Here is a 112475-nt window from a genome sequence, read left to right on the forward strand (position 1 = left end):
ACACCGCCAAGTTCTGGGCGGCCGAGGCCGGTCACCGGGTGGCCCACACCGTGGTGCACGTGCACGGTGGCGTCGGCATCGACCGCGATCACATCGTGAACCAGTACTTCACCGCCGCCAAGCACAATGAGTTCGTCCTCGGCGGCGCCACCGACCACCTGCGCGCCCTGGGCGGCCTGCTGGCCGAAAGCACCGCAGGCTAGGGCACCAGCGGTCCCGCGAGCACCCGTTCGCCCGCCATCCGGTCCCCCTCCCATGCGAAGGCGGGACTGGTGGCGGGCTTGCGCTGCCACAGCGCCAGCAGCAGATCCGAGGCGGTCCCGGAGATCTCGGCGACCGGCTCCCCCGGTCCGTAGGTCCACTGCGGCCCGGTATCGGTGGCTCGAATCCGCAGCGCCACATCGGGTTCGGTGGCCAGCCCGCGCAGAATCATGCGCGGCGCGAACAATTCGAACACCTCGTTAATCCCGTCCACCGCGAGTTCGATCCCGAACGGCGCGGCGGTCCCCAGCGCATCCTGCCCGTCCCACAGATGCAGGGCCGTCTCGTGCATGCGCCGCCGCTGCCAGAACCCCACGGTCCGCGGCATCTGACTGGTGAACGTCCACGCGGGCGTCTCCGGATCCACCGACAGCGCCGCCACCATGGCCTCCGCGCTCCGCTCGTACCATCCCCGCAACTCCCCCGGATCCTTGGGCGCGGCCTCCCCCTGATAGTCCCCCCGCCCCTCGGCCACCGCGGTCACCACCCACATATTCCCCTGCCCGACATGGTCGACCAGCTCATAGAACGTCCAGTCCCCACACCCGGGAACCGGTGCAGCCAAGGGAACATCCGGCGTGATGAGCTCACCGAACGCCGTGAGCCGCTGGCGGAGAATGGCCATGTAATCCATGCCGTAACCGTAGAGCCGATCGTGCTCGCGCACCCGCCGACTCACGATTCCAGCTCACGCACCGGGAAATCGCGCGGGGACACCGGGTCGGGATTGTCGGAGGCGGGTTCCAGCTCGCGCAGCAGCTGCGATCCGAAGGCATCGCGACGAATGACCCGGCCGAGCTCGGCGGCGGCGCGGTAGTGCGCCGGGGTGCGGAGGATGCGGCGGATGGTGCGGGCTATGCGGGGTGGGGTCGCGGTGCGGGGGAGGGTGATTCCGGCGTGGTGGGCGCGGAGGCGGGCGGCATTGTCGGCGTGGTCGCGGCCGTGCGGGAGGACCAGGAGGGGGAGGTCGGCGGCGAGGGATTTGAGGACGGTGCCGTGGCCGCCGTGGGTGACGACCAGGCTGGCGTGGCGCATGATCTCGTGGTGGGGGGCGGCGCGCAGGACGGTCACATTCGGCGGGGCGGTGATTTCGGCCGGGTCGATGGCGGGACCGGTGGTCATGACGGCGCGGACCGGGAGGGTGGCGACGGCGGCGGCTATGCGCTGCAGGCAATCGGTTTGGCGCTGGAAGGTGGTGGACAGCGAGATCAGGAGCAGGGGGTCGCCGCCGTCGGGGACGGTCCAGGCGGTCTCGCTCGCCCAGGAGGGGTCGTCCAGGATGGGGCCGGTCCAGCGGACGCCGTCGGCGCGCTGGGCCGGGAAATCGAAAGCCTCACTGGACAATACGAGCTGACGGTGGGCCAGTTGCACCTGATCCTGGTAGTGCGCCAGGCGCTCCAGATCGAATTCGGCGCGTAAGGCATTGAGCTGGGATAGCAGCTCCTGATCCCAGCGACGCTGCACGAGGGTCCCCACCACGCGGTCGCGCAGGCGCCCGACCGGGCCGTGCGCCGGGCCGAATCCGGTTCCCGGCGGCGGACCGCCCTCCACCGGCAGCGGATAGATGCCCGGGATCAGCACCGAGAAGGGCACGCCGCGCGCCTGCGCCGCCACCATCGCGCCGCAGGCGAAATACGAGGCGAGCACCAGATCCGGTCGGGCACTGTCGATCTCGGCCACGGTATCGCGGGCGAATCCGGAGCCCGCCCGCGAGCGCACTCGCGCCCCGGTGGCCGTCACCTCCGCGGCCAGGGATTCCTCGGCCAGCACGGTGACCTCGTGCCCGCGTTCCACGAGCCTGCGCACCACCCCCAGCTCCGCCGGTACCGTCCCCCCGCTGCCGGTCAGCGCGACCAGGTAGCTGTACGTCATCGGGCACCTCCTGTCCGCCACTCTGTCACGACCGGCCACATCGCGCTGCACCGATGAGTTTTTACCGCCCGGTTCGTCCCTATCCATGACATCAACGAAGCGCACGCGAAATGCGGATGGAAGGACGGACCGACATGGCCAGCAAAATGATCTTCATCAACCTCCCCGTCGAGGATCTGGATCGGTCGAAGAGCTTCTACGAGGCGCTCGGATGGAAGGTGAACCAGGACTTCACCGACAGCAATGCCGCCTGCATCGTCATCGACGACAATATCTGCCTCATGCTCCTGACCAAGGAGTTCTTCCCCACCTTCACCAAGCGCCCGATCGCCGACACCAGGTCGGCCATCCACGCCGCCTACGCCCTGTCGCTGAGCAGCGCCCAGGAGGTCGACACGCTGACCGAGGCCGCCCTCGCCGCGGGCGCCACCGAAGAGGTGAACGAGGACAAGCGGGCTCAGGAAGCCCAGGCGGGCATGCACGGGCGCACGTTCATCGATCCGGACGGGCACCAGTGGGAGCCGTTCTTCATGGACTACCCCGGCGCGAACTGACGCACGCCGTCGAAACGCCAGAGAGCGGGCGACCGGATTCCGGTCGCCCGCTCTGGTTTTCAGCGTTCTCAGGCAGGTTTGGCCGTCGCCATGGCGCGCTCGGTCTCCCAGAAGGCGCGCAGCGCGAGGATCTTGCCGTCGGCGTCGACCTTGTAGGTGAACACGCCCTCGGCGTCGATGACATTCCCGCCGACGGTGGAGCGGATGCGGCCGGTGAAGGCCACCTCCGAACCGCAGGCGAAGGAGTCGTCGAAGAGGAACTCGATCAGGTCCGTCATGGCGATCGCCTTGTCCCAGAACGCCGCGATGGCCTCGGTCCCGCGATGGCCCTCGCCGTCCGGATCGAAGAAGGACGGGCCGACCGGATCCTCGACAATGCCGTCCGCCGCGAACAGCGCCACCCAGGCGTCCTTGTCCCGCGCGCGGACCGCGGCCTGCGAGGCGAAGGCCGCCACCCGCGCCGGATGATCGGTTCCGGTCTTCCGGTCGGTCTCGGTTGTCATGGCTGCTCGCTTCCTACGACCCACATCGAGAAGTACTGCGACCCACCGCCGTACGCGTGGCCGAAGGCCTTGCGCGCACCCGCGACCTGGTAGTCCCCGGCCCGCTCCATGACCTGCTTGGCGGATTCGGCGAACCGGATGAGCCCGGAGGCGCCGATGGGATTGGAGGAGAGCACGCCGCCGGAGGGGTTGACCGGCAGTTTCCCGCCGATGGCGGTATCACCGGAGTCGGTGAGCTTCCAGCCCTCGCCCTCGGGCATGAAGCCCAGGTTCTCCAGCCACATGGGCTCGAACCAGGAGAAGGGCACGTAGATCTCGGCCGCGTCGATCTCTTCCAGGGGATTGGTGATCCCGGCCTGCCGCCACAGCGCGCGTGCGGCCTCCTGTCCCGCAAGGGGATTCACCTGATCGCGCCCGGAGTAGGCCAGCGGTTCGGTGCGCATGGCGGTGCCGTGCACCCACGCCACCTTGCGTCCGCGCGCCTCCATGGCCTTGGCCGAGCTCTCGTCGCCGATGACCATGGCGCAGGCGCCGTCCGAGGACGGGCAGGTCTCGTCGAAACGAATTGGGTCCCAAAGCATTTGCGAGGCCATGACCGATTCCATGGTGATATCGGCCTGCTGCAGATGGGCGAGCGGATTGCGCGCGCCATTGCGGCGGTCCTTCACCGCCACCATGGCGCCGATGTGCAGCGGGGCATTGGCGCGGCGGATATAGGCGCGCACATGCGGCGCGAAGTAGCCGCCCGCGCCCGCGCCCACCGGCTTGGTGAAGGGCACCGGATTCGACAGCGCCCACATGGCATTGGATTCCGGCTGCTTCTCCCACGCCACGGCGAGCACCTTGCCGTACACGCCCGCCTGCACGTGGTTGGCGGCCACGACGCCGGTAGAGCCGCCGACCGAACCCGCGGTGTGCACGCGCAGCAGCGGTTTTCCGGTCGCGCCCAGGGCGTCGGCCATGAACAGCTCCGGCATCATGGCGCCCTCGAAGAAGTCGGGCGCCTTGCCCACCACGACGGCGTCGATATCGGCCATGGTGAGCTCGGCGTCGGCGAGCGCGCGGTCGATGGCCTCGCGGCACATGCCGGACATGGACACGTCCGACCGCTTGGTCACATGGTGGGTCTGGCCGGTGCCGAGTACGGCGGCGGGGTTGCCCCCACCCGTCGCCCGGCCACCACCCCCCACCGAATCGCTACGCGATGCCGTGCTCATTTTGCCTCCAGGGTGGCGACCAGGTTCTGCTGCAGGGCCGGACCGCTACTGGCGTGGGCCAGTGCGCGATTCGCCGTGCCATTGATGATTTCGGTGGCGGCGAAGCCGATGCGCTCCAGGCCCGCCGCGAACATGGGATTGCCCGCCAGCGCACCGCCGGAGGGGTTGATGCGGGTCGAACCGTTCAGCCCGATCGCATCCTTGAGAATGATCTCTTCGTGGGAGAACTGGGCATTCAGCTCGGCCACGTCGAATCCGCTCGCATCACCGCCGGTGACCGCGCGAGCCGCCTTGGCGGTGGACGCCGAGACGGTCAGATCGCGCGCGCCCAGCATCGGGGTGTCGATGTAGTGGGCCATGCCGGTCAGCCAGGCGGGCCGCTCGCACAGCTCGCGCGCCCGGTCGCCCACCGCCAGCACGATGGCGGCCGCGCCGTCGGTAATGGGCGCGATGTCATGAGCCCGGAAGGGATTGGCCACATACGGTGCGGCCAGCAGCTTGTCGATATCGGTCTCGGTGCGCGCGGTGGCGGCGCCCGCACCATGGGCGGCGGCATTCGCGGCGACCGCGGCCATATCCCGTTCGGTCCAGCGCCCGGCGGACAGGCCCGCCTGCGCCTGCAATCCGGCCATGGACACCGCGTCCGGGCCCAGCGGCGCCACCAGGTACGGATCGGTCTGCAGGGTGAGGATCTGCCGCAGGGTGCCCGCCGAAGCCTTGCCGAAGCCGTACACCAGCGCCGTCTTCGCCTGTCCGGAACGCAGTTTCACCCACGCCTCGTACAGCGCCCAGGCCGCGTCCATCTCCACGTGGGATTCATTGATGGGCGGCACCGAGCCGATGGAGTCGATGGCGGAGATGAACGAGAAGGCGCGCCCGGCAAGGTAATCCGAGGAGCCGGAGCACCAGAAATCGATATCGGCGGTTTTGATGCCGAGTTTCGCGTACAGCTCGGTGAAGCACGGCTGGAGCATTTCCACGCCATTGGTGGTGCCGAAGGTCTCCGGCACGTGCGGCGCGTGGGCGAAGCCCACCACCGCGATATCGGTTGCTTTGTCGCGCCCACCCGTCACCCGGCCGCCACCCCCCATGGAATCGCTACGCGATGCAGTATTCATGTTCAGCGCCTCTCTACAGGTGGTGCGCGAAGGACTCGTAAGCCGCGTCGGGCTCGCCGGTCGGTTCGAAGTGCAGGATGTTGTCGAGCCCGTAATCCCATTCCTCGCGCGGCTTCCACACCGCCTTGACCCGCATGCCCATGCGCACATCGGTGGCTTCGAGCCCCAGCACCAGGTGCAGGAACGGAATATCGGCCCCGTCCAGCAGGATGTAGGCGGCCACGTACGGCGGCTTGATGCGCTGCCCCTGGAACGGCACGTTCACAATGCAGAAGGTGGTGACGATGCCGGTGTCCGGCAGCTCCACATAGTCCTCGGTAGGTGCGCCGGTGCGCGGGTCCGCGCCGCGCGGCGGGAAGTACACCTTGCCGTCATTGCCCGCGCGGGCGCCCAGCAGGCGGCCCTCGACGAGGGCCTTCAGGAATTCGGTCTCCTGCGGGGCGGCTGTGTGCTTGAAGCTCAGATCGATCGGGGTGACGATGCCGGTAATGGGCTCGCCCTCTTCCGAAGGCGTTGCGGCGACCGAGGTTTCGCCGGGCTCGAAGCAGGCGATGTCGTGGATGGATCCGGTGCGCTCGCCCGCCCAGCGCGCCCGCACCCGCATCCCGATCGAGATGTCCCCGGGTTCGGCCACATCCACGGCGTGCAGCAGCGCGGTATCGGCGCCGTCGAGCTCGATGAGCGCATAGGCGAAGGACCGGTCGAAGGGCTGGCCCGGCAGCGGTTCGGCCACCCAGCTCCAGCTCCGCACGGTGCCCACATCGGCCACGTCGACGAATTCGGTCAGCGCTGCCGCCGTGATCGGATCGAATTCCGAGGGCGGCACGATCACGCGCCCATCGGAACCCCGCACTCCGACGATCCGCCCGGCACGCAGCCCGGTCAGGAAGCGTCCGATGGTCGGGCCGGTGGAGCGGGTGTAGTCGAACGTCATCCGCAGCGGCGCGGCGAGTACTTCGGTGTTCCCCAGAGTCACGAGATCGAGTAGAACAGGTTCTAACAACGGTCGCAAGAGCCCAAGTGGGAAGGGAATGAACATGCGCTTTGGGTTGCAACTCGGATATTGGGGCGCGCAGCCGCCCGGCACTGCGCAGGAGCTGGTGATCGCCGCCGAGGAGGCCGAATTCGACGCGGTGTTCACCGCCGAGTCCTGGGGTTCGGACGCCTTCACGCCGCTGGCCTGGTGGGGTTCGAGCACCAGCCGGGTGCGCCTGGGCACCTCCGTGGCGCAGCTGTCCGCGCGCACGCCCACCGCCACCGCCATGGCGGCGCTCAGCCTGGACCACCTCAGCGGCGGCCGCGCCATTCTCGGCCTCGGCGTCTCCGGTCCGCAGGTGGTGGAGGGCTGGTACGGGCAGCCCTTCGCCAAGCCGCTCGCCCGCACCCGCGAATACGTCGACATCATCCGGCAGGTGCTGGCCCGTGAGGGCAAGGTGACCAGTGACGGTCCGCATTATCCGTTGCCCTACAACCGATCCGATGCCAGCGGGCTGGGCAAGCCGCTCAAGCCCATCACCCATCCGCTGCGGTCGGATCTGCCCATCTGACTGGGCGCGGAAGGCCCCAAGAACGTGGCGCTGACCGCCGAGATCGCCGACGGCTGGCTGACCATCTACTACACGCCGCGACTGGCGGATATGTACAACGCCTGGCTGGACGAGGGATTCGCGCGACCCGGGGCCCGGCGGTCTCGCGAGGACTTCGAAATCGCCGCCACCGCGCAGGTGATCATTACCGACGACCCGGACGCGGCACTCGCGTATTTGCGGCCGGTCATGGCGCTCTACATCGGCGGCATGGGGGCTGAAGAACTCAATTTCCACGCGCAGGTGTACCGGCGCATGGGCTATGGCGAGCAGGTCGACGAAATCACTCGACTGTTCCGCAGCGGCCGCAAAGACGAAGCGGCGGCGGCGGTTCCGGACGAGCTCATCCACGACACCATGATCATCGGCAATGAGTCGCACGTGCGCGAACAGCTGAAGGTGTGGGAGCAGGCGGGGGTCACCATGCTGCTGGTTGGCGTGCGCGATCTGGAGCAGATGGAGAAGTTGAAGCCCATCATCCAAGGCGAGAACTCGCTGTAGGATCCGATTCATCAGAAAAGCGGAATTTGTGGCTTGCCCCACACAAGAACACGTTCTATTTTACTGATGTGAGCTACAACATCGCGGACCTTGTCGAACACGCCATCGACCTCATGCCGGAACGTGTCGCGCTCGCCGATGACACGCGTTCGGTGACCTACGCACAACTGGAGGACCGGGCCAACCGGCTCGCACATCAACTGCAGGAACAGGGTGTGCGGCCGGGTGACAAGGTGGGTGTCTACTCGCGCAACACCATCGAGGCCGTGGAGGCCATGGTGGCGATTTTCAAGGCGCGGGCAGTCATGATCAACGTGAACTACCGGTACGTCGAGAACGAGTTGCAATACATTTTCACCAACTCGGATATGGTGGCGCTCATTCACGAGCGCCGCTACGGCGACAAGGTGGCGAATGTGCTGCCGAATGTCGAGAAGATCACCGCGGTCATCACCGTCGAGGACGGCACCGATCTCCCGCTGCCCGCCGTCGCCGTGGAATACGAAGCCGCACTGGCGGGTTCGCACGGCGAGCGGGATTTCGAGGAGCGCTCCTCCGACGACATCATGATGATCTACACCGGCGGCACCACCGGCCTGCCCAAGGGCGTCATGTGGCGGCAGGAGGACTGGTGGCGCGTCCTCGGCGGTGGCATCAACTTCTACACCGGCGAATTCATCCAGGACGAGTGGGAGCAGTCCAAGGGCGGCGCCAGCGGCAATACGCCCATGGTGCGCTACCCGATTCCGCCGCTCATCCACGGCGGTTCCTTCACCGCGACCCTGCACAGCCTGTTCGACGGCGGCAAGGCCGTCATGCTGCCCGAGTTCAGCGGGCACGGCGTGTGGCAGGCCATCGACCGCCACGGCGTGAACATGATCTTTATTACCGGTGACGCCATGGCCCGGCCCATGCTGGACGCCCTGCACGAGGGCAATCCGGAAACCGGTGCGCCGTACCAGCATTCGAACCTGTGGGTGCTGGCCAGCAGCGCCGCGCTGTTCTCCCCGGCGCTCAAGGACGAGTTCATCGAGCGCTTCCCGAACGCGCTCATCACCGATTCCATCGGCTCCTCGGAGACCGGTTTCGGCGGCCTGTCCGTGGCGTCCAAGGGCACCACCCACACCGGCGGACCGCGCGTCAAGATCGACGGCTCCACCAAGGTCCTCGACGAGGACGGCAACGAGGTCGAGCCGGGCTCCGGCAAGGTCGGCCTGCTCGCCCGCACCGGCAACATCCCGCTCGGCTACTACAACGACCCGGTCAAGTCCGCGGAAACGTTCAAGGAATTCAACGGGATTCGCTACTCCATCCCCGGCGACTACGCCCGCGTGGAGGAGGACGGCATCGTCACCATGCTCGGCCGCGGTTCGGTCTCCATCAACTCCGGCGGCGAGAAGATCTACCCCGAAGAGGTCGAGGGCGCCCTCAAGGCCCATCCCGACGTCTTCGACGCCCTCGTCGTCGGCGTCCCGGACGAGCGCTGGGGCCAGCGCGTGGTCGCCGTCGTGCACTGTCGTGACGACAAGCGTCCCACCCTGGAGGAGTTGCGCCCCACCCTGACCCAGGAGATCTCCTCCTACAAGATGCCCCGCAGCCTCTGGTACGTGGACGCCATCAAGCGCTCCCCCGCCTGCAAGCCCGACTACAAGTGGGCCAAGGCGCAGACCGAGGCCCGCGAGGCCGACAACCACGCGCAAGCGCCGACCACCAAGTAACGGATACCGCCGTGCCCACCTGCTGAGGCAGGTGGGCACGGCTGTTTCTGATGAGGCGAGAATGGCGCATTCGAGCGGTTTTTCTTGTCGGTGGGCTGTGCAAGAGTGTCAGGCATGAGTAAGCCAGCAGGGCCGTCCGGCGCCATTACGGACGAGGTATTGCAATCGTTCGAGTGGCACCGGCGCGAGCTTTGCGCGTATGCGTATCGCATGCTCGGCTCGTCCTTCGAAGCCGAAGACGCGGTGCAGGAGACCTTCACCCGCGCATGGAAGTCCTACGATTCGTTCGAAGGGCGTTCCAGTCTCCGCTCCTGGCTGTACAAGATCACCACCAATGTCTGCCTGGACATGCTCGACGGTCCGCAACGTCGCGCCAGGCCCATGGACCTATCCGGTCCCTCCACCCCCGATTCACTGCTCCCCATGCCGGAGCCGGATTACGTGTGGGTGGAACCGATTCCGAACGCCCTGGCCTTCGGCGCCGATCCGGCCGAGGCCGCCAGCGCCAAGGACACACTGCGACTGGCCTTCGTGGCCGCGGTCCAGCACCTGCTTGCCACCCAGCGCGCGATTCTCATTATGCGCAAGGTGCTGCGCTTCTCGGCCAGCGAGACCGCCGACATGCTCAATGTCTCCCCGGCCTCGGTGAACAGCGCCCTGCAGCGCGCCCGCGCCACCATGTCCAAGGTGAACGAGGTCTCCACCCCCTCGGACGTCTTCGACGAGTCGAACGAGCAGCAGCGCAAGCTCATCGACGACTTCGTGAAGGCCTTCGAGTCCTACGACATGGAAGCCTTGACCGAACTCCTCAAAGCCGATGTGGCCCTGTCCATGCCGCCCATCTCCCTGTGGATCTCCGGCCCGGAGAACGTGGCCGCCTTCATGGTCGGCACCGGCCACGCCTGCCGCGACTCCCGCATGGTCCCGGTCGGCGCCAACGGCATGCCCGCCTTCGCCCACTACAAGCCCAGCCCCGACGAGGCAGGCGTCTGGATCCCGTGGTCCATCACCATGCTCGAGCTCGACGGCGACCGCATCGCGGGTCTCAACTTCTTCCTCGATACCGATAAACTCTTCCCGCTCTTCGGAGTTCCGATGGAGTACCGGGAAAGTTAGGGGACCTTGTCACCGGGCACGGTGGAGTACCGGGGTGGTCCGGTACAGCCCGGTGACATGCGCGAACGGCCCACGGGTGAAAACCCGTGGGCCGTTTCTCATTCCGAACGCGGCGGCCTAGTGGGCCACGGGGCAGCCGCCGGTCTTGTAGTCGACCTGGAATTCCTTGACGCCGTTCAGCCAGCCCGAGCGGAGGCGTTTCGGGTCGCCGAGTTTGGTGATGTCGGGCATGTGGTCGGCGATGGCGTTGAAGATGATCTCGATTTCCAGGCGGGCGAGGTTGGCGCCGATGCAGAAGTGGGCGCCGGTGCCGCCGAAGGAGAGGTGGGGGTTGGGGTTGCGGAGGATGTCGAAGGTGTGTGGGTTGTCGAAGACCTCTTCGTCGAAGTTGGCGGAGCGGTAGGACAGTAGGACGCGCTGGCCCTTCTTGATCTGGACGTCGCCGAGTTCTACGTCTTCGAGGGCGGTGCGCTGGAAGGTGCTGACAGGGGTAGCCCAGCGGATGATCTCGTCGGCGGCGGTTTTGGGGCGCTGGGACTTGAAAAGTTCCCACTGGTCGGGGTTTTCGAGGAAGGCGGCCATGCCGTGGGTGGTGGCATTGCGGGTGGTCTCGTTGCCCGCCACGGCCAGCATCATGACGAAGAAGCCGAATTCCTCGGGCAGCAGGGCCTCGCCGTCCATATCGGCATTGATGAGTTCGGTGACGATATCGTCGGCGGGACAGGCTCGGCGGGCCTCGGCCATCTGGTAGGAGTAGCCCAGGATCTCGGTGGAGGCGACCACGGGATCGGCATCGCTGTCCGGATCGTCGTAGCTGGTCATCTCGTTCGACCATTTGAAGAGCTTGAAGCGGTCCTCCTGCGGGACGCCGATGAGTTCGGCAATGGCCTGCAGCGGGAGTTCGGCGGCCACCTGCTCCACGAAGTCGCCGGTGCCCGCGGCCGCCGCCGCCTGCACGATGGCCTCGGCGCGGGCGGTCAGCTCGGCGCGCAGGCCGTTGATGACGCGCGGGGTGAAGCCCTTGGAGATGATCTTCCGCAGCTTGGTGTGCTCGGGCGCGTCCTTGTTGAGCAGGACGAAGCGCTGCAGTTCGATCTGCTCGCGGGTGATGTCGTCGTTGAAACGCGGGATGGCGGTGTTCTCGTAGGTGGAGAACACATCGTCGCGCCGCGAGACCGTCTTGACGTCGGCATGCTTGCTGACCACCCAGAAGCCCTCGTCGTGGAAGCCGCCGACCTCCGGAGACTTGGGGTTCCACCAGATCGGGGCGGCCTTGCGCAGTTCGGCGAGCTCCTCCACGGGCACGCGCTGCGCCCACATTTCCGGGTCGGTGAGATCGAATCCGTCCGGCACGTTCGGGCGTGTGTGCGTCTCCACCACCAGTTGTCTCCTTTGACTAACTGAAACCTGTTCTACCGTTATTGAAGCACGGGTGGTAAACCAGGAGAAGGGGTAATGGAAAACACCGTTAACTAAGGTTGACCACCCGCAGAGAACTTGTTGCAGTTCTGTACCGGAAGGAAAGATATGGGTACACCCGTCATCGTCGAGGCCGCGCGCACCCCCATCGGCAAGCGCAATGGCTGGCTGGCCGGGCTGCACGCCGCGGAGATCCTGGGCGCCGCGCAGAAGGGCGTGCTGGAACGGGCGGAGCTGGATCCGGCCTTGGTCGAGCAGGTCGTAGGCGGCTGCGTCATGCAGGTGGGCGAGCAGTCCAACAATGTCACCCGCACCGCCTGGCTGCACGCGGGACTGCCCTGGCAGACCGGCGCGGTCACCATCGACAATCAGTGCGGTTCGGCCCAGCAGGCCGCGGGCATGGTGGCCGGGCTCATTGCCACCGGCGCCATCGACGTCGGCCTGGCCTGCGGTATCGAGTCCATGTCCCATGTTCCGTTGAGCGCCAACGTCGGAACGCACGCCGGGCCGCGCCGCCCCGCGTCCTGGAATATCGACATGCCCAATCAGTTCGAGGCGGCCGAGCGAATTGCCAAGCGGCGCGGTACTTCTCGCGACGATATCGAGGAGCTGGGCGTGCGCTCGCAGCGGCTGGCAGCGCAGGCGTGGGCCGAAGGACGCTTCGATCGCGAAGTCCTGACCCTGAAGAACGCCCCGCAGGTGGACAAGGAGGGCAACCCCACCGGCGAGACCCTGGACGTCACCAAGGATCAGGGCCTGCGCGAGACCACCAAAGAGGGCCTGGCCAAACTGAAGCCGGTGCTCGAGGGCGGCATTCACACCGCCGGGACCTCCTCGCAGGTGTCCGACGGCGCCGCCGCGGTGCTGCTGATGGACGAAAAGGCCGCCGAGCGTTCGGGTTTGCGGCCGCGCGCCCGCATCGTGTCGCAGTGCCTGGTGGGCTCGGAGCCGGAATTCCACCTGGACGGCCCGGTGCAGGCCTGCCAGCGCCTGCTCGATCGCAGCGGTATGAGCATGTCCGATATCGACTTGTTCGAGATCAACGAGGCTTTCGCCTCGGTGGTGCTGTCCTGGGCGTCGGTACACAAGCCGGACTTCGATCGCGTGAATGTGAACGGTGGCGCAATTGCCCTCGGTCATCCGGTGGGCAGCACCGGATCTCGACTCATCACCACGGCGCTGCACGAGTTGGAACGGACGGGTAAGAGCACCGCCATGATCCTGATGTGCTGCGGCGGCGCACTTGCGACAGGCACCATCATCGAGCGGATCTAGTCAATACCAATCAATTTGGGCCATGGTTGAACGTTCATCCCACGTGCCGCGAAACGTGGCGTACGCCACACAAACTCCGGTACAGACAAGAAGATGAGACGTCAGCTATCTTAGGGCTACCGGTGGCCCGTCGGAGAAGACCCTCGCGACGGGCCAGAACCGGGGCTCTTAAGCGGCTCGCAAGAACCGTGGGGTTGGCCCGCAAACACCCAAGCCACGGCCGGTTCCCCGGATCACCGCCTAGAAGCTTCAAGGAAATCGCGAATCAGGCGTAGGTTTTCAGTTACTGAGCCGCTAATATCAATGATACGTATCCGAGATAACGACTGTTAGTACAGCGAAGGGAATTGGGCGGCTCACAATAGCTGATTTCGCGGCGCGGCTGAACAAGCTGTTCGAAACCGTGCATCCCCCGGGGCGTAAGCCGCACACGAACGCAGAGGTGGCGGCTGCCTTGACGACGTCCGGCCATCCGATCTCGAAACCGTATCTGTCGCAGTTGTGGTCGGGACAGCGGACCAACCCGTCTGATGAGACGGTGGCCGCGCTGGCAAAGTTCTTCAAGGTAAAACCGGACTACTTCTTCAACGACATCTACGCGGCCAAGATCGATCACGATCTAGAGCTGCTGTCCCAGCTGCAGGGCTACGGACTGCGTCGGTTGTCGAGTAGGGCGTTCGACCTGTCCGAAGAATCTCAGAACCTCCTCACCTCCATGGCGGAGAAGTTGCGGGCCTCCGAAGGGCTGCCCGAAATTCCTCCGGACGGCACGGAATAGGCCCCGTCTCAAGGCAACACAGTGCGGCTGGCTCGGAGGCCGCACTGTGTTGGTTTGTAACAGGACTGCTCCCGCTGTAGTGGCGGTGGCGATCGGACGGAGGGGCGCTGCTTGCAGGGCGGCGCCGCTCCCCCGCTGAGCCATTCGGATCGGCCGAGGACTGTTGCACCGGTCTCAGGGCGCTGAGGCCATGTGGCGTAGAACGCTGCGCCTGGTGCATTATGCACAAACCTGGTATAAACACGTGTGGGTAGTAGCGAGTTATCAGACCAGTTGTTTTGTGCAGTATGTCGAATTGCGCGTTGTGAGTGTTTCGCCCCCAATGCACGAAGAACGACAAACGAACCCCCGTGCTGTGCACGGGGGTTCGTTTTAGTAGATAGATCGTTCGATTCAGCGGCTACCGGTCGGAGTTCGACTGTCGCTACTCGCCGAGAATGCGCGCGCAATGGCGTGGACCCAGCGGCGGGGTCCGACGCCCGGCGGCGGCGCAATCCAGCGGCCGTCGATCAATACGTCCCCGAACGGATTCCGCGCCCACTCCGCGACCCGTTCGGCCCGCTCGGCTATCACATCCGGCGGGGCGCCCGCCGCGGCCAGTTCCACACCGCCGCCGGATTGCAGATAGAGCGCGTCCATGATCTGGGCGACCTGATCGGAGGCCTTCAACTGGGTGGTGGAGCCGGTCTGATCCTTGGCCACCACCTCCGGGAAACGGCCGATCAGCACCCGGTGCAGCGGGCGAATGTCCTTGAGCAGCCTGCGCGCTCGGATCCAGAGCTCGATGACGATCCATACCGCGCCGACCGCGATGAGCAGGCCCGCCACCTGCCAGGCGGGCCAGAACCAGTCGCCATCGCCCGGATCGGCCATGGTCCGATCCTGGAAATTGCGCCGCACCGACAACCCCGCCAGCACGCCGACCAGCAGAGTTCCGGTGGTGTACAGGGCAATACCGCGACCCAGGGCGGTCCAGTCCAGATTGCGCACACCGGTAATGACGATGAAGACGCACTCCAACAGCACGATCACCCAGCCGAAGGTGACCGACCACGCCAGCGTGAGCACCATGGCGATGAAACCGCCCGCGTACATCATCCAGGCGATCTGACGCAGATTGCGGCGGGAGACCACCGGCCAGGCGGCGGCCGCCACCACCGCGGTGGCGGTCGCGAAGAGGATCCAGGCGGCGGTGGTGGCCCGGTCGGACAGCCACATGCCGCGTAAGCCCGCCGGGAGGATATGGTCCACCGCCACACCGATATCCGGCACGGCGATGGTGACCGTGATCGCGACCGCGGCCACCGCGATGACAATGGCGACGCGCGCCGTGGTCGCGGGCTTCACCAGCACCCGGCCGACTCTCGCCCCGGCTGCCATCCAGACCAACATGGCCGTCAACCAGAAAGTCATCCGAGTGCCTCATCGAATCGAAGGACCGAGACGCCCGCGCCCCGGGTATTGAATACGCGCAGCCGGGTCATGAGCATGCTGGCGAAGGTCTCCGCCTCCCATTCGCACTGCTCGTCCTCGCCCAGGTCGACGATCTTCTGGTGCGCGCGCTGGCTGAGCATGTAGGCGATGAGATCGTCGCTGGCCTCCAGCACCACCTCGGTCGCCGCCTCGCCGGGATGGTCGAAGACGATATGCCCCAGCTCGTGCGCGAGGGTGTGGTCGCGGCTGGGCAGCGCCTGGGCCAGCACGATCACATCCTTGTCCGGATAGCTGCGGCGCTGACCGCACACCCCCGGACCCAGTTGGGCACTGGCGATTTCGATGGGCCGCCGCCGCTCCGCCGAAATGGCGGCGACGACCTCGTCCAGGGTGGTGGCGTCGAAGTCGGCGGCCACCGCGCACACCGCGTCCACCGCGGCCGCCCCCCGGCGGTAGGACCCGATGCTATGCGCCTTGCTCTCGGTCATCGCGGTCCCCTCACAGCCTCGGTCCGAAGAACGCGGCCCGGGCGGCGTCGATCCGCCCCTGCGCCGCCGACGCGCTCTGGAAGCTCACCGCACCCGAACCGGTGCCCGCGAGCGTGAGCGCGATCAGGCCACCAACCACCGACAGCAGTTTCAGCGGCGGCAGCGGACTGCTGTCCGAGGTCGGCTGCACTTGCGGATCCGGTTGCGCGAGAACGGGAGCCGGGGCGAGCGCGGGTGGCGGTGGCGGAGCGGGCGCGGCGGGCACGACAACCGGCGCCACGACCGCGGGGGCGGGCACATTCGGTGCGGGCGGGATCTCGAGCGGGATCGGCACCGGCGCGGGCGGGCTGGGCAGCGGGATCAGCAGGAGCAGGAGCGGGGAGGCGCAGAGCGCGGCGGAACCGGTGGCCGCGGAGCCGACCGCGGCCGAACCCGTCGCGGCCGAACCGGTGAGCGCGGAACCCGTTGCCGCCGAACCGGCTCCGGCGGAACCGACCGCGGCAGAGCCAACGCCGGTCGAACCGGCCGCGGCCGAGCCGACGCCGGAGGAACCGCCCGCCGAACCCACGCCCGCCGAACCACCGGCGGAACCCGCACCGGCGGAGCCGATTCCGGCCGAACCCACGGCGGCCGAACCCGTGCAGAAGGCGGCGGCCGAGCCGACCGCGGCCGAACCCGTCGCCGAACCGGTGCCGAAGAGCAGGCCGAGCAGCGCCGAACCGGTTGCGACACCGGCGGAACCGACACCGGCCGAACCGAGGCCGAGCGCCGATCCGGTACCGATCCCGGCGGAACCCACTGCCGCCGAACCGGTTCCGAGTACCGCGGAGCCGGTGGCCAGACCGGCGGAGCCGGTGCCGACGGCGGCCGAACCCAGGGCCGCGCCCGCGGAGCCGACGGCGGCCGAACCCGTGCCGAGAACACCGGAACCGGTACCGCCCAGGACCGCGCCCAGACCGGCCGAGCCCACGCCCGCCGAGCCCACACCCGCCGAGCCCACACCCGCCGAGCCCACACCCGCCGAGCCCACACCCGCCGAGCCCACACCCGCCGAGCCCACACCCGCGGAACCCACCGCGGCCGAACCGGAGCCGACGCCCAGAATGGCCGCCACCAGATCCTCGGGACCGGCAACGGGATTCACCGGGACCGGTGCGCCGACCTCTTGTTGCTGGGGCAGGCTGGTACTCGGATCGTCCGGCGCGGGCTCGAGCGGCAGGCCCGGTTGCGCACCGGCCCCCGCGGGCCCGAGCAGGGCCGATCCGGCGACAGCTGCGATCACTGCCACCAGGCGCAATGCACGACCAACGATCATGCGCCAGCCATCCCCTCATCGATACAGCGCAGTCGGCTTGTTGTTCCCGCGGCGGGTATGGGAATGACTCCCCACATCGATACGGGAATTCCAACCCGCGTCAGGCGGGGTGGAACAGTTTCACACATTGCCCGGTCGCCCCGATTGCCGGACCTTTGCGGAACGCGGTCATCCTAACGGTCACCCCGTGACCCCACACAAGTTCAAGCGGCATTAGGGGGGCTCACAAACCGTACGCCTGCGGCTTCCCCGACGTGCCCAATATCAACAAGCGGCACAGGCCAATTGGCCGACTTCGCAACCTCACACCCCTACACCAGCCCCATCCGTCACGCGTTTTGCGACAAGTTGCCCACACGTATCCGGCAAATCAGGACGAATCGGACAACTAGGCGCTTGCTCGCGGCGACCGAATCTCCCCTCGAAAGTGGCCAGCATCACACACTTCACAAGCGTCTCCAGGCGCTTGCTGGCATGGATTCCGGAGTGCGGCCGCGATAGCCGAGACCCAAAACCGATAGCTGTGGCCGAAAACCGCCCATCCGGCACAATGCAGAACGCCGCCGGTACCCGACTGCTCGGTACCGGCGGCGAAAGCGACTGGCGTCGCTGTGAAATCAGGCGCCGTACACCGGCTCCGGCGTGGTCGCCTTGGCGAGCAGATCGCGCACCACCGGACCCAGCTCGGCGGGCTCCCAGCGCGCCCCGCGATCGATGGAGACACCGTGCCGCCAGCCGTCGGCCACGGTCACCTTGCCGCCCTCCACCTCGAACATGCGGCCCGTCACCCCGGCGGCGTCGGCGCTGCCCAGCCACACCACCAGCGGGGAGATGTTCTCCGGGGCCATGGCGTCGAAGCCCTGCTCCGGCGCGGCCATGGTGTCGGCGAAGACGGTCTCGGTCATGCGGGTGCGCGCGGCGGGGGCAATGGCATTGACGGTAATGCCGTAGCGCGCGAATTCGGCTGCGGCCGTGACGGTCAGGCCCGCGATACCGGCCTTGGCGGCCGCGTAGTTGCCCTGGCCGACCGAACCCAGCAGGCCCGCACCGGAACTGGTGTTGATGATGCGGGCCTCCGGCTGCCGCCCGGCCTTGGATTCGTTGCGCCAATACTCGGCCGCGTGCCGCATGGGCGCGAAGTGCCCCTTGAGGTGCACCTTGATGACGGCGTCCCACTCGTCCTCGCCGAGGTTGACCAGCATGCGGTCACGCACGATTCCCGCATTGTTCACCAGAATGTCGAGGCGGCCGAAGGTTTCGACGGCGGTCGCGATCATGCGGCGGGCGCCCGCCCAGTCGGAGACGTCGTCGCCGTTCACGACGGCCTCGCCGCCCGCGGCGCGAATCTCCTCGGCCACCTGCGCGGCCGGGGACTCCAGGCTGGGCGCGCCGTCGAGCTCCGCGCCCAGATCGTTCACCACGACCTTGGCGCCCGCGGCGGCGAAGGCGAGCGCGTGCGCGCGGCCGATCCCGCGGCCCGCGCCGGTGACGATGACGACCCGGCCGTCGCAGATCTTGTTGTCCGTCATATCGATAACCTCACTGGTGAGTGACTGTGGATGCTTCGAGGAAGGCCGGTTTCTCGCCGCCGCCGTGCACCAGCAGCGAACTGCCGCTGATATAGGAGGCCAGGGGCGAGGCCAGGAAGGCGGCGGTCCGGCCGATGTCCTCGGGAACGGCCATGCGCTGCATGGGAACCGTGCGGGCGACGGCGGCGATGCCGTCCTCGTCGCCGTAGTGCAGGTGCGAGGACTCGGTATTGACCAGGCCGACGATGACCGAGTTGACCCGCACCTTCGGCGCCCACTCCACGGCCAGCGATGAAACCAGGCTGTCCACACCGGCTTTGGCGGCGCCGTAGGCGGCGGTGCCGGGCGAGGGGCGGTGGCCGGAGACGCTGGAGATCATCACGATCGATCCGCCGGTCTCCTGCCGCTGCATGACCTCGTTGGCGATCTGCGAAACCAGCAGCGGCGCCAGCAGGTTGAGCTGCACGATCTTGGCGTGGAAATTGGCGCTGGCATCGGCGGCCAGGGCGAACGGCGCACCGCCCGCATTGTTGACCACGGTGTCGAGGCGGCCGTACTTCGCCACGATGGCGTCGATCAGCTCCCGCACCGAATCCGGATCGCGCACATCGCACGGCAGGAAGTCGATCCCCCGGCCATTGCTCTCCACGGGCGCGTCCGCGGGGCGGCGCGCACAGGCCACCACGGTCGCGCCGGCGCCCAGGAAGACCCGGCTGATACCGGCCCCGACGCCGCGCACACCGCCGGTGACCAGGACGACCGAGCCGGAGAGGTTCACTTCGATTCCCACCGTGCTAACCTACCAAGCACTTGCTTGTTTTGCCAACGATGGGACATGCGATGGGGATCAACCGTCACACCGAAACCGAGGGCGTCGAAGTCGTCACCGTCGACTACCCGCCGGTCAACGCTCTGCCTTCCGACGGCTGGTTCGCCCTGGCCGACACCGTCCGCGAGGCCGGGCGCAATCCGGAGACCCGGGTGGTGGTGCTGCGTGCGGAGGGACGGGGGTTCAACGCGGGTGTGGACATCAAGGAGATGAACCGCGACGTCGGGCACACCGCGCTCATTCGCGCCAACCACGGCTGCTTCGAGGCCTTCGCCGCCGTCTACGACTGCCAGGTCCCGGTGGTCACCGCCGTCAACGGCTTCTGCCTGGGCGGCGGCATCGGCCTGGTCGGCAATTCCGATGTCATCGTGGCCTCCGACGACGCCACCTTCGGCCTGCCCGAGGTGGATCGCGGTGCGCTGGGCGCGGCCACCCACCTCGCGCGCCTGGTGCCCCAGCATCTGATGCGGACCATGTTCTACACCGCGGGCACCCTCACCGCGCAGCAGCTACACCACTACGGATCGGTGTACAAGGTGGTGCCGCGGGCCGAACTCGACGCCGCCGCCATGGAAGTCGCCAAGAACATCGCCAACAAGGACGGGCGGGTCATTCGCGCGGCCAAGAAGGCGCTCAATGGCATCGACGTGCAGGACGTGCACCGCTCCTACCGGTTCGAGCAGGGCTTCACCATGGAACTCAACCTCGCCGGTGTGGCGGACGAGATCCGGGTGCGGTTCGACGAGGATCTCGCCGCCCAGAAAAAGGAGAAGTAGAAATCGATGCGCGACAAGCGAATGACGCTCGACGAGGTCGTCGGCGAGCTGCGCAGCGGAATGACCATCGGCATCGGCGGATGGGGATCGCGGCGCAAGCCGCTGGCCTTCGTGCGGGCGATTCTCAAGTCCGATGTCAAGGATTTGACCGTGGTCACCTATGGCGGACCGGATCTGGGCCTGCTGTGCTCGGCGGGCAAGGTGCGAAAGGCGTACTACGGCTTCGTATCCCTGGATTCCGCGCCGTTCTACGACCCCTGGTTCGCCAAGGCCCGCACCGCCGGTGAGATCACCGTGCGCGAAATGGACGAGGGCATGGTCAAGTGCGGGCTGCAAGCGGCCGCCGCGCGACTGCCCTTCCTGCCGATTCGCGCCGGATTGGGTTCGGCCGTCGTGGATTTCTGGGAGGGCGAGCTGAAGACCGTGCGGTCGCCGTACCAGGATGCCGACGGGCGCAGCGAAACCCTCGTCGCCATGCCCGCGCTGAATCTCGATGCGGCCTTCGTGCATCTGGATCTGGGCGACAAGCACGGCAATGCCGCCTACACCGGCGTCGACCCGTACTTCGACGACCTGTACGCGCTCGCGGCCGAGCGGCGCTACCTCTCGGTGGATCGCCTGTTCGAGACCGATGAGCTGGTGAAAGCCGTTCCGCAGCAGGCGATCATCCTCAATCGCATGATGGTGAACGGCGTGGTCGAGGCGCCGGGCGGTGCGCACTTCACCTTCTCCGGCAGCTACGGCCGCGACGAGAAGTTCCAGCGCCACTATGTGGAGGCCGCCAAGACGCCCGAATCGTGGGCGGAATTCAAGGCCCGCTACCTGGATGTGTCCGAGGACGAATACCAGGCCGCCGTCCGTGCTTTCGCCGAGGAGCAGAAATGAATACAGCATCGCAACGCGATTCCGTGAGGGGTGGCGGCCGGGGCTCGGGTGGGCCAGAGACCAGCACCATTACGCGGGCCGAGATCTGCGTCGTCGCGGCGGCCGAGATCTTCCGGGGCGCGGGCGAGATCATGGCCAGCCCCATGTCCACCGTCACCACCATCGGCGCGCGGCTGGCGCGGCTCACCTTCGAGCCGGATCTGCTGCTCTCCGACGGTGAGGCGCTGTTCTTCGCCGAGGTCCCGGCCATTGGCGGCAAGGCGCCCATCGAGGGCTGGATTCCGTTCTCCAAGGTGTTCGACGTGGTCGCCTCCGGTCGCCGCCATGTCGTCATGGGCGCGAATCAGCTGGACCGCTACGGCAATCAGAACCTGTCGGCCTTCGGTCCGCTGCAGCAGCCGACCCGGCAGATGTTCGGCGTGCGCGGCGCGCCTGGCAATACCATCAACCACGCCACCAGCTACTTCGTGCCCAAGCACAACAAGCGGGTGTTCTGCGAGAGCGTCGACATCGTCTCCGGAATCGGTTACGACAAGCTCGATCCGGAGAATCCGGCCTACCGGTTCCACCACCTGCACCGGGTGGTGTCGAACCTGGGCGTCTTCTACTTCGGCGGCCCGGAGCACACCATGCGGGCGCTCTCGCTGCACCCGGGCGTGAGCGCCGACGAGGTCGCCGAGAACACCTCGTTCGAGATCGCCGGTCTCGCCGAGGCGGGCGAGACCCGGCTGCCCACCGAGGAGGAGCTGCGGATCATTCGAACCGTGCTCGATCCCAAGGGCTTCCGTGAGAAGGAAGTGACGGCATGACGCCTCGGCTGCGGACGCCGCTGACCGAACTGGTCGGCATCGAGCATCCCATTGTGCAAACCGGTATGGGCTGGGTCGCCGGACCGAGTCTGGTGTCGGCCACCGCGAATGCGGGCGGTCTGGGCATTCTGGCGTCGGCGACCATGACCTTCGGCGAGCTGGAAGCCGCCATCGCGAAGACCAAATCGCAGACCGACAAGCCGTTCGGCGTGAACATTCGCGCCGACGCGACCGACGCGCCGGAGCGCATCGAACTGCTCATCCGGGAGCGGGTCAAGGTCGCCTCGTTCGCGCTGGCGCCCAAGAAGGAGCTCATCGCGCGGCTGAAAGACGCCGGGGTCGTGGTGGTCCCGTCCATCGGCGCGGCCAAGCACGCGGTCAAGGTGGCGTCCTGGGGCGCCGACGCGGTCATCGTGCAGGGCGGTGAGGGCGGTGGCCACACCGGCCCGGTCGCCACCACCCTACTGCTGCCCTCGGTGCTGGATGCCGTGGATATCCCGGTTGTCGCCGGTGGCGGCTTCTTCGACGGGCGCGGCCTGGCCGCGGCGCTGTCCTACGGCGCGGCGGGCGTGGCCATGGGCACCCGCTTCCTGCTCACCCAGGAGAGCAGCGTGCCCGATTCGGTCAAGCAGGAGTATCTGCGCCGAGGTCTCCAGGACACCGTGGTCTCCACCAAGGTGGACGGCATGCCGCACCGGGTGCTCAATACCGAACTGGTGCAGAGGCTCGAGCATTCGGGCAAGGCCCGCGGCTTCCTCGCGGCAGCCGGGAATGCCATGAAGTTCAAGGGCATGACGGGCATGAAGTGGTCGACCATCGTCAAGGACGGTCTGGCCATGCGCAAGCACAAGGACCTCACCTGGTCCCAGGTGATCATGGCCGCCAATACCCCCATGCTGCTGAAAGCCGTTCTGGTGGAAGGCAATACCCAGGCGGGCGTGCTCGCCGCGGGCCAGGTCACCGGCATCATCGAGGATCTGCCCACGGTGCAGGAACTCATCGACCGCATCATCACCGATGCGGTGACTCGCATCGACGACCTCGCGAAGTACCGCGTCACGGACTCCGCGACGGCCTGACGCACCCCCTCGCGCTGCGGCCCGCACCGCAGCGCCCCAACCGTGCGGCCCCCACAATCGGGCCGTACCCCAGGATCCGGACGACACCGGATCCATTGCGCGGCAACAGCCGTTCGGTCGCGCACGGACCGTCCCCGGATCCTCTCGCCCGGGGACGGTCTTCGCGTTTCGGCTACTTGCGGCGCACACCCGCGGCGGCGGCGAAGATCGCGTCCAGGACGGGTGTCGGGGTGAACCGGGTACTCAGGGCCTGGACCTTGTTCAGTAGGCCGACCACGATGCGGGCCTTCGGGTTCCGGGTTGTCAGGGCCTTCTCCACCTCGGCCACGACAGTATCGACCGGGGCCGCGACGCGCTGCTGGACGGTGGCGGCGACCTTGCGGGCGGCGGCGAGCTGCGGGGCGTAGAGGTCGCGGTGTTCCTGGGTGAACGATGCTGTGGCGGCGTCCATCTCATTGAGGACTTCGCCCCACATATCGGTGGCGATGGGGCCGGGTTCGATGAGGGTGACTGGAATATTCCAGGGGCGCAGTTCGACTCGCAGGGCGTCGGCCAGGCCCTCGAGGGCGAACTTGGAGAAGTTGTAGGCGCCCGAGCCGGGGGTGGAGATACGGCCGCTGAGCGAGGAGATGAAGACGACGCGGCCGCGGTTGGCGCGCAGCCGGGGCAGTACCGCCTGGGTGACGGCGAGCGCGCCGAAGACATTGATCTCGAATCCGGCGCGGACGGCGTCGACGTCGAGGCATTCGACGGGGCCGAGGACGGCCACGCCCGCATTGTTCACCACGGCCGTCAGATCGGCGGGCAGGACGGCGTCGAGTGCCGCGATGTGGTCGGCGTCGGTGACATCGAGGAGTACCGGGGTGATGGCGGCGTTCAGCGCGGTCAACTCGTCGCCATCGGAGAGTTTGCGGACACCCGCGTAGACCCGCCAGCCCCGCTCGGCCATGCGCAGGCAGATTGCTTTTCCGATACCGCGCGCCGCGCCGGTCACCAACACAGAGTTCATGGCGTCACCCTATTCGGGCGTGCCCGAAGCGGCACGACGGAATTGGACGTGCCCCGGCGGCGGGCGGCTGCCACCATGGGGCGATGGGGAATGTGCTGATTGTCGGGGATTTCCACGGGAACACCAGCCATGCGCTGGCCATGGTGCGGGTCGCGGCGCGGGAGAACTGCGCGCGCATGTTCTCGGCGGGAGATTTCGGGGCCTGGGAGCACACGCCCTCGGGGCGGCGGTACTTCGACGTGGTGAACCGGGCAGCCAAGAAGGCCGGGGTGACGGCGTATTTCCTGGACGGGAATCACGACAAGTCCTCGCTGCTGCACGAGTTGTACGACGAACGGCGGGACGACGAGGGGTTTCTCCTGTGCCGCAAGTTCGTGCGGTATGCGCCGCGCGGGCATCGGTGGACCTGGGAGGGGACGGACTTCGCGGCCTTCGGCGGGGCGCGGTCGACGGACAAGGGGTGGCGGCTGGCACGCGAGGCGCGCAAGGAGGAGCAAGCCGAGCGGCGGCGCAGGTACGGGTCCGCGCGGCGGCCGAGCACGGCGGGCACGCTGTGGTTCCCGGAGGAGGAGATGACCGACGAGGAGCTGGACGCCCTGCTCATCGCGGACAGTTCCCCGGTCGACGTGCTGCTCACCCATGACAAGCCGCGGGCCACCGAACCGAAGGTCAATCGCAAGGACCGGCCGGAATGCTTCCCGAATCAGGACCGGGTCCAGCTACTGGTCGAGACGCTGCAGCCGAGCCTGCATTTCCACGGCCATCTGCACTATCGGTATACCGAGACCATTGCCTGCGGGGGTGATCGGTGGACCCGGGTCGAGGGCCTGGCCGCCGACCCGGAGGCCTCCAGCCATCCGGCCTATCGGCCCGAACAATCCTGGATGGTGCTGCAACTCCCTTGCGCCACCGCGGAATTGGCCGAATCACGCGCGGGCTGAGCGCTCGCTCACCCGATCCACGCTGGGCGGATGCCCAGCGCCCTTACATACATAGCGATGCGTGCATATGATCGCCTGCGGTTGCACGAAAGGAGAACACGGTGGGTGCAGGACACGCGCACGGTCACGATCATGGGCATACGCACGGCCACGGGCATACGCACGGCGCCACGGCCGACAGCGATAAACGCTGGCTGGCCGGAGCCCTCGCACGCATCGTCACCTTCATGATCGGCGAGGTGATCGTCGGTGTCGTCTCCGGCTCGCTCGCCCTGCTCCCCGACGCCGCCCATATGCTCACCGACGCGGCCTCGATCGTGCTGGCGCTGTGGGCCATCCGCCTCGCCGCCCGCCCGCCGGGCGCATGACCTTCGGCTGGAAGCGCGTGGAGATCCTCTCCGCCTTCGCCAATGGCGCGACCCTGCTGCTGCTGGCCGCCTGGCTCACCTACGAGGCCGTGCGCCGACTATTCGAACCGCCCGAGGTCACCGGCGGCCTGGTGCTGGTCACCGCCCTGATCGGCGTGGTGGTCAATCTGATCGCCACCCTCATGATCAATCGCGCCAATCGCACCAGCCTCAATGTGGAGGGCGCCTACCAGCACATCCTCAACGACCTCTACGGCTTCATCGCCACGGCCGTGGCCGGTGCGGTCATCATGCTCACCGGGTTCGTGCAGGCGGACGTCATCGCCACCCTCATCGTGGTGGCGCTCATGGTGAAGGCCGGTGTCGACCTGGTGCGCGCCTCCACCCGCATCTTCCTCGAGACCGCGCCCGAGGGCCTGGACCCGAGCGCCATCGGCGCCGCCATGGCCGCCCGCGAACATGTGGTGGAGGTGCACGACCTGCACATCTGGGAGATCACCTCCGGCTCCCCCGCGCTGTCGGCGCACGTCCTGGTCGAGCCCGGCCACGACTGCCACGCCGTCCGGGAAGATCTGGCGCACTTCCTGTCCCACGATTTCCACATCGACCACGCCACCCTGCAGGTCGATCACGCCCAGCCCGGCGTGCTGGCGCTGGGCCGCGAGACCGCCTCGCACTGCGAACAGTCCCACGGCCCCTCCCACACCGCCGCCGGTTACTTGTCGTAGGACGAGGTGCCCTCGTCCAGCAGCGGCTCCTCGACCTTGTAATGCGCCGGGGCGAACAGGCGCAGCACGTGATAGCCGCTGATGACGACCAGGGTGCCCAGCGCGATACCACTGAGGGTGAAGTTCTCGGTGAACTCGATGCTGACATTGCCGATGCCGATGATCAGGCCCGCGGCGGCCGGGACCAGGTTCAGCGGATTGCGCAGATCCACCTTGGCATTGGTCCAGATCTGCGCGCCGAGCAGGCCGATCATGCCGTAGAGAATGACGGTGATGCCGCCCAGGACGCCGCCCGGAATGGCCGCGACCACCGCGCCGAACTTCGGGCACAGACCGAACAGCAGCGCGAAGAACGCCGCGGTGGAGTAGACGCGGGTGGCGGCCATGACGCCGATGTTCTCGGAGTAGGTGGTGTTGGGCGGGCCGCCCACCGCGGTGGAGAGCATGGAGGCGGCGCCGTCGGCCGCGATGGCGGTGCCGAGATTGTCGTCGAGATCGACGCCGGTCATCTCACCGACCGCCTTCACATGCCCGGCATTCTCGGCGACCAGCGCGATCACCACGGGCAGCGCCACCAGAATGGCCGACCATTCGAAGGCCGGGGCGTGGAAATCGGGCAGGCCGAGCCAATTCGCCTGGGCGACACCGGAGAAGTCGAGCCGCCAGTGATCGGTCACCGCACCGCTGCCGTCGGCGGAATGGATCTTGCCGAAGATGCGGTCCAGCGCCCAGGACAGGCCGTAGCCGAAGACCATGCCCAGGAAGATCGCGATGCGCGAGAAGAATCCGCGCAGCGCCACCACCGCCAGGCCGGTGAAGAGCATGACGAACAGCGCGGTCCACTGATCCTGCGGCCAATAGGTGGAGGCCGTCACCGGGGCCAGATTGAATCCGATGAGCATGACCACGGCGCCGGTCACCACCGGCGGCATGGCGGCGTGAATGATCCGCGCCCCGAAGCGCTGTACGGCCAGGCCGACCAGGAACAGCGCCAAGCCGACCACCAGGCAGGCTCCGGTGATCGCGGCGCTGCCGCCGCCCTGCGCCCGAATGACCGCCGCCACGCCGACGAACGACAGCGAGCAGCCGAGGTAGCTCGGCACCCGGCCCTTGGTGGCCAGCAGGAAGACGGCCGTGGCGACGCCCGACATCATGATCGCCAGATTGGGATCCAGACCCATGAGGACCGGCGCCACGAAGCTGGCGCCGAACATGGCCACCACATGCTGGGCGCCCAGCCCGAAGGTGCGCGGCCACGACAGCCGCTCATCGGGCTTCACCACCGCGCCCGGCGCGGGAGTTCGCCCGTCGCCGTGCAGAGTCCAGCGCACGCCGAGGTCCATAGTGTCGTCGCTTTCTACCAGGTCCGGATGATCCCCGACATCGTAGGCGAGCAACCGTTCGGTTTATCACCACGCCGAGGCGCGCGGCGCGATCCGCCCTACAGCCCGAGCCGCCGCCGCACCTCCGGCGGCAGCGCATAGGGATTCTCGTCTCCGGGATCACCACCGGAATCGGTCACCGGCCGTGCCGGACCGGGCCGCTCCGGCTCCGCGGCCGCGAGGAACCAGCGCAGCGCGCCCGCCACCGCCGGATCATCGGCCAACTCACGCCGCAAATCCGCCGCACGCTCCCGCGTCTGTCGCAGCGCCTTCTCGTGTGCGAACGAAACCGCCTGCGCCAAGGCCGGATCCGGTAGCGCCAGCGTGGTGATCCGGCCGTCCGCCGCCACCTCGATGCGCACCGCGCCGACGCTCGCCGTACCGCGCACGCCTTCGATGGCTTGCTGTACGCGCCGGGCCCTGCGACCGATCTCCTCGAACCGCCCCTCCACCGACATCCCCCATTGATATTCCGGCGGCGGCGATCCCGGGCCGGATCAGCGGTATCGGCCGCTCACTCCGGCAGGACCCGGATCTGCTGCATCATGTCGTGATCGGCGTGATCGAGATTGTGGCAGTGCCAGACATAGCCGCGGATCTCGTCGTGACCCGTCGCATGATCGGCATGGTGCGCACCCGTGGGCGCGATGGCCTCGGCACCCGCGGGAACGTGAATGACGGCGTCCGGATCGAAACCGAGTTCCGCGACCGAGGGCCAGCGCACCAGCACCCGGGTAATGGTGTCGGTGGGGCATTCCACGGTGTCCTTTCCCGAAGGCGGGCGGGTAGTTGGCCAGCCAGTAGGCGAGGGTGAGAATGGGCTGGCGGCTGATCACCCGCATGCGGGCCAGGTGAATGTGGATGGGGTGGTCGAAGGGCGTGCAGTTGACGATGTCCCAGCGTTCGGTGGCGCCCGCCTTGGCCATATCGATATCGGAGCTGAGGAACGGCAGGTTGTTGAGCGGCATCATGGTCGGGAAGACGGCCGCCGAGCGGGAATCGTCATTGAGGCCCATGAGGGTCATGACGCGCACGGATTCCGGGGAGTAGATCGGTTCCAGGGCCTCGGGCAGCCCGTCGTGACCGCGCAGGAACGGCGGGGGAACGGCCTGCGGCCCCGGCCCGGAGACCGTGAAGCGCATGATGTTCCGGAGTTCGGGGACCATGAAGATGGTGTTGCCGAGGTCGTTGAGGGCGGTATTGATCAGCTCGATCACCGTGCCGTCGGCGAGCGGTGCGAAATCCACCAGCAGGTCCACGCGTTCGCCGGGGCTCACCCGGATCGAGGTCGTGGGCACGGGGGCGTCGAGCAGGCCCAGATCACCGCCGATGGCCAGGAAGGGCATGCCATTGGTGAACTCGAAAATGTATGGGCGGGAGTTGGATCCGTTCAACAGCCGGAACCGGTAGAGGGTGCGGCGGACCTCGAGTCGCGGCCAGACCATGCCATTGACGCAGGCCACATCGCCCAGCTGGCCGGATTGGTTGTAGCCCTCCGGAATGTAGACCCCGACCATGGGCTGGATGCTGCCGTCGGCATTGAAGGTGCGGTCCTGGACGATGAGCGGGATCTCGAACTCGCCGCTGGGCAGGCCGAGCGGGTTGTCCGCCGCGCCGGTGTCGAATTCATCGCGCACGTAATACATTCCGGCCAGACCGGCCTGGATGTTGAGGCGGGTGATGCCCATGGCGTGGTCGTGATACCAGAGTGTCGCCGCCTCTTGCCGATTCGAGTACGCGAAGCTCGGGCCGCCGCCATTGCGCCAGCCGATGAGCGGATGTCCGTCGTCGTCGGGCGAGTTCGCGCCGCCGTGCAGGTGGACGGTGAAGCGGGGATCGGTGCGATCGAGGTCGGTCACGCCGTGCATGGTCACGTCGACGTGCGAGGGGAGCACATGGCCGCCGAGCCGGTTGGGAAAGCTCATGCGCGCCACGCGATCTCGCCGGGCCTCCAGATTCGGCCCGAGCACCGGGCGGGAGAAGCCCCAGCTGCGGGTCTCGGGCAGGTCCCGGTGGTAGCGGTGGATATCGGCGGTGGCGGCCAATTCCCCTGCGGCCGGGACGGTTTCGGGAATCGGCAGCAAATCCACGAACGGCTGCAAGGGCGGCGAATGGTAGTTCAGCGGCGTAATGGCGGGCGGCGGCAGCGGCGGTATGGGCAGCGGGGGCGGCGGCAGCGGGACGGGCGCGGCGCCCGCTCGCGCGGTGACGCCGAGTCCCATTACACCGAGAGCCCCCAGGAGGAACCCCCGTCTGGGCAGGTTCGCATTCATGATCAGTTGATTCTCTCGCCGAATACTCACGTATACGGGGGCAGCGCGTTTTCGTTATTCAACTGGTCTATCGGTCCACGTAAAAGCGACATTACGGACACGAAATGATTGAGGCCGCGCACCGGAAATCGGTGCGCGGCCTCTCATATCGGCTGTGGCTCACATAGTTTCAGAGCCGCTCGATAATCGTCACATTGGCGGTGCCGCCGCCCTCGCAGATGGTGAGCAGACCGTAGCGACCGTTCACCCGCTCCAGTTCGTGCAGCAGCGAGGCGAACAACTTGGCCCCGGTGGCGCCCAGCGGGTGCCCCAGGGCGATGGCGCCGCCGTTCACGTTCACCTTCTCCGGATCCGCGCCGGTGTCCTTGATCCAGGCCAGCACCACCGAGGCGAACGCCTCGTTGATCTCGATGACATCCATATCGCCGATGGTGAGACCGGTCTTCTTGAGCGCCCACTTGGTGGCCGGAATCGACGCGGTCAGCATCATGATCGGATCCGCGCCGCGCGCTCACATGGTGGATGCGCGCCCGCGGGGTCAGCCCGTACTCCTGGACCGCCCAGTCCGAGGCGAACAGGGTGGCGGCGGAGCCGTCGGAGATCTGGCTGGCCACCGCGGCGGTAATGCGGCTGCCCTCGGCGAGCGGTTTGAGCCCCGCCATCTTCTCCATACTGGTCTCGCGCGGGGTCTCGTCGATCCAGAAATCGCGCACCGGCACGATCTCGCTCTCGAACTTGCCCTCCACAATGGCCTTGCGGGCGCGCTCATTGCTGCGCAGCGCCCACTGCTCCATGTCGACCCGGCTGATATCCCACTTCTCGGCGATCATGTGCGCCGAATTGAACTGCGACACTTCGCCGGTGCCGTAGCGGTGATCCCAGCCCTCCGCACCCACGAAGGGCGCGTCGAAGCCGTACGGCTGCCCGGCCAGCATGGCGGCCGAGATCGGGATGGCGCTCATGTTCTGCACGCCGCCCGCCACGATCACCTCGGCGGTGCCGGACATGATGGCCTGCGCGCCGAAGGTGATGGCCTGCTGCGAGGAGCCGCACTGCCGGTCCACCGTCACGCCCGGAACCGACTCCGGATACCCGGCCGCCAGCCACGCCGTGCGCGCGATATTCCCGGCCTGCGGGCCGATGGTGTCGCAGCAGCCGAACACCACATCGTCGACGACGTTCGGGTCGATCTTGTTGCGGCCCAGCAGTCCGCGCAGCGCCGCCGCGCCGAGATCGGCCGGGTGCACATCGGCGAGCGAGCCGCCGCGCTTGCCGACCGGAGTGCGCACGGCGTCGATCACGTACGCCTCCCGCATCGGCGAGTACTGACGGCGGGACGGTGCAGACATGGGAACTCCTACTGGAACTGTGAACTATCTCGCGTCGGGATTGGTGAGCCCGTCGAGCACGATGGTGAGGTACTGCTTGGCCAGGCTGTCGACGGTGATGCGGCCGCCGGGCTGATACCAGCGCACCGACACCCACACGGTGTCGCGCAGGAATCGGTAGGCCAGTTCGATATCCATCTCGGGGCGGAAGCTGCCGTCGGCGACGCCCTGCGCGAGCACCTGATGCCACAGCTCCCGAAACTCTTTGTTGTATTCATCGATGTAGCCGAATCGCGGTGTGCCGCTGAGCCGCTTGGCCTCGGCCTGGTAAATGGCCACCGCGGCATGCCACTGATCGAAGGATTCGTAGGACGCGATCACCAGCGCTTCGAGCGTGTCGCGGGCGCTGAGCCCGGAGGCGACGATCTCGCGGTAGCGTCCGAAGAGGTCGTCGAGGAAGCCGCGGAGGATTTCGTCCACCATGGCTTCCTTGGAATCGAAGTGGTGGTAGAGACTCCCCGATAGAATCCCCGCCGCATCGGCGATATCGCGAACCGTGGTGGCGCGCAGTCCGCGTTCGGCGAACCGATTGGCGGCCAGGCCGAGCAGCTCGCTGCGGCGCGCCGACTTGGAAGGGTCCGATGGTGGGGTCACCGCCCCAATATACAACCAAGCATTTGCTTGGTCGAGCGCAACCCAACTCTCGGGACTCTCAGGGGCTTCGCCCCCGAACCCCCAACCGCCCTTCGGGGCTCCGCCCCGGACCCCGAGTAGGTCAACGTATGGAGTAGCGCAAGGGCGATGACATCGACAGGTCCGCTAACAAGCGGTCGCAGATGACGACGGGGGATATTCCGGCGCGGGCCATGCGGGCCACGAGGGCCAGGCGGCGTTCCGGGCTGTCCCATTCGACGGTCAGGGGTTCGCGGCCGGGTCCGGCGTCCACCGTGACCATGGCGCGGGGGAGGCCGCCGTCTGGGGTGGGTTCCTCGATGATTTTCAGGACCATGCCGCGTTGCCATGCCCGATATGTCTCCATATCGGCGCCTACGACCAATTTGTCTGTGGCGGCGCACAATCCTTGGGCTATGCCGTCGGCGAAGGCGGTGTGGTCGAAGCGGAGGCGGCGGCATTGGCGGACGACCTCGAGGAGGTCGGCGCGGACTTCGCAGAGGAGGGCGGTCTGTTTGCGGCGGCGCTTCTCGACCTCGGACAGGCCGTGCAGGGATTCGCGGGCCAGGCCGATGCGGCGGGCGCGTTCGCGATCGCGGACCATATCGCGGCGCAGGGCGGCCTTGGGGTCGCGGGAGACCTCGCCCTCGTCGACCGCGTGTTGTTCCAGGATCTGCGCGGCGCGCATGGCGGTCGCACGTTCGGAATCATGGTCGAGTAATTCGGCGCCCAGGGTCAATGCGGCCAGGACGACATCGTCGAGTCTTCGGCGCGCCAGAACGACCTCGCGCACCAGCTCGAGTTCGAGTTCCAGTTCTTCGTGGGGTTCTCGGGCTGCTTGTGTTCGGCGATCCGGACCCATGGGTCGCGCCCTTCGACTAGCGGAACCGGCCTAAACCAGGATTGCACAAGGACACCACCGGCGCGCCAGCCATTTTCCGCCGCGGCCGAAATACGCACTGCCGCGCCCCCTCGGGAACGCGGCAGTGAGAAAATCTGCTACCGGACGACACGGCTTTCCACATCACCCGAACGCATGAATTCGGTTGCGCCGAAGCGAAATCAACAGCACATATTCGACATCGCGAAATCAGGCTCGCTGACTGGAAATGGAAACCACTTCACCGGTGAGGTAGGTGGTGTAGTCGCTGGCGAGCATGGCGATGGTCGCGGCCACCTCCCACGGTTCGGCGGCGCGGCCGAAGGCCTCCCCGGCGGCGAGGCGATCCAGCAGATCGCCGGAGGTCACCTTGTCGAGGAAGGCGTGCCGGGCGATGCTCGGCGCCACGGCATTGATCCGCACGCCATATTCGGCGGCCTCGACCGCGCTGCACCGGGTCAGCGCCATGACGCCCGCCTTGGCGGCGGCGTAGTGGGCCTGGCCGTGCTGGGCGCGCCAGCCGAGCACGCTGGCATTGTTGACGATCACGCCGCCGTGCCCGGCGTCGCGGAAGTGCTTGAGCACCGCGCGGGTGCACCGGAAGGTCCCGTTGAGGGTGATGTCGAGAACCTTGTCCCACTGCTCGTCGGTCATATCGACCACGGGGGTCTCACCGCCGAGACCGGCATTGTTGACCATGATGTCGATGCGACCCAGCGCCTGCACGGCCGCGGCGACGAGCGCATCCACCTGCTCGGTGCTGCTCACATCGCAGGGCGCCAAAGCGATTCGGCGGTCCGGGAATTCGGCCTTCAGCACCTCCTCGGTCTCCTTCAACCGACGCTCGTGCCAATCGGAGATCACCACGTCCGCACCCTCGGTGAGCAGGCGGCGCGCGGTGGCCGAACCGATGCCGGTCCCGGCGGCCGCGGTGATGACCGCGGTCTTACCGGCCAGCAGATCGTGGCCGCCGGTGATTTCAGGAGCGATGGACAAGTCGACAGCGTTCGATGGACGTTCGCTTCGCTCACTCATGGACGAGCCTCCCGGGGAAGTCCGAGCACGCGCTCGGAGATGATGTTGCGCTGCACCTCGTTCGAGCCGCCGTAGATGGTGTCGGAACGAGTGAAGAGGAAGAGCCGCTGCCAGGCATTGAGATCCGCGCCCGGAGCATCGGCGATGAGGCCGGGCGCGCCCAGCACATCCATGGCCAGCTCGCCCAGGCCGCGATGCCAATTGGCCCACAGCAGCTTGGTGACCGAGGCCTGCCCGGCCGCGGTGCGGGCATCGACCGAGGTGCCGTCGTGACCGGATTCGAGGGTGCGCAGCACATGGGCGCGCAGCACATGGGCGCGCAGCACCCGCAGGCCGACCCAGGCGCTGTCGAAGCGGTCGGCGATCACCGGATTCTCGAAGGCGCCGTTCTTGCGCGCCACCGCTTCCAGATCGGCGAGTTCGCGCGCGTAGCGGATCTGCTGGCCGACGGTGGAGATGCCGCGCTCGAAGGTGAGCGTGCCCATCGCCACCTTCCAGCCGTCGCCGGGCGCGCCGACCACGAGATCGGCCGCGGTGCGGGCATTGTCGAAGAAGACCTCGTTGAATTCCGCGGTCCCGGTGAGCTGGATGATGGGCCGCACCTCGATACCGGGCTGCTTCATGGGCACCAGCAGGTAGGACAGGCCGTGATGGCGCTGTGAGCCCTTCTCGGTGCGGGCCACCACGAAGCACCAGTCGGCCAGGTGCGCGAGCGAGGTCCAGATCTTCTGGCCGGTGATCGACCATTCGTCGCCGTCCAGATGGGCCGAGGTGCTCACCGCGGCCAGATCCGAGCCCGCGCCGGGTTCGGAGTAGCCCTGGCACCACAGCTCGGTGACATTGCGGATACCGGGCAGGAACCGCCGCTTCTGCTCCTCGGTGCCGAAGGCCAGCGCGGTCGGGCCGAGCAGTTCCTCACCCAGGTGGGAGACGCGGCTGGGCGCATCGGCCTTGGCGTACTCCTCGTGGAAGATGACCTGCTGGCGCAGTGTGGCGTCCCGGCCGCCCCATTCCTTGGGCCAGCCCAGGCAGGTCAGGCCCGCGGCGGCCAGCGCCCGGTCCCATTCGAGACGCTCCTCGAAGGCCTCGTGCTCACGGCCCGGACCACCCAGACCGCGCAGTTCGCGGAACTCGCCATTCAGCTTCTCGGCCAGCCATTCCCGCACTTCAGTGCGAAAATTCGCCTCCTCAGCGCTGGTCGTCCCGCTGTCCGGTTCGGGGGTCTGGATCATGCTCACCCCCGTAGAGTAACCTACCAAGCACTTGCTTTGTTAGACCCGTTCCCGGACGCTCGGAGATCCCGTGACATCCCCACCGCAGACCACGCCGCTCGCCCTGCACACCGCCGCGAGCGCCTACGGCGACGCCACCGCCGTGAGCGACGGCGCCGTGCGACTGAGCTGGGCACAACTGCTCGACTCGGTCCGTGAGACCGCCCGCGTACTGCTCGCGCGCGGCGTGGAGCGCGGCGATCGGATCGGCATCTGGGCTCCCAATACCCACCACTGGGCGACCGCGGCGCTGGCCACGCACTATGTCGGCGCGGCCATCGTGCCGTTGAACACCCGCTTCGTCGCCGACGAGGCCGCGGACGTGCTGCGCCGGGTGGACGCCAAGGCGCTGTTCGTCGCGGGGACCTTCCTCGGCCGGGACCGGCTGGCCGAATTGCGGGCCGCCGCACCGGAACTCGGCATCGAGACCGTCATCGTCATTCCGGCCGAGGCCGAGACGGCCGTCGAGAACGCCATCGCCTGGGGCGAGCTGCCGAAACTGGCAGAGGCGGTCGCCCTTGAGGACGCCGTCGCGCGCGCGGAATCCGTGGGAGCGGACGATCTTTCGGACATCCTGTTCACCTCCGGCACCACCGGGCGCAGCAAGGGCGTGCTCATCTCGCACGGGAAGGCGCTGACCAGCGCCCGCGCCTGGTCCGACTGCGCCACCCTGCACAGCGGCGACCGCTATCTGGTGGTGCCGCCGTTCTTCCACAGCTTCGGTTACAAGGCGGGCATTCTCGCCTGCCTGGCCACCGGCGCGACCATCGTGCCGCAGGCCACCTTCGATGTGCCGGAAACCATGCGGATCGTCGCCGACGAGCGCATCACCGTGCTCACCGGGCCGCCGACCATCTTCCAGACCATTCTCGAGCATCCGGCGCGGCCGAGCGCCGATCTGTCCTCGCTGCGCGTGGCCGTCACCGGCGCGGCAACGGTGCCGGTCGTGCTCATCGAGCGCATGCGCGACGAACTGGACTTCGATGTGGTGCTGACCGCGTACGGGCAGACCGAATCCGGCGGGTTCGGCACCATGTGCCGTCCGGAGGATTCGGCGGAGACCATTGCCAATACCTGCGGCCGGGCACTCGAGGGTTTCGAGATCAAATTGGCCGACAATGGCGAACTGCTGCTGCGCAGTTCGCAGATCATGCTCGGCTACCTCGACGATCCGCAGGCCACCGCGGACACCATCGACAAGGACGGCTGGCTCCACACCGGCGATGTCGCGGTGATCGACGAGCGCGGCTATATGAAGGTCACCGACCGGCTCAAGGACATGTACATCTCCGGCGGCTTCAATGTGTATCCCGCGGAGGTGGAGCAGGCCCTGGCGCGGCTGGACGGGGTCGCCGAGACCGCGGTCATCGGGGTGCCGGACGAGCGCATGGGCGAGGTCGGGAAGGTGTACGTCGTGCGGCGGCCCGGCGCCGAACTGACCACCGACGATGTTGTGGCGCACGCCAAGACGCTGCTCGCCAACTACAAGGTGCCGCGGTTCGTCGAGTTCCGCGATCAGCTGCCCTACAGCGCCGCCGGGAAAGTGCTCAAGCGGGAACTACGTGAGGAGAAGGCGTGAGCCAGCAATCTGGAGCCGTCCCGGACGAGGGCGATGTCGTCCTCTACGAGAAGCGCGGACCGGTCGCGGTCGTCACGCTCAACCGGCCGGACTACCGCAATGCGCAGAACTCGGTCATGACCTACGCGCTCGACGCCGCCTTCGTGCGGGCCGTCGAGGACGCCAAGGTGAAGGTGATCGTGCTGGCCGGGGCCGGAAAGCATTTCAGCGCCGGGCACGATATCGGCACCCCAGGGCGCGACCACCACATCGAGTACGAGAACAAGGCCGCGCTGTGGTGGGACCACACCGATCGGCTCGGCGGTGATCAGCGCTTCGCCCGGGAGACCGAGGTGTACCTGGGCATGTGCCGCCGCTGGCGGGAGATTCCCAAGCCGACCATCGCCATGGTGCAGGGCTCCTGTATCGCGGGCGCTCTCATGCTGGCCTGGTCCTGCGACATGATCGTCGCATCCGAGGACGCGTTCTTCTCCGATCCGGTGGTGCGCATGGGCATTCCGGGCGTCGAGTACTTCGCGCACCCGTGGGTGCTCGGACCACGGCGCGCCAAGGAGATCCTGTTCACCGGTGAGCGCTTCACCGCGGCGCAGGCCTACGAGTGGGGCATGGTCAACCGGGTGGTGCCGCGCGCCGAACTGGAGACCCAGACCTTCGCGCTGGCCGAGAAGATCTCGGAGATGCCGCAATTCGGGCTGGCCTTGACCAAGAAGGCCGTCAATCAGTGCGAGGACCTCATGGGGATGCGCGCGGGCATGGATTCGGTCTTCGGACTGCATCACTTCGCGCACGCCCACAATGCCGAGGTCGGCGCGGACTCCCTCGGCGGAATGAACGCCAAGTCCATGAAGGCCGCCGCGGTGCACGCGGACGAGAACGGGGCGAAGTAAGTGGATCTCGAATTCGATGCCAAGACCGAGGAATTCCGCCGCGAGGTGCGGGAGTTCCTGGCCGCCAACGTGCCCGCCGCTCCCCTGCCGTCCATGGACACCAGGGCGGGGTTCGAGGCGCACCGGGAATGGGAGGCCACCCTGGCCGACGCCCGGCTGTCGTGCGTGGCCTGGCCCGCCGAATACGGCGGGCGCGATGCCTCGCTGACGGAATGGGTCGTCTTCGAAGAGGAGTACTACGCCTCCGGGGCGCCCGGACGCGTCTCGCAGAACGGCATCTTCCTGCTCGCGCCGACATTGTTCGAGCACGGCTCGCCCGAGCAGCTGGCCCGCATCCTGCCGAGAATGGCGCGCGCCGAGGATATCTGGGCCCAAGCCTGGTCGGAGCCGGAGGCGGGCAGCGATCTGGCCGGTATCCGTTCCACCGCCAAGCGCACCGAGGGCGGCTGGATCCTCAACGGTCAGAAGACCTGGATTTCCCGTGCCTCGTACGCGGATTGGGGCTTCGGCCTGTTCCGCAGCGATCCGGAGGCGCAGCGTCACCGCGGTCTCACCTACCTCATGTTCCCGCTCACGGCCGAGGGCATTACGGTGCGCCCCATCCCGCAGCTGGACGGTGAACCGGGCTTCGCGGAGATCTTCCTCGACAATGTGTTCGTCCCCGACCAGGACGTGATCGGCGAGGCCCATAACGGCTGGAAGGTCGCCATGGCCACCTCCAGCAATGAGCGCGGCCTGTCGCTGCGCAGTCCCGGCCGCTTCAATGCCACCGCCGCCAAGCTCATCGAGCTGTGGCGCGCGACCGCCGACGCGCACGACACCGCGGTCCGGGACCGCGTCGTCGACGCGTGGGTCGGCGCGGAGGCGTACCGGCTCAATACCTGGGCCACCGTCACCCGGCTCGCCGAGGGCGGCCAGCTGGGCGCGGAATCCTCGGTGAACAAGGTGTTCTGGTCCGATCTGGACATCGCCATGCACGAGACCGCCCTGGATCTGCACGGTGCGGCCGCCGAACAGGAATCGGCCTGGACCGACGGCTATCTCTTCTCGCTGGCCGGACCGATCTACGCCGGTACCAACGAGATTCAACGCAATATCATCGCCGAACGCCTGCTCGGCCTGCCGCGCTGAAATACGGAGGACGACATGCGATTCGCATTGACCGCTGAACAAATCGATTTCGCCGCCAGCCTGCGCAAGATGAGCGAGGCCGCCAAAACCCCCGGCGTCGTACGCGCCTGGGGCGCGGGCGATTCCGCCGCCGGACGCGCACTCATCGGCCAACTCGCCGAAGCCGGGGCGCTCGGCCTGACCATCTCCGAGGACAACGGCGGCTTCGGCGCCGGACCGGTGGAAATGATCGTGGCCTTCACCGAAATCGGCCGCGCCGCCGCCCCCGGCCCGCTGCTCGAAACGGCCGCAGCCATTCCCGCACTGCTGCAAGCCCTTCCGGACACAACGGCCGCCGCCGAATGGCTGCCGCAATTCGCCGAGGGCGCGAAGCTCGGCACCCTCGCCGTGAGTCCCGGCGCAGAATCCAGGGCGAGCGCGTCTGCCTCCACCTCCGGAGCGGGCTCGACAACGACTGCCGCCGAGGCGAGTGCGACAGCCACTGCCGCCGGGGCAAGCTCGAGAGCGGCCGCTGCGGGGGCGGGCTCGGCAGCGACTGCTGCCGGGACGAGCGCCCTCGATGCCTCCGGTGGACCGGTGGCTCTCGACGCCGATATCGCCGACCTCATCCTGATTGCCGACGGCGACCGCGTCTCCCTCGCGACCGCTGGTGCGCAGGCGAAGTCCATCGACGCCGCTCGCCGTCTCTTCACGGTGAATGCCGAGACGGTTCTCGCCGAGGGCGAAGGCGTAGCCGAGGCCATCGAAAAAGCCTTCGACACAGCCGCTCTCGCCGCCGCCGCGCAGCTCCTCGGCGCGGGCCGCGCCCTGCTCGACACCAGCGTCGACTACGTCAAACAGCGCCACCAGTTCGGCAAGCCCATCGGCCAATACCAGGCCATCAAGCACCACCTGGCCAATGTCCTCATCGCCCTGGACATGGCCCAGCCCTTGCTCCACCGCGCCGCCCTGACCCTCCAGGACGACGCCCCCGCCCAGGTGCGCGCCCGCGACATCTCCGCCGCCAAACTGGCCTGCGGCGAAGCCGCCTACCAGGCCGCCCGCACCGCCCTCCAGGTCCACGGCGCCATCGGCTACACCGCCGAATGCGACCTGTCCCTCTGGCTGACGAAGGTCACCGCCCTCCGCTCCGCCTGGGGCACCCCTGCCTTCCACCGCACCCGCATCGCCACCGCCCTGCGCGCCACCCCCCGAGCCGCCGCGTGACCCCCCGCACACCCCAAGCGTTCACACCCCTCGCCGCCGGTCCACACCCCCTGTCGAGCACCCAAACAGGGTGCGAACCAGCAACAATGGGTGCGAACCAGCACAAGCCACCCCGCCCCCGGCGAACGCGCCGCCCAGTGCACCCACACGACCGGAGCCACCGCGCACCCCGGGGCTTCACACCCCTTCCCGCCGATGCACACCCCGCCATGGCTACCCGGACAGGGCGTGAACCAGCACAAGCCACCCCGCCCTGTCCAACGACCGCACCGCGCACCCCAGAGGTTCACACCGCTTTTCGCCGGTGCACACCTCTTATTGGCGGCGAAAAAGGGTGTGAACCAACTGCTATGGGTGTGAACGACTTGATGGGAGCGAACGCATGAGCATCACGGTGGAGCAGCAGGAGCTGGCGGGTACCGTGCGCGCGGTGCTGGCCAAGCACGGTGACAGTGCGGCCATGCGGCGAGGACTGGGGAACGAGCGCGGGTACGACGAGCAGTTGTGGACCCTGTTGTGTGAGCAGGTCGGGGTTGCGGCGCTTGCCATTCCGGAGGAGTTCGGGGGCGTTGGCGTCGGGCTGGTCGAGTCCCTGCTGGTAGTGGAGGAACTCGGCCGTACGCTGGCCGCGCCGCCCATGCTGGGATCGGCTGTGCTCGGTGTGCAGGCCCTGCTGCTCGCCGGGAATGCCGCGGCGAACGAGCGCCTGCTGCCCGAGGTGGCCGAGGGCGCGCGCACGCTCGCGGTGTGCTGGGCCGGGCCGCAGGGCTGGGATTCGTTCGGGGTACGTGTCGAGGGTGGAAACCTTTCCGGCACGGCGCATTACGTCCTCGACGGCACCTACGCGGACAGCCTTCTGGTCCTGACGGCCGACGGGCTCTTCGAGGTGGACGGCACGGCCGCGGGTGTGACCCGCACCGCGGTTCCCACCATGGATCCGACGCGGCGCCTGAGCACCATTGCCTTCGAGGCCGTGCCCGCCACCGCGCTCGGCACCGTCGATATCGCGCGCCTGCGCGAGATCGCCTGGGCGGCAGTGACCGCCGAGCAGGTCGGCGCCGCGGACCGCTGCCTCGAGATGACCGTCGAGTACAGCAAGTCCCGCGTGCAGTTCGGCCGCCCCATCGGCAGCTTCCAGGCCCTCAAGCACCGTATGGCCGATATGTATGTGCAGGTGGAATCGGCGCGCTCGCTCGCCTATCTCGCGATCGCGGGGCTGGCCGACGACACCGTGGAGGCGATCGATATCGCTGCCGCCCGGCTGCATGCCACCGCCGCGCTGAATGCCGTTGTCTCGGAAACCGTTCAGATGCACGGCGGGATCGCCGTCACCTGGGAGCACGACGCGCACCTGTTCTTCAAGCGGGCGCACGGGGATGCCCAGTTGTTCGGCGCGCCCGCGCGTCCGCTCGCCCGCCCGGCCTAGCCGAGCGGTACCCGAGGTGCTAACGCTTGGCGGAGAGCGAGGACGAGCCGCTCAGTAGGCAGGCCCACTGATTCCAGTTGTTCGGATCGCAGTTGATCGGCGTCCACGTGGCGTCCGGCTGCGCCGGTTCCCGGAGGGCGGCATCGGCGGACGCGGTCGCCACCGAGGCAACGGCGGCGACCGCCAGGAAGGCGCCGGTCACGAGGGTGCGGACTGCCTTGGTCATGGATACTCCTTCGATCGATCTTCCGGAGGCCGGAGCTATCCGATGTCCGAAGAAGCTCGCATGACCCGAATTCCGTTGGCCCGCAATACTTTGCGGGCCAACGAGTGTTTGCGTCAGTGTTGCAGGACCTCGACCTCGCGGACCGGCTCCTTGCGGCCGAACTTGGCGCGCAGGGGGTAGATCGCGGCCACGATCAGGAGGCTGACGGTGGCGGCGATGAGCTGGTAGCGCTGGTCGTCCTTGGTGGCCATGGCGACGAAGACGGCGAAGATGGCGATGACGACCGCCCAGCTGATGTAGGGGTAGCCCCACATGCGGTAGGTCAGGGCCGAGGGGTCCTCGCGGCGCAGGCGGGCGCGCAGGCGCAGCTGGGAGAACATGATGGCCAGGTAGACGAAGGCCAGGACCACGCCGATGGAGCTCACCAGGAAGTTGAAGACCTTGTCCGGGGAGACGTAGGAGGCGATGACCGCGCCCCAGGCGGCGACCGTGCCGAGCAGGACGGCGCGGGCGGGAACGCCGCGCTTGTTCACCTTGACCAGGGAGGCGGGGGCGTCGCCGTCGCGGGTGAGGACGTAGAGCATGCGCGAGGACACGTAGATGGCCGAATTCAGCACGGACAGGACGGCCGTCAGAATGACGACCTCCATGATGGTGCCCGCGGCGGGGACGCCCATGCGGTCGAGCGCGCTCACGAATGGGGACTTCAGGACCTGGGCGTCGTTCCACGGGAGGATGGTCACGACCAGGAAGATCGAGGCCACGTAGAACAGGCCGACGCGCCACAGCACATTGTTGGTGGCGCGGGCGACCGCCTGGCCGGGCTCCTTGGATTCGGCCGCGGCGACGGTGACGATCTCGGTGCCGCCGAAGGCGAACATGACGATGACGATGGCGGAGAAGATGCCGCTGATGCCATTGGGCGCGAAGCCGCCGAAGGCGGTGAGATTGTGGAACCCGGCATCGGAATCGGGCCACAGACCGGTGACCCAGGCCGCGCCCAGCGCCAGGAAGACGACAATGGCCGCCACCTTGATGGAGGCGAACCAGAACTCGAATTCGCCGAAGGATTTCACCGACACCAGATTGACCGCGGTCATGACGATGAGCAGGGCCGCCGAGAGCAGCCACTGCGGCAGGTCGATCCAGCTCGCCAGAATGGCCGCGCCCGCGACCGCCTCCGCGCCGACCAGGATGACGTAGAGATACCAGTACAGCCAGCCGATGGTGAATCCGGCGAACGGCCCGAGCGCCATGCGCGAGTATTCGGCCAGGGATCCGGCGACCGGACGGGCCACCACCATTTCGCCGAGGGCTCGCATGACGCACAGCACCAGCAGCCCGGCGGCGGCGTAGGAGAGGATGGCGGCGGGACCGGCGGTGCCGATGACCGAACCGCTGCCGACGAACAGGCCCGCGCCGATGGCGCCGCCGATGGCCAGCATGGTCATATGGCGTCGCCGCAGTCCGGTCCGCAGTCCTTGCTGCTCGGTGCTGCTCGGTTCCGACATCTGACCGCCACCTTCATGTCGCTCAAGTGTTGCCCGAACACCATATCCGGTCTGGTCAGGCTATAAAAATCGCAGGTGCGCGCCGTAGCTGTCCGATACGCCTTGATTGCTCGAATTCCGTTCCCCACCTGCTACTTCGGCCGGGAGTACCGTCGAGACCATGACCGAGTCGAATACCTGGCAAGTACGCGTCGAACCGTGCGCCAAGCGAGTGCGCGCCTACTTCGGCGGCCAGTTGGTGGCCGACAGCAGCCGACCCCGGCTGGTGTGGGAGCACCCCCACTATCCGACCTACTATCTGCCCGCCGCCGACCTGCGGGCCAAGCTGGAACCGACCGGCAAGAGCCGCACCTCCGAGGGACGGGGCGAGGGCATCGAATTCGACGTGGTGGTCGACGGGACCGTCGCGGCCGGGGCGGCCGTGCGCTATCCGGACTCCCCGGTCGAGGAATTGCGCGATCTGGTCCGGCTGAAATTCGACGCCATGGACGAATGGTTCGAGGAGGACGAGCCCATCTACGTCCATCCGCGCGATCCCTACAGCCGCGTCGACATCCTGGCCAGCACCCGCCATATCCGCGTCGAGCTCGACGGGCAGACGGTCGCCGACTCGCACTCCCCGCGCATCCTGTTCGAGACCGGGCTGCCGCCGCGCTACTACCTGCCGCTCACCGATGTCCGCATGGATCTGCTGCGCGCCTCGGACAAGCAGTCGCAGTGCCCGTACAAGGGCACCGCCGCGTATTGGAGCGTCCGGATCGGCGAGAACGAGTATCCGGATCTGGTGTGGATCTATCGCGCCCCACTACCGGAGAGCCAGAAGATCGCGGGGCTGGCCTGCTTCTACAACGAGAAGGTCGATATCTGGGTGGACGGCGAGCTACAGGCCCGGCCGCACAGCCCGTTCAGCTGAAACCCTTACTCCCCCAAGATTTCCGAGACCAACCGAGGTACCGCGCGACCGATGGGTTCGCGCACCACCTCGGCGGCATAGGGGTCGTACGGCGTCGGCTCGGCATTCACGATCACGAGTTCGGCGCCGGAGTCGACGGCCACCGCACACATGGATGCGGCCGGTTCCACCTGCAGCGAGGTGCCGACGGCCAGGAAGATCGCGCTGCTCTCGGCGATCTCCACCGCCGCGCGGATCGCGTCACTGTCGAGCTGCTGACCGAACATGATGACGCCCGCCTTGAGGATGCCGCCGCAGTCCGGGCAGTCCGGATCGGGTAGCCCGGCGGCCACCCGCTCCAGCGTGGCCGCCATGGAATCGGTGAAATCGCAGTCGATGCAGACGACTTCGAACATATTGCCGTGAATCTCCACCACGGTCTCGGACCCGGCGCGCTGATGCAGCCGGTCGATGTTCTGGGTGATGATCCCGACCTCGCGCGCGGCCGCCAGCCGCACCAGCGCCTGATGCGCATCGTTCGGCCGGGCCTGCCAGGCCGGATTGTCCCGCCGCGCCAGCCACGCCCGGACCCGCAGCTCCGGATCGGCCACATAGTTCTGATAGGTGGACAGCAGCTCCGCGATCGGATCCTTGGTCCACACCCCGCGCGGGCCACGGAAATCCGGAATGCCGGAATCCGTCGAAATGCCCGCGCCGGTCAGTACGCCGATCGGGCCCTTGCGCGTTCGCCAGTCCGTCACTCGCCCGAGGGTAGTCCCGTCCGGCCGCGCCGAGCCAGGGCATTTCGCCGCGGGTGGACAGCCGACGGCAGATGTTCAGACGGCGATCACCGCGGGCTTGTCCTCGGCGCGCCGGTATTGCCCAGGGGCCGAACCGTATTCGCGCTTGAAGGCCTTGGCGAAGGCGAATTCGGATTGATAGCCGACCTTCCGCGCGACGGCGGCCAGCGAGGTGTCGGTCTCGCGCAGCAGGCGGGCGGCGGTGAGCATGCGCCAGCGGGTGAGATAGGACAGCGGCGGCTCGCCGACGGTGGCCGTGAAGCGGCGGGCCAGCGTGGCCCGGGAGACACCGGCCAGATCGCCGAGTTCCGGTACGGTCCACGCGCGTTCGGGCGCGGTGTGAATGGCGCGCAAGGTGGCGGCGACGGCCGGATCGGCGAAGGCGCCCGCCCATCCGCTGGCCCGCGCCTCGGCCTGTTCGTCGAACCAGGCGCGCAGGATGAACAGCAGCAGGGCATCGAGAATCGAGGGGATGGCGGCATCGCTGCCGGGCCGGGGTTCGGCGATCTCGGCGGCGAGCAGATCCACCGCGGCGCGCAGCGCGGGATGGCGGCCGGGACGCGCGGGGAGATGGATGAATTCGGGGAGGTCGTCGACCAGCGGATGACCGCGGCGACGGCCGAGTTCGTAAGCGCCGCAGAGCAGGGCGGTGCGCGGGCCCGGCCCGGCGATCTCGCGTGGTTCGCCCGGACGCGCGGATTCGGTGACCGGACTGTGTGGCTGATCGGCGAGCACATGGTCGGCGCCGCGCGGCATGAGCAGGACATCACCGGGGCCCAGCGCCATCGGCGCACCGGTCGGCGGCAGCACCCAGCACGAACCCTGGAGCACCACATGGAATCCCACGCCCGGCACCACCGGATAGCGGCGACCCCACGGTGCGTGCCGGATGAACATGCCGGAGGCCGGATTGCCGGTGCGCAGGGCCGCGATGGTTTCGCTGAGAATGTCCACTTAGTCATCATATCGCTCATCGTTTGAGCGTTTCGAGCATCAAACTGAGCAAATTAGCCATTACTTCGCTCACAGCGCCGCAATAGTGTCGTAGCCATGACAACGACGAACACCACCGCCCAGCCGATCACCATCGCCGTCTACGGCGCCAACGGCCAGACCGGCGGCCCCATCCTCACCGAACTCCGCCGCCGCGGCATCACCCCGATCCTGGTGGGCCGCAATGCCGAACGACTGCGGGCCGCAGCGACGGCGGCCGGTCTCCCCGATGCCGAAATCCGGCTCGCCGACCTGGACGACCCGGCGGCACTGACGGCCGCGTTCACCGGCGCCGACGTGGTGATCAGCGCCGTCTCCGCCTTCGTCGACCTGGGCGAGCCGATCTTGGCCGCCGCCATCGCGGCGGGCGCGCACTACACCGACACCTCCGGCGAGCAACTGTTCCTGAAGAAGGTCCTCGACGAATACGGCCCGCGCGCCGCGGCCGCCGGGGTGACCGTGATCTCCGGCATCACCGACAGCAACCTCCCCGGCGACCTGCTCGGCCACCTGGTGTCCCGCCGCGTGCCCGGCCCCGCCGATATCGTCCTCAGCCACCTGAGCTACAGCGGCGGCAACGGCTCCAAAGGCAGCGCCAAAACCGTTCTGGCCAGCCTGGATTGGTTCCGCTCCGGCGGCTGGCACTACGCGGACGGCGACCTGCGCACCGGCCCCGCCACCGCCCACACCGAAATGACCTTCCCCGATCACACCGCCCCCACCCGCGTCGCGAAATTCCCCCAACCCCCGGTCCTCACCATCCCCCGCCACTCCGACGTCTCCTCGGTAACCGGCGTCCTGGACGAATCAATCCTGGCCCACCTCAGCGACTTCACCCCCGAAGCCCTCGAATCCATGCCCGAGGAACCAAGCTCCGAACTCCGCTACCACATGGTCGTAGACGCCCACGGCACCAACGGCGCCACCGTCCGCGGAGTAGTCAGCGGCCCGCACTCCTACCGCGACTCCGCCCTGATGGCGGTGGAGGTCGCCGCCCGCCTGGCCACCGGCACGGCAGCACCGGGCGTCCTGGCCCCCGCCGAGGCATTCGACCCCGAGGACGTGCTGAATTCGCTGGCGCCACACGGCATCACCTGGACCATCGAGACCCGCTGACCGCCGCCCGATCCGCCATCGCCGCGCCCAACCCACCGACCTCCGCACCCAGCGCCTCGACTCCGGCCGAGACACTCGATGCCGATCAGCCCACCGCGCCCCACCCGGCAGGCTGATCGGCGCGCCGCGTGGCGGCGGGTGAGCGCCTACGCTGGGCAGCATGAGCGACGACCGGCCCGCACTGGCTGCCGAATTGGATCTGCTGCCTCACCCCGAAGGCGGCTGGTATCGGGAAACCTGGCGCAGCGGAGTGGAATTCGAGCCCGACGGCTACGACGGAAAGCGGTCCAGCGCCACCGCGATCTACTTCCTGCTGCTGCCGGGTGAGAAGTCCGCGCCACACACGGTGACCTCGGACGAGCCGTGGCTCTGGCACCGCGGCGGCCCGCTGCTGCTGAACATCGGCGGCGAGGAGATCGTCCTCGGCCCCGACGTCGAGAAGGGCCAGCGCCCCCAGGCCGTCGTCCCCGGCGGGATGAGCCAGGCCGCCCGCCCGGCCGATGACAACTACGTCCTCGTAAGCTGCGTCGTAGCACCAGGTTTCGACTTCGCCGACTTCCGCCTCGACTGACATCCAGCCCACAACGCCCCCCCACAACGCCCTCGCCCCCGCTGCGTTTGCAGCGGGGGCGAGTGGGTATTTGGAGACGACTCTCAGTCGTCTACCTCGAGCATGCCCTCGGCGAGGGCGTGCTCGATGGTCTTCTCCAGGTTGGGGCAGGAGTCCGGTTTGCCGAAAATCGGTCCGGCTTCGGCCATTTTGCGGAAGACCGGGCAGTGGTCGGCCGGGTTGACCGTCCATTGCACGGTTTTCTGCTGTGCGCTGTGTTTGCGCACGAGCACCTGGGTTCCGCAGGTCTGGCACGCGAGGGGTGTCAGGCCGGACTCCATGTAGTGCTCTTTGTCGAGGACCGTCTGGGCGCGCACCTGGGCCTGCTGCTCGGGACGATCCGACAAGTCGGGTGCTTTCGCCCAGGTGGTCATCAGACTCCCGCCTCCTGTGCCGCGGCCGCGGCGGCCTGCTCGGCTTCCTTGGCCTCGGCGCGCTTGCGCAGATTCTCCGCGACCTCCTTCTCCCAGGCCTCATTGGCCTTGGAGGTGTCGACCTCGAATTCGAAGCGCTGCGTCATCTTCGGGTCGATATCGGCGACGTCCACATAGAACTGCTCATACCAGCGGCGTAGCTGGTAGACCGGGCCGTCCTCCTCGGTGAGGAGCGGATTGTCGATCTTGGACTTGTGCTTCCAGATCTCGACATCCTGCAGGAAGCCCTCGGAGACGCCCTCGGTCATCTTGTCGGCGAAGCTCTGCGCCTGCTCGTCGGGCAGTCCCTTGGGCTTCTCCAGCGTCACACCCCACTGCAGCACGAAGGAATCCTGCGTGACCGGGTAGTGGCAGTTGATGAGCACCGTCTTGACCTGGAAGCCGCTGTAGATATTGAGCAGCGGGTTGATCATGTACGACGGCCCGAAGTACGACGCCTCGGACTCGAGGGTGACATCGATCCCGGCCTCGGCCGCCTGGCCGATATCGGGACGCCCCTTGGTCTTCAGGTACTGCGTCGCGACATGCCCTTCCAGGACGTTCTTGAAGTACGTCGGGAAGGCGTAGTGGATATAGAAGAAGTGCGCCATATCCACGACGTTGTCGATGATCTCGCGGCAGTTGGAGCCCTCGATCAGCATCGAATGCCAGGTCCACGGCGTCCAGCCGTCATTGAGCGATTCGGAGCTGCTGCCGTCGGCAGTGGTGAACGGCCCGTCGATATACGGGATGGTCACCTCGTCGGTCGGCTTGGAGCCCTCGTGGTCGTGCCAGACGAACAGCTGGCCATTGCGTTCGAGGGTGTGCCAGGCCCGGGTGCGGGCCAGCGGCGGTACGCGCCGGGCGTAGGGGATCTCCGTGCATTTGCCGTCGCCGCCCCAGCGCCAGTCGTGGAACGGGCATGCGATGGAGTCGCCCTTGACCTCGCCCATGGACAGGTCGCCGCCGAGGTGGCGGCAGTAGCTGTCGAGTACCTTCAGCTCGCCCTTGCTGTTCATGAAAACGACCAGCTTGGTGCCGAAAGCATTGACCGCGTGCGGTTTCCCGTCACGGAAGGTGCTGGACAGACCCAGGCAGTGCCAGCCCCGGGCGAAGCGGGTGGGCATGGAGCCCACGTCGATCTCGCGGACCTTCCCGCGGGGCCCTTGGGGAGTTGTCGCCATCGTTTTCCTCCTTGGAAGTACTAGAACACGTTACAAAATTGATCGAAAGTTGGCCAGTAGAACGTCCAACTAACTGGCTGGGGCCGATTCGAGCCGCGTTTGAACGCCGTTCTCGACAGGAATAGGAACGTGTTCTACTCTCAGGGGCACATAGGAACCGCTTCCCGATACCTATTCACCAGGCAGGAGCAACTGGCGAGATGACGCAAGAAGTAGTTGAGCGGGTCGAGGCGCTGCTGCCCACGCTGCGCGAACGCGCGCAGCAGGCAGAGGATCTGCGCCAGATCCCCGAGGAGTCCATCAAGGATCTTCAGAGCGCCGGATTCTTCAAGTTGCTGCAGCCGCGCCAGTGGGGCGGCTACGCCGGGGACCCGGTCGTCTTCTACGACACCGTCCGCAAGATCGCCAGCGCCTGCGGCTCCACCGGCTGGGTGGCGGGCATCATCGGCGTGCACAACTGGCATCTGGCGCTGTTCGATCAGCGTGCGCAGGAAGAGGTCTGGGGCGAGAACACCGACGTCCGGATCTCCTCGTCGTATGCGCCCATGGGCGTGGGTCAGGTCACCGAGGACGGCACCGGCTACACCGTGAACGGTTCCTGGGCCTGGTCCTCGGGCTCCGGCCACGCGGACTGGGTGGTCGTGGGCGGACCGGTCATCAAGAACGGCAAACCGGTCGACTTCGGCAGCTTCCTCATTCCACGCAGCGAATACACGATCAACGACGTGTGGCACGTGGTCGGCCTGCGCGGCACCGGTTCCAACACGGTCGTGGTCGAGAACGTGTTCGTACCCAAGCACCGTTTCCTCAGCTTCCGAGCCATGAGCGAGCTGAAATCGCCTGGCCTCGAGCAGAATACCGACCCGGTATACAAGATGCCGTGGGGCACCATCCATCCCACCACCATCTCGGCGCCGATCGTAGGCATGGCCTATGGCGCGTACGAGGCGCACGTGGAGCATCAGGGCAAGCGCGTGCGCGCCGCCTACGCGGGCGAGCATGCCAAGGACGACCCGTTCGGCAAGGTGCGTATCGCCGAGGCCGCCAGCGATATCGACGCCGCCTGGCGGCAACTGTCGGGCAATGTGGCCGACGAGTACGCGCATCTGCTTGCGGGCGAGGAAATCCCGTTCGACCTGCGCGCTTGCGCGCGCCGCGATCAGGTGCGGGCCACGGGACGGGCCATTCAGTCCATCGACAAGCTCTTCGAAGCCTCGGGGGCGACCGCCCTCGCGAACGGCACTCCGCTGCAGCGCTTCTGGCGCGACGCGCACGCCGGGCGGGTGCACGCGGCCAATGACGCCGAGCGCGCCTACGTCATGTACGGAACGCACGCCTTCGGGCTGCCCGTCGGCGACACGATTGTGTAGCCGATGACCTCAGTGGGAGAAATCACCTTCGAATCCACCTCGCGCTACGCGCAGGTGCGACCGGATCTGAAGCTGCACTATCACGAGGCGGGCGTAGGCAACGGACCCACCATCGTGCTGCTGCACGGCGGCGGGCCGGGCGCGGCCTCGTGGTCGAACTTCTTGCGGAATATTCCGGTGCTGGCCAGGGACTTTCACGTGCTGGCCGTGGATCAGCCCGGCTTCGGGCTTTCGGACAAGCCGACCGAGCATCCGCAGTACTTCGTGCACAGCTCGTCGGCGCTGAAGGATCTGCTGGACACCCTCGGCATCACCGAACGCGTTCACCTGCTGGGTAATTCGCTCGGCGGCGGCACCGCGACGCGGTTCGCGCTGGACTACCCGGATCGCGCCCGGAAGCTGGTGCTCATGGGTCCGGGCGGGTTGTCCACCAACCTGTTCGCGCCGGATCCGACCGAGGGCGTGAAGCTGCTGGCGAAGTTCAACTACGAACCGACGCGCGAGAATCTGGAAGCCTTCCTGCGCATCATGGTCTTCGACCAGTCGCTCATCACCCCCGAGCTGATCGAGGAGCGCTTCGCGTCCGCGAGCCAGCCGGAGTCGCTCGCGGCCACCCGCGCCATGGGCAAGTCCTTCGCCGGACCCGATTTCGCCAAGGGCATGATCCGGCGCGACGCCTTCACACTGCGCCAGCCCGTGCTCATGATCTGGGGCCGCGAAGATCGCGTGAACCCGATCGACGGCGCCCTCGTAGCCTTGAAAATGGTGCCGCGCGTGCAGTTGCATGTATTCGGCGGCTGCGGACACTGGGCGCAGCTGGAGAAGTTCGACGAATTCAACCGTCTGGCAACCGACTTCCTGCTCGGCGTCAAGGAGAAGTAAGCATGGGGATCAAGGCACTGGGGTACATGCGCATCGAGGCCACCGATATGGCGGCCTGGCGCGAGTACGGCCTCAAGGTGCTCGGCATGATGGAGGGCGACGGACCCAATCAGGACGCGCTCTACCTGCGCATGGACGAGTTCGCCGCGCGCCTGGTGATCGTGCCCGGCGAGCAGGACCGGCTGCTGGTCTCCGGCTGGGAGGTCACCGACGCGCCTGCGCTGCAACGGCTTCGGGAGACGCTGTCCAAGGCGGGCGTGGCCTTCGCCGAGGGCACCAAGGAGGAGCTGGCCGAGCGTCGCGTCGAGGGCATGATCCGGTTCCAGGATCCCTCCGACAACACCCTCGAGGCGTTCTACGGTGCGCAGTACCTGGACCGCCGCTTCGTGAGCCCGTACGGTCACAAGTTCGTGACCGCCGAGCAGGGGCTCGGGCACGTGGTGCTCACCTGCACCGATGATGCCGCGGCCCAGGCCTTCTACCAGGATGTGCTGGGCTTCCGGCTGCGCGATTCCATGCGGCTGCCCCCGCAGCTGGTGGGCCGCCCGGCCGACGGCGATCCGGCGTGGCTGCGGTTCTACGGCTGCAACCCGCGCCATCACGCGCTGGCCTTCCTGCCGCTGCCCAACCCCACCGGCATCGTGCACCTCATGGTCGAGGTGGAGAACTCCGACGATGTCGGCCTCTGCCTGGATCGCGCGCTGCGCAAGAAGGTGAAGATGTCGGCCACCCTGGGCCGCCACATCAACGACAAGATGCTGTCGTTCTACATGAAGACGCCGGGCGGATTCGATATCGAGTTCGGTTGTGAGGGTATGGAAGTCGAGGAAGAGTCGTGGATCGCCCGGGAGTCCACCGCGGTGAGTCTGTGGGGCCACGACTTCTCGATCGGGTTCAAGTAGCGATGACGGAGACGGACGGGGTGAACATGACGACGACAGACGCGCAGCCGGTGATCGATCCGCGCGCCTTCCGGAATGTGCTGGGGCAGTTCTGCACCGGTATCACCGTCATCACCACGCTCGGGGAGGACGGCGCACCGATCGGCTTCGCCTGCCAGTCCTTCGCGGCCCTCTCCCTGGAACCCCCGCTCGTCTTGTTCTGCCCCACCAAGGAATCCCGTTCCTGGGCGGCCATCGAGCGCAACGGCAAGTTCTGCGTGAACATCCTCGCCGAGGAACAACAGCCCGTCTGCGCCCGCTTCGGTTCCCGCGAACCCGATAAGTTCGCCGGAATCGGCTGGCGCACTTCGGACCTGGAGCTTCCGCTCCTGGACGACGCCCTCGCCACGATCCAGTGCACCGTGGACCAGGTCGTCGACGGCGGCGATCACTACATTGTGATCGGCCGAGTGCAGGCCTTGTCGGAGTCCACCGACTCCGGCAGGCCGCTGCTCTTCTACCGGGGCCAGTACACCGCCATCGAACCGGAGAAGACCACCCCCGCGCCCTGGCGCGCGGACCTCGAGCACTTCCTCACCACGACCACGCTGGACACCTGGCTGTGAGGTAGTCCCTCTCATCGCTCGAATCGGCAACGGCCCCCGCGTAATCCGCGGGGGCCGTTGTCATCGGAGACCCGAATCCGGATGCACCGGCAACCCGACTGCCGCTCAGCGTCCGAGCGCCTCGGCGAGTTGCGCATTGGTCGGTTCCACCAGCACCGCCCCGCCCGGCACCACGATCACCGGAATATTCTTCCGCCCACCCGCCAGCTCGACCGCCCGCCCCCGCGCCACCTCGTCCACCTCCACATCGATCTCGGTGAACGCCAGCCCCTGCTCCTTCAGCCAGATCTTCGCGCGGCGGCAGTCCCCACACCAGTCCGCTCCGTACAGGATGATCTCGTCCATAACGTCCGACTGTATCGGTACGATGGTCGGCGACACCACGATCCATGCTGGTTGAAGGAACTGCGCGGTGCTCATCTTCGATAGTTCCGCTTGTCTTCGAGTAGTTCGAGATCGAACGCGCCATCAGCAACGGCGTCCTGAAGACGAGTCAGCGCAAGTGCGCGCCGCCTGATTTCCAGGACTTCGCGCAGCGCCGCTTTCACCGTGTCCGGCATCAGTGCCATTGCCGCCTCCCACCGTTTGGTGTCGACTTCTGAATCAAGGATGTCATGGGAGCTATCGAGCCTCTGAACCACAGAGAGCGGTCAAGTTACTCACAAGGAGCGGTTACGGTCTGGTCGTAGCGTGAGGGGCATGTCCGATCTGGCCCGCATCACCTACGACCCGGCCATCTGCAGAGGAATGCCGGTGGTCCGGGGTCTGCGCTATCCCGTCGGGCTGTTGCTCGACCTGCTCGCGGCGGGATTGCCCGCTGACGAGATCCTCGACGACCACCCTGCGTTGGAGTCCGCCGATCTGCTGGCGGCGCTGGAATTCGCCGCGAGTACTGAACTACTTTCGAACTCTCGGGTAGCCTGGACTCATGGCCACCCGGACCTTCCCGTTCTCCACATTGATCAACAAGCAGACGAGTGTGTTCCCGGCCCTCGATGACGCCGATGTGATCCTCGAGCGGCGGGATGCGGAAAATCTCGTGCTGATGCGCTCGGAGCGGTTCGAGGCGATGGTCAAGGGGCTCGGCCTGGCAGCGCGCTCACTGGCAATCGTCGCGAAAGCGAACCGCGCGCTCGCCGAGGAGGTCTTCGCCGAGGAATTGCCCTGGCTGACCTGGCTGCCCGATGAAGCACGGCCGCGGTGCATCAAAGATCTCTTGGACCATTTGCTCGCCGGGGCGGAAACAGGGCTGCTGCTGCCGTTCTCGCGCGCATTGCGGGAATGGCAGTCAACCGCCGAGATCTACTCCGATCCCGAGCTCACCCGACGGCTACGCGGGCCGTTCGACACGACCGATGCGGTCGACGTCGAACGCCCGGGTAGCGCCGATGGCTGACAAGCTGGGGAGAGGAGACGAAGTCAGACGACCGGCAGGCTGGATCGTTCGATTGGTCGACCGTCAGGCACGGACGTTGTGGATAACGCAAGCAGGCACAGGCCATCCCAGGCAAACAGACAAGCGTCGTCGGTGAATACCGAACAGGACCGGGCCGCGATCGCATCGATCGCGGCCCGGCTGTGCCACCCCCGTTGCTGGTTGTCCCTCCGAGCTCAGGCGGTGACGGTCTGCTGTTCCCGCTGGAGCTCCAGGGCGATATCGATCAGCTGGTCTTCCTGACCGCCGACCAGCTTGCGCTTGCCCGCGCGGACGAGCATTTCCGCGGCGGACACGCCGTAGCGTTCGGCCTGACGCTCCGCGTGGCGCAGGAACGACGAGTAGACGCCAGCGTAGCCCATCATGAGGGCCTGGCGGTCGAGCAGACATTCCGAGGGCATGGCCGGGCGGACAACGTCTTCGGCGGCGTCGGTGACGGCGAAGAAGTCGACGCCGGTCTTGATGCCGAGCTTGTCGCAGACGCCGATGAACGCCTCCACGGGCAGGTTGCCCGCGCCCGCGCCGAAGCGGCGGGCGGAGCCGTCGATCTGGGTGGCGCCCGCGCGCACCGCGTAGACGGAGTTGGCGACGGCCAAGCCGAGGTTCTCGTGGCCGTGGAAGCCGACCTGCGCGTCATCGCCGAGTTCGGCGACCAGCGCGGCCACGCGATCCGTAACCTGGTCCAGCACAAGGGCTCCGGCGGAGTCCACGACGTACACGCACTGGCAGCCCGCGTCGGCCATGATGCGGGCCTGCTTGGCCAGCAGCTCCGGGGTGGTGGAGTGCGCCATCATGAGGAAGCCGACGGTTTCCAGACCGAGCTCCCGGGCCAGCCCGAAGTGCTGGATGGAGACATCGGCCTCGGTGCAGTGCGTGGCAATGCGGACAATGCTCGCGCCATTGTCCTGGGAGATCTTGATGTCCTCCTTGACGCCGACGCCCGGCAGCATGAGCACGGCGATCTTGGCCCGGGTGGCGGTCTCCGCGGCGGCCTTGATCAGTTCCTGCTCAGGGGTTTTGGAGAAACCGTAGTTGAACGAGGAACCGCCGAGGCCGTCACCGTGGGTCACCTCGATGACCGGAACGCCCGAGGTGTCCAGGGCCGCGACGATATCGCGCACCTCGGTGACGGTGAACTGGTGGCGCTTGTGATGCGAGCCGTCACGCAGCGAGGTGTCGGTGACGCGCACATCGAGTTCGCCCGAGAAGGGCTTCAGAACGTTGCTCATGGGTCCGAATCTCCTTACACCCGAGCCGAGATGATCTGATCGGCCAGCACATCGCCCACCTTGGTGGCGGCGGCCGTCATGATGTCCAGATTGCCCGCGTAGAGCGGCAGGAAGTCGCCCGCGCCCTCGACCTCGACGAAGATCGAAACCTTGGCCATGCCACCAGAAATCACCGACGGCTCGTCGAACTGCGGCTCGTTGAGCAGCCGGTAGCCGGGCACGTACTCCTGAATGGACTTCTCCATCTCGTGGATGGACGCGGTAATGGCCTCGCGGTCGGCATCCTCGGGAATGGCGCAGAAGATGGTGTCGCGCATGATCATCGGCGGTTCGGCCGGATTCAGGATGATGATGGCCTTACCGCGCTGCGCGCCGCCGATGGTCTCCACGCCCTTGGAGGTGGTCTTGGTGAACTCGTCGATATTCGCGCGCGTTCCGGGACCGGCCGACACCGAGGACACCGACGCCACGATCTCGGCGTAGGCCACCGGGACGACCCGGGACACCGCGGCCACCATGGGAATGGTCGCCTGCCCACCGCAGGTGATCATGTTGACGTTCGGCGCATCCCGCAGCGAATCCAGATTGACCGGCGGAATCACGGCCGGGCCGACGGCGGCCGGGGTGAGGTCCACCGCGCGAATGCCCGCGGCCTCGTACTTGGGCGCATACGCCCGGTGCACGTACGCCGAGGTGGCCTCGAACAGCAGATCCGGCTTCTCCGGCAGCGCCAGCAGCCAATCCGCGCCCTCCGCCGAGGTCTCCAGGCCGAGGCCGCGGGCGCGCTTGAGCCCCTCGGAATCCGGATCGATGCCGATCATCCAGCGCGGCTCGATCTTCTCCGAGCGCAGCAGCTTGTACAGCAGATCGGTGCTGATATTGCCGGACCCGACGATCGCGGCGGTGACTCTGCTTGCAGTCACGGGTTACTCCCTTGTGCGGTGATGTCAGTGTCAGCTGAAGGACAGCCGGACGGAACCGAGTCCGGCGAACTCGGCGGTGAAGTCGTCGCCCGGGCGGGCGTCGATGGCGCGGGTGCAGGAACCGGGCAGCACGATGTCGCCCTTCTTCAGGCGCACCCCGAACGAGGCGACCTTGCGGGCCAGCCACGCCACGGCAATGGTCGGATCACCGAGCACCGCATCGCTGCGACCCTCGGCCACCACCTCGCCATTGCGGGTGAGGACGGCGTCGATCTTCTTGATATCCAGCTGATCCGGCGCGATGCGCTCCGGGCCGAGCACCCATCCGGCGGAGGAGGCATTGTCGGCGATGGTGTCGCAGAGCCCGATCTTCCAGTCCTTGATGCGGGTGTCGATCAGCTCGATGGCGGGCGCGTAGGCGACGGTGGCCTTCAGGACGTCCTCTTCGGTGCAGTCCTCGCCGGGCAGATCCGCGCCGAGCACGAATCCGACCTCGACCTCCACACGCGGGTAGAGGTACTGCGAGGTGTCCACGGGAACGTTCTCGAAGACTTCCATCTCGGCGAGCAGATGCCCGTAGTCCGGCTCGTCCACGCCCATCATCTGCTGCATGGCCTTGGACGACAGGCCCACCTTGTGGCCGATCACGACGGCGCCGCCCGCGATCCGGCGGCGCATGTTCACCAGCTGGATCTCATAGGCGTCGACCACGTCGATCTCGGGATGCCGGGCGACCAGCGGGTCCAGCGGCACCCGATCGCGCTCGGCCACGGCGAGCTCATCTGCCAGTTCACTCCGAAGCGCGTCGCTCAGCACGCTGTCTTCCTTCCACTAGAAACTGAAACGAGTTTTTGTGAAGAACATCGCGTCAGCGGTCCTATCTGCCAGACCAACATAGACCAAACCAGGATTGATTCTATAACGTGTTCTACATGACTGATCGGGATTACGACGTGGTGGTGGTCGGCAGCGGTGCCGCCGGTATGACCGCCGCCCTCACTGCCGCGCACCGCAGTCTGCGCACGGTGCTCATCGAAAAGGCCGCGCACTACGGCGGCTCGACCGCTCGCTCCGGTGGTGGCGTATGGATTCCGGGCAACAAGGCGCTGCGGGCCTCGGGCCGTCCCGACGACCGCGACGAGGCGCGCACCTACCTCTACAACATCATCGGCGATGTGGTGCCCAAGGAGAAGATCGATACCTATATCGACCGCGGCGCAGAGGCTTTCGACTTCGTCCTGGACAACACCCCGCTGAAGATGAAGTGGGTGCCGGGCTACTCCGACTACTACCCGGAGGCGCCGGGCGGCAAGTCGGAGGGCCGCAGCTGCGAGCCCAAGCCGTTCAATCTGAAGATCCTCGGCGAGGAGCGCCGCAATCTGGAACCGCCGTACAGCAAGGCGCCGCTGAACGTGGTGGTCATGCAGGCCGATTACAAGAAGCTGAACCTGCTGCGGCGGCATCCGATCGGGCTGGTGACCGTGCTGCGGGTCGGCACGCGCTGGGCCTGGGGCAAGGTCTCCGGTAAGGAACTGGTCGGCATGGGGCGGGCCATTATCGCCGGTATGCGCAAGGGCCTGCAGGACTCGAATGTGCCTGTGCTGCTGAATACTCCGCTGACCGGGCTGGTCATCGAGAACGGCGTGGTCACCGGCGTGGAGGCCGAGCAGAACGGCGAGACCGTCCGGTTCAACGCCAAGTACGGCGTCATCCTGGCCAGCGGCGGTTTCGAGCGCAATGCCGATATGCGGCACAAGTACCAGCGCGAGCCCATTTCCGCGGACTGGACCACCGGTGCGATGGCCAATACCGGCGACGGTATTCGCGCGGGCATCGACGCGGGCGCGGCCCTGGACTTCATGGAGGACGCCTGGTGGGGTCCGACCACGTTCCAGGGTCCGAACAAGACCTGGTTCTGCCTCGCCGAGCGCAATCTGCCGGGCAGCATCATGATCAATACGCAGGGGCGGCGATTCGGTAATGAGTCCGCTCCTTACGTCGAGGCTGTGCACACCATGTACGGCGGCGAATACGGGCAGGGTGAGGGTCCGGGCGAGAACGTGCCGTGCTGGCTGGTCTTCGATCAGCGCTACCGGAGTCGCTACATCTTCGCCGGGTTGCAGCCTGGCCAGCGGATTCCGTCCCGCTGGATGGAAAACGACCTGATCGTCATCGCCCCGACCCTGGCCGAGCTGGCCGAGAAGATCGGGGTGCCCGCGGATAACCTGGCCGCCACCGTGAACCGCTTCAACGGCTTCGCCGACACCGGCAAGGACGAGGACTACGGCCGCGGCGACAGCGCCTACGACCGGTACTACGGCGATCCGACCATCAAGCCCAACCCCTGCCTGAACAAGCTCGAGGTCGGCCCGTACTACGCGGTCAAGATGGTGCCGGGCGATCTCGGCACCAAGGGTGGCCTGGTCACCGACAATGACGGCCGCGTGCTGCGCGAGGACGGCTCGGTCATCGACGGCCTCTACGCCGCGGGCAATACCTCCGCCCCGGTCATGGGCCACACCTACGCCGGTCCCGGCGCCACCATCGGCCCGGCCATCACCTTCGGCTATCTGGCCGCCCTGGATATCGCCGCCAAGGCGAAGAACGGGCAGCCCGCCGCGCAGAAAGCCTCCTGAACCGTCCCAACCCGGTTCAGGAACGGGCCGGGTGCGAGTTCAGGTCACGTGGGACTCGCCCCGGCCCAACCAGCCAATCGAATATCGCGACCGCGCACCGGTCCCGGCGAGCGGACCGCGGCTTGCGGAGACGCGCGCGTGCGCCACACGATCGAACGAGTGGGTTCGCATCGTGGGTGCCGTCCACCGATCTCACCGAGGAGAACTTCATGCCCATCGACCTGAATATCGCGCTCGGCGCGGCACTTCCGTCGCGGGAGTTCAGCTGGACTCCCAGCGATGTGCAGACCTACAACCTGGCGCTGGGCGGCGGGGCGCGCTGGACCGATCCGGCCAAATTGCGCTATCTGGATGACCGGAATCCGCAGGTGCTGCCGTCCTTCGCGACCGTCGCGCCGTCCTTCCACGAGACCGAGCCGCCGCAGGTGAAGTTCCCCGGCATCGATATCGATCTGGCCAAGGTCGTGCACGGCAGCCAGGAGATCACGGTGCACCGCCCGATCCCGGCCTTCGGCAAGGCCACCACCACCGGCCGCATCACCGATATCTGGGACAAGGGCTCGGCCGCGGTGGTGTGGCGCGAGGACACCGTCGTGGGCTCCGACGGCGAACCCCTGTGGACCGCCCGCTCCTCCATCTTCGCCAAGGGCGAGGGCGGCTTCGGCGGCGAACGCGGCCCGTCCTCCAAGACCGAACTCCCCGACCGCGCAACGGATTTCGACGTCCTGACCCCGACCCTGCCGCAGCAGGCGCTGCTGTACCGCATGTGCGGCGACCGCAACCCCCTGCACTCGGATCCCGAATTCGCCCGTAATGCCGGATTCCCCAACCCGATCCTGCACGGCCTGTGCACCTACGGCCTGGTCCTCAAGACCGCCACCGACACCGCCCTGGATTCGGATGCCGCCCGCGTCACCGGTTTCCGGGCCCGCTTCGCCGGTGTCCTCTACCCGGGCGAGACCATCCGCAGCCGGATCTGGCGCGGCGACGGCGAACTCACCATCGCGGCCACGGTCGTGGAGCGCGAGGATGCACCGGTGCTCGCCGACGTCACCCTCAGCTATTCGGCCTGATTCAGGTCAAAACAGCAGGGTTGTGGCCGAATTTAGGTCATGACCCGGTTTGTTATGTCTGATTTGGGCCACTTTGCGGTCTACCCGGCCTGACTCGGGTTAGACCCTGATCGAAACCCGGCCACGATTCTCCCGCGCGAACTGGCCGGGAGACTGCCCCTTCCACGCGCGGAAGGCCGAGGTGAAGGCGGAGACGCTGGCATAGCCGAGGCGCACGGCGGCCTGTTCCACGGTCATTCCGGTAATGAGGAGTTCCTCGGCCAGCAGGCCGACCGTCTCGGTGGTGAGTTCGCGGAAGGTGGTGCCCTCGTCGGCGAGGCGGCGGCGCAGGGTGCGGACGCTGATATCGAGTTCGGCGGCAATGCGGGCCTGATCGGCGACGCCGCCGCGGCTGATGAGCAGCTGGCGGACGCGGCCGCTCACTCCCTGGCGGCGCTTGCGGCGCTGCATGAGGTCGGCGCACTGCTTCTCGTAGTAGCGGGCGGTGGCCGCATTCGCTTGTGGCAGTTGCAGATTCTGAATGCTGGCTGGGCCGGTGACCACCGATCGCGGTGCGTTGAAGACGACCTCCTCCACACCCAGCATGGCGCCGAACATCTCGTAGACCGGATGCGGCGGGAAGGCCACGGCCACCCTGGTCAGCGGCGGGCGCATGGGCATGACGTCCTGCTGAATGGTCCAGATGGCGGCCACATCCCGCTCCACCGCGAAACGGCGCAATTCGGGCGGGACGTGGCTGTCGTCGCGAATGATGGAGACTTCCTGCTCGTTCATGACCAGGGTGTGGCGCGCGACGGTGAAGGACAGATCGGCGTAGCGCAGCGCCATCTCGACGGCATCGCGCACGGTATTGCAGCTCATCAGGGCGAATCCGAGTACGCCCAGGCTGGGCGGATGGCACAGCAACCCGGCCATGAGGCCGACACCGGGTTCATCGCCCACACCGGCCACGACATTGCGCATCAGGGCCAATTCCTGGCCCAGGGTGATCTCGGCGGTGGAGTCCACCAGGTCGGATTCGCGAATGCCGGTGTCCCGCAGCACCACTGCCGTTTCCAGCCCCCGGCCGGTGGCGAAGTCGACCAGCAGCGCCGCGCTGGTTATGGAGCGCAGTTGTGCCTGCCCGTCGGTCACCTTGTCAATCGTCGCAAACTTTCGGCGTATACGGACCCGAAACGGCTGGCTAAGTTGCTGGCAGAGGCCGAAATTCGCCTGTTTCTGACCCATGACGCGCTGGCCGAAGTAACGTCTCGAGCTATACGGTGAATATCTAGCGAACTACATCCAATTGAAACCGATTGACTGGAGAAGGTGAGCAAATGGCCGCCTGGCAGGTGTTCACGGTCACTCTCGCAATGCTGGCGATCATGGCGGCAACCGTCATGAGCCTGCACCATCCCACCCGCGATCCGGACCGGCTCTCCGTGGACCGGATTAGCGAACGAATCAGTAACGAGCGCAATACATCCCCGGATCCGGAACCCATCTCCAACGCCTGGTCCCACCTGGCTCCCGAGGAGCCCTTCGGGGTGTCCGAGGCCCATCGCACGATGCAGCAGCATCGCCGGTGCCCGGTCACCGAATGTGCCCGCAAGGCCGCCGCTTTCCGGGCTCTCATCGACGCCGGGCGGATCAAACCGACCCGCATGCCACCCGCCCTCCAGTAACCGGAACCACCCATCTGAACTGCAGCGGCGGTCGGATGGGCCGCCCGCCCCGCCGGTCGCCCTCCGGCGGGGCTCGGCGGAACAATCATTCGCTATGGGATTGCTGAGTGTACGTGCAGCTGCACTTACCGTTCGCCCGCCGTCTGCTGCCGCCCCCGTCAAGCCGTACGGATTACCCTGGCGGCCCGGGGGTTTGCCGATCCGACAGCCCGCAGCACCCCCGCGCAAACTCTCGAACGCACAATGCCGAATCAACTTCCCGAAAGATTGCCGGGCTCGCCTGCCACGGCGACCGACCGGGTCGAAACCGGACTATTCGGAAACACCTCGAATGATCCAGGCGTACAGCAGGATTACCGCGATCGGCGCCGCGATGGGCAGCCACGCCAGCCCGGCGGGCAGTACCGTCGCGGCGCCCGCGGCCACGGTGAAGACCAGCGCGCCCGCCACCGAGGGGCCGGTGGTGGGCACCACGCCGACCGGGGCCGAGACGGTGGCCGTATTCAGCAAGTACGTGGTCGCGACCAGGCCGATCGCCCCCGCCACCACCGCTCCGGTATCGGCGATGGTGAGCACGACCAGCGCCACCAGCACCGCGCCCACCGCACCCGCCCGCCAGCGCCAGCCCGCCACCGCGAGCGGCAGCAGCGGCACCACCGCCCAGGGCTGCACCAGCGCGACCCCGAGCGTCAGCAGCAGTCCCGACAACACCGCGAGGAATCTGGTCATCGGCGCACCCGCACGGTACGGCGGTGCTCGGGCAGCAGCCGCATGACCTGATCCAGGCGCGCGTCCTCCGGCCACGGCACGATATCCACGCCCACGGTGCCCATATCGCGATACATGGAGGTGCGCTCCAGCTGCCACATGCGCGCCAGCGTGGACTCCAGGCCGTCGCCGAAGGGCGGGCCGCGCAGCACGTCCACCACCACGACCGCATGCCCGCGTTTGCGCAGATCGATGAGCGCCAGGGCGAATTGGGTGTCCAGCAGGGTCGAGAAGGCGATGACCACCGCGCCGATCGGCACCGCGGCGTGCGGGGCCAGCGTGCCGGTGGTGGCGATGTGCTCATCGCCGACATCCAGGACGGCGTCCACGATCCGATAGAACTGGCGGCGGCCGATATCGGGCCGCAGCCAGCGCGGCGCGCGGCCCAGGCAGACCACGGCGGTGCGGTCCCCGGCCTGCAGCGCCGACTGCGCGACCTGCGCCGCCCCGCGCACCGACAGCTCCAGCGAATCACTGGCCGGACCCGGCGCTTGCAGCGAAGTGTCCACCAGCACAACCACATCGGCGGCCCGGTTGGTGAACCGCTCGGTCACGAACAGCCGCCCGCGCCGTGCGCTCACCCGCCAGTTCACCGTGCGCAGCTCGTCCCCGGGCGCGTAGGCGCGCACATCGGCGAATTCCACGCCCGGACCGTGCCGCCGGGTCAGATGCGAGCCGATCCGCTCGGTAAGTTCGTTGCGCGGCAAGCGCATTCGCTGCGGATCGGTGATCGGATACACGTACACCTCCCCGGCGGGCAGCAGCACCGAGGCCACCGCCAGCCCGGCCGGGCTCAGCGCCGTCACCCGCACCGGCACCGGATACCGCCCCCAGCGCGGCGCCGACAATGCCACCCGCAGGCCCGCGGGCGCGGGACCGGAGTCCACCGCCTCCTCCACCCGTAACTCCATACCGGGCACGGATTCCGCATGCAGCCGCAGCAGCGCATGCCCGCTCTCCACGAACGCGGCGGCGGTCAGCACCACCTCCTCGGTCTCGAAGCAGCGCAGGATTCCGGCCCCGTCGACCTGGATCCGGGTGCGCGACTGCTGCAGCGGCGCGGTGGCCAGCACCCCGAGCATGGGCGCCGCGAACACCACCAGCTGCCACTGCCCGAACACCACCGCCAGCACCAGCGCAGGTGCGGACGCGGCGGCCAGCATGAACACCAGGGGCGCGGGCCGCCAGCGCAGTTCCGCCTCGATCGCGGTGCTCGTATCGCGGTGCCTCATGCGCGCCCCACTCCGGTACCGCCGCGTGCCCGGTCGCTCACGCGGTCGTCGCGCGCGGGACCGGGAGGCGGCGCGGTAGTTCGGCGATCACGTCCTCGCCGCGAATGCGGCGGACCCACATTTCCGGGCGCAGCGTGATGCGGTGCGCCATGGCCGGAATGGCCAGGGCCTTCACGTCTTCGGGGACGATGTAGTCGCGATTGTCGAGCAGCGCGCGGGCGCGGGCCATCTGGACGAGGTCGAGTTCGGCGCGCGGGCTGGCGCCGACCTCCACCTGGGGGTGGCCGCGGGTGGAGGCGGCGAGGGAGACGACATAGCCGACCACATCCGGATGCACGGTGACGTATTCGACGGACTGGCGCATCTCCAGCAGGCCGTCGGCATCGACCACCTGGCCGACCTGGGCCGGTTGCGCACCGCGCTCCAGGCGGCGGCGGATCATCTGCATCTCATCGGATTCGGACAGATAGCCCAGGCGCAGTTGCATGGCGAAGCGGTCGAGCTGGGCCTCGGGCAGCGGGTAGGTGCCCTCGTACTCTATCGGATTGTCGGTGGCCATGACAATGAAAGGCTGTGGCAGCGGGAAGGTTTCGCCGTCGATGGAGACCTGCCCCTCGGCCATGGCCTCGAGCAGGGCGGCCTGGGTCTTGGGCGGGGTGCGGTTGACCTCGTCGGCCAGCAGCATATTGGTGAAGACCGGTCCGCGGCGGAAACTGAAACGGCCGGAATGCATGTCGTAGATGGTGGAGCCGATGAGATCGGCGGGCAGCAGATCGGGGGTGAACTGCACGCGGGTGAAGTTCAGGCCCAGCGTGGCGGCGAAGGAGCGGGCGATGAGGGTCTTGCCCAGGCCCGGGAGGTCCTCGATGAGGATATGGCCGCCGGACAGCACCGCGATCATGATCAGCTGCAGCTCGTCCCGCTTGCCGACCACCACCCGGGACATTTCGCGCAGCACGGCATCGGTGCGCTTGATGGTCACGTCCATCGGTGAGGTCATGTCGTATCTCGCATCTCGTTCACATGTTCTGGAGGCGGCGCAGGATCTCGTCCAGGGCCGGTCGGCCCGGGGCCCGGCCGACCTGATCGCGCAGCGCCGAATTCGCCGGATCCACCCATCGCCACAGTTCCGGTCCGAACTGCAGCAGTCCGGCGGCCTCGTGCGCGCGCCGGTTCTTGGCCATTCGATGTCCGCTGGTCAGCTCGAATTCCTTGGCCAGCAAGGGACGTAGATGCCGATCCCAGTCAGCGCGGGTGCCGTCGGCGCGCTCGGCCAGCATCTGGGCGCGCGCCTGCCAGCGGTGCAGCATCTCCGCCGGGCCATTGTCGATCTCGTGATCGGCGGGCCCGTCCTGGCGCAACCGGCGGTCGCGCTCCACCAGCGACCACAGCAGCAGCCCCAGCGCACCGGCCACGGGGATGGCGGCCACCGGCAGCAGGGTGGCGCGCTCATTGCCGAAGGCGAGCGCCTCGAACACCACGACCAGGACCAGCCCGCCCACCACGATCGCGATCCGATTCATTGCCGGTCACCCCCACCATTCCGGCCGGACAGCCACGGCGCCAACACTTTTCATGCCGCCTGCCCTTGTAGATCAGCCAATACGATACGCAGCAGCTGCTCGGCCCGCATCCGCTGCCACTGCAGCATGGAATGCGGGCTGAAGCGCGCCTCCTCGAACAATGCCACCAGCTCGCGGGCCGAGGCGTCGTGCAGGAAGCCGCGATCGAAGGCGCGGGCCAGCACCTCCGACGGGGTGTCCGAGGCCAGCGGGGCCACCTCCCGGGCGGTCGACAGGCCGTGTTCCATGGCGACATAGCAGGCGATGATGGCCGTGCGCGGATCCTGGCCCGGTGCGGTCATGGCCGCCAGGCCCATGGCCGCGACCTTGGCGAGGGAGACCGCCTCGGCGGGCTTTGCCGGGCCGAGCTGACCGGACGCGGGCGCCGGACGACGCGAGGAGGTCACCGCGACCACCACCAGTCCGGCAATGGCCACCAGGACCAGCACGCCCGCGCCGATGGCGACCAGCAGCAGGGCGGCGCCGCCCAGGGGCGGTGCGGCAATGGGCGCTTCCGGCGGCGGCAGCGGTTCCACCGCGGGCGCGGTGGTGACGGGCGGGGTTTCCGGCGCGACCGTGGTCTCGTCCCGGCCCGGCCCGACCAGATACACCGAGAGCGCCGCGGCCGCCAGCAGGATCAGCGCCACCAGCCCGATCAGGGCGGCCAGGGCGATCCCGCCGAGCCCCCAGCTCCGCCGGTCCGGGCGGCATTGCGGCTCCGGCATGGACAGCGGCAGGTGGTGCTGACTGTTGATCACCCCGGCCACCAGGATCACCGCCGAGACCAGCAGCAGCACCGGCATGAGCGCGAGCGCCACCGCCGAGGGCGGGTGCGGGGCGGACGGCCCGCCGGTGCCGGGGATGTGCCCGCGCAGTGCGACCACGGCCAGCATGAGCAGCGCGATCAGCCCGATCGCGCGCGATGCCACCGTCCCCACCCCAGTCACGAGCGCTCCCAACCAGAGTTCCGCACAAATCAGGCACATAGTTACATGCCGATCGGTCCGCGAGGATGGAAATGGCGAACACCGGTTACATACACATCACGATCACGCGCTGCGGCGTACCCGGGCCCGTAATCGGGTGAAGGCGGTCGAATCGGCGGCCGCGCGCGCGGACCGATCGTGCCTGGTCGCCTCCGGCGCCACCTGGGCCGGATCCCGCAGCGGTGTGACTTTCGCTGTACCGGAACGCGATTCGACCAGGCGGCCGAGTGCACGGAAATCCCAGCCCGCCGCCAGCCACGGCGCGGGATCGAGCGTATTGCGGGCGTCGATGATGACGCTGCCCCGCGCCACCGAGCGCAGGAAAATCGGGTCCAGATCCCGGAATTCGTGCCATTCGGTGAGATGCAGGACCACATCGGCCTCGTGCAGGGCCGCCGCGGCGGTGGCCGCGTAGACCAGCTGCGGCGCGATGGCGCGCGCGGGACCCGTTGCGGCCGGATCGAAGACGGTCACCTCGGCGCCCGCGGCCCGCAGCCGCACGGCCACATCCAGGGCGGGCGAATCACGCACATCATCGGAGAGCGGTTTGAACGCGGCGCCGAGCACGCCGACCCGGCCGACCGGCCGGGAGCCGGAGCCGCGCAGCAGCTCCAGGGTTTCGGTCACGACGCGCTCGCGGCGGCGCAGGTTGATGGCATCCACATCGCGCAGGAAGTCGACGAACTCGCCCGCCCCGAGTTCGCCCGCCCGGGCGATCAGGGCGCGCACGTCCTTGGGCAGGCAGCCGCCGCCGTATCCCATTCCGGCGCCGAGGAATTTGCGGCCGATGCGGTCGTCGTGGCCGAGCGCGTCGGCCAGCAGCGTCACGTCCGCGCCGGTGATCTCGCACAGTTCGGCCATGGCATTGATGAACGAGATCTTGGTCGCCAGAAAGGCATTGGCGGAGACCTTGATCAGTTCCGCGGTCGGGAGATTGGTGATCACGACCGGGGAGCCCGCGGCGATGGGCGTCGAATAGACCTGGCGCAGCGCCCATTCCGCATCGGGGGTGGTGACGCCGAAGACCAGGCGGTTGGGGTGCAGGGTGTCGTGGACGGCATGACCCTCGCGCAGGAACTCCGGATTCCAGGCCAAATCCACCGAGATGCCCGGGGGCGCCAGCTCGGCGATCCGAGCCGTCAAGGCCTCTGCCGTGCCGACCGGCACCGTCGACTTGCCCACAATGAGGCAGTTACGGGTCAGGTGCGGCACCAGGCCGTCGAGGGCGGCGTACAGCTGCGAGAGATCGGCGGCGCCGGTCGCGCCGGGCGGGGTTCCCACACACAGGAAGTGGATGTCGGCGAAGCGGGCCGCCTCCGGCAGGGAGGTGCCGAACCGCAGCCGTCCCGTCGCCACGTGACCGGCCAGCAATTCGGGCAGGCCGGGCTCGTGGAAGGGCACCGTGCCCTCGGACAGCGCGGCCGCCTTGGCGGCATTGTTGTCCACGCCGAGCACGTCGAATCCGAGTTCCGCCATGCCCGCGGCGTGCGTGGCGCCCAGATATCCGGTGCCGATGACGGAGATGCGGAGCATCACGAGGCCTCCTTGGAGAGCGGGCCGCAGTCGGGCAGCGAACGCGTCCGGCGTTCGGTGATGACCTCGCGGTAGTGGCGGATCAGCAGATCGTTGACGGCCGCCCAGGACCGGTCCCGCACGCTGTGTTGCGCGGTGGCCGCGGTCTGCGCGCGCAGCCCGGCATCGTCCACCAGTCGGCGCACCAGGGCGACCATGGCCTCGGCATCGCCCGGGGGATAGAGGAATCCGGCGCCGGGGGCGACAACGTCGATGGGGCCACCGGACCTCGGGGCGACCACGGGCACACCGGAGGCGAGGGCCTCCTGCGCTGCCTGGCAATAGGTTTCGTGCCTGCCGGTGTGCACGAAGACATCCAGGGAGGCGTATGCCGCGCCCAGTTCGTCACCGTGCAGGACGCCCAGGAAAGCAGCCCGCGGCAACAGTTTGCGCAACCGCTTCTCCTCCGGGTCGCCGCCGACGAGCACCAGGCGAATGCCGTCCACATCGTGCAGGTGCGCGAGCAGCTCGAGTTCCTTCTCCGGAGCCAAGCGGCCGATATAGCCGACCAGGGCTTCGCCCTTGGGGGCCAAGCGCTTTCGCAGCTCTTCCGAGCGCCGGAACAGGCCGAACTGCTGTAAATCCACCCCGCGCGGCCAGCGCGCCAGGCCGGGGACGCCCATCAGTTCCAGCTGGCGCAGGCTCGCGGTGGACGGCGCGAGAGTGCGGTCCACCTGGAGATGGATGCGCCGGGTGAGCGCGGCCATGGTCCGGACGCCGCCGGGCAGGTCGTAGCGCTCGGCGAAGCCGACCAGATCGGTCTGATAGATGGCCACCGTGGGCACGTCGAGTTCGCCAGCCACCCGGGCCGCCTGATAGCCGAGCGTGGCCGGGGAGGCGATGTGCACGACATCAGGCTCGAATTCCCGGATGATGCGGCGCAATCGCCGCCTCGTCTCCAGACCGATGCGGAAGTCCCGATAGAACGGCAACCGCGCCCCGCGCACCACGTGCACGCGGAATCCGGCGTACTTGGCGGGCCCGGTGGGAGCCAGCAGCACAGCCTCGTGGCCCTTGGCGGAAAGGTGGTCGAGCACCCGGCGAACCGAGTTGGTGACGCCGTTGACCTGGGGAAGAAAGGACTCGGCGACCACCAGCACACGCAGCCGGGTGCTCGGGATGCTCGGGTTCCGCGGCGCGGAACCTCCAGCCTGCTCACGGATTCGCATCGTTCCCCTCCGGTTCGGTGCTGTCTCCTTAGAGCAAGGTAAGAAGCAGCCCGCAACGTAAGACCCCCTGCGCGTGGACGGGACGTGAACCATGCCTGTCGATCAAGGAGGCATGTTCACCGAGGTGTCGCCGGGTCGTCGCACGCATGTCCGCCAGGCGTTTTATGGGAGGACTGCGGCTTGCGGAACGGCCAATTCGCTCAAGCGGGAGACGGTCCGGTACAGATCGGGGACACACGGGACCGCACCGCCGAGTTCGGCGAGCGGGACCTCTGCGTGGACGGTGAGGGGCAGATCGGCGTCGTAGAGGACATCCACGAGGTTCACCAGGCGCATGACCCAATCCTCCGGGACGGTGTTCAATGCGGGCACGCCGCACAGGGTCCAGTGCCGGAAGCGCCGGGTGAGTTCGAGGAAATCGGCGGCCGAGACCGGGATTCCGCAGATCTGCGCGAAGTCGGCGACGAGCGCGTCACCCTCGGCGCTGCGGGCGTGCATGAGCCGGTGCGCGATGGGCACCTCGGCCGATCCGGTGATCGGGCAGTCGCCGACGAGGTACTGCCCGGCCGCGAATCCGGTGTGGCGGCCGCCGAGACGGCGGTAGTCGACCGGGCCGTTCACCGATACCACGTCCAGATGCTCGAGAATCCGCGCGATGGTGGGCTCGAAGAGGTGGTGGAACAACGGGTTCGGCAGCAGGCCCTCCGGTACGTAGTTCGAGGTCACCACCAGCGTGATGTGCCGGGCGAACAGGGTCTCCAGCAACCGCGCCACCAGCGTCGCGTCCCCCGAATCGTGGACGTGGAATTCGTCGAAGCAGACCAGATCCACTCCGCCGAGCAGCGCGTCCGCCGCCGCGTCGACCGTGCCGTAGGTGTGGATGGCGGCATTCAGCTGGGCGAAGAAGCCGTGAAAGTGGAACCGCCGCTTGTGCTTCGACTCGACCTGGGCGAAGAACCGATCCATCAGCATGGTCTTGCCGCGCCCCGGCCCGCCGTGCAGGTACAGCCCGCGCGGCCGCCGCCACCGCTTCCCCACCCGGGCCGCGATAGCCGCCAGCCGGTCGGCCGCGAGCTGCTGGTCCCGATCCAGAACGATGGTTCGCGTGTCCACGACAACCTCCTCTGCCCTCTACATCCGTAGAGCACCCTCTATAATTGTAGAGGATTACGCGGCCGAGGAGGACCGAAGGTGACCACTTCCACATCGGATCGGCGCACGCTCATCGTGGACAGCGCCATCGATCTCATTGCCACACAGGGCTTGCGCGCCCTCACCCATCGGGCCCTCGACACCGTCCTGGAACTGCCCGCGGGCTCGACGTCCTATTACTTCCGCACCAAACGCGCCTTGATCGAGGCCATAGTGGACCGCATCGCCACCCGCTCCCGCACCGATTTCGCCGCGAGCCGCGACACCGACCGACCACCTGTCATGGATCCCGCCACCGTGGCGCACGGCATTGCGGTCTGGTTGGATCAGCTACTGGCACAACGCCGCAATCACCTCATCGCCCGGCATACGCTCATTGTCGATCAGCTCGGCGATCCGGGCCTGCACGCCGAGCTCACCGCGAGCCTGTTCTCCCACCGGCACGCCACCGACCTGTTCACGGCCTTGAACGCCGCCGATCCCGAGACCGCGGCGGCCGACTTCGTCGCCATTGTCGAGGGTCTGGTCTTCGATCGATTCGCGGGGGCCAGAACACATCTCGCTCCCAATACCGCGGCGAGCGTCGACCAGCTCGCCGCGCCCATCGGCTGCGCGCTCAGCAGTCTGTCAGCCGGATATCCGGCCACGGCGGCCGCCGCAGCATCGCGCCGGTCACGAAGGCCGCGGCCAGCAGGCCCGTAATCGTCCCCACGGTGGCCGCGATCCGACCGGTCCGGGCCTGCAGCACCCCGATCCGATCCTCGGCCGCCTCCCACTTCACCTCGGCGCCGTGCACCACGAACACCCCGACCGGTCACGCCCCGGTGTACCCGGTGGCCGATACCGTAATGATCGTGGAGCCCTCGGGCGTCTGGTACGGCTCCCCGTAGACCAGCGCGCCACCCAGCGCCTTCCCGTCCATCACCTCGCGCAGTGTCACGGCATCCCCCTCGCTGTTTTCGACTGTCTCCCAACCAACTTACGCCGCGAGCTGCAATGCCAGGGTGGCAATCGCCGGACCCATGTAGAGCACCGGGAAGGGCAGCGTCTTGAACGACCGCGCCCGCAGGATGGTGATCAGGGCTCCGCTGAAGTACAGAATCAGCCCGATGGCGGCGGCGATCCCGATCGCCGGAACGAAGAAACCCACGACCAGTCCGAGCGCCCCGGCGGCCTTGGCCAGCCCCAGCCAGTTCCACCAGCTCGCCGGAACCCCGTACTCGCGCAGCGGATCCACGACGAACGCCTTCTCGGTAATGATCGAATACACCGAGAAGCCGATCCAGAGGGCCGCGACGACTCCGACGATGTGGTAGGCGGTGTTCATTGAAATCGGTTTCCTTTCACCAGGGTCGAACCATGTCTGCCGAGTGGACGATGTGCGCCGCCCGGGTGTGACATGCCCTGGTGAAGGAATGGACCGCCTTCAGTGCGCGGTGAGGACCAGCCCGGAGGTCGGGACGCCGGTACCGGCGGTGACGACGATGTTCTCCAGGCCGTCGACCTGGTTCACCGAGGTCCCGCGGATCTGCCGGACACCCTCGGCAATGCCGTTCATGCCGTGGATATAAGCCTCGCCGAGCTGGCCGCCGTGGGTGTTGAGGGGCAGGCGGCCGCCCACCTCGAGCGCTCCGTCCTGAATGAAGTCCTTGGCTTCACCGCGACCGCAGAAGCCGAGTTCCTCGAGCTGCATCAGAACGAAGGGCGTGAAGTGGTCGTACAGGATGGCGGCCTGCATGTCCCCGGGAGTCAAACCGCTCTGCGCCCAGAGCTGGTCGCCGACCAGACCCATTTCCGGCAGCCCGGTCATGGCGTCCCGTTAGTAGGAGGTCATGACGTACTGGTCGGCGCCGGAACCCTGTGCCGCACCGGCGATCAGGGCCGGTGTGTTCGGCAGATCCTTGGCGCGTTCGGCACTGGTGACCACGATGGCGACGCCGCCGTCGGTCTCCTGGCAGCAGTCGAGCAGATGCAGCGGTTCGGCGATCCAGCGGGACGCCTGGTGCTCCTCCAGGGTGATCGGCTTGCCGTAGAAGTGGGCGGCCGGATTCACCGCGGCATGCTTGCGGTCGGCGACCGCGACGCGGCCGAAATCCGCACTGGTAGCGCCGTATACGTGCATATAGCGGCGCGCCACCATGGCGACCTGGGCCGCGGGGGTGCCCAGGCCGTGGGTGTAGGAGAAGGCATTGTCGACGCCCGAGGAGGTCGGATTGCCGGTGGCCAGGTGGGTGGCGAACTGGCCGAAGCGGTTTCCGGAGCGCTCGTTGAAGGCGCGGTAGGCGACCACGACATCCGCGATGCCGGTGGCCACGGCCATGGCGGCCTGCTGCACGGTGGCCGCGGCGGCGCCACCGCCGAAGGGGATGTTGGAGAAGAACTTCAGGCTCGGAATGCCCGCCGCCCGGGCCACGGCGGCCTGGGTATTGGTATCCATGGTGAAGGTCGTCAGGCCGTCCACATCGGCGGGGGTCAGACCGGCGTCGGCGAGCGCGGCGGTGACGGCCTCGGCGGCCAGGCGCAGTTCGCTGCGTCCGGAGTCCTTGGAGAAATCGGTGGCGCCGATGCCGACGATGGCGGCGCGGCGGCTCAGGGCCGTCACTGCTGGGCCTCCTGCAGGGAGATGACGGCTTTCGCCGAAATATGGTCGCCGAGGCTGTCTTTGCCGATGACCTCGATGGTGATGTCGCCGCCGTCCACGGCGGTCACGGCGCCGGACAGGGTGAGGGTGTCGCCCGCGTACAGCGGTACGCCCAGGCGCAGCGCAATGGACTGCACAATGGCGCCCGGCCCCGCCCAGTCGGTGACGAAACGCTGCACCAGGCCGGTGTCGGTGAGGATATTGACGAAGATCGTCTTCGAGCCGCGCTCCACCGCCTTGGCGGGATCATGGTGCACGTCCTGGAAGTCCCGGGTCGCGAGCGCCGTGCTCACCACGAAGGTGGTGTCGGCATGAATCGTCAACTCCGGCAGGGTCGTTCCGACCTGCACCGCGGCAGGTCCGGCAGTCGCGGTCAGCCCACCCGTCGCCCGACCACCACCCCTCACGGAATCGCTTCGCGATGCTGTCATCGAATTGCCTTCCAGTAGGGCACGGTGTTGTCCTCGTCGAGCTTCTCGAAACCGGCCTCGACGGCCAGTCCCACCTCGACCTCGGCCGGGTCGATGCCGCGCAGCTCGCCGAGCATGCGCACGCCCTCCTCGAGTTCGACCAGTGCGATCACGTACGGCAGTTGCCGCCCCGGCACCTTCGGCGCGTGGTGCACGACGAAGCTGAAGACGGTGCCGCGGCCGGAGGCCACGACATAGTCGGTCTGCTCCGACTTGTCCTTCCACAGCGCGGGCACCGGCGGATGCCGCAGCGTGCCGTCGGGCTGCTGCTGGATGCGCAGTTCACCGGCCTTCGTTCCGTCCCAGAAGAATTCGGTGTCCTTGGAGAACGTGGGCCGCACCCGCTTGGCGAGATCCTCGGCGCTCGGCGCGGCGGCGACCGGTTCGGCGGTCTTCGGGGCCGCGGTGCCCGGCGCGAATTTCAGCATGCGGAAGAGCATTTCGGTGACCAGCTCCTCACCCACGTACCAATTGGTGCGATAGGTGGTGAACCAGCCCTCCCCCAGCCCGGTCCGCTTGGGCCCCACCAGCTCCTCGATACCGGAGCGCACGGTCACCTGCTCGCCGATCTGCAGGTACCGGTGGTAGATCTGCTCGCAGTTGGTGGCGACCACCGAGGTGTATCCGGCGGCGTCGAACAGCTTGTTGGTCTGCTCCATTGGATCGTCGTCCGCGCGTTTCCCATTGAGCCCCAGCATGGTCCACACCTGCGCCATGGCGGGCGGCGCCACAATGCCCGGATGCCCGGCCGCGCGGGCGGCGTCGGCGTCGGTGTAGATCGGGTTGGCGTCGCCGAGGGCCTCGACCCAGTTGTTGATCATGGGCTGATTGACCGGATCCCGGCCCACCCGCGGCGCGGACTCCCCCGCGGCCTTGATCTTCTCGATTGCCGCGCGAATATCGTCGGCCGTGCTGCTCTGCGTCACAGGGTGACTCCTATCTGGGGACGCGCGGCAACCGCAGGCCCATTTGGGCGATGAGCTCGCGCATGACTTCGTTGACGCCGCCGCCGAAGGTCACCACCAGGTTCTGCTTGGTGCGCCGGTCCAGCCAGGTCAGCAGTTCGGCGGTCTTCGGATCGGCGGGATCACCGAAGCGGCCCACGATCTCCTCGGCCAGCCGTCCGGCCTCCTGCACCGCCTCGGTGGAGAACACCTTGGTCGCGGAGGCATCGGCGATGACCTCGGCCGGAGCGGTGTCGGACCGTTCCATATTCGAGGCGACCTGCCAGTTCAGCAGTTCATTGAGCCGCACCATGGCGTGCAGGCGGCCCAGCGAGCGCCGCACATCGGCCTCGCCGAGCACGCCCTGGCGCTGCGCCCAGTCGCGCACCCGCTCGTAGAGCTGCTCGATCTTGCCCGACGGCCCCAGGCTGACCCGCTCGTGATTGAGCTGGGTGGTGATGAGCTTCCAGCCGCCGTTCTCCTCGCCGACGATCATGTCGGCGGGCACCCGGACATTGTCGAAGTAGGTGGCATTGGTGTGGTGCGCGCCGTCGGCGGTAATGATCGGCGTCCACGAATAGCCGGGATCCTTGGTGTCCACGATGAGGATCGTGATGCCCTTGTGCCGCGACTCCACCGTTCCGGTGCGCACGGCCAGCCAGATGTAGTCGGCCTCGTGCGCGCCCGTGGTGAAGATCTTCTGCCCGTTGACGATCCAGTCGCCATTGGCATCGCGCACCGCCGAGGTGCGCAGCGCGGCGAGATCGGTGCCCGCCTCCGGCTCGGAATAGCCGATGGCGAAATGCACGTCGCCCGTGAGGATTCCGGGCAGGAACTGCTTCTTCTGCGCCTCGGTCCCGAAGGACTGCAGGGCCGGGCCGACGGTCAGCAGCGTGACCAGCGGCACCGGCACATCCGCGCGCACGGCCTCGTTGTAGAAGATCTGCTGTTCCAGCGGGCCGAAACCCCGCCCGCCGTACTCCTTCGGCCAGCCCACTCCGAGCCGGCCGTCGGCGCCCATCCGCTTGACCACGGCCCGGTAGGCATCACCGTGCCGGTTCACCAGCATCTCGGCCTCCTCCTCGGGAGTGACGAGACCGGCGAAGTACGAACGCAATTCGTCGCGCAGCTGCCGCTGCCGCGCGGTCAGTTCGATGAACATCTGGCTCCCAGTCGATCCAGCCGGAACGATTCGCCGCCCAGCCAGCGCGCGATGTCCTTGGCCTGTGAGTAGTAGCGGTGCAGCGGATGGGTCACATCGACGCCGATGCCGCCGTGCAGGTGATGGCACTTCTGCAGGGCCGCGGGCAGTTCCGAGGCGACCGTGTAGGCCAGCACGTCGAGATCGTCGTCGGTGCGCTCGCGATGCTCGGCCGAGTCGTCGTCCTGGGCCAGGGCCCAGTTGGCCGAGGCGGCGGCCGCGTGCAGGGTGCGCGAGACCACGTAGACATCGGCGATCTGCTGGGCCACCGCCTGGAATTCCGCGAGGGGCTTGCCGAACTGCTCGCGGGTGCGCACATGCTCGGCGGTCAGGGCCAGCACGCCTTTGAGAAGTCCATCGGCGACCGAGCCCAGACAGGCCAGGGCCAGCCGATGCAGTTCGGCGAGCCCGCCGGGCAGCAGATGCTCGGCCGGAATCTGCACGGCGTCGAAACGCAGCGAGAACTCCGGCACCCCATCGGAAGTCGGCGAGGCGGTCCGGGTGATACCGGGCGCGTCACCGTCCACGACCGCGATCCCGGCATCGGTGGGCACCAGGATCCAGCGCGCGGTGTCGGCATAGGGCACCGCCACCTTCTGCCCGCTGATCCGCACCGTGGCGCCATCGGCGACGGCCGCGGTCTCCGGCTTCACGGTGAACGGCGCACCCGCCTCGTGCAGCGCCGCGGTGAGCACCGCGCCCTCGGCCACGGCCGGGAACACCTTCTCCGCCAGGGCATCCGGCACGCCGATGGCCAGCAGCGGCAGGACGCCGAAGCCGAGCGTGCTCAGCGCCGGGGTCTGCACCGCATCGGTGGCCAGCTCGGTGAGCATGGCCGCGACCTCGAGCGGTCCCATCTCGTCACCGCCGAAGCGCTCCGGTAGTGGCACCGCTAGTAGACCGCTCTCGGCAATGACCGGCCAGAGCGCGATATCGCGCGCGCTTTCGCGTTCCAGCAAACTTACGACAACCTCGGCGACAGCGTCCTGGCTCTCGTCCCTGGTGAAGTCCAATTCCATGCTCCCGGTTGTGGTGTGGGCTAGCCGTGCGATTCGCGGGGCAGTCCGAGGATCCGTTCCCCGGCGACGGTCAAGAGAATCTGCTCGGTACCGCCGGCAATCGACAAACAGCGTGTGAGCAGGAATTCTTTCACCAGGTCGGTTTCCAGGGCGCCCGCCACACCAGACAATTCGACGGCGAATTCGGCCACCGCCTGCCGGTGTCGCACACCGACCAGTTTTCTTACGCTGCTCTGCGGACCGGGATCACCGCCGGACAGCAGTTTCTGCGCCGCTCGGGCATCCAGCAAAGTTCCAGCAATAGATTCGGAGATCAGTCCTCCGAGTCGATCCGCCACCAATTCCGCACCCGGCCCGGAGGTCGGCGCGGCGGCGATGAGGGCCTCCAGCTCCTTGCCGATTCCCTTGCCGCCCATGGCGACTCGCTCGGCCGAGAGGGTGGAGCGGGCGATCTTCCAGCCATTGCCCAAGGCGCCGACCAAGCATTCGTCCGGGACGAAGACATCATCGAGGAAGACCTCGTTGAAACGCGCCTCACCGGTGATCTCCACCAGCGGCCGGATATCGATTCCCGGACTGTTCATTTCCACCAGGAAATAACTGATGCCCTTGTGTTTCGGCGCGGCCGAATCCGTGCGCGCCAGGCAGATACCCCAGGTGGCCTTGTCGGCCAGCGAGGTCCAGACCTTTTGCCCGCGCAGTTTCCAGCCGCCCTCGACCCGTTCGGCCGTGGTGCGCAGCGCAGCCAGATCCGAGCCCGCCTCCGGTTCGGAGAACAGCTGGCACCAGATCACCTCGCCGGTGAGCGTGGGCAGCGCGTACCGCTCGATCTGCTCGGGCGTGCCCCATTGCAGCAGGGTCGGAATCGCCCAGTTGGCAATGGCGAGCTCCGGCAGTTCGATACCGGCCCGGCGGATCTGATCCTCGATCCAGGTGCGCTGGATCGGACCCGCGCCCTTGCCATAGGGCTCCGGCCAGTGCGCGGCCAGCAGTCCGGCGGCCGCCAGCGCGGCGCGCTGCTCGGACTCCGGCAGCGCCGCGATATTCGCCAGCTCGGCCGCCAGCACCGCGGCCGCGGCGGCGTCCAATCCGAGGTCGTCCCAATTCGGTTCGCCCTCCCCGGCCCCGAGGTCGACGCCCACGGTGCGGCGCACGCCCGCCTGGGTCAGCGCGGCGACCCGCGCCCGCCAGCGCGCGGAACCGCCCACCAGCTGTCGCACGGCGGTGGCCCGGCGCAAATACAGATGCGCGTCGTGCTCCCAGGTGAAACCGATTCCACCCAGCACCTGAATGCAGTCCTTGGCGGTCTCCACCGCGGCATCGAGTGCGATGGCCAGTGCGACGCCGGCGGCCAACCCGAGTTCCGAACTCCCGGTATCGACGGCATGTGCGGCATCGGCGGCCACCGCGCGAATCTGTTCGGCCCGGCACAGCATCCACGCGCAAATGTGTTTGACCGCTTGGAATTCGCCGATCTTGCGGCCGAATTGTTCACGCACCTTGGCGTATTCGGTGGCGGTTTCCAGGCACCAGCCCGCAATGCCCGCGGCCTCGGCCGCAATCAGAACGGCGGCCAGATCCAGCACATCCTGCGCCGGTTCGAAGATGCGATCCTGAGTTACAGCAACATTCGCACACACGACATTCGCCAATGGCGTACTGCGATCGATGGCGTCGAGGGGTTCGATCCGCAGACCGTCCGCGTCCGCGTCGATCAGGCACCAGAGTCGCCGGTCACCGTCGCGTACCGGGACCAGGACCGCGGTTCCGGGGGCGGCGCCGAGCACCGAATCCCACGTACCGGAAAGGCTGAGACCGGATTCACCCGCCGATATTGCGATTTCACCCCCGAGGGCGACGCCGCACGGCGTATTCTCGTCGAGCATCTCGTCGGCAACGAGTCCCGCCAGCGCCGTCGAGAGCACGGGTCCGCCTACGAGATCATGCGCTGCCTGCTCCACCAGAACAGCGAGATCACCAACGGATCCACCCGCACCGCCGGCCTCTTCCGGAACCGCGACCCGGAATATTCCGAGATCGGCCAGGCGCGACCAGTATTCGCGCCAATAATCCGGCGCGCCTGAACGCAGTGTTGCAATTGGGCGCACCGCGGCAGCCCATCCGCGCATCGACTCCTGAACGGCTTTATGCTCGTCAGTGGTGGCTATGGTCACACTCCATACCGCCTTTCCGGCGTGACTTCCACTCCTAGAACATGTTCTATTGTTCGAGCCGGGCGTAAGTCAAGCGCCGTCCGGTCGCGGTACGAACTCATAGCCAGCCTCCGCTGGGTGAGAGAACCGATGATTCGTGCAGGAAAGGACTTTCAACCGATGGCCAGTCCCTCCCGATCGCAGGCAGCCGACGGGGCGCGCACGGCGCCCGTCACCACCCTCAGCGAGGAGGATCTGAGTTCGGCCGCACAACGCGACCGCCGTAAACGCATCCTCGACGCCACCCTCGCGCTGGCGTCCAAGGGCGGTTACGACGCGGTGCAGATGCGGGCGGTCGCCGAGCGCGCGGATGTCGCCGTCGGCACGCTCTACCGCTACTTCCCGTCCAAGGTGCACCTGCTGGTGTCCGCGCTGGCACGGGAATTCGAGCAGTTCGAGGGACGGCGCAAGCCGCTGGCCGGCGCGACCCCGCAGGAGCGCATGCACCTGCTGCTCACCCAGGTCACCCGGGCCATGCAGCGCGATCCGCTGCTCACCGAGGCCATGACCCGCGCCTTCATGTTCGCCGACGCCTCCGCCGCGGCCGAGGTCGATCGCGTGGGCAAGGTGATGGACCGCTTCTTCGCCCTCGCCCTGGCCGACGACAACCCGACCGATCGCCAGCTCGCCATCGCCCGCGTGATCAGCGATGTGTGGCTGTCGAATCTGGCTGCGTGGCTGACGCGGCGGGCCTCCGCCACCGATGTCACCGAGCGCCTCGAGCTCACCGTCGATCTGCTCATCGGCGGCAAGGAGTGAGCAGCTACACATAGCGCGAACGCCCGGCATGCATACGCACGGGTAACAAGGAGGTCTGTCCGCCCCCGGAGAGCGGACAGGCCTCCTTCGTCGTCAGATGAACGTCGCTGGTCAGGCCCCTTCCAGCCGGAAGGGATTCGCAGATTTCACACAAATCGTGAACGGCATGCAAGTGTCCTGTAAACGCTATGTATCACCACGAGAACGACTGGGCAATCATCACCCAGTAGCATCACTCGCGCCCTGAAAAAATCCCTCCGATCATTAGGTTGGATGCGTGAGCGCACAGGATTTGCCACTGGAACTTCGCCGTGCGTTGTCGGCCATCGCCCGCGTGCCGCGGTTGCTGGTCGCTTCGGACTACGACGGGACCATCGCGCCCATCGTCTCGGACCCGGCGAAGGCCTATCCCCATCGGGAGTCCGTCAGCGCGCTGCGCGCGCTCGCGGGACTCACCGGAACCACCGCCGCCGTGATCTCAGGGCGTGCCCTGCGTGATCTCGCGGCCCTGTCCCGGCTGCCCGTCGAGGTGCAGCTGATCGGTAGCCACGGTTCGGAATTCGATGTCGGCTTCGTCCATGCCATCGACAATGACGCCAAACAGCTACTGCAGGAAGTGCAGACCACCCTGACGCAGATCGCCACGGACAATCCGGGCGCGACCGTCGAGATCAAACCGGCCAGCGTGGCCCTGCACGTCCGCAATGCCAGCCCCGAAATCGGCCGCCGCGCACTGGTTCAGGTCCGGCAGGGCCCGGCCAGCTGGGTCGGCGTGCAGACCACCGAGGGCAAGGAAGTCATCGAGCTCGCCGTCGTGGAGACCGACAAGGGCGCGGCGCTCGATATCGTCCGGCATCAGCAGGGCGCCTCGGCGGCGGTCTTCATCGGCGACGACGTCACCGATGAGAAGGCGTTCAAACGCCTGTCCGGTCCCGATGTGGGAATCAAGGTCGGCGACGGCGAGAGCCGCGCCGAGTTCCGGGTCGCCAGCACCGAGGAGGTGTCCAAAGCCCTCGCCTACCTGCTGGAGGAACGCCGCACCTGGCTGGCCGGGGCCAGCGCCCCCCGAATCGAGCGGCTGACCATGCTGGCCAGCCCGCGCACCAAGGCCCTGGTCACCCCCGACGGCACCATTACCTGGCTGTGCCATCCCGAACCGGACTCGGCGGCGGTGTTCGCGCACCTGCTCGGCGGACCGGGCGCGGGCCACTTCACCATTCAGCCCGAGCGCGCCGGACTGCCGCTCTCGCAGCGCTATATCGACGGCACCATGACCGTAGAAACCCGGTGGGCCAGCCTGCAGGTCGTCGACTATCTGCCGCACGACGTGGTGGCCGAGCGCACCGACCTCACCCGCATCATCACCGGTGACGCGCGGGCGGTCGTGACCTTCGCGCCGCGACCGGAATTCGGCCAGGTGCCGGTGCGGCTGGTGCGGGCCGCGGGCGGGCTCGTGGTGCAGGGCACCAACGATCCCATCGTGCTGCGCTCCCCCGGCGTCGAGTGGGAGATCATCGACGAGGGCAATCACCACACCGCCCGGGCCGTGGTGGATACCCGGCAGGGGCCCGTCCTGCTGGAAATGCGCTGCGGCACCTCCGATCTGGCGCCCGCCATGACGGCCGAATCGGATCGCCGCCGGGAAGCCGAGCGGTACTGGTCGGATTGGGCGGGCACGCTCGAACTGCCGCCACTCAAGCCGGATCTCATGAAACGCTCCGCGCTCACCCTGCGCGGGCTGGTGCACGCGCCGTCCGGCTCCATCCTGGCGGCGGCCACCACCTCGCTGCCCGAGGACATCGGCGGCGTGCGCAACTGGGACTACCGCTACTGCTGGCTGCGCGATGCCTCGCTGACCGCCTCGGCGCTGGTCTCGCTGGGCTCGCTGGGCGAGGCCGAGGATCCCCTGGACTGGGTGCACCGGGTGCTGGAGACCCTGCCCGGACCCGAGCGCCTGCACCCGCTCTACACCCTCTACGGCGAGACCCTGCCGCCCGAGGCCGTCATCGACCAGCTGCCCGGCTACGCCGGTTCGCGGCCGGTGCGCGTCGGCAACGCCGCGAACATGCAGGTGCAGCTGGATGTGTTCGGTCCCATCGTGGATCTCATCTCCCAGCTCGCGCACGCCCGCGAGAAGAAGGGCATCACCGATCCGAAAAAGGCTCTGCCGGACGCGGATTGGGAGTTGGTGCACGCCATGGTCTCGGCCGTGCAGCGGCGCTGGCGCGAACCCGACCACGGCATCTGGGAGATTCGCGGCAATCCGCGCCACCACGTGTACTCCAAGGTCATGGGCTGGCTGACGGTGGACCGGGCGCTGACCCTGGCCCGCCAGTTCGACCGGCCCGGCGATCCGGACTGGCGCAAGCTGCGCGACACCATTGCCGACGAGGTGAAGGTGGAGGGCTGGAACGAGGAGGTCCAGTCCTATACCGCCGCCTACGAGGGCACCGACCTCGATGCCGCGACCCTGCACATCGGGCTCAGCGGGCTCATCGACGCCTCCGATCCGCGCTTCGCGGCCACCGTCGTGGCGACCAAGGTGGAACTGCGCAGCGGTTCCACCGTCTACCGCTACCACCACGACGACGGCCTGCCCGGCGGCGAGGGCGGCTTCCACCTGTGCGCCGCCTGGCTGGTCGAGGCCTACCTGCTCATCGGCAAACGCGAGGACGCCGAAGCCCTCTTCGCCCAACTCGTCGATGTGGCGGGACCCACAGGACTCCTCTCCGAGGAGTACGACCCGGTCGCCGAACGCTCCCTCGGCAACCACCCCCAGGCCTACAGCCACCTGGGCCTGCTCCGCTGCGCCCAGCTGCTGAGCCAGCCGGTCGCCGCACTGACGTAACCGCACGCCGAATCGGACAAAGCGGCCCTCGCGAACGGAAGTTCGCGAGGGCCGCTTTCGTTGTTTCCGGTCATGTGCGCTACATTTTAATGGCAATCGTTTTCGTTTTAGATAAGTGTTTCAGGAGTACCCCCGCGTGACCAAGCACCCAGCCCGAGGATTTGCGTTGTTCGCCGCGGGTCTCGCCACTGTCGCGAGCCTGACCGCCTGCGGAAGCTCGAAGAACGATTCCGGAGAACTCACCGTCGTCGCCTCCACCAATGTGTGGGGCGATATCACCAAGGCCATCGCCGGTCCGGATGTGAAGGTCGAATCGGTCATCTCCGACCCGTCCGCCGACCCGCACTCGTTCGAGGTCACCGCCGTCGAGGCCGCCAAGATCACCGACGCCGACCTGATCGTCTACAACGGCGGCGGCTACGACGAGTTCATCGACAAGGCCATCGACGGCAAGAACAAGAAGTCCGTCAACGCCTACCAGATCATCACCGGCGAATCCGGCGACGCCCACGGCGCCGAGCCGTCCGGGGCCGGGGACACCGGGCACGGCCACGAGCACCCGAACGAGCACGTCTGGTACGACGTGCCCGGCGTCGAGCACGTGGCCGAGCACATCGCCGAGGAACTCGGCGCGCTCGATCCCGCCAACAAGCAGGCCTACGCCGACCGCGCCGCCGCCTTCGGCGGTCAGCTCGCCGCCGTCTCCGCCATTACCGGCAAGATCGCCGCCGAGCATCCGAATCAGCCGGTGCTGCAAACCGAACCGCTGGCCTACTACCTGCTGGTCGACGCCAAGGCCGAGGACCGCACCCCGCACGAGTTCCAGGAAGCCGTCGAACAGGGCACCGATCCGGCCCCCGCCGATGTGGCCGCGGTGAGAGACCTGTTGACCGGCAAGCAGGTTCGCGCCCTGGTCTACAACATCCAGACCGAGGACAAGACCACCAAGGACCTGCGCGCGCTGTCCGAGGCCAATGGTGTGCGAGTGGTCGAGGTGACCGAAACCCTGCCGCAGGGCCAGGATTACATTCAGTGGATGACCGGCAACGCTCGCGCCCTCGCCCAGGCCCTCGGATAACCGGTATCACCATGCCTGCCAACGCTGTCCACACTGGGAGCACCACCATGGACACCAAATCATCCACAGTTGTGGATAATTCATCCACGACGCGCGCGGTTCCGGCGGTGCGGCTGTCCAATGCGCGCCTGTCCTTCGGCGCCCGAACCCTGTGGCAGGGACTGGATCTGGATGTCGCGCCGGGCGAGTTCATCGCGGTGCTCGGGCCCAACGGCTCGGGCAAGACCTCGCTCATGCGAATGCTGCTCGGCCAACTGGCGCTCTCGGAGGGCACCGCGCAGATCGCGGGATCGCCCGCCCGGACCGGTAATCCGGATATCGGCTACATCCCGCAGCAGAAGACCATCGAAGCCGGTGTGCAATTGCGCGGGGTGGACCTGGTCGGGCTCGGCGTGGACGGGCACCGCTGGGGTCTCGGACTGCGCGGTCGCGGTGAGCGCAAACGCAAGGTGGCCCAGGCCATTGCGGACGTCGGCGCGGAGAAGTTCGCGCACGCGCCCCTGGACGCGCTCTCCGGCGGTGAACAGCAGCGGCTGCGCGTGGCCCAGGCGCTGGTCGGCGATCCGCGGGTACTGCTCTGCGACGAACCGCTGCTCTCCCTGGATCTGGCCAATCAGCGGCTGGTCTCCGAACTCATCGACAAGCGGCGGCGCACCCACGACACCGCCGTGCTGTTCGTGACCCACGAGATCAATCCCGTTCTGCCGCTGGTGGATCGGGTGCTGTACCTGGTCGACGGCAAGTTCCGGATCGGCACGCCCGATGAGGTCATGACCTCCGAGGTGCTCTCCGAGCTGTACCGCACCGAGGTCGACGTGCTGCGCGTGCGCGGCCGCCTGGTGGTCGTCGGCACCGGCGACACCATGGACGCGCTCGGCGAGGCCGGGGCGCAGCACTGCCACGGCGAGACGCCGGAGGCGCGGTCGTGAACGACAAACTCGCCGACGTCCTCTCGAAGATGTTCGACTTCTCCACCACCGCGCACCTGCTGTCCTATGACTTCGTCCAGCAGGCGGTACTGGCGGCCGCGCTACTGGGCCTGCTGGCCGGGGTCATCGGCCCGCTCATCATCAGCCGCCAGATGTCCTTCGCCGTGCACGGCACCAGCGAGCTCTCGCTGACCGGCGCGGCGGCCGCCCTGCTCGCCGGAATCGGCGTCGGCGTGGGCGCCATCTTCGGCTCGGTGGTGGCGGCGGTGCTGTTCGGCGTGCTGGGTTCCCGCGCCCGCGAACGCGATTCGGTCATCGCCGTGGTGCTGTCCTTCGGTCTCGGCCTGTCCGTGCTTTTCCTCTGGCTCGGCCCCGAACGCGCGGGCTCCAAATTCTCGCTGCTCACCGGTCAGGTGGTCAGCGTCGGCAATAGCGGCGTCGGCCTGCTGGCCGCCTGCACCGCGGGCGTGCTCATCGTGCTGACCGCCGTCTACCGCCCGCTGCTGTTCGCCAGCTCCGATCCGGAGGTGGCGATCGCGCGCGGCGTCCCGGTGCGCGCGCTGTCCATCGTCTTCGCGGTCCTGCTCGGCGTCACCGCGGCCTTCGCCGTCCAGATCGTCGGCGCCCTGCTGGTGCTGGCCCTGCTCATCACCCCCGCCGCCGCGGCCGCTCAGCTCACCGCGGACCCGGCGAAGGCCACCCTGCTCGCCATCGTCTTCGCCGAAACCGCCGCTGTCGGAGGCATTCTGCTGTCGCTGGCCCCCGGCGTCCCGGTGTCGACCTTCGTCACCACCATTTCCTTCACGATCTATCTGGTGTGCCGCGTGATCGGATCCCGCACCCGCAACCGCCGCCGCGCCCTCGTCCCCGCCTGATCGCCGGATACTCGCGATCCGCCGCATGGAGGGCGGCGGATCGCGCCACAGGCCGGTCAGGGCGCGGCGCTGCCCTCTCCGGCCAGCGCGAACAGTCCATCGGAGGTCTGCTCGATCAAACCGTCCACGAGCAGGGAGTCGAGGGCGCGATCCCGCTGGCCCGGATCGCGGGTCCAAGCCAGATCCAGGCGGATTCGCTCGACCGGGCCGGTGGCGTCGCGCAGGACGTCGAGCAGGCGGCCGCGGGCCTGGCGGTCGGTGCCCTCGTACTTCTGCACTTTGCGCACCACTTCGGAGGCCGGGCGGCCCGCCGTGACCCAGGCGCAGGACGGCAGCGGGCAGCGGGCGCAGTCGGGATTGCGGGCCGTGCACACCAGCGCGCCCAATTCCATGAGCGCGGCCGACATGACGGCGGCGCGGTCCACCCGGGCGGGCATCAGGGCCTCGGTTTCGCCGAGATCGCGGGCGGCCGGATTGCCCGCCTCGGCCTTGCCGTGCACGGCGCGCGCCACCACGCGGCGAACATTGGTGTCCACCACCGGAACTCGCTGCCCGTAGGCGAAGCAGGCCACGGCGCGGGCGGTGTAGGCGCCGATGCCCGGCAGGCTCAGCAGCGTGTCCACATCGGCCGGGACCGCATCGCCGTGATCGCGGGCCAGCACCTGGGCGCACTCGTGCAGCCGGAGCGCGCGGCGCGGATAGCCGAGCTTGCCCCAGGCGCGCAGCATCTCGCCCTGCGGCGCGTCGGCCATGGCCGACGGCACCGGCCAGCGCGCCACCCATTCCCGCCAGATGGGCTCGACCCGCACCACCGGGGTCTGCTGCAGCATGATCTCGCTCATGAGGATCTGCCAGGCGCTCACGCCGGGCCGTCGCCACGGGAGATCACGGGCCGTTTCCCGATACCAGTCGATCAGCGCATCGCTATCCATTGCCACCAGCTCACCATGTTCGCGGGATACCTGCCAGCGGGTAGTTGCGGGACCGTAACGCCACGGACTCGCCGGTAACCGATGCGCTATGGAGAATGGGACGCATGCCGCACACCAACCCGATCAGTGCCTGGAAGGCCCTGCGCGAGGGCAACGAGCGCTTCGTCAACGGCACGTTGCAGCATCCTAGCCAGGGTGCCGTCGACCGGGCGAAGCTCGTCAGCGGGCAGCAGCCCTCGGCGATCCTGTTCGGCTGCGGCGACTCTCGCGTGGCCGCCGAAATCATCTTCGACCAGGGCCTCGGCGATATGTTCGTGGTCCGCACCGCGGGGCATGTGGTCGACTCCTCGGTGCTGGGCTCCATCGAATACGGCGTGCAGATGCTGCACGTGCCGCTCATCGTGGTGCTCGGCCATGACAACTGCGGCGCCGTGCGCGCCACCATCGACGCCCTCGATCACGGCGATGTGCCGGGCGGGTTCATTCGCAGCGTGGTCGAACGGGTGACGCCGTCCATCCTGATCGGCCGCCGCGAGGGCCTGGAATCGGTGGACGAGCTCGAGGCCCGCCACGTCGAGGAGACCGCGCGCCTGCTCATGCAGCGGTCGATGATCATCTCGCAGCGGGTCGCCACCGGCGAATGCGCCATCGCCTGCATCACCTACAACCTGGCCGAGGGCCAGATCAAACTGCATCGCGTGATCGGCAATATCGGCGAGGTCGTCTAGCGGCCTCCGGAGGGATCGGCCGGTCGGCGGAATTTACCCGCCGCGTAGGCTGTTTCACCGCCGACACGCCGAGACCCTGCGGCGGCTGCGCCCGACCGTGCCCTTACCGTTGTCACCGTGCTGGAACCGAATGGACCACTGCCGCCGGAAATCTACTGGCGCCGTCGCCTGGTGGCGATCGGCGCGCTGGTGGTCGCCACCGCGCTGGTGATCTGGGTGGCGTTCGCGCTGCTGCGCGGGGGCGGCGGCGAGGACAAGCAGGCCGACGGCAAGACCACCACCGCGGAGGCCACCAACAAGGCGGCGGGCAGCTCCTCGGCCCCGTCCGAATCGGGCAAGCCCTCCGGCAGCACGACCAGCGGCAGCGCGGCCCCGGTCGCACAGGGCCAGTGCCCCGATCAGTCCCTCGCCGTGAAGGTGAATGTCGGCCAGCCCACCTACAAGACCGGTGAGCAGCCGGTATTCGGCATCGTCATCACCAATATCTCCAGCGCCGCCTGTGAACGCGATATGGGTTCGGGCCTGCAGCTGGTGTCGGTGCAGTCCCTCGACGGCGCGCGCCGCCTGTGGGCCAGCACCGACTGCTATCCCGACGGCACCCCCGACGTGCGCACCTTGAATCCCGGCCAGCAGGCCGCCTTCACCGTCACCTGGACCGGCTCCACCTCCCAGCCCAGCTGCGCGGGCGAACGCGTCCCCGTCCCCCCGGGCCCCTACACCGTTGTGGCCCAACTGGGTTCGGTCCGCAGCGCCCCGGAGCCGTTCAATATCGCCTGACGCCCCCTGATGTCGCTGATACCCGGCTAGGCGTAGCCGTGCTCGCCCAGCCGGGCAATGCCCTCGCGAATGCGGCGCGCCAGTTGGGCATTCACGCCCTCGACCGCTTCCAGATCGCCCTGGGTGGCCTCCAGCAGCGCCCGTAGCGTCCCGAAGACGGCCACCAGGGGTTCGACCCTGCGGAAGGGCACCCGCGGGATCTGAGCGAGCAATCGGTAGCCGCGCGGGCCGACCGCGGTGTCGAGGGCCTCCAGGGTGGCCGGATAGCCCAGCGACGGAGCCAGATTCGACAGCTCCAGCAGATCCGGCTCGACCAGTCCGTCCAGCCGGGCCAGCGCGCGGTCCACCTGCGCCTCCCCGGCCGACTCCGCCACCACATAATCGCGCACCAGCAGCCGCCGCAGATTCTCGGTGTCGGCGACCAGTTCGCTCAGTTGCAGGGCGAGCTGCCTGCCGTCCACCCCGAGTTCCATGACGTCCTGGTCGATCTCGTTGGCGGTGCGGCGCATGAGCTCCAGGCAGTGCAGCACCGTGAGCACATCGCGCAGCGCCGCGAGATCCCCGATCTCCAGCCCGGACAGCCGCCGCGTCACCTCGTCGAGCCGGATGCGGTAGCGCTGCAATGTGGCCATGGCCTGATTGGCGCGGGTCAGGATGGCCGGGGTGGTCTGCACCAGATGCCGCGCCCCGTGCGCGTACACGGTCACCAGCCGGGTGGACCGGCTCACCGACACCACCGGATATCCGGTGTGCGCCGCGGTGCGCTCGGCCGCCTTGTGCCGGGTACCGGATTCCACCGTCGGCAACGCCGGATCGGGCACCAGATGCACATTGGCGCGCACTATCCGGGAGCCGTCGGTGGAAAGCACCACCGCGCCATCCATTTTCGATAATTCGCGCAAGCGGGTGGGCGCGAATTCCACATCCAATTCGAATCCGCCGTCGCAGATCCGCTCCACTCGTTCGTCATATCCGAGCACCACCAGACCGCCGGTATCGGCCCGCAGAATTCGATCTATCCCGTCACGCAATTGCGTGCCGGGCACCAGTCGCGCGATCACATCCCGCACCGTGTCCGCCGAATTCTCGTGCCCGCCGGGCGAATCCGACCCGGGCTCGGTCACGGCCGCCCCGGACCGGCCCAGCAGCCCGCTCATCCACCGCCCGGCCATTATTCGGCCATTTCCGCGGCGTCGCCGCGCGGGCGGCCGCCGCGCCGCTGCCGCAGCCCCACGATCGCCAGGGCCGCACCGAGATCCGGGACCTCGCGAATGGTCATCTTCCGCCCCGTGCGGTCCACCCCGGTGGGCACCAGCGCCTCGGTGAAGCCGAGCCGCTCGGCCTCGGCGAGCCTGCGGGTCAGCCCCGTCACCTGCCGCACCTCCCCGGCCAGGCCGACCTCGCCCAGCACCACCATGCCCTTGGGCAGCGCCCGATCGGTGGCCGCGCTGGCGACGGCCATGGCCACGGCCAGATCCGCGGCCGGTTCGACCAGCCGCATACCGCCCACGGTGGCCGCGTACACATCGCTCTTGGCGATGAAAACCCCGCAGCGGCTCTGCAATACCGCCAGCACCATGGCCACCCGGTTGTAGTCCAGCCCGCTCACCGCGCGCCGCGGCGCGGGCGCCTGGGTGTCCACCGTCAGCCCCTGCACCTCGCCCAGCATGGGCCGCTTACCGTCCATGGCCACGGTCACCGCCGTGCCCGCCACCGAGGTCTCGCGGTGGTGCAGGAACAGGCCGGAGGGATCGTCCACGCACGCGATCCCCGCCTCCTTCATCTCGAAGCACCCCACCTCGTCGGTGCTGCCGAAACGGTTCTTGATACCGCGCACCATGCGCAGCGTCGAATGCTTGTCCCCCTCGAACTGCAGCACCACGTCCACCAGATGCTCGAGCGTGCGCGGCCCGGCCACGGCGCCGTCCTTGGTGACGTGCCCGACCAGCAGCACCGCGATACCGCTGGCCTTGGCCAGCGAGGTCAGCGCCGCGGTCACCGACTTCACCTGGGTGACGCCGCCGATCACGCCGTCCGCGTCCGCGGCCAGCATGGTCTGCACCGAGTCCACCACCAGCAGCGTCGGCCGCACCTGCTCGACATGCCCGAGAATGGTGGCCAGATCGGATTCGGCCGCCAGATAGACCTTCTCGTGCACCGCCCCGGTCCGGTCCGCCCGCAGCCGCACCTGCCCCGCCGATTCCTCCGCCGTCACGTACAGCGCGATCTCGTCGCGGGCCCGCGCCCACCGGTGCGCCACCTCGAGCAGCAGCGTCGACTTCCCGACCCCGGGCTCGCCCGACAGCAGCACCACCGAACCCGGCACGATGCCGCCGCCCAGCGCCCGGTCGAGTTCGGAGACCCCGGTCCCGCGCGCCTGCGTATGCGTCGAGTCGATGCTCAAGATGGGCGTCGCCGCCGTGCTCGGCAGCATGGCGCGCCGCCCGACCGCCACCGCGGCCGACGAGGTGGCCGTCTCCTCGATGGTTCCCCAGCCGCCGCACCCGGGACAGCGCCCCACCCATTTGGCGACCTCGTGCGCGCACTCCGCGCACCGGTACAGCGATTTCACCTTGGCCACGCCCGGCAGCCTATCCAGCGCCCCTGACAGATCCGCGCAGCCGGGCCACGCCACGACGCCTGCCGGCCACCGCGGCGTCACCGCTGTGAGATGTCCACAGCGTCAACCCCCCGAAACAACAAAACCCGCTTCGGTTATCCGAAGCGGGTTCTGCCGTGACTGTTCCGAGTCCGGGCCCGAGGCTCAGTGGCCCCCGGCGGGCTTGGGCTCGCTCTCGCCGCCGGACTTCTCGTCCACGACGCGCTCGAGCTCGTGCCCGGCGTCGACCGGAACGTTCACCACGACGGTGCCGTTCTCCTTGAAGTTGAAGGTGACCGGGTAGGTCAGGCCCGGGGTGACGTCCTTGGTCAGCCCGGTGATCTCGATCAGCACCGGCGTGGCGTCGGGATCGGTCTTGCTCTCGGCCGGGGCGGCCGGGGTGGTGGCGTCGTGCGAATCGCCGTGGTCACCGGCGGCCTCGGCCGCGCCCGCGCCCGCGGGCAGGTTGGCGACGACGGTCTTCTGCGGGCCCAGCTCGATCTTGCCGCCGATCTTCACGGCGCCCAGGTCACTGGTGATGCTGACCAGCTCGTCGCTCTTGAACTCGCCCAGGTTGACGGCGCTGAACGCCAGCACGGCACTGCCGCCCTTGGCATTGGTGTACTGCTCCGACTGCGGCAGCAGGATGCGCACATCGCGCAGCGCGATCTGGCCGACATTGGCCTCGTTGCCGTTCACGGCCGCGACCTGGGTCGCGGTCTGCGAGATCTGACCGGCACCGCAGCCCGACAGCGCGAGCACCGCACCGGCGGCGAATGCTGCAACTGTCACGGCACGCCGCCGCATCTTCGACGCTGTGGTGGCTTTCAGGGCAGTCACGGGTTGTCCTCCATGTCGACCGGCTCACTCCACTATGGAGAGTAGTAGTCAAAGAGAGTAATGCGTGTCCCGCCACGCCTCGCACGCGGGCGGTCTCGTGTGGCGAACCTCGACGCGCCCCGGAATAGGACACACCCGGGCGAGCGTCACAATAGATGCATTGCCGTTTATGCGAGGGTGCGCAGTGCGTATGCGGAGAAGGCATCGGCATATGCGTTCTGACGGAACTGAGCGGTATCCCGTTATGGCACAACAAGATGCACACTCATCGCGTTCTGTCAACCCCCGCCGCTGGCTCGTTGTGGCCCTGACCTGCGCCGTTGATCGCGCCGTTACCGAGTCGCATGTTAAACTGTGAACATCGAAAGGGGCACGGGACACATGATTTTTAAGGTCGGAGACACCGTCGTTTACCCCCACCACGGAGCGGCGCTGATCGAAGCTATCGAAACCCGCACCATCAAGGGTGTGCAAAAGGAGTATCTGGTCCTGAAGGTCGCGCAAGGCGATCTGACCGTTCGGGTTCCCGCTGAGAACGCGGAGTATGTCGGCGTCCGCGACGTCGTCGGCCAGGAGGGCCTGGACCGGGTCTTCCAGGTGCTGCGCGCTCCGCATACCGAGGAGCCGACCAACTGGTCCCGCCGCTACAAGGCCAACCTCGAGAAGCTCGCCTCCGGCGATGTGAACAAGGTGGCCGAGGTCGTTCGCGATCTGTGGCGCCGGGAGCAGGACCGCGGCCTGTCCGCCGGTGAGAAGCGGATGCTGGCCAAGGCTCGCCAGATCCTCGTCGGGGAGCTCGCGCTCGCCGAGGGCACCGACGACGTCAAGGCCGAGACCCTGCTCGACGAGGTCCTCGCCGCGGCTTCCTGACCGTGAGCGAAACGCGCGGCGCCAGCCGTGTCGTAGCGTTGGTTCCTGCCGCCGGCATGGGCGTGCGCCTGGGTGCGAATGCACCGAAGGCGTTCGTACCGGTCGGCGGCAGTCCCATGCTCACACTGGCGGTCACCGGTTTGATCTCTTCCGGGTGCGTCGACGAGGTTGTGATTATGGTGCCCGCCGAACTCGTCGACGAGACCCGCGCCCTGTTGCCGGTGAGCGATACGCCGGTCCATGTGGTGCCCGGTGGCGCCGAGCGCACCGATTCGGTGCGCGCCGGTCTGGCCGCCGCACCCGATGCCTCCTACGTGCTCGTGCACGACGCGGCCCGTGCCCTCACGCCGCCGTCACTCATCGCGCGCGTCGTGGCCGAATTGCGCGCGGGCGCGCAGGCGGTGATTCCGGCATTGCCGGTGACCGACACCATCAAGTCCGTGGATACCGCGGGCGCGGTGACCGGAACACCGGATCGCTCCGGTTTGCGCGCCATTCAGACTCCGCAGGGCTTCGACGCGGAATTGCTGCGCGCGGCCTATGCGACCGGAACTCGGGCGACCGATGACGCGGGCCTGGTCGAATTGCTGGGCGCCACGGTGCGCACCGTGCTCGGCGATCCCATGGCTTTCAAGATCACCACACCGCTCGATTTGGTATTGGCGAATACACTGGTGTCCCAGAACAATTCCCGAGAGGCGGTGGCGGCTCCATGATCGATCCCACCTCTCTGCGCACCGGCATCGGCAGCGATGTGCATCCGATCGAACCCGGGCGGCCCTGCTGGATGGCGGGTCTGCTGTTCGACGGCGACAGCGGCTGCGCCGGTCATTCCGATGGCGATGTCGCCGCGCACGCGCTGTGCGACGCACTGCTGTCCGCCGCCGGTCTCGGCGATGTCGGCGCGGTGTTCGGCACCGGACGCCCGGAATGGGAAGGCGTTTCCGGCGCGGCCATGCTCAAGGAGGTCCGGCGGCTGCTGGACGAGGCGGGCTTCACCATTGTCAATGCCGCCGTTCAGGTGATCGGCAACCGGCCCAAGATGGGTCCGCGCCGCGCCGAGGCGCAGCAGGTGCTCGGCGATATTCTCGGCGCCCCCGTCTCGGTCTCGGGCACCACCACCGACGGTCTCGGGCTCACCGGCCGCGGCGAGGGCGTGGCGGCCATCGCCAATGCCCTGCTCTGTTGCCAGTCCTGAATCCGCCCGTCTTCCGCCACATCCCAACAGCTAGGATGCTCTGTCGTGACTCTGCGCCTGAACGACACCGAGACGCGGCCCCTGCGTGAATTCACGCCGCTGGTCCCCGGCCATGCCTCGGTGTACCTGTGTGGCGCGACCGTGCAGGGTGAACCGCACATCGGGCATGTGCGCAGCGGCGTCGCCTTCGACGTGCTGCGACGGTGGTTGAGCGCCAATGGTTTCGATGTCGCGTTCATTCGGAATGTCACCGATATCGACGACAAGATCCTGAACAAGGCCGCCGAGCACGGCCGCCCGTGGTGGGAATGGGCCGCCACCCACGAGCGCGCCTTCGACCACGCCTACGAGACCCTGGGTGTGCTGCCGCCGTCCGGGGAGCCGCGGGCCACCGGGCACATCACCCAGATGGTCGACATGATGGAGCGGCTCATCGCGCGCGGGCACGCCTATCCGTCGGAGGGCAATGTCTACTTCGACGTGCTGAGCTATCCCGAATACGGGCAGCTGTCCGGCCACAAGCTCGACGATGTGCACCAGGGCGAGAGCGCCGGGCAGGGCAAAAAGGATCAGCGCGACTTCACGCTGTGGAAGGCCGCCAAGCCGGGCGAGCCGAGCTGGCCCTCGCCGTGGGGGCCGGGCCGCCCGGGCTGGCATCTGGAATGCTCCGCCATGGCCGAGTTCTATCTCGGCGCGGAATTCGATATTCATTGCGGTGGAATGGATCTGGTCTTCCCGCATCATGAGAACGAGATCGCGCAGTCGCGCGCGGCCGGGGACGGGTTCGCCCGCTACTGGCTGCACAACGGCTGGGTGACCATGAGCGGCGAGAAGATGTCGAAGTCGCTGGGCAATGTGCTCTCGATTCCCAATGTGCTCGAACGCGTCGGGGTGCGGCCGGTGGAGCTGCGGTTCTATCTGGGCAGCGCGCACTACCGGTCCATGCTGGAGTACTCCGATCACGCGCTCACCGAGTCCGCGACCGCCTATCAGCGGATCGAGGCGTTCGTGCATCGGGTGAACGAGCGCGCGGGCGAGGTTCCGGTCGGCAGCTGGACCGCCGGATTCGCCGAAGCGCTCAACGAGGATCTCGGCGTGCCCAAGGCGCTGGCCGAGATCCACCGCGTGGTGAACGACGGCAACAAGGCCGTGGAGGCCGGGGATCTGTCGGGCGCGCGCCTGCTCGCCGGTCAGGTGCGGGCCATGCTCGGCATTCTCGGGGTGGACCCGCTGGATGCGCACTGGGTCACGCCCGCCGACAATTCCGCCGCCGACGCCGCCCTCGATGTGCTCATCGACGCGGAACTGCAGCGGCGCCAGCAGGCCCGCGCGGACAAGGACTGGGCCACCGCCGATGCGGTGCGCGACCGGCTCAAGGAAGCCGGTGTGGAGGTCACCGACACCCCGCAGGGTCCCGAGTGGACACTGACCAAGGAGAATAGGTGACCTGGTCCGCTACGGCGGACGCCGCCTCGCCCCGGCGAGGCGGATGGATGTACAGGGGCGCAGCCGTTCGCTGCGCCGACCGGATGCAGGTATCCCGCAGGAGCGATGGAGCGCGGGCTGGCTCGCGCCCGGCTCGATGCGGGATGCCCGCGTGATACGGAAGGCGAAGTGATGGCAGGGAATTCGGCGCGACGCGGTGCGGTGCGCAAATCGGGCAGCAAGAAGGGGCAGACCGTCGGGTCCGGCGGACAGCGCCGCCGCGCCCTGGCGGGCAAGGGCGCCACGCCGAAGGCCGAGGACCGCGTCTATCACCCCGCGGCCAAGCGCGCCAAGGCCAAGGCGAAGGCCGAGGCGGGGGCCGCCACGGCGCGCAGCCGCAATGCCAGCCGCCCGATTCCGGGCCGCAAGGACAATGAGGGCCCGGAATTGGTGCTCGGGCGCAATCCCGTGGTGGAGTGCCTGCGCGCCGGGGTTCCGGCCACCGCACTGTTCGTGGCCGTGGGCACCGAGAACGACGACCGGCTCACCGAATCGGTGAAGATCGCCGCGGATGCCGGTATCTCGATTCTCGAGGTGCCGCGCACCGATCTGGACAAGATGAGCCACAACGGTATGCACCAGGGCCTGGCCCTGCAGGTGCCGCCATACCGCTACGCCCACCCCGACGATCTGGTGGACAAGGTGAAGGCGTCCAAGGAACCGGCCCTGCTGGTGGCCCTGGACAATATCTCCGATCCGCGCAACCTGGGCGCGGTCATTCGCTCGGTGGCGGCCTTCGGCGGTCAGGGCGTGGTCATTCCGCAGCGGCGCAGTGCCAGCGTCACGGCCGTGGCGTGGCGGACCAGTGCGGGCGCGGCGGCGCGGCTGCCCGTGGCGCGGGCCACCAATCTCACTCGCACGCTGAAGGATTGGGCGAGCCAGGGGTATCAGATCGTCGGCCTGGACGCCGGGGGCGACACCACCCTGGACGAATTCGACGGCAGCGCACCGACGGTCATCGTGGTCGGTTCGGAGGGCAAGGGGCTGTCGCGGCTGGTCCGTGAGACCTGCGATTCGATCCTGTCCATTCCGATGGCGGGTCCGGTCGAATCGCTGAACGCCTCCGTGGCGGCCGGTGTGGTCCTCGCCGAGGTAGCCCGCCAGCGGCGAGGCTGACCCGCCTCTCCGCGACTTCAGCGCCCAGCCCAGGGCCGTCGACCGTTGGCAACGCGTGCCGCCGGTTGCGAGCCGAACCGATTCGGTCGTACCCCGGGAGTTACCCGGACCGCACGAAATCAGTTGTCGCCTTGGGAAGAACATCGTTCCTCTGTTGCGAACCATAAGGCGCGTCACCCTGTTCGCAGCGGGGTTGCGACCGTAAAATCGGGCGGTGGTCATCCCCGAGAAGCCCATCGGCCCCACCGTCGAACACGAGTATGCGACGGCGGTGCTGCTACTCGGGGTGCTCAGCATCTTCTGCTGCGGCATCCTCGGACCGGTGGCCTGGGCCATGGGGCGGCGGGCGCTCAATGACATCGAGGCGTCCGGCGGTGAGTACGGCGGCCGGGTGCAGTTGGTGGTCGGCTATGTGCTGGGCATTGTAGGCACCGTCTTGATGATCTGCATGGGCGTGCTGTTCCTGCTCATGGTCATCGGCGGAAATTCCTGAGGCTCAATCCAGCCCGGGGCGCGCCTCGCCGCCCGTGACGGCGTCCCAGGCGGGCCATTCGGCGCTCACGCTGCCGGTCCACTTGGGCTGGCGGCGGTCCTTGAGCACGGCCACGCCCTCCCCGCCGTCGGCGCTCTTGGCCACGTAGTCGTTGAGTTCGGTTTCCAAGCGGCCCACGGTTTCCGGGGTCATGGTGGGCGCCTCCCACAGCAGGCGTTTGGACAGCGCGACCGGGAGCGGGGCGGAACCGTGCGCGATATCGTGCGCCACCGCCAGCGCGGTGGGCAGCACCTCGGTGGCGGGCAGCACCGAATTGGCCAGGCCCATGGCCCGCGCCTCGTCACCGTCGAAGGTGCGGCCGGTGAGCAGCAGATCGGCGGCATTGGCGCTGCCGATGAGCCGGGGCAGGGTCCAGTGCGCGAAACCGTCGGCGAGCGCGCCGCGACGCACCTGATTGAGGCCGTAGACCGCATCCCGGGCCACGTACCGCAGATCGCACTGCAGCGCGATCTCCAGTCCGATGCCCACCGCGTGCCCGTTCACCGCGGCGATGACGGGTTTGCGAATCCGGAACGGCGGCGGGTCGATGAGGCCGTTGACCTCACCGACCTTCAGCGACAGATCCGCGCCCGCGCAGAAGGCGGGCGCGGTGCCGGTAATGACGACCGCGCCGATGGCGTCCTCGGTATCGCAGCGCCGCAGCGCCGCACCGAGTTCCGCGGCCATGCCGGGAGTCAGCGCATTCTGCTGGGCGGGACGATTCAGAGTGAGGACGGCGACGCCGCCGGAGACGTCGACGTGCAGATCCGAACTCATACGCGCGAATCCTAGTGCACCTGCCGCTTCGCCACGCCCGAGCGGAATTCAGCGGAGAATTTTGCGGCCGATGGCGTACTTGTGGACCTCGGTCGGACCGTCGTAGAGGCGGAAGGCGCGCATATCCCGGAAGATCATCTCCACCACTGTCTCATCGCTGATGCCGATGCCGCCGAGCACCTGCACGCAGCGGTCGGTGACCTTGAACAGCTCCTCGGAGACAAAGGACTTGGCGATGGAGCTCTCGTGCCGGGCCTTCTCGCCCTGATCCATGAGCCAGCAGGCGTGCCAGATGGTGAGGCGGCACTGGTGCAGCGCGATCTCGTTGTCCGCCAACATGAACGACACGCCCTGATGCTCACCGATGGGCTTGCCGAAGGCGGTGCGGGTCTTGGCGTAGTCGATGGCGATGGACTGTGCGCGCTCGGCCGCGCCCAGCCAGCGCATGCAGTGGGTGAGCCGGGCGGGGGCCAGTCGCAGCTGCGCGTAGCGCAGGGCCTGGCCGGTCTCGCCCAGCACGGACTCCCTGGGCAGCACCAGATTGTCGAAGTTCACCACCGCGTGGCCGCCGACGTAGTTGCGGTCCATGGTGCTCATGACCCGCTCGATCACGATGCCGGGGGTGTCGCCGTCGGTGATGAACAGCGTCGGGCCCTCGGGCAGATGCGGGTTGGCGGCCAAGCGCGCCATGATGATCCAGGTCTTGGCGCCGTCGGCGCCGGTGATGAGCCACTTGCGGCCGTTGATCGTGAAGTTCTCGCCGTCGAAGACGGCCTCGGTGGTCAGCTGGTTCGGGTCCGAGCCCGCGCCGCCGGGTTCGGTCATGGCGAAGACGGAGCGCTGGTGGCCGTCGATGACCGGCTGCAGGTACTTCGCGGTCTGCTCCGGGTCGGCGATCTTGGAGAGCAGGAACATATTGCCCTCGTCGGGGGCGGCGCAGTTCATGGCGACCGGGCCGAGGGTGGACCAGCCCGCGGCCTCGTACAGCACCGCCTGCTCCACATGGGTGAGTCCGCGCCCGCCCAATTCCACCGAGGCCTGCACGGTCAGCAGCTTCTCGGCGCGCGCGAGTTCGACTAGTTCCTGGCGCAATTCGTCGTTCAGGCCCTGCGCGGTCAGCCGCGGATCCCGTTCGAAGGGGACGATTTTGTCGATGACGAACTGCCGGACCCGATCACGTTCGGCGGCGCGCTCGGCGGGAATCGAGAAGTCGATCATTGGTCACCCATTCGTTCTGAGTTGGCTGCGAGCCGAGCATACGACGACCACCCCCACCGACTGAAGGCACCCGCCCTCAAACAAGCACGCGTCGCAGGAATGCCTCCACTTCGGCCCGGTAGGCGGCCGGTTGATCGTCGTGCACGAGATGACCCGCATGCGCGATGACCACGTGCCGGACATCGGGGTGCACCGCGGCCATCTCCTGCATCTGGCCGGGCGGGGTGATGGTGTGCTCGCCCTCGATGAGCAGGGCCGGGACCGTGATGGACTTCCACTCGGTCCAGAAGTCCCGCGTGCCCCACTCCTCGGAGATATCGCGGAAGGTCGGGACCTCGCCGTGCAGCCGGTAGCCGTCGGGGCCGCGCTCGAAGGAGTCGAGGAAGTAGCGCCCGGCCACGGGGCCGAAGAACTCGAGCATGGCGGCCTCGTCCGCGAACGGCTGCGGCCACGCCTCGATCATGGCCGCCCAGTTCGCGGCGGTGCGGCCGCGGAAGTCGGGTGCGATGTCCCCGACCACCAGCGCCCGCACCCGCTCCGGATGCGCCGCGGTGAACACCCAGCCGTGCAGCGCGCCCATCGAATGTCCGATCACCACCATGGGTTCGGCAATGTGCGCGGTCGCCGCCGCGAGATCGTCGACGAAAGCCTCGGTGGTCAATTCGGCCGGTGCGGGGCGCCCGCGCCCCGCGGCGTCGAAGGTGTGGACATGCCCGAACTCACGCAACCAGTCCAGCTGACTCCGCCAGGTGCGGGCGCTGCCCATCAACCCGTGCAGCAGCAGAATCGGCGCGCCCGCGCCGCCCTCGTCGTACAACACCATGCCGACAATACAACGACCCTTCCATTCTCGTTCCGTGCCCGCCGCGGGTACCGCGGCGGGCACGAGGGCCCAGGGAGTGAGGGTAGCCTCCACCCCATGGCAGTCGTCAAGATCAATGCAATCGAGGTCCCCGAGGGCGCGGGCCCCGAACTGGAGAAGCGCTTCGCGCACCGTGCGCACGCCGTGGAGAACTCCCCCGGCTTCCTGGGTTTCCAGCTGCTCCGCCCGGTCGCCGGTGACAACCGGTACTTCGTTGTCACGCAGTGGGATTCGGAAGAATCCTTCACCGCCTGGCGGGACGTCCCGGCACGCGAGGCGCATGCGGGCGAGGCCCGCAAGCCGGTGTCCACGGGCGCCTCGCTGCTGGAGTTCGAGGTGGTCCTGGACGTGGCGGGCAAATCCGCCTGATTGACGTAAGGCCAGGTGAGCTGTCACAGTTCGAGTTGTAGTAAGCGATGGTGACGAGTAACCCGGTGTGATTCCGGGGCGGTCGCGCCACTGTAGTTCCATGCATCGAACCCGAGTCCGGGTCCAGGTGCCGGGAGAGCCAGACACCGGCGCCGTCGCACCCAACTCGACGGGGACGCGAATTCCCCAGGAGGACTCGAATGGCCATCGTCCATACCCCCAGCCGGGCCGGTGACGCGCTGCAGGCGCTGCTCATTTCGGCCGCGGTCGTTCTTCTCGCACTGCTCACGCTGTACCTGGTCGGCTTCGATCAGGGCGCCATCTCGCGCAGCGGCATGTTCATGCACGAGCTCATGCACGACGGACGACACCTGCTGGGCGTCCCGTGTCACTGAGCGAATCCAAGCAGCTGACGGGTTCGCTCAAGACGCTGCTGCTGCGCGGCCTGCTGGCCGGCCTCATTGCGGGCCTGCTGGCGGGCACCGTGGGTTACTTCATCGGAGAACCCAAGGTGGACGCCGCCATTGCCATCGAGGAGGCCCAGGCCGCCGCACCCGCCGACCATCCACACGGGTCGGAAGCGGAAGCCACGAACGGCCATTCGCACGGCGACGAGGAAGAGCCGCTGGTGAGCCGTTCCGGTCAGAAGGCCGGTCAATTCTTGGCGCTGGGCCTGTACGGCCTGGCCATCGGAGCCATCTTCGCCACCGTGGCCAATGTGGCCCGCCGCTACACCATCCTGTCGGGCCCGCAGCTGTCGCTGGGTCTGGCCGCCGGTGGCTGGCTGGCCATAGTCGCGGTGCCGTTCTTCAAATACCCGGCGAACCCGCCCGCCGTCGGCGATCCGGAAACCATCAACGACCGCACCTGGCTGTGGGTCGCGGTGGTCCTGCTCGGCTTCGCCGCCGTCGGCCTCGCCGTGTACGCGCACAAACTGCTGCGCAATATGCTGCCGACCGTCCGATTCATCGGCGCGGTAGCGACTTTCGTACTCGTCACGGCGGTCGGCTACATCCTGCTGCCGGGCGTCAACGAGGTGAAGTCCGACTTCCCCGCCACACTGCTGTGGGAGTTCCGCGTGGCCTCCCTGGCCGAGACCGCCACCCTGTGGCTGTCCCTCGGCCTGGCCTTCGCGGCCCTGACCGAATTCGCGTCTCGCGGGGTGCGCGAAAAGGATTCAGCCGCGGCGTAATTACCAGAACACGGAAACGGGCAGTGCCGGATATCCACCGGCACTGCCCGTTTGCCGTCACGCCTCGAAGGTGGCGTCCAGTTCGATGTTGTCCACGCCCGCGAGGGCCTTGGAGAACCGGGCAGCCCGCCTTGGCGGCAGCGGCGGCGGCCAGGAAGCCCGCCTCGTCGATGCCCGCGGCGCGGCCGATCACGGTCAGTTTGATGTTCGAGATGCGGAAGCCGCCCGCCGGATCCGGACCCAGGGTCACATCGGCGGTGACATCCAGGCTCTGCGGGGTGCCACCGGCCGCCGCGATCTGCCCGGACAGCGCCATGGAGTAGCAGGAGGAGTGCGCGGCGGCGATCAGCTCTTCGGGGCTGGTGGTGCCGTCGGCATTGTCGGCCTCGCGCTTCGGGAACGAGACGTCGTATTTGCCGACGCCCGAGCTGACGAGTTCGACCTGACCGGAACCGTCCTGCAGCCCGCCGGACCAGGCGGTGCGTGCGCTACGTACTGGCATCACTGTCCTTTCGATTGGGGAAGCCGTCCGCGTTCGAACGTACCCGTCCTCACACCGGTGCGGTGGCGCGCTGGTCCAACTGTTCGAGGACGATCGGCCAGGATTTCTCGTGCCGGTCACGGGCGGCGGCATTCGGGAATCCGGCATGGGTGAGAAGGAAGGGCGGTGCCCGCGCCGTGCGGTGTGAGTTCCACGGTGAGAACGGTTTCCGCGCCCTCGGTGCCGCCCGCGCCGGTCACCCAGGTGAGTTCCACCAGTTGCGCGGGGACCAGGCGCAGGAAGCGACCGTAGTGCGGGTGGCCGCCGCCCGCGGTGAAGAAGAACGGTTCGTTCACCGCGGGGCGGCTGAGCACCGAACCGGGATCGGCGAACCAGAGGCTCAATTGCTCGGTGCACATGCGGTAGAGCTCTTCAGGGGAAGCCGCCATGATTCGTTCGGCGACCAGGAAGAAGGGCCGCGCGGAGAGGTCGGGCGGCCGTATCGGCGCAACGTCCATGCGCGAGAAGATACCGCTCATCGCGCCGATCACTCGGGATTGGTCACCCGAGCCAGCACGATGCCGCCCACGATCATGGACAGCGCCAGCACCCGGCCCAGGCTCAGCGGATCCTTCTGCACCAGCACGCCCAGCCCGATGGCGCCCACCGCGCCGATCCCGGTGAAGACGGCGTAGGCGGTGCCGACCGGCAGGCTCTGCATGGAGACCGAGAGCAGATACACCGCCACCGCCGCTAGCACGAAGCAGACGAGGGTGGCCAGGGGTTTGGTGAAGTTCTCCGTCGGCTTGATGGACTGCGACCACGCGATCTCCACCAATCCGGCCAGAAGCAGTATCAGCCAGGGCATTTCAGTACTCCTTACCGAGTCGGCGCGCCGCCTCGAGGGCGGCGGCGTAGGACGCGTCGTGCTTGTCGCGCAGGTGCGCCAGCGCCGGATCGTGGCGCGAGTTGACCAGTTCCGCATTGACGAAAACCGTGTCCTCGACGGCGAAATGGCCCGCGAAGAAGTCGCGCAGATAGCGCTCCTGATAGTCGTAGATCGCCTTGGGCGCGCCGGGCGAGTACGCGCCGCCACGAGCGGTGGCGACCACGAAACGCCTGGGCGCGAGGGACATTCGCGGGAAAGTGATCTGATCCAGCCAGGACTTGAGGCTGGCCGGGATCGAGTAGTTGTACATGGGCGTGCCGATGAGCACCACGTCCGCCGCCCGCACCTCCGCGAGCAGGGGCTCGACAACTGCCCAGGCCGCCCGCTGCGCGGGTGAGATCGCGAGCTCCGCGAGCCGATCCAGATCGGTATTCCCTTGCGCGAGAACGGCATCACAGAGTTCGGTCCAGCCCTCGCCGATGAACGGCACGGGCGCGGCGGCCAGGTCGCGGTAGACGTAGTCACCCTCGGGATGTTCCGCGCGCCAGGCATCGGCGAAGGCGGAACTCAGCTCCCGGCTCAGGGAGTTGCCGCGGGCGCTGGCGTCGAGGTGCAGCAGGGCGGGCATTTCGAACCTCCGGTAAGTGGACGTTGTGCCCGTTTACGGATCGATAATGAACCCAACCGGACAATCTGTCCACTTATTCCGAGATTCGGATACAGTGACCGCATGGAGGATTTGCCCCTGCTCATCGAGCCGAGCGGCACCGGCCGGGCCGAACGAGCCGATGCGGCGCGCAATCGCGCCCAGGTCCTCGAGGCCGCGGCGGGCCTGTTCGCCGCCCGCGATCCGCGCACCGTCACCATGGACGACATCGCCAAGGCGGCCGGGGTCGGGCGGGGCACGCTGTACCGGCGGTATCCGGATGTCGTCGCCATTGCCACCGCACTGCTGGACGACCACGAGCGCGCGATCCAGGAACAGCTGCTGCGCGGCGAGCCGCCGCTCGGGCCGGGCGCGCCGCCGGAGGAACGGCTGGCCGCGTTCTACGCGGCCATGGTCGAATTGCTGGAGACGCGTGCGAATCTGGTGCTCGGCGCGGAGGTCGGCGGTGCGCGGTTCCGGACCGGGGCCTACGGATTCTGGGTGGTGCACGTCCGGTCGCTGCTGGTGGAAGCCGATGTGCCGGAACCGGATCCGCTGGTGGACGTCCTGCTCGCGCCGCTCGCCGCGGAGGTCTACCGACACCAGCGCGAGCGCGGGCTGACCTCACAGGAGATCAGCGCCGCGCTCGCTCGGCTGGCCGGGGGCATGCTCAGATCATGTCGCGGCGGCGGATGAGCCACACCGTGCCCACCGCGAAGACCGCGATATAGGCGGCCAGCACCAGCACGGACTCGTTGCGGCCCAACACATCCAGCACACCCGGGGTGGCCGGTCCGCCGCCGCCCACCGTGCGCATGGAACCCGCGAGGGATCCGGCGGCGGTCCCCGGCAGGTAGTCGGTGACGGCCTCGATCGGCTTGAAGATGCCCGCCACGCCGCGCAGCAGGTTCTCCACCACCAGCACCCACACCAGACCCAAGCCGACGGCCAGGGCCGGGCCGCGGGCGATCGCGCCGATCAGCGCACCCGCCAGCGTCCACATGCCCAGAATGGCCGAGCCGACGCCGATTCCGAGCACGATCTGCCGCACCGCGGGCAGCGCCAGGGACTGCCCCTCACTCGCGGCGATGAGCGCCGCCACGCCGGTATCGATCACGAAGGCCACGATCACCAGGGCGACCACGGTGAGCGCCAGGCTGATCACCACCCCGCCGACGGCCGCGACCCGCGACGGGCCCTGGGTGAGCACGGTTTTCCAGCTGCCCCAGCCGTAGCCGCTGCCGATGGCCAGTGCGCCCAGCACCAGCAGGAGCGCGCCGCCGAACATGGCCATGCCCTGGGTGAAGACCTCCGGCACGGCGGCCGGAAGCATCAACTGCAGCAGCACTTCTCGCGGCTGGCCATTGGACATTCGACCGCTGTCGCCGGTCGTGTAGGCCAGGTAGTTGAACAGGTAGGCGAAGGTGAGGTTCAACAGGATCCATGTGCCGAGCACGATCCAGAAGGCGGGCCAGGTGCGCAGGCGCAGCAGTTCGGCCCGGGTGGAAGCCAGCAGGTCTTTCATTTCACGCTCTCCGTCATTTCGAAAAAGACTTCTTCCAAGGACTTCTCATCGCTGCGCAGCTCCATGAGCTCCGCGCCCGCCTCGATGACCGCGCGCGCCACGGCGGGCGCCTGTGCCACACCGGCGTCGACCCTGATGCCGGTGGCGGTGAGCAGTGCGGATCGGTCGCCGACCACCCGGCGCACCGCCGGGAAGGCCAGTTCGAGGGGTTCGGCGCGCACGAACAGTGATGCTGCGCCGCGCAATTCACGCACGGTGGATTCGGTGAGCAGCCGCCCGCCGGAGATGACGCCGACGCGATCGCAGATCTCCTGCACTTCACTGAGCAGGTGACTGGACAGCACGACGGTGTGCCCGTCGGCGGCTAATCCGGTAATGAGCTCCCGCATCTCGGCCATACCGGCCGGATCCAGACCATTGGTGGGTTCATCGAGAATCAGCAGGTCGGGATGGCCGAGCAGGGCCGCCGCCACGCCGAGGCGCTGCTTCATGCCCAGGGAGTAGGTGCGGAATTTGTCGCCGCCGCGGGCGGACAGTCCCACCCGCTCCAGAACGTGCTCCACCTCGTCGCGGCCGACTCCCCGATAGCGGGCCAGCACCCGCAGATTGTCACGGCCGGACATGTACGGATAGAAACCCGGGCCCTCGATGAGAACCCCCATGCGGCGCAGGGTTTCCGGATCGCCCGGCGACCGGCCGAGCACGGTCGCGGCGCCGTCGGTGGGCCGGATCAGGCCGACCAGCATGCGCAGGGTGGTGGTCTTCCCGGCGCCGTTGGGGCCGAGGAAACCGTAGATCTCACCGCGCCGGACACTCATACTCACGGCATCCACGGCAGTGTGGGAGCCGTAGCGTTTGGTCAACCGGGTGGGAGCCGTAGCGTTTGGTCAACCGGTCGGTGCTGACAATCGCTTCGTTCATGGCCATAACGATCCGCTCCGACCTGCGGTGAAACATCCGCCGCGCAGCCCGATCCGGTGTACGTATTTGGACGTATTTCTGGCCTGGAGCGGTGCCGCCGGGGTGCGTACGGCGCTACGGTGCAGCTATGGAGACGAGTGGGGGACGAATCGGGCGGTGGGATGTGCCGCTGGCCGCGGTGGTCGCGGCGATCACGCTGGGTGCGGGGACCCTGGCCAATGCGCATCAACCGGAGATGCGCTCCCTCGATGTGCTCGGCTACGCGCTATTGCTGGCGGGCCCGCTGCTGCTGACCGTGCGGGGGCTGTACCCGCTGCCGGTGTTCTACGGGGTGCTGGCCGCCGATGCCGCCTATGTGCTCGCCGGGTACGGCTACGGGCCCATCTTCCTCTCGCTGATCATCGCGTTCCTCACCGCCGCGGTCGCCGGATCTCGTTGGTACACATACGCCGCGGTGCCGCTCGGCTATCTGCTGATGGTCTGGCCGGTACCCGGCTGGCGCGGTTACGAGAGCAATGCCTGGCAGGAGTTCGGGCTGCTGGCCTGGCTCATCGTGCTCATCGCCATTGCCGAGGGCATCCGGCAGCGCCGCGCCGCCGTGCTGGCCCGGCGGCAGCGCGAGGAGGAGGCGCGGCGCAATGAGCTGGCGCAGCGCGCCCGCGAGCTCGCCGAGCGCGAGCAGCGGGCCAGCGCGGAACGGCTCGCCATTGCCCGCGACCTGCACGATGTGCTGGCGCACAGCCTGTCGCTGATCAATGTGCAGTCCTCGGTCGCGCTGGAATTGATCGATCGCAAACCGGAGCAGGCCGCCACCGCGCTGGCCGCCATCAAGACCGCCAGCAAGGACGCGCTCGGCGAGGTGCACGCGCTGCTGCGCTCCATTCGCTCCAGCGCGGGCACCACCACCGCGCCGACCAGTCCGGCCATCGGGATCAGCGATCTGGACGGGCTCACCAAACCCGCGCGGGCGGCCGGGGTGGACGTGCGCACCATTGTGACCGGGTCGCCCAAACGGCTGCCGTCGGTGGTCGACGTGACGGCGGCGCGCATCGTGCAGGAGTCGCTCACCAATGTGGTGCGGCATGCGCCGGGCGCGAGCGTCCTTGTCACCGTGCGCTATTCGGGCGATCGGCTGTATCTGGCCATCGACAACACCCGCCCCAGCCAGCCCCCGCTCGCCACGCCCAGCGGCGGCCACGGCATTACCGGTATGACCGAGCGCGCGCACGCCCTCGGCGGGCGGCTGCTGGCCGAGCCCAAACCCGACGGCGGTTTCCGGGTGGAGGCGCGGCTGCCCATCCACCTGGCACATCCGGAACCGGCCGCCTAGGTTCGAAACGTCGGCGATACAGGAGGTTTCGTGAGCATTCGGGTAGTGATAGCGGATGATCAGGCGCTGGTGCGCGGCGGGTTCGTGGCGCTGCTGGACGCGCAGGACGATATCGAGGTGGTCGGCGAGGCCGACAATGGCGAGCGGGCCGTGGAGCTGGCCCGCGCGCTCACCCCCGATGCGGTGCTCATGGATATCCGCATGCCGGTCCTGGACGGGCTGGCCGCCACCCGCGCGATCGCCGCCGACCCGGCGCTGGCCGAGGTGAAGGTGGTCGTGCTGACCACCTTCGAACTGGATGAGTACGTTTTCGAGGCCATGCGGTCCGGGGCCACCGGATTCCTGGTCAAGCACACCGAGCCCGCCGATCTGGTCAAGGCGGTCCGGGTGGTGTCCGGCGGTGACGCGCTGCTGTCCCCCAGCGTCACCAAACGCCTGGTCGCCGAATTCGCGACCCACGCCAAACCCGCGCCCGCGGGCTCGTTCGCGGAGCTGACCGACCGGGAGCGGGAGGTCATGACGCTGGTCGCGGAGGGGCTCACCAATGCCGAGATCGCCGAGCGGCTGTTCATGAGCCCGGCCACCGCCCGCACCCACGTCAGCCGGATTCTGTTGAAACTCAATGCCCGCGACCGCACGCAGCTGGTGGTCATGGCCTACGAATCCGGCCTGGTACGGCCCGGCTGGCAGTAGTCACCGCAGCTCGGCGGCCTCGATTCCCAGCAGATCGCGCAGTCCCGCTTCGCCTTTCGCGGTGACGGCAATGGCGCGACCGGACCCGATCCGCTTGACCCACTCGAGTTCCCGCAAGCGGCGGCACAATTGCGCACCGGCGACTCCGCCGAGATGCGTGCGCCGTTCGGTCCAGTCCAGGCACGGCCGGACCACCGGGCGGCGCGTCTTCCGCAAGGTCGCCGGATCCACGCCGAACGGCCCCGTCAACAAGGCCACGCCGCTGTCGGTGAGCACGAAACCCGCACTGGTATCGAGAAATTCGCGGGCCGTCAGCGCATCGGTAATGGCCACGCCGAGCCGCCCCGCGAGATGGTCGTAGCAGGTTCGCCCGCGCGCCAGCGTGGCGGCGACGGTGGCGGACTTGAGCCCGCTCACCGGACCGCCGGGCGGCCCGATATAGGCGTTCATGGCCTCCAGCAGTTCCGCCACGCGGGCATCGGCGAGTTGCACATACCGATGCCGCCCCTGCCGCCGCTCCGCCAGCAGCCCGCCCGCCAGCAGCCGGTTCAAATGCTCGGTCGCGGTGGACGCCGCGACCCCGGCGTAGCGCGCGAGCTCACCGGCCGTCCAGGCCCGGCCGTCGAGCAGGGCCAGGCAGATATCGGCGCGGGTGCGGTCGGCCAGCAGCGCGGCCAGTCCCGCCAGTTCGGCTCCTCCGGATCGCATGCCGCCATGATTCTCCGGAATCACTTCGGCGGCCACCGAAGTATTCCGGGCATACCGTCGATCCATGCCCCGGACCTGCCCCTTCCTGACCGATCCCGACCAGGTGCGCACCGCCCTGCACCGGGCGCCCGTGCCGCATGTGCCGCCGGTGCGCGACCCTCTCGGCCTGGCCTGGCTGCGCGCCCATGTCCCGCGCTTCTGCGACGGCCCGGACCACACCCGCCGCCGCGCCCTCGTGCTCGCCGAACTGGACCGCCTGTCCCCCGCCGATCTGCGTGCCCGCGCCCGCACGGCCGCCCATTTGCCGCTGGCCCACGTTCAGGTGCTCATCGATGAGCTGGGGCTGCCCGGCGCATCCGCCGACGCGGTGAAAACCATTGCCGCCCACTATCAACCACACGAACCCGACAGCGCCGCCGCCGATGCCGCGGTGGTCGAGCTGGTCGCGGCCTGCGGCGGCGTGGCCGACGAGGCGACCGCCGCGCGGATTTGCGTGCTCGTACAGGCCTGCGCCGCCACCGATGCGCTGCTGGCCAATGTCCGCGCGCTCGACGCCGCCGGAACCCCCGAGGAGCGCATTGCCCGCACCATGCGCGAAAACCCGCCCCTGCGCGCCACTCGACGCGTCATGGACGGCGAACTCGTCGAACTCGATATGCGCCATCCCGGACTGGGTTTCGGTGTCGGTCCACACGCCTGTCCCGGCCGGGAGCACGCCATCGCCCTCGCCGCCGGAATTCTCGAAGGAGCTCAGCAATGACCAAGACCGATGCTTTCCACGCCCTCCACCACGGCCCCGGCCCGCTGATCCTCCCCAATGCCTGGGATTTCGGCTCCGCGGCCATGCTCGCCGCCGCCGGATTCCCGACCGTCGCCACCACCAGCCTGGGTGTGGCCGTCGCGGCCGGTCTCGCCGACGGCGAGGGCGTGACCCGCGCCGAAACCCTGGCCCTGGCAACCCGGCTCGCGCGGCTGCCGATACCGGTGACCGTCGATATCGAAGCCGGATTCAGTGAGAGCCCGGACGCGGTGGCCGAATTCGTCGCCGAGCTCGCCGAGTTGGGAATCGCGGGCGTGAACCTCGAGGACGCCCGCGCCAATACCCACCTCGCCGCGCCCGCGGAGCACGCCGCCCTCATCGCCGCCGTCAAGGCGCGCACGCCCGGCATCTTCGTCAATGCCCGCACCGATACCTACTGGCAAGAGCGCGAGGAGGATTCGACGATCGATCGCGCCCACCGCTACGAACAGGCCGGAGCCGACGGCATTTTCGTCCCCGGCCTCACCGATCCCGACCTGATCGAGAAGTTCGTCGCCGCCGTATCCCTGCCGGTCAACCTCCTCTATTCGGCGACCGGACCCTCGCTCACCGCCCTCACCGAACTCGGGGTGGCGCGCGTCAGCACCGGCTCACTCCTGTACCGGGCGGCCCTGGGCACGGTCGCCGATCTCGCTCGCGCCATCCTCGACGACCGGACCGTCACGCCCACCATCCCGAGCTACCGCGATATCCGAGTCCTGACCGGCGACTAGCGGTCAACTCCCGGGATTGGACTGGTCGCGTTCCGCATCGGTGAAGCCGTCGTCGGTGAAGGGGCTGCCGGGTGCGGCGGATTGAATGCGGCCGGTGTAGGAGGCGGCGGCGCGGAAGACACCGGAAACACCTTGGGGCGCGGCGGCATAGGTGATGGACTGGCGGGGGGAGAAGCCCATCTCGGTGCCGATGGCCACGGCGTCCATATTCGCGCCGAGGAACAGGAAGTTCCACTTCCAGACGTCCTGCTGCTGGGTGATCAGGGATTTGACGGCGGCGTGGGACCACTCCTTGCTGGAGTTCTCGTGACCGTCGGTGAGGACCACGACGATCACCGTGCCGGGGCGGCGGTGGTCGGGGCGGGCGGCGAGTTCGGCGCCGACCTCGGTGACGAGTTTGCCGACGGCGTCGTAGAGGGCGGTCATACCGCGCGGTTCCAGCTGCAGCGGCGGCACCTCGGCCAGGGGCCGATTCGCGTAGACCACCTGGTAGTCGGTGTCGAACTGGGCGAGGGTCACCTCGATCTGTTTGGGCACCTCGCGTTGCTGCTCCATATAGGCGTTGAATCCGCCTTCGGTGTCGGACTTGATGGACTGCATGGAGCCGGAGCGATCCAGCAGTACGGCAATGAGTGTGAGATCCGGATTTGTCATGGTTGAACCCCCGAACGGCCTGGTTACCAACCCCATCCACGCTACGCCCGCCCGCTTACGATCAACCGGGGCAAAACCTTGCGGTACCGGCGGTTTCGACCACCGCCGAAGACCCGCGTACGTCTCCGGACGTAGGCGAGGTACCGCCTGGAAACCGATTCCCCGACAATCGTCGGCGCGCATGCTCGGACCATGAGCATGAACTTCGGCCTCGTCACCGTCCCCCGCTCCGGCAGCGACTGGGTGCGCAGTGTCCAGGACGCTGAACACCAGGGCTACGGCTCGGTCCAGCTGCCCGACACCCTCTACACCCCGTCCCCGTTCCCCGTCCTGGCCGCCGCGGCCGCCGTCACCTCGACCATCCGGCTGCGCCCCAATGTGCTGGCCGCCCCCATGCGCTCGGCGGCGGCCACCGTCCGCGAAACCGCCGCCCTGCAGATGCTGTCCGACGGCCGCTTCGAACTGGGCATCGGCGCCGGGCGGCCCGACGCCCAGGCCGAGGCCGAGAAGTTCGGCGTGCCTTGGGGTTCCGGCGGGGACCGGCGCCGCCACCTCATCGCCACCGTCGAAGCGGTACGGGCCGGAGTCCAGCCCGTACCCGCCATCGTCATTGCCGCGAGCGGACCCCGCATGCTGGCCACCGCCGCCGAATTCGCGGACCGCATTCATCTGGCGGTGGAGCCGTCCGCCACCGAACAGGACATCGCCGGGATCGTCGCCACCGTGCGGGACCACACCGACCGGCCGATCGTCTTCAGCCTCCAGGCCGTCGGCATCGGCGATCGGCTGCCCTACTACCTGTCCGCCCGTATGAGCCTGACCGGCGACCAGCTCCGTGCGGCGGGGGCGGCGGCGCTGATTCCCGCCGACCCTGCCGAAGCGGCGGAGATCCTCGAATACCGCCGCGAGAAGTACGGCATCGACGAACTGCTGGTTCCCGGTGAGCTCGCCGAAGCGTTCGCGCCGATTCTGGCGCGCTGCCGCTAGGCGGCCAGACCCCGCCTGATGGCGAGCTCGAGCGGCGAGTAGTCCCCGTCCGCACGGTCGAGTTCGCACGGCTGCCGCAGATCCAGCGGAGGCTGCGCAAGGAAGCGCGGGTTCCGCCCGTGGTGCGGCTGGGCCGCGTGCACCAGGAAGGGATGGCACAGGTAGACGTCACCGGCCCGCCCGGTGGCGTACGCCTTCGGGAGATCGGCTGCGATGGCGTCGAAGTCGAAGTCGAAGAGGGTGGCGCCCGCGGTCCCGAAGGGTTCCAGCAGCTTCGCCATCCGCAGATGCGAGCCGACGCTGATCCGGGTGGGCGCGTCGTCGATCTCGATATCGGAGAACAGGAACAGCATCAGCAGTGCGCGGCCCTTGGACTCCACATTGAATCGCCACCGCATGAAGTCCGTCGGCTCATCGCCCGGAAAGCTGGTGTCGACGTGCCAGCCGTCGTCACCCGGCTCCGCGGTGCTGGGGAAGCGAATCGGGAAGGTGCCCAAGCCGTCCCGCGGCACCCACCGGTCGCGTCCGACCAGCTGATCGAAGGCTTCGTGCAGCGCGGGCGCGGTCGCCGCCTGTTTGAAGGGCGGGTTGCCGAATCCGGGCAGGCGGATCACCGGCCGGGTCCAGGTGGCGGGATCCTCCGGATCACATCCGCATGCCCGCCAGAGAAATTCGCGGGCGTCGGCCGCCACCTCGGCCGGGAAGGCCCCCTCCACCTTCACGAATCCGTCGGTGATGAATGCGGTGATCTGATCGTCGGTGAGCAATACGGTCCTTTCATTCGGCAACCTTTCGAGGATGCTCGACACCGCCACCGCGCCGCCAACGAATTTCCGCGTCCGGAAACGGCGAAAGCCCCTCCCACCAGTGGTGGAAGGGGCTTTCGAGCGAACCGTTTCTACTCGCCGGAGGCGGCAGCGGCGGGCGCGTCACCCGCGAGGGCAACGACCGGCTTCTCCTCGGCGGCGTCCTTCTTGGTCAGCTTGGCCTTGCCGGTGAAGGTGAACTTGGCGTTCTCGCCCTGGCCCTCACCGTCCCAGCCCTCGACGTCCACGACCACGGTCTGACCCGCGCCGAGTTCGCCGAAGAGGATCTTCTCCGAGAGCTGATCCTCGATCTCGCGCTGGATGGTGCGACGCAGCGGGCGCGCACCGAGCACGGGATCGAAGCCGCGCTTGGCCAGCAGGGACTTGGCCTGCGGGGACAGCTCGATCTCCATGTCCTTGTTCTTCAGCTGCTTGGCGACGCGGCCGATCATCAGATCCACCATCTGCACGATCTGATCCGTGGTCAGCTGGTGGAAGACGATGACATCGTCGATGCGGTTGAGGAATTCGGGGCGGAAGTGCTTCTTCAGCTCGTCGTTGACCTTGAGCTTCATGCGCTCGTAGTTCGAGCCCTCGACATTCGACTGCGCGAAGCCGAGGCCGACCGCCTTGGAGATGTCCTGCGTGCCGAGGTTCGAGGTGAAGATCAGCACCGTGTTCTTGAAGTCGACCGTGCGACCCTGGCCGTCGGTGAGGCGGCCGTCCTCGAGGACCTGCAACAGG

114 protein-coding genes and 5 pseudogenes (1 of these 119 running past the window's edge) are annotated in these 112475 nt (G+C 67.9%); 53 read left to right on the plus strand and 66 right to left on the minus strand.

All coding sequences use genetic code 11. From position 1 onward, the window contains the following. On the plus strand, window positions 1-203 hold a 203-nt coding region (locus tag NC4_RS01220; RefSeq protein ID WP_218020876.1), incomplete at its 5' end, for an acyl-CoA dehydrogenase family protein. Here NC4_RS01220 and NC4_RS01225 read toward each other — a convergent pair. Then, on the minus strand, window positions 200-940 hold the full coding sequence (locus NC4_RS01225) for a maleylpyruvate isomerase family mycothiol-dependent enzyme (protein ID WP_218020877.1): 741 nt from the start codon (window positions 938-940) through the stop codon (window positions 200-202). The two genes, NC4_RS01220 and NC4_RS01225, sit on opposite strands and share 4 nt — an antisense overlap. Further along, a complete protein-coding gene (locus NC4_RS01230) occupies window positions 937-2133 on the minus strand; it encodes a glycosyltransferase (RefSeq protein ID WP_067531305.1) in 1197 nt (398 codons plus the stop codon). The genes NC4_RS01225 and NC4_RS01230 overlap by 4 nt, the downstream gene beginning before the upstream one ends. Before the next feature lie 134 nt (window positions 2134-2267). Here NC4_RS01230 and NC4_RS01235 point away from each other — a divergent pair, with 134 nt between their 5' ends. Continuing rightward, entirely contained in the window at window positions 2268-2687 is a 420-nt protein-coding gene (locus NC4_RS01235; protein WP_067531646.1) for a VOC family protein, read from the plus strand. A gap of 68 nt (window positions 2688-2755) precedes the next feature. Here NC4_RS01235 and NC4_RS01240 read toward each other — a convergent pair whose 3' ends face one another. From NC4_RS01240 to NC4_RS01255, 4 genes are read right to left on the minus strand one after another with little or no spacing between them, the layout of a single operon-like run. Then, a complete protein-coding gene (locus NC4_RS01240; RefSeq protein WP_067531307.1) occupies window positions 2756-3190 on the minus strand; it encodes a nuclear transport factor 2 family protein in 435 nt (144 codons plus the stop codon). Further along, a complete protein-coding gene (locus NC4_RS01245; RefSeq protein WP_084528344.1) occupies window positions 3187-4407 on the minus strand; it encodes a thiolase family protein in 1221 nt (406 codons plus the stop codon). Before NC4_RS01245 ends, NC4_RS01240 begins: the two co-directional genes overlap by 4 nt. Further along, window positions 4404-5498 carry a thiolase family protein gene (locus NC4_RS01250; RefSeq protein ID WP_067531311.1) on the minus strand — a complete coding sequence of 365 codons (1095 nt, stop codon included), beginning with the start codon at window positions 5496-5498 and terminating at the stop codon, window positions 4404-4406. Before NC4_RS01250 ends, NC4_RS01245 begins: the two co-directional genes overlap by 4 nt. Before the next feature lie 40 nt (window positions 5499-5538). Then, window positions 5539-6459, minus strand: a complete 921-nt coding sequence (locus NC4_RS01255) for a Zn-ribbon domain-containing OB-fold protein (protein WP_174566817.1) — start codon at window positions 6457-6459, stop codon at window positions 5539-5541. 103 nt (window positions 6460-6562) lie between these two features. Between NC4_RS01255 and NC4_RS01260 the strand changes: the two are divergent. The 3 genes and pseudogenes from NC4_RS01260 to NC4_RS01270 all read left to right on the plus strand — a co-directional run bounded on the left by NC4_RS01260 (window position 6563) and on the right by NC4_RS01270 (window position 10446). Beyond that, window positions 6563-7612, plus strand: a pseudogene (locus NC4_RS01260) (LLM class F420-dependent oxidoreductase). A 68-nt stretch (window positions 7613-7680) separates the two neighbouring features. Further along, entirely contained in the window at window positions 7681-9330 is a 1650-nt protein-coding gene (locus NC4_RS01265) for an acyl-CoA synthetase (protein ID WP_067531315.1), read from the plus strand. Window positions 9331-9444: 114 nt separating this feature from the next. Beyond that, complete coding sequence (locus NC4_RS01270; RefSeq protein ID WP_067531317.1) at window positions 9445-10446, plus strand: sigma-70 family RNA polymerase sigma factor; 1002 nt, start codon at window positions 9445-9447, stop codon at window positions 10444-10446. A gap of 117 nt (window positions 10447-10563) precedes the next feature. On the opposite strand, the gene NC4_RS01275 is transcribed toward NC4_RS01270, so the two are convergent. Continuing rightward, on the minus strand, window positions 10564-11766 hold the full coding sequence (locus tag NC4_RS01275; protein ID WP_067531648.1) for a cytochrome P450: 1203 nt from the start codon (window positions 11764-11766) through the stop codon (window positions 10564-10566). Window positions 11767-11973: 207 nt separating this feature from the next. Here NC4_RS01275 and NC4_RS01280 point away from each other — a divergent pair, with 207 nt between their 5' ends. Further along, window positions 11974-13140, plus strand: a complete 1167-nt coding sequence (locus NC4_RS01280) for a steroid 3-ketoacyl-CoA thiolase (protein ID WP_067531319.1) — start codon at window positions 11974-11976, stop codon at window positions 13138-13140. 361 nt (window positions 13141-13501) lie between these two features. Then, window positions 13502-13918 (plus strand): helix-turn-helix domain-containing protein, encoded by a 417-nt coding sequence (locus NC4_RS01285; RefSeq protein WP_067531321.1) that lies wholly within the window; start codon window positions 13502-13504, stop codon window positions 13916-13918. Between the two features lie 393 nt (window positions 13919-14311). Here NC4_RS01285 and NC4_RS01290 read toward each other — a convergent pair whose 3' ends face one another. From NC4_RS01290 to NC4_RS01310, 5 genes are all read right to left on the minus strand, one after another. Further along, window positions 14312-15331: a hypothetical protein gene (locus tag NC4_RS01290; RefSeq protein WP_067531323.1), complete on the minus strand. Its 1020-nt coding sequence runs from the start codon at window positions 15329-15331 to the stop codon at window positions 14312-14314. Beyond that, the gene (locus NC4_RS01295) at window positions 15328-15840 is read right to left on the minus strand and encodes an ImmA/IrrE family metallo-endopeptidase (RefSeq protein WP_067531325.1); all 513 of its coding nucleotides are present in this window, start codon (window positions 15838-15840) and stop codon (window positions 15328-15330) included. Before NC4_RS01295 ends, NC4_RS01290 begins: the two co-directional genes overlap by 4 nt. 10 nt (window positions 15841-15850) lie before the next feature. Further along, on the minus strand, window positions 15851-17155 hold the full coding sequence (locus NC4_RS01300) for a hypothetical protein (RefSeq protein ID WP_067531327.1): 1305 nt from the start codon (window positions 17153-17155) through the stop codon (window positions 15851-15853). A 617-nt stretch (window positions 17156-17772) separates the two neighbouring features. Next, on the minus strand, window positions 17773-18684 hold the full coding sequence (locus NC4_RS01305; RefSeq protein WP_067531329.1) for an SDR family oxidoreductase: 912 nt from the start codon (window positions 18682-18684) through the stop codon (window positions 17773-17775). A 10-nt stretch (window positions 18685-18694) separates the two neighbouring features. Next, the gene (locus NC4_RS01310; protein WP_067531650.1) at window positions 18695-19468 is read right to left on the minus strand and encodes an SDR family oxidoreductase; all 774 of its coding nucleotides are present in this window, start codon (window positions 19466-19468) and stop codon (window positions 18695-18697) included. Window positions 19469-19524: 56 nt separating this feature from the next. Between NC4_RS01310 and NC4_RS01315 the strand changes: the two genes are divergently transcribed. From NC4_RS01315 to NC4_RS01330, 4 genes are read left to right on the plus strand one after another with little or no spacing between them, the layout of a single operon-like run. Beyond that, complete coding sequence (locus NC4_RS01315; RefSeq protein WP_067531331.1) at window positions 19525-20289, plus strand: enoyl-CoA hydratase family protein; 765 nt, start codon at window positions 19525-19527, stop codon at window positions 20287-20289. A gap of 6 nt (window positions 20290-20295) precedes the next feature. Continuing rightward, the gene (locus tag NC4_RS01320; RefSeq protein WP_084528345.1) at window positions 20296-21174 is read left to right on the plus strand and encodes a CoA transferase subunit A; all 879 of its coding nucleotides are present in this window, start codon (window positions 20296-20298) and stop codon (window positions 21172-21174) included. Further along, window positions 21171-21983 (plus strand): CoA-transferase subunit beta, encoded by an 813-nt coding sequence (locus NC4_RS01325; RefSeq protein ID WP_067531335.1) that lies wholly within the window; start codon window positions 21171-21173, stop codon window positions 21981-21983. The genes NC4_RS01320 and NC4_RS01325 overlap by 4 nt, the downstream gene beginning before the upstream one ends. Further along, window positions 21980-23062 (plus strand): NAD(P)H-dependent flavin oxidoreductase, encoded by a 1083-nt coding sequence (locus tag NC4_RS01330; RefSeq protein WP_067531337.1) that lies wholly within the window; start codon window positions 21980-21982, stop codon window positions 23060-23062. Before NC4_RS01325 ends, NC4_RS01330 begins: the two co-directional genes overlap by 4 nt. Before the next feature lie 172 nt (window positions 23063-23234). Here NC4_RS01330 and NC4_RS01335 read toward each other — a convergent pair whose 3' ends face one another. Further along, complete coding sequence (locus NC4_RS01335; protein ID WP_067531339.1) at window positions 23235-24071, minus strand: SDR family oxidoreductase; 837 nt, start codon at window positions 24069-24071, stop codon at window positions 23235-23237. A gap of 83 nt (window positions 24072-24154) precedes the next feature. Here NC4_RS01335 and NC4_RS01340 point away from each other — a divergent pair, with 83 nt between their 5' ends. Both NC4_RS01340 and NC4_RS01345 read left to right on the plus strand, forming a co-directional pair. Further along, the gene (locus tag NC4_RS01340) at window positions 24155-25012 is read left to right on the plus strand and encodes a metallophosphoesterase family protein (protein ID WP_067531341.1); all 858 of its coding nucleotides are present in this window, start codon (window positions 24155-24157) and stop codon (window positions 25010-25012) included. A gap of 227 nt (window positions 25013-25239) precedes the next feature. Then, window positions 25240-26108: pseudogene (locus NC4_RS01345) on the plus strand (cation diffusion facilitator family transporter). On the opposite strand, the gene NC4_RS01350 reads toward NC4_RS01345, so the two are convergent. The 8 genes and pseudogenes from NC4_RS01350 to NC4_RS01385 all read right to left on the minus strand — a co-directional run bounded on the left by NC4_RS01350 (window position 26096) and on the right by NC4_RS01385 (window position 34910). Continuing rightward, the gene (locus tag NC4_RS01350) at window positions 26096-27451 is read right to left on the minus strand and encodes a uracil-xanthine permease family protein (protein ID WP_067531652.1); all 1356 of its coding nucleotides are present in this window, start codon (window positions 27449-27451) and stop codon (window positions 26096-26098) included. The pseudogene NC4_RS01345 and the gene NC4_RS01350 overlap by 13 nt on opposite strands. Before the next feature lie 98 nt (window positions 27452-27549). Then, window positions 27550-27948 (minus strand): hypothetical protein, encoded by a 399-nt coding sequence (locus NC4_RS01355; RefSeq protein ID WP_067531343.1) that lies wholly within the window; start codon window positions 27946-27948, stop codon window positions 27550-27552. A 39-nt stretch (window positions 27949-27987) separates the two neighbouring features. Beyond that, window positions 27988-29712, minus strand: coding sequence for a multicopper oxidase family protein (locus NC4_RS01360; RefSeq protein ID WP_067531345.1), 1725 nt, complete (start codon window positions 29710-29712; stop codon window positions 27988-27990). 220 nt (window positions 29713-29932) lie between these two features. Next, window positions 29933-31079: pseudogene (locus NC4_RS01365) on the minus strand (acetyl-CoA C-acetyltransferase). Between the two features lie 57 nt (window positions 31080-31136). Continuing rightward, the gene (locus tag NC4_RS01370) at window positions 31137-31745 is read right to left on the minus strand and encodes a TetR/AcrR family transcriptional regulator (protein ID WP_067531347.1); all 609 of its coding nucleotides are present in this window, start codon (window positions 31743-31745) and stop codon (window positions 31137-31139) included. Window positions 31746-31866: 121 nt separating this feature from the next. After that, window positions 31867-32625 (minus strand): hypothetical protein, encoded by a 759-nt coding sequence (locus NC4_RS01375; RefSeq protein WP_067531349.1) that lies wholly within the window; start codon window positions 32623-32625, stop codon window positions 31867-31869. A 228-nt stretch (window positions 32626-32853) separates the two neighbouring features. Next, window positions 32854-33678: an SDR family oxidoreductase gene (locus NC4_RS01380; protein ID WP_067531351.1), complete on the minus strand. Its 825-nt coding sequence runs from the start codon at window positions 33676-33678 to the stop codon at window positions 32854-32856. After that, entirely contained in the window at window positions 33675-34910 is a 1236-nt protein-coding gene (locus NC4_RS01385; RefSeq protein WP_067531353.1) for an acyl-CoA dehydrogenase family protein, read from the minus strand. The genes NC4_RS01380 and NC4_RS01385 overlap by 4 nt, the downstream gene beginning before the upstream one ends. Window positions 34911-34980: 70 nt before the next feature. Between NC4_RS01385 and NC4_RS01390 the strand changes: the two genes are divergently transcribed. The 5 genes from NC4_RS01390 (at window position 34981) to NC4_RS01410 (ending at window position 41178) form a co-directional block, all read left to right on the plus strand. Further along, window positions 34981-36528 carry a FadD3 family acyl-CoA ligase gene (locus tag NC4_RS01390; protein WP_067531355.1) on the plus strand — a complete coding sequence of 516 codons (1548 nt, stop codon included), beginning with the start codon at window positions 34981-34983 and terminating at the stop codon, window positions 36526-36528. Further along, the gene (locus NC4_RS01395; RefSeq protein WP_067531357.1) at window positions 36525-37415 is read left to right on the plus strand and encodes an enoyl-CoA hydratase; all 891 of its coding nucleotides are present in this window, start codon (window positions 36525-36527) and stop codon (window positions 37413-37415) included. The genes NC4_RS01390 and NC4_RS01395 overlap by 4 nt, the downstream gene beginning before the upstream one ends. Beyond that, window positions 37416-38546 (plus strand): acyl-CoA dehydrogenase family protein, encoded by a 1131-nt coding sequence (locus NC4_RS01400; RefSeq protein ID WP_067531359.1) that lies wholly within the window; start codon window positions 37416-37418, stop codon window positions 38544-38546. 15 nt (window positions 38547-38561) lie between these two features. Beyond that, a complete protein-coding gene (locus NC4_RS01405; protein ID WP_067531361.1) occupies window positions 38562-39752 on the plus strand; it encodes an acyl-CoA dehydrogenase family protein in 1191 nt (396 codons plus the stop codon). 382 nt (window positions 39753-40134) lie between these two features. Continuing rightward, on the plus strand, window positions 40135-41178 hold the full coding sequence (locus NC4_RS01410; RefSeq protein ID WP_067531362.1) for an acyl-CoA dehydrogenase family protein: 1044 nt from the start codon (window positions 40135-40137) through the stop codon (window positions 41176-41178). 19 nt (window positions 41179-41197) lie between these two features. Here NC4_RS01410 and NC4_RS01415 read toward each other — a convergent pair whose 3' ends face one another. Both NC4_RS01415 and NC4_RS01420 read right to left on the minus strand, forming a co-directional pair. Continuing rightward, window positions 41198-41404, minus strand: a complete 207-nt coding sequence (locus tag NC4_RS01415; RefSeq protein WP_067531364.1) for a hypothetical protein — start codon at window positions 41402-41404, stop codon at window positions 41198-41200. 113 nt (window positions 41405-41517) lie between these two features. Further along, entirely contained in the window at window positions 41518-42915 is a 1398-nt protein-coding gene (locus tag NC4_RS01420) for an amino acid permease (RefSeq protein ID WP_067531366.1), read from the minus strand. A 160-nt stretch (window positions 42916-43075) separates the two neighbouring features. On the opposite strand from NC4_RS01420, the gene NC4_RS01425 reads away from it, so the two are divergent. Beyond that, entirely contained in the window at window positions 43076-43828 is a 753-nt protein-coding gene (locus NC4_RS01425) for a DUF427 domain-containing protein (protein ID WP_067531368.1), read from the plus strand. Window positions 43829-43833: 5 nt separating this feature from the next. Here NC4_RS01425 and NC4_RS01430 read toward each other — a convergent pair whose 3' ends face one another. Continuing rightward, window positions 43834-44568, minus strand: coding sequence for an SIR2 family NAD-dependent protein deacylase (locus NC4_RS01430; RefSeq protein WP_067531370.1), 735 nt, complete (start codon window positions 44566-44568; stop codon window positions 43834-43836). Between the two features lie 75 nt (window positions 44569-44643). Further along, complete coding sequence (locus NC4_RS01435; protein WP_067531372.1) at window positions 44644-45561, minus strand: AraC family transcriptional regulator; 918 nt, start codon at window positions 45559-45561, stop codon at window positions 44644-44646. A gap of 96 nt (window positions 45562-45657) precedes the next feature. Here NC4_RS01435 and NC4_RS01440 point away from each other — a divergent pair, with 96 nt between their 5' ends. After that, a complete protein-coding gene (locus NC4_RS01440; protein WP_084528347.1) occupies window positions 45658-46716 on the plus strand; it encodes a saccharopine dehydrogenase family protein in 1059 nt (352 codons plus the stop codon). A gap of 160 nt (window positions 46717-46876) precedes the next feature. Continuing rightward, window positions 46877-47287 (plus strand): cupin domain-containing protein, encoded by a 411-nt coding sequence (locus NC4_RS01445; protein ID WP_067531374.1) that lies wholly within the window; start codon window positions 46877-46879, stop codon window positions 47285-47287. Between the two features lie 83 nt (window positions 47288-47370). On the opposite strand, the gene NC4_RS01450 is transcribed toward NC4_RS01445, so the two are convergent. Both NC4_RS01450 and NC4_RS01455 read right to left on the minus strand, forming a co-directional pair. After that, window positions 47371-47700 (minus strand): hypothetical protein, encoded by a 330-nt coding sequence (locus NC4_RS01450; RefSeq protein WP_067531376.1) that lies wholly within the window; start codon window positions 47698-47700, stop codon window positions 47371-47373. After that, a complete protein-coding gene (locus tag NC4_RS01455; RefSeq protein WP_067531378.1) occupies window positions 47700-48923 on the minus strand; it encodes a 3-ketosteroid-9-alpha-monooxygenase, oxygenase component in 1224 nt (407 codons plus the stop codon). Before NC4_RS01455 ends, NC4_RS01450 begins: the two co-directional genes overlap by 1 nt. Window positions 48924-49123: 200 nt before the next feature. Between NC4_RS01455 and hsaA the strand changes: the two genes are divergently transcribed. From hsaA to hsaB, 4 genes are read left to right on the plus strand one after another with little or no spacing between them, the layout of a single operon-like run. Next, window positions 49124-50293, plus strand: coding sequence for a 3-hydroxy-9,10-secoandrosta-1,3,5(10)-triene-9,17-dione monooxygenase oxygenase subunit (gene hsaA, locus NC4_RS01460; RefSeq protein WP_067531380.1), 1170 nt, complete (start codon window positions 49124-49126; stop codon window positions 50291-50293). Between the two features lie 3 nt (window positions 50294-50296). Then, entirely contained in the window at window positions 50297-51175 is an 879-nt protein-coding gene (hsaD, locus tag NC4_RS01465; RefSeq protein WP_067531382.1) for a 4,5:9,10-diseco-3-hydroxy-5,9,17-trioxoandrosta-1(10),2-diene-4-oate hydrolase, read from the plus strand. Window positions 51176-51177: 2 nt separating this feature from the next. Beyond that, window positions 51178-52077 carry an iron-dependent extradiol dioxygenase HsaC gene (gene hsaC, locus NC4_RS01470; protein ID WP_067531384.1) on the plus strand — a complete coding sequence of 300 codons (900 nt, stop codon included), beginning with the start codon at window positions 51178-51180 and terminating at the stop codon, window positions 52075-52077. A gap of 26 nt (window positions 52078-52103) precedes the next feature. Further along, window positions 52104-52682 carry a 3-hydroxy-9,10-secoandrosta-1,3,5(10)-triene-9,17-dione monooxygenase reductase subunit gene (gene hsaB, locus NC4_RS01475; RefSeq protein ID WP_067531656.1) on the plus strand — a complete coding sequence of 193 codons (579 nt, stop codon included), beginning with the start codon at window positions 52104-52106 and terminating at the stop codon, window positions 52680-52682. 105 nt (window positions 52683-52787) lie between these two features. On the opposite strand, the gene NC4_RS01480 is transcribed toward hsaB, so the two are convergent. Both NC4_RS01480 and NC4_RS39870 read right to left on the minus strand, forming a co-directional pair. After that, window positions 52788-53027 carry a glutaredoxin family protein gene (locus NC4_RS01480; RefSeq protein ID WP_067531658.1) on the minus strand — a complete coding sequence of 80 codons (240 nt, stop codon included), beginning with the start codon at window positions 53025-53027 and terminating at the stop codon, window positions 52788-52790. Between the two features lie 71 nt (window positions 53028-53098). Beyond that, window positions 53099-53251, minus strand: a complete 153-nt coding sequence (locus tag NC4_RS39870) for a hypothetical protein (protein WP_218020879.1) — start codon at window positions 53249-53251, stop codon at window positions 53099-53101. A gap of 130 nt (window positions 53252-53381) precedes the next feature. Here NC4_RS39870 and NC4_RS38610 point away from each other — a divergent pair, with 130 nt between their 5' ends. After that, the gene (locus NC4_RS38610; protein WP_084528348.1) at window positions 53382-53681 is read left to right on the plus strand and encodes a DUF433 domain-containing protein; all 300 of its coding nucleotides are present in this window, start codon (window positions 53382-53384) and stop codon (window positions 53679-53681) included. Continuing rightward, window positions 53611-54078, plus strand: a complete 468-nt coding sequence (locus NC4_RS01490; protein ID WP_067531388.1) for a hypothetical protein — start codon at window positions 53611-53613, stop codon at window positions 54076-54078. Before NC4_RS38610 ends, NC4_RS01490 begins: the two co-directional genes overlap by 71 nt. A 215-nt stretch (window positions 54079-54293) precedes the next feature. On the opposite strand, the gene dmpG is transcribed toward NC4_RS01490, so the two are convergent. From dmpG to NC4_RS01505, 3 genes are read right to left on the minus strand one after another with little or no spacing between them, the layout of a single operon-like run. Then, entirely contained in the window at window positions 54294-55346 is a 1053-nt protein-coding gene (gene dmpG / locus NC4_RS01495) for a 4-hydroxy-2-oxovalerate aldolase (protein ID WP_067531390.1), read from the minus strand. 14 nt (window positions 55347-55360) lie between these two features. Then, window positions 55361-56269, minus strand: coding sequence for an acetaldehyde dehydrogenase (acetylating) (locus NC4_RS01500; RefSeq protein WP_067531392.1), 909 nt, complete (start codon window positions 56267-56269; stop codon window positions 55361-55363). A 30-nt stretch (window positions 56270-56299) separates the two neighbouring features. Continuing rightward, on the minus strand, window positions 56300-57085 hold the full coding sequence (locus NC4_RS01505) for a 2-keto-4-pentenoate hydratase (protein WP_067531394.1): 786 nt from the start codon (window positions 57083-57085) through the stop codon (window positions 56300-56302). A gap of 116 nt (window positions 57086-57201) precedes the next feature. Here NC4_RS01505 and kstD point away from each other — a divergent pair, with 116 nt between their 5' ends. After that, complete coding sequence (gene kstD, locus NC4_RS01510; RefSeq protein WP_084528360.1) at window positions 57202-58905, plus strand: 3-oxosteroid 1-dehydrogenase; 1704 nt, start codon at window positions 57202-57204, stop codon at window positions 58903-58905. 209 nt (window positions 58906-59114) lie between these two features. Continuing rightward, on the plus strand, window positions 59115-59978 hold the full coding sequence (gene chsH3 / locus NC4_RS01515; protein WP_067531660.1) for an enoyl-CoA hydratase ChsH3: 864 nt from the start codon (window positions 59115-59117) through the stop codon (window positions 59976-59978). A gap of 99 nt (window positions 59979-60077) precedes the next feature. On the opposite strand, the gene NC4_RS01520 is transcribed toward chsH3, so the two are convergent. Next, a complete protein-coding gene (locus NC4_RS01520) occupies window positions 60078-61112 on the minus strand; it encodes an AraC family transcriptional regulator (RefSeq protein ID WP_067531398.1) in 1035 nt (344 codons plus the stop codon). A gap of 185 nt (window positions 61113-61297) precedes the next feature. On the opposite strand from NC4_RS01520, the gene NC4_RS01525 reads away from it, so the two are divergent. Beyond that, window positions 61298-61645, plus strand: coding sequence for a hypothetical protein (locus NC4_RS01525; protein ID WP_067531400.1), 348 nt, complete (start codon window positions 61298-61300; stop codon window positions 61643-61645). Between the two features lie 312 nt (window positions 61646-61957). Here NC4_RS01525 and NC4_RS01530 read toward each other — a convergent pair whose 3' ends face one another. From NC4_RS01530 to zapE, 8 genes are all read right to left on the minus strand, one after another. Continuing rightward, a complete protein-coding gene (locus NC4_RS01530; RefSeq protein ID WP_067531402.1) occupies window positions 61958-62374 on the minus strand; it encodes a hypothetical protein in 417 nt (138 codons plus the stop codon). Next, entirely contained in the window at window positions 62371-63645 is a 1275-nt protein-coding gene (locus tag NC4_RS01535) for a DUF58 domain-containing protein (protein WP_067531404.1), read from the minus strand. Before NC4_RS01535 ends, NC4_RS01530 begins: the two co-directional genes overlap by 4 nt. Window positions 63646-63682: 37 nt before the next feature. Next, window positions 63683-64645: an AAA family ATPase gene (locus NC4_RS01540; RefSeq protein ID WP_067531406.1), complete on the minus strand. Its 963-nt coding sequence runs from the start codon at window positions 64643-64645 to the stop codon at window positions 63683-63685. Between the two features lie 19 nt (window positions 64646-64664). Then, a complete protein-coding gene (locus tag NC4_RS01545; protein WP_067531408.1) occupies window positions 64665-65168 on the minus strand; it encodes a hypothetical protein in 504 nt (167 codons plus the stop codon). 50 nt (window positions 65169-65218) lie between these two features. Beyond that, the gene (locus tag NC4_RS43815) at window positions 65219-66136 is read right to left on the minus strand and encodes a DUF4129 domain-containing protein (protein ID WP_281186211.1); all 918 of its coding nucleotides are present in this window, start codon (window positions 66134-66136) and stop codon (window positions 65219-65221) included. A 120-nt stretch (window positions 66137-66256) separates the two neighbouring features. Then, window positions 66257-67726, minus strand: a complete 1470-nt coding sequence (locus tag NC4_RS01555) for a UDP-glucose dehydrogenase family protein (RefSeq protein ID WP_218020880.1) — start codon at window positions 67724-67726, stop codon at window positions 66257-66259. Next, window positions 67726-68934, minus strand: coding sequence for a glycosyltransferase family 4 protein (locus NC4_RS01560; RefSeq protein WP_067531412.1), 1209 nt, complete (start codon window positions 68932-68934; stop codon window positions 67726-67728). Before NC4_RS01560 ends, NC4_RS01555 begins: the two co-directional genes overlap by 1 nt. Window positions 68935-69096: 162 nt before the next feature. After that, window positions 69097-70047 (minus strand): cell division protein ZapE, encoded by a 951-nt coding sequence (gene zapE, locus NC4_RS01565; RefSeq protein WP_067531414.1) that lies wholly within the window; start codon window positions 70045-70047, stop codon window positions 69097-69099. Between the two features lie 78 nt (window positions 70048-70125). Between zapE and NC4_RS01570 the strand changes: the two genes are divergently transcribed. Further along, window positions 70126-70788: a TetR/AcrR family transcriptional regulator gene (locus NC4_RS01570; protein WP_067531416.1), complete on the plus strand. Its 663-nt coding sequence runs from the start codon at window positions 70126-70128 to the stop codon at window positions 70786-70788. Between the two features lie 112 nt (window positions 70789-70900). Here the strand turns inward: NC4_RS01570 and NC4_RS45040 are convergent, their stop codons facing one another. The 8 genes and pseudogenes from NC4_RS45040 to NC4_RS01605 all read right to left on the minus strand — a co-directional run bounded on the left by NC4_RS45040 (window position 70901) and on the right by NC4_RS01605 (window position 78535). After that, window positions 70901-71026, minus strand: a complete 126-nt coding sequence (locus NC4_RS45040; protein ID WP_439957466.1) for a hypothetical protein — start codon at window positions 71024-71026, stop codon at window positions 70901-70903. A 39-nt stretch (window positions 71027-71065) separates the two neighbouring features. Continuing rightward, on the minus strand, window positions 71066-71413 hold the full coding sequence (locus tag NC4_RS01575; protein WP_067531418.1) for a DoxX family protein: 348 nt from the start codon (window positions 71411-71413) through the stop codon (window positions 71066-71068). A 99-nt stretch (window positions 71414-71512) separates the two neighbouring features. After that, window positions 71513-72688: pseudogene (locus NC4_RS01580) on the minus strand (lipid-transfer protein). Further along, window positions 72685-73104: a MaoC family dehydratase gene (locus NC4_RS01585; protein ID WP_067531663.1), complete on the minus strand. Its 420-nt coding sequence runs from the start codon at window positions 73102-73104 to the stop codon at window positions 72685-72687. The pseudogene NC4_RS01580 and the gene NC4_RS01585 overlap by 4 nt, the downstream one beginning before the upstream one ends. A 50-nt stretch (window positions 73105-73154) precedes the next feature. Beyond that, window positions 73155-74123, minus strand: coding sequence for a bifunctional MaoC family dehydratase N-terminal/OB-fold nucleic acid binding domain-containing protein (locus NC4_RS01590; protein ID WP_067531420.1), 969 nt, complete (start codon window positions 74121-74123; stop codon window positions 73155-73157). Between the two features lie 10 nt (window positions 74124-74133). Next, window positions 74134-75303: an acyl-CoA dehydrogenase family protein gene (locus NC4_RS01595; protein ID WP_067531422.1), complete on the minus strand. Its 1170-nt coding sequence runs from the start codon at window positions 75301-75303 to the stop codon at window positions 74134-74136. After that, the gene (locus NC4_RS01600) at window positions 75288-76355 is read right to left on the minus strand and encodes an acyl-CoA dehydrogenase family protein (RefSeq protein WP_067531665.1); all 1068 of its coding nucleotides are present in this window, start codon (window positions 76353-76355) and stop codon (window positions 75288-75290) included. Before NC4_RS01600 ends, NC4_RS01595 begins: the two co-directional genes overlap by 16 nt. A gap of 26 nt (window positions 76356-76381) precedes the next feature. Then, window positions 76382-78535: an acyl-CoA dehydrogenase family protein gene (locus NC4_RS01605; protein ID WP_067531424.1), complete on the minus strand. Its 2154-nt coding sequence runs from the start codon at window positions 78533-78535 to the stop codon at window positions 76382-76384. A 159-nt stretch (window positions 78536-78694) separates the two neighbouring features. Between NC4_RS01605 and kstR the strand changes: the two genes are divergently transcribed. The 5 genes from kstR (at window position 78695) to NC4_RS01630 (ending at window position 85063) form a co-directional block, all read left to right on the plus strand. Further along, a complete protein-coding gene (gene kstR / locus NC4_RS01610) occupies window positions 78695-79333 on the plus strand; it encodes a cholesterol catabolism transcriptional regulator KstR (RefSeq protein ID WP_067531426.1) in 639 nt (212 codons plus the stop codon). Window positions 79334-79610: 277 nt separating this feature from the next. Beyond that, window positions 79611-82181 carry a trehalose-phosphatase gene (gene otsB, locus NC4_RS01615; RefSeq protein ID WP_067531428.1) on the plus strand — a complete coding sequence of 857 codons (2571 nt, stop codon included), beginning with the start codon at window positions 79611-79613 and terminating at the stop codon, window positions 82179-82181. Window positions 82182-82317: 136 nt separating this feature from the next. Beyond that, window positions 82318-83259: a metal ABC transporter solute-binding protein, Zn/Mn family gene (locus NC4_RS01620; RefSeq protein WP_067531431.1), complete on the plus strand. Its 942-nt coding sequence runs from the start codon at window positions 82318-82320 to the stop codon at window positions 83257-83259. A 47-nt stretch (window positions 83260-83306) separates the two neighbouring features. Further along, the gene (locus tag NC4_RS01625; RefSeq protein WP_067531433.1) at window positions 83307-84188 is read left to right on the plus strand and encodes a metal ABC transporter ATP-binding protein; all 882 of its coding nucleotides are present in this window, start codon (window positions 83307-83309) and stop codon (window positions 84186-84188) included. Continuing rightward, a complete protein-coding gene (locus tag NC4_RS01630) occupies window positions 84185-85063 on the plus strand; it encodes a metal ABC transporter permease (RefSeq protein WP_067531435.1) in 879 nt (292 codons plus the stop codon). The genes NC4_RS01625 and NC4_RS01630 overlap by 4 nt, the downstream gene beginning before the upstream one ends. A 56-nt stretch (window positions 85064-85119) precedes the next feature. Here the strand turns inward: NC4_RS01630 and NC4_RS01635 are convergent, their stop codons facing one another. Then, the gene (locus tag NC4_RS01635; protein ID WP_084528351.1) at window positions 85120-85995 is read right to left on the minus strand and encodes an iron-sulfur binding domain-containing protein; all 876 of its coding nucleotides are present in this window, start codon (window positions 85993-85995) and stop codon (window positions 85120-85122) included. Window positions 85996-86099: 104 nt separating this feature from the next. Between NC4_RS01635 and NC4_RS01640 the strand changes: the two genes are divergently transcribed. Then, entirely contained in the window at window positions 86100-86723 is a 624-nt protein-coding gene (locus tag NC4_RS01640) for a carbonic anhydrase (RefSeq protein ID WP_067531439.1), read from the plus strand. Between the two features lie 117 nt (window positions 86724-86840). Next, window positions 86841-87500, plus strand: coding sequence for a DUF4232 domain-containing protein (locus tag NC4_RS01645; protein ID WP_067531441.1), 660 nt, complete (start codon window positions 86841-86843; stop codon window positions 87498-87500). 26 nt (window positions 87501-87526) lie between these two features. On the opposite strand, the gene disA is transcribed toward NC4_RS01645, so the two are convergent. The 3 genes from disA to NC4_RS01660 all read right to left on the minus strand — a co-directional run bounded on the left by disA (window position 87527) and on the right by NC4_RS01660 (window position 90939). Beyond that, window positions 87527-88657, minus strand: coding sequence for a DNA integrity scanning diadenylate cyclase DisA (gene disA / locus NC4_RS01650; protein ID WP_084528361.1), 1131 nt, complete (start codon window positions 88655-88657; stop codon window positions 87527-87529). Window positions 88658-88671: 14 nt separating this feature from the next. Next, window positions 88672-90081, minus strand: a complete 1410-nt coding sequence (gene radA / locus NC4_RS01655; RefSeq protein ID WP_067531443.1) for a DNA repair protein RadA — start codon at window positions 90079-90081, stop codon at window positions 88672-88674. A gap of 183 nt (window positions 90082-90264) precedes the next feature. Further along, on the minus strand, window positions 90265-90939 hold the full coding sequence (locus NC4_RS01660; protein ID WP_084528352.1) for a copper chaperone PCu(A)C domain-containing protein: 675 nt from the start codon (window positions 90937-90939) through the stop codon (window positions 90265-90267). Window positions 90940-91320: 381 nt separating this feature from the next. Here NC4_RS01660 and carD point away from each other — a divergent pair, with 381 nt between their 5' ends. The 6 genes from carD to NC4_RS01690 all read left to right on the plus strand — a co-directional run bounded on the left by carD (window position 91321) and on the right by NC4_RS01690 (window position 96101). Then, window positions 91321-91809, plus strand: a complete 489-nt coding sequence (gene carD / locus NC4_RS01665; RefSeq protein ID WP_019931623.1) for an RNA polymerase-binding transcription factor CarD — start codon at window positions 91321-91323, stop codon at window positions 91807-91809. A 2-nt stretch (window positions 91810-91811) separates the two neighbouring features. Further along, on the plus strand, window positions 91812-92525 hold the full coding sequence (gene ispD / locus NC4_RS01670) for a 2-C-methyl-D-erythritol 4-phosphate cytidylyltransferase (protein ID WP_084528353.1): 714 nt from the start codon (window positions 91812-91814) through the stop codon (window positions 92523-92525). Between the two features lie 14 nt (window positions 92526-92539). Further along, a complete protein-coding gene (gene ispF, locus NC4_RS01675) occupies window positions 92540-93007 on the plus strand; it encodes a 2-C-methyl-D-erythritol 2,4-cyclodiphosphate synthase (RefSeq protein ID WP_067531669.1) in 468 nt (155 codons plus the stop codon). 45 nt (window positions 93008-93052) lie between these two features. Further along, window positions 93053-94453, plus strand: coding sequence for a cysteine--tRNA ligase (cysS, locus tag NC4_RS01680; RefSeq protein WP_067531449.1), 1401 nt, complete (start codon window positions 93053-93055; stop codon window positions 94451-94453). 171 nt (window positions 94454-94624) lie between these two features. Next, window positions 94625-95608 carry a 23S rRNA (guanosine(2251)-2'-O)-methyltransferase RlmB gene (rlmB, locus tag NC4_RS01685; RefSeq protein WP_067531671.1) on the plus strand — a complete coding sequence of 328 codons (984 nt, stop codon included), beginning with the start codon at window positions 94625-94627 and terminating at the stop codon, window positions 95606-95608. A gap of 214 nt (window positions 95609-95822) precedes the next feature. Further along, window positions 95823-96101, plus strand: a complete 279-nt coding sequence (locus NC4_RS01690) for a DUF4190 domain-containing protein (RefSeq protein WP_067531451.1) — start codon at window positions 95823-95825, stop codon at window positions 96099-96101. Between the two features lie 3 nt (window positions 96102-96104). Here NC4_RS01690 and NC4_RS01695 read toward each other — a convergent pair whose 3' ends face one another. The 3 genes from NC4_RS01695 to NC4_RS01705 all read right to left on the minus strand — a co-directional run bounded on the left by NC4_RS01695 (window position 96105) and on the right by NC4_RS01705 (window position 98955). Next, entirely contained in the window at window positions 96105-96917 is an 813-nt protein-coding gene (locus NC4_RS01695; protein WP_067531453.1) for an enoyl-CoA hydratase/isomerase family protein, read from the minus strand. Between the two features lie 48 nt (window positions 96918-96965). Next, a complete protein-coding gene (locus NC4_RS01700; RefSeq protein ID WP_067531454.1) occupies window positions 96966-98135 on the minus strand; it encodes an acyl-CoA dehydrogenase family protein in 1170 nt (389 codons plus the stop codon). A 76-nt stretch (window positions 98136-98211) separates the two neighbouring features. Continuing rightward, on the minus strand, window positions 98212-98955 hold the full coding sequence (locus NC4_RS01705; RefSeq protein ID WP_067531673.1) for an alpha/beta fold hydrolase: 744 nt from the start codon (window positions 98953-98955) through the stop codon (window positions 98212-98214). 99 nt (window positions 98956-99054) lie between these two features. On the opposite strand from NC4_RS01705, the gene NC4_RS01710 reads away from it, so the two are divergent. From NC4_RS01710 to NC4_RS01720, 3 genes are all read left to right on the plus strand, one after another. Further along, on the plus strand, window positions 99055-99366 hold the full coding sequence (locus tag NC4_RS01710; RefSeq protein WP_067531456.1) for an antibiotic biosynthesis monooxygenase family protein: 312 nt from the start codon (window positions 99055-99057) through the stop codon (window positions 99364-99366). Between the two features lie 200 nt (window positions 99367-99566). Further along, window positions 99567-99761, plus strand: coding sequence for a CbtB domain-containing protein (locus NC4_RS01715; protein WP_067531458.1), 195 nt, complete (start codon window positions 99567-99569; stop codon window positions 99759-99761). Beyond that, on the plus strand, window positions 99752-100558 hold the full coding sequence (locus NC4_RS01720) for a CbtA family protein (RefSeq protein WP_245721437.1): 807 nt from the start codon (window positions 99752-99754) through the stop codon (window positions 100556-100558). The genes NC4_RS01715 and NC4_RS01720 overlap by 10 nt, the downstream gene beginning before the upstream one ends. A 57-nt stretch (window positions 100559-100615) precedes the next feature. Here NC4_RS01720 and NC4_RS38620 read toward each other — a convergent pair. From NC4_RS38620 to NC4_RS01735, 4 genes and pseudogenes are all read right to left on the minus strand, one after another. Next, window positions 100616-101060, minus strand: a pseudogene (locus NC4_RS38620) (OsmC family peroxiredoxin). A 116-nt stretch (window positions 101061-101176) separates the two neighbouring features. After that, entirely contained in the window at window positions 101177-101557 is a 381-nt protein-coding gene (locus NC4_RS01725) for an SRPBCC family protein (protein WP_245721438.1), read from the minus strand. 29 nt (window positions 101558-101586) lie between these two features. Next, window positions 101587-101907 carry a DMT family transporter gene (locus NC4_RS01730; protein ID WP_067531460.1) on the minus strand — a complete coding sequence of 107 codons (321 nt, stop codon included), beginning with the start codon at window positions 101905-101907 and terminating at the stop codon, window positions 101587-101589. Window position 101908: 1 nt separating this feature from the next. After that, the gene (locus tag NC4_RS01735; protein ID WP_067531462.1) at window positions 101909-102556 is read right to left on the minus strand and encodes an FMN-dependent NADH-azoreductase; all 648 of its coding nucleotides are present in this window, start codon (window positions 102554-102556) and stop codon (window positions 101909-101911) included. Window positions 102557-102658: 102 nt separating this feature from the next. Between NC4_RS01735 and NC4_RS01740 the strand changes: the two genes are divergently transcribed. Continuing rightward, window positions 102659-103270 carry a TetR/AcrR family transcriptional regulator gene (locus tag NC4_RS01740; RefSeq protein WP_067531464.1) on the plus strand — a complete coding sequence of 204 codons (612 nt, stop codon included), beginning with the start codon at window positions 102659-102661 and terminating at the stop codon, window positions 103268-103270. Here NC4_RS01740 and NC4_RS01745 read toward each other — a convergent pair. Both NC4_RS01745 and NC4_RS01750 read right to left on the minus strand, forming a co-directional pair. Continuing rightward, complete coding sequence (locus NC4_RS01745) at window positions 103245-104099, minus strand: ABC transporter permease subunit (RefSeq protein ID WP_067531466.1); 855 nt, start codon at window positions 104097-104099, stop codon at window positions 103245-103247. The two genes, NC4_RS01740 and NC4_RS01745, sit on opposite strands and share 26 nt — an antisense overlap. After that, window positions 104096-104917: an ABC transporter ATP-binding protein gene (locus tag NC4_RS01750; protein WP_084528362.1), complete on the minus strand. Its 822-nt coding sequence runs from the start codon at window positions 104915-104917 to the stop codon at window positions 104096-104098. The genes NC4_RS01745 and NC4_RS01750 overlap by 4 nt, the downstream gene beginning before the upstream one ends. A gap of 230 nt (window positions 104918-105147) precedes the next feature. Here NC4_RS01750 and NC4_RS01755 point away from each other — a divergent pair, with 230 nt between their 5' ends. Together NC4_RS01755 and NC4_RS01760 are read left to right on the plus strand one after the other, a co-directional pair. Beyond that, entirely contained in the window at window positions 105148-106350 is a 1203-nt protein-coding gene (locus tag NC4_RS01755; RefSeq protein WP_067531471.1) for a sensor histidine kinase, read from the plus strand. 30 nt (window positions 106351-106380) lie between these two features. After that, the gene (locus tag NC4_RS01760; RefSeq protein WP_067531472.1) at window positions 106381-107043 is read left to right on the plus strand and encodes a response regulator transcription factor; all 663 of its coding nucleotides are present in this window, start codon (window positions 106381-106383) and stop codon (window positions 107041-107043) included. Here NC4_RS01760 and NC4_RS01765 read toward each other — a convergent pair whose 3' ends face one another. Then, window positions 107044-107751 (minus strand): ArsR/SmtB family transcription factor, encoded by a 708-nt coding sequence (locus tag NC4_RS01765; RefSeq protein WP_067531677.1) that lies wholly within the window; start codon window positions 107749-107751, stop codon window positions 107044-107046. It abuts the gene before it with no gap. A gap of 64 nt (window positions 107752-107815) precedes the next feature. On the opposite strand from NC4_RS01765, the gene NC4_RS01770 reads away from it, so the two are divergent. Continuing rightward, the gene (locus NC4_RS01770; RefSeq protein ID WP_067531474.1) at window positions 107816-108511 is read left to right on the plus strand and encodes a hypothetical protein; all 696 of its coding nucleotides are present in this window, start codon (window positions 107816-107818) and stop codon (window positions 108509-108511) included. Beyond that, window positions 108508-109284 (plus strand): isocitrate lyase/PEP mutase family protein, encoded by a 777-nt coding sequence (locus NC4_RS01775; protein ID WP_067531477.1) that lies wholly within the window; start codon window positions 108508-108510, stop codon window positions 109282-109284. Before NC4_RS01770 ends, NC4_RS01775 begins: the two co-directional genes overlap by 4 nt. Window positions 109285-109287: 3 nt before the next feature. Here the strand turns inward: NC4_RS01775 and NC4_RS01780 are convergent, their stop codons facing one another. Further along, on the minus strand, window positions 109288-109938 hold the full coding sequence (locus tag NC4_RS01780; RefSeq protein ID WP_174566816.1) for a vWA domain-containing protein: 651 nt from the start codon (window positions 109936-109938) through the stop codon (window positions 109288-109290). 192 nt (window positions 109939-110130) lie between these two features. On the opposite strand from NC4_RS01780, the gene NC4_RS01785 reads away from it, so the two are divergent. Further along, window positions 110131-110925, plus strand: coding sequence for an LLM class flavin-dependent oxidoreductase (locus tag NC4_RS01785; RefSeq protein ID WP_245721439.1), 795 nt, complete (start codon window positions 110131-110133; stop codon window positions 110923-110925). Here NC4_RS01785 and NC4_RS01790 read toward each other — a convergent pair. Together NC4_RS01790 and NC4_RS01795 are read right to left on the minus strand one after the other, a co-directional pair. Further along, window positions 110922-111713, minus strand: coding sequence for a phytanoyl-CoA dioxygenase family protein (locus NC4_RS01790; RefSeq protein ID WP_067531683.1), 792 nt, complete (start codon window positions 111711-111713; stop codon window positions 110922-110924). The genes NC4_RS01785 and NC4_RS01790 overlap by 4 nt on opposite strands. A gap of 110 nt (window positions 111714-111823) precedes the next feature. Beyond that, window positions 111824-112475, minus strand: partial view of an ATP-dependent Clp protease ATP-binding subunit gene (locus tag NC4_RS01795; protein WP_067531479.1) — the final stretch only. It continues 1904 nt past the right edge of the window; 652 of the gene's 2556 nt are visible here — the last part of the coding sequence; its start codon lies beyond the right edge, outside the window — the gene reads right to left on this strand; its stop codon occupies window positions 111824-111826.

The organism is Nocardia crassostreae (assembly GCF_001613405.1).
In the GTDB taxonomy this organism is placed as follows: domain Bacteria; phylum Actinomycetota; class Actinomycetes; order Mycobacteriales; family Mycobacteriaceae; genus Nocardia; species Nocardia crassostreae.

What these genes read in the sequence shown, in the direction of transcription:
- kstR (WP_067531426.1), top strand. Translation starts at nt 78,695, where the DNA reads ATGGCCAGTCCCTCCCGATCGCAGGCAGCCGACGGGGCGCGCACGGCG.
- NC4_RS01280 (WP_067531319.1), top strand. Translation starts at nt 11,974, where the DNA reads ATGGGTACACCCGTCATCGTCGAGGCCGCGCGCACCCCCATCGGCAAG.
- NC4_RS01410 (WP_067531362.1), top strand. Translation starts at nt 40,135, where the DNA reads ATGAGCATCACGGTGGAGCAGCAGGAGCTGGCGGGTACCGTGCGCGCG.
- hsaD (WP_067531382.1), top strand. Translation starts at nt 50,297, where the DNA reads ATGACCTCAGTGGGAGAAATCACCTTCGAATCCACCTCGCGCTACGCG.
- NC4_RS01335 (WP_067531339.1), bottom strand. Translation starts at nt 24,071, where the DNA reads ATGAACTCTGTGTTGGTGACCGGCGCGGCGCGCGGTATCGGAAAAGCA.
- NC4_RS01625 (WP_067531433.1), top strand. Translation starts at nt 83,307, where the DNA reads ATGGACACCAAATCATCCACAGTTGTGGATAATTCATCCACGACGCGC.
- NC4_RS38610 (WP_084528348.1), top strand. Translation starts at nt 53,382, where the DNA reads ATGTCCGATCTGGCCCGCATCACCTACGACCCGGCCATCTGCAGAGGA.
- NC4_RS01735 (WP_067531462.1), bottom strand. Translation starts at nt 102,556, where the DNA reads ATGCCCGCCCTGCTGCACCTCGACGCCAGCGCCCGCGGCAACTCCCTG.
- NC4_RS01640 (WP_067531439.1), top strand. Translation starts at nt 86,100, where the DNA reads ATGCCGCACACCAACCCGATCAGTGCCTGGAAGGCCCTGCGCGAGGGC.
- NC4_RS01320 (WP_084528345.1), top strand. Translation starts at nt 20,296, where the DNA reads ATGCGCGACAAGCGAATGACGCTCGACGAGGTCGTCGGCGAGCTGCGC.
- NC4_RS01385 (WP_067531353.1), bottom strand. Translation starts at nt 34,910, where the DNA reads ATGATCCAGACCCCCGAACCGGACAGCGGGACGACCAGCGCTGAGGAG.
- NC4_RS01575 (WP_067531418.1), bottom strand. Translation starts at nt 71,413, where the DNA reads ATGAACACCGCCTACCACATCGTCGGAGTCGTCGCGGCCCTCTGGATC.
- NC4_RS01530 (WP_067531402.1), bottom strand. Translation starts at nt 62,374, where the DNA reads ATGACCAGATTCCTCGCGGTGTTGTCGGGACTGCTGCTGACGCTCGGG.
- disA (WP_084528361.1), bottom strand. Translation starts at nt 88,657, where the DNA reads ATGAGCGGGCTGCTGGGCCGGTCCGGGGCGGCCGTGACCGAGCCCGGG.
- NC4_RS01725 (WP_245721438.1), bottom strand. Translation starts at nt 101,557, where the DNA reads ATGGACGTTGCGCCGATACGGCCGCCCGACCTCTCCGCGCGGCCCTTC.
- NC4_RS01275 (WP_067531648.1), bottom strand. Translation starts at nt 11,766, where the DNA reads ATGTGGGCGCAGCGCGTGCCCGTGGAGGAGCTCGCCGAACTGCGCAAG.
- NC4_RS01425 (WP_067531368.1), top strand. Translation starts at nt 43,076, where the DNA reads ATGACCGAGTCGAATACCTGGCAAGTACGCGTCGAACCGTGCGCCAAG.
- NC4_RS01695 (WP_067531453.1), bottom strand. Translation starts at nt 96,917, where the DNA reads ATGAGTTCGGATCTGCACGTCGACGTCTCCGGCGGCGTCGCCGTCCTC.
- NC4_RS01480 (WP_067531658.1), bottom strand. Translation starts at nt 53,027, where the DNA reads ATGGACGAGATCATCCTGTACGGAGCGGACTGGTGTGGGGACTGCCGC.
- NC4_RS01730 (WP_067531460.1), bottom strand. Translation starts at nt 101,907, where the DNA reads ATGCCCTGGCTGATACTGCTTCTGGCCGGATTGGTGGAGATCGCGTGG.
- NC4_RS01455 (WP_067531378.1), bottom strand. Translation starts at nt 48,923, where the DNA reads ATGGCGACAACTCCCCAAGGGCCCCGCGGGAAGGTCCGCGAGATCGAC.
- NC4_RS01250 (WP_067531311.1), bottom strand. Translation starts at nt 5,498, where the DNA reads ATGGGGGGTGGCGGCCGGGTGACGGGTGGGCGCGACAAAGCAACCGAT.
- NC4_RS01540 (WP_067531406.1), bottom strand. Translation starts at nt 64,645, where the DNA reads ATGACCTCACCGATGGACGTGACCATCAAGCGCACCGATGCCGTGCTG.
- NC4_RS01745 (WP_067531466.1), bottom strand. Translation starts at nt 104,099, where the DNA reads ATGAAAGACCTGCTGGCTTCCACCCGGGCCGAACTGCTGCGCCTGCGC.
- NC4_RS01770 (WP_067531474.1), top strand. Translation starts at nt 107,816, where the DNA reads ATGCCCCGGACCTGCCCCTTCCTGACCGATCCCGACCAGGTGCGCACC.
- hsaC (WP_067531384.1), top strand. Translation starts at nt 51,178, where the DNA reads ATGGGGATCAAGGCACTGGGGTACATGCGCATCGAGGCCACCGATATG.
- dmpG (WP_067531390.1), bottom strand. Translation starts at nt 55,346, where the DNA reads ATGAGCAACGTTCTGAAGCCCTTCTCGGGCGAACTCGATGTGCGCGTC.
- NC4_RS01235 (WP_067531646.1), top strand. Translation starts at nt 2,268, where the DNA reads ATGGCCAGCAAAATGATCTTCATCAACCTCCCCGTCGAGGATCTGGAT.
- NC4_RS01755 (WP_067531471.1), top strand. Translation starts at nt 105,148, where the DNA reads ATGGAGACGAGTGGGGGACGAATCGGGCGGTGGGATGTGCCGCTGGCC.
- NC4_RS01325 (WP_067531335.1), top strand. Translation starts at nt 21,171, where the DNA reads ATGAATACAGCATCGCAACGCGATTCCGTGAGGGGTGGCGGCCGGGGC.
- NC4_RS01450 (WP_067531376.1), bottom strand. Translation starts at nt 47,700, where the DNA reads ATGACCACCTGGGCGAAAGCACCCGACTTGTCGGATCGTCCCGAGCAG.
- hsaA (WP_067531380.1), top strand. Translation starts at nt 49,124, where the DNA reads ATGACGCAAGAAGTAGTTGAGCGGGTCGAGGCGCTGCTGCCCACGCTG.
- NC4_RS01750 (WP_084528362.1), bottom strand. Translation starts at nt 104,917, where the DNA reads ATGAGTGTCCGGCGCGGTGAGATCTACGGTTTCCTCGGCCCCAACGGC.
- kstD (WP_084528360.1), top strand. Translation starts at nt 57,202, where the DNA reads ATGACTGATCGGGATTACGACGTGGTGGTGGTCGGCAGCGGTGCCGCC.
- NC4_RS01715 (WP_067531458.1), top strand. Translation starts at nt 99,567, where the DNA reads ATGGCCATCGTCCATACCCCCAGCCGGGCCGGTGACGCGCTGCAGGCG.
- NC4_RS01710 (WP_067531456.1), top strand. Translation starts at nt 99,055, where the DNA reads ATGGCAGTCGTCAAGATCAATGCAATCGAGGTCCCCGAGGGCGCGGGC.
- NC4_RS01525 (WP_067531400.1), top strand. Translation starts at nt 61,298, where the DNA reads ATGGCCGCCTGGCAGGTGTTCACGGTCACTCTCGCAATGCTGGCGATC.
- NC4_RS01355 (WP_067531343.1), bottom strand. Translation starts at nt 27,948, where the DNA reads ATGTCGGTGGAGGGGCGGTTCGAGGAGATCGGTCGCAGGGCCCGGCGC.
- NC4_RS01270 (WP_067531317.1), top strand. Translation starts at nt 9,445, where the DNA reads ATGAGTAAGCCAGCAGGGCCGTCCGGCGCCATTACGGACGAGGTATTG.
- NC4_RS01420 (WP_067531366.1), bottom strand. Translation starts at nt 42,915, where the DNA reads ATGTCGGAACCGAGCAGCACCGAGCAGCAAGGACTGCGGACCGGACTG.
- NC4_RS01380 (WP_067531351.1), bottom strand. Translation starts at nt 33,678, where the DNA reads ATGAGTGAGCGAAGCGAACGTCCATCGAACGCTGTCGACTTGTCCATC.
- NC4_RS01700 (WP_067531454.1), bottom strand. Translation starts at nt 98,135, where the DNA reads ATGATCGACTTCTCGATTCCCGCCGAGCGCGCCGCCGAACGTGATCGG.
- NC4_RS01740 (WP_067531464.1), top strand. Translation starts at nt 102,659, where the DNA reads ATGGAGGATTTGCCCCTGCTCATCGAGCCGAGCGGCACCGGCCGGGCC.
- NC4_RS01775 (WP_067531477.1), top strand. Translation starts at nt 108,508, where the DNA reads ATGACCAAGACCGATGCTTTCCACGCCCTCCACCACGGCCCCGGCCCG.
- NC4_RS01535 (WP_067531404.1), bottom strand. Translation starts at nt 63,645, where the DNA reads ATGAGGCACCGCGATACGAGCACCGCGATCGAGGCGGAACTGCGCTGG.
- hsaB (WP_067531656.1), top strand. Translation starts at nt 52,104, where the DNA reads ATGACGACGACAGACGCGCAGCCGGTGATCGATCCGCGCGCCTTCCGG.
- NC4_RS01445 (WP_067531374.1), top strand. Translation starts at nt 46,877, where the DNA reads ATGAGCGACGACCGGCCCGCACTGGCTGCCGAATTGGATCTGCTGCCT.
- NC4_RS01315 (WP_067531331.1), top strand. Translation starts at nt 19,525, where the DNA reads ATGGGGATCAACCGTCACACCGAAACCGAGGGCGTCGAAGTCGTCACC.
- NC4_RS01440 (WP_084528347.1), top strand. Translation starts at nt 45,658, where the DNA reads ATGACAACGACGAACACCACCGCCCAGCCGATCACCATCGCCGTCTAC.
- NC4_RS01545 (WP_067531408.1), bottom strand. Translation starts at nt 65,168, where the DNA reads ATGAATCGGATCGCGATCGTGGTGGGCGGGCTGGTCCTGGTCGTGGTG.
- NC4_RS01240 (WP_067531307.1), bottom strand. Translation starts at nt 3,190, where the DNA reads ATGACAACCGAGACCGACCGGAAGACCGGAACCGATCATCCGGCGCGG.
- NC4_RS01290 (WP_067531323.1), bottom strand. Translation starts at nt 15,331, where the DNA reads ATGACTTTCTGGTTGACGGCCATGTTGGTCTGGATGGCAGCCGGGGCG.
- NC4_RS01330 (WP_067531337.1), top strand. Translation starts at nt 21,980, where the DNA reads ATGACGCCTCGGCTGCGGACGCCGCTGACCGAACTGGTCGGCATCGAG.
- NC4_RS01780 (WP_174566816.1), bottom strand. Translation starts at nt 109,938, where the DNA reads ATGACAAATCCGGATCTCACACTCATTGCCGTACTGCTGGATCGCTCC.
- NC4_RS01415 (WP_067531364.1), bottom strand. Translation starts at nt 41,404, where the DNA reads ATGACCAAGGCAGTCCGCACCCTCGTGACCGGCGCCTTCCTGGCGGTC.
- NC4_RS01360 (WP_067531345.1), bottom strand. Translation starts at nt 29,712, where the DNA reads ATGGGACTCGGCGTCACCGCGCGAGCGGGCGCCGCGCCCGTCCCGCTG.
- rlmB (WP_067531671.1), top strand. Translation starts at nt 94,625, where the DNA reads ATGGCAGGGAATTCGGCGCGACGCGGTGCGGTGCGCAAATCGGGCAGC.
- NC4_RS01350 (WP_067531652.1), bottom strand. Translation starts at nt 27,451, where the DNA reads ATGGACCTCGGCGTGCGCTGGACTCTGCACGGCGACGGGCGAACTCCC.
- NC4_RS01635 (WP_084528351.1), bottom strand. Translation starts at nt 85,995, where the DNA reads ATGGATAGCGATGCGCTGATCGACTGGTATCGGGAAACGGCCCGTGAT.
- NC4_RS39870 (WP_218020879.1), bottom strand. Translation starts at nt 53,251, where the DNA reads ATGGCACTGATGCCGGACACGGTGAAAGCGGCGCTGCGCGAAGTCCTG.
- NC4_RS01295 (WP_067531325.1), bottom strand. Translation starts at nt 15,840, where the DNA reads ATGACCGAGAGCAAGGCGCATAGCATCGGGTCCTACCGCCGGGGGGCG.
- NC4_RS01375 (WP_067531349.1), bottom strand. Translation starts at nt 32,625, where the DNA reads ATGGGTCCGGATCGCCGAACACAAGCAGCCCGAGAACCCCACGAAGAA.
- NC4_RS01305 (WP_067531329.1), bottom strand. Translation starts at nt 18,684, where the DNA reads ATGACGGACAACAAGATCTGCGACGGCCGGGTCGTCATCGTCACCGGC.
- carD (WP_019931623.1), top strand. Translation starts at nt 91,321, where the DNA reads ATGATTTTTAAGGTCGGAGACACCGTCGTTTACCCCCACCACGGAGCG.
- NC4_RS01405 (WP_067531361.1), top strand. Translation starts at nt 38,562, where the DNA reads ATGCGATTCGCATTGACCGCTGAACAAATCGATTTCGCCGCCAGCCTG.
- NC4_RS01555 (WP_218020880.1), bottom strand. Translation starts at nt 67,726, where the DNA reads ATGCTCCGCATCTCCGTCATCGGCACCGGATATCTGGGCGCCACGCAC.
- NC4_RS01230 (WP_067531305.1), bottom strand. Translation starts at nt 2,133, where the DNA reads ATGACGTACAGCTACCTGGTCGCGCTGACCGGCAGCGGGGGGACGGTA.
- NC4_RS01595 (WP_067531422.1), bottom strand. Translation starts at nt 75,303, where the DNA reads ATGTTCATCGAACTGACCGCGCGGCAGCGGCAGCTGCGCGACGAATTG.
- NC4_RS01785 (WP_245721439.1), top strand. Translation starts at nt 110,131, where the DNA reads ATGAGCATGAACTTCGGCCTCGTCACCGTCCCCCGCTCCGGCAGCGAC.
- NC4_RS01300 (WP_067531327.1), bottom strand. Translation starts at nt 17,155, where the DNA reads ATGATCGTTGGTCGTGCATTGCGCCTGGTGGCAGTGATCGCAGCTGTC.
- NC4_RS01765 (WP_067531677.1), bottom strand. Translation starts at nt 107,751, where the DNA reads ATGCGATCCGGAGGAGCCGAACTGGCGGGACTGGCCGCGCTGCTGGCC.
- NC4_RS01245 (WP_084528344.1), bottom strand. Translation starts at nt 4,407, where the DNA reads ATGAGCACGGCATCGCGTAGCGATTCGGTGGGGGGTGGTGGCCGGGCG.
- NC4_RS01490 (WP_067531388.1), top strand. Translation starts at nt 53,611, where the DNA reads ATGGCCACCCGGACCTTCCCGTTCTCCACATTGATCAACAAGCAGACG.
- NC4_RS01340 (WP_067531341.1), top strand. Translation starts at nt 24,155, where the DNA reads ATGGGGAATGTGCTGATTGTCGGGGATTTCCACGGGAACACCAGCCAT.
- NC4_RS01560 (WP_067531412.1), bottom strand. Translation starts at nt 68,934, where the DNA reads ATGCGAATCCGTGAGCAGGCTGGAGGTTCCGCGCCGCGGAACCCGAGC.
- NC4_RS01255 (WP_174566817.1), bottom strand. Translation starts at nt 6,459, where the DNA reads ATGACGTTCGACTACACCCGCTCCACCGGCCCGACCATCGGACGCTTC.
- chsH3 (WP_067531660.1), top strand. Translation starts at nt 59,115, where the DNA reads ATGCCCATCGACCTGAATATCGCGCTCGGCGCGGCACTTCCGTCGCGG.